The following is a 102481-nucleotide window of genomic DNA, read 5'->3' as shown; positions in this document are numbered from 1 at the left end:
AAGATCAGCATGATGAACACTATGTCCAGCATGGGGGTCAAATCGATGGCCGCCTCATCAGCACTGCTGTCGCTGTGACGTTTTCTCATGGCAAAAACTCCTTGCTTGTTCTGTGCCCCCGCCAGACTCGCGCCCGGCAGGGGAGTGCATCCTGCATCAACCGTGTTTCAGGTTGTCTTCCAGCTTCTCGACCGCCAGCTTGGCCTTGTGATCGAGCTGGTTGACAAAAAACAGGCCGGAAAGGGCGGCAATCATGCCCGCCATGGTCGGTACCGTCGCCTTGGAAATGCCCGAGGCCATCGCTCTGGGGGAGCCGGTGCCGGTGATGGCCAGGGTGTCAAACACCTGCACCATACCCACCACGGTTCCCAGCAGCCCCATCAGCGGGCAGAGCGCGATCAGCACCTTGATAACCGGCATCCCCTTGTCCACCGCCATGGCGACCCGGGAGACCAGCTCGCGCCGGATCTGCTTGGCAGACCAGGATAGGTGGTCGCTGCGGGCCAGCCAGGCGGCCTTGGTCTGCTTCACCTGCTTGGGGTAGACCGCCATGAAGTAGAACCAGCGCTCCAGCAGCAGGGCCCACATCAGCAGGGTCAGGAAGAACAGGGCTACCAGTACGTCGCCCCCCAATCCCAGAAACCGGCGGACCGACTCGACTTCTTCAATCAACCAGAACCACATGGGTGACTCCTTACGCTGCGGCTTTGGAGGCGTGCAGACGTTCCTGATAACGGGCGACGAAACCGGCGCTCTGTTCTTCCAGAATCTGGATGAGACGACGGCTCTGGGTCTGCACTATGGTGTAGAGGAACAGCATGGGCACGGCCACGACCAGACCTTGCATGGTGGTGACCAGGGCCTCCGAGATCCCGCCCGCCATCAGCTTGGGATCGCCGGTACCGAACAGGGTGATGGCCTGGAAGGTGGCTATCATCCCCACCACGGTGCCGAGCAGACCCAGCAGCGGCGCGACCGAGGCGATCAGCTTGATGATGCTGATACCCTTCTCGAACTTGGGCACATTGCGCAGAATGATCTCGTCGAGCTTGGACTCCAGATCCTCTATGTTGTCACCGCGATGGGTCTGATAGACCGCCAGCATGTCGCCTATGGGGTTGCCCTTGATGATCTGATCGGATTTCAGCTGCTTGCGCATGGAAGAGCCGATCAGCGACAGGCGCACGCCACTGAAAATCGCCAATATGGTGCCGAGCACACCGAGCACCATGATGACGTAGCCCACCTCGGCGCCCTGATCGACCCGCTCCTTGAAGGTCGGCGACTGCACCAGCAGGGAGAGGATCACGCCGCGGGACGGGTCGACGAAGATGGGCTTGACGCCGCCACCACCCTGCTCAAACTCGGCGATGGGCTCCAGGATCCCGCTATCAGGCTGACGGGGCAGCTGTTCGAACTTGCCGGTTTCCGGGACGAAGGTCAGGTACTTGCCCTCGGAGACGGTATTGAACTCACCTATCTGGGTGACCGTCTTCTCGGCCTGGTTGCCCTCGCCGTAAACCACTGTCGCCGGCAGCTGGCTCACCTTGCCACCATCGACCATGCGGCTGAGGGTGGTGGTCCAGAAGGCGCTCAGATCATCGCTGGAGGGCAGCTCCTTGCTCTCTGCCAGGCGGGTCAGCAGCGCCGCCTGTTCCGGGTGTTCGACCCGGCGGGCGGAGGCGTTGAAGATCCCCTTGAACTCACCGGCAAACTGGCGCAGCACGCCAAACATCTCGCCCATGTTGCCGGAACGCTGGCGCAGGGTATCGGTCAGCTCGGTCAGCTGCTTGTCGTTGGCATCGAAGGTGGCCTTGAGCTTCTCCCCTCTGGCGGTTTCGGCGGCAAGTTCCGCCTTGGCCTTGGCCAGCAGGGCGCCTTGCTCGTTCTTGTCTGCCAGGAAGCGGGCTTCCCGCTCCTTGTTGAGCTGGGATTCGCTGGTGCTGGCGGCCTTGACCTGGCTCAGCAGGGCGTTGAGATCCACCGGCTTCTCGGCGGCGGTCACCGGCAGGGTGATCAGGGTGGCTCCCGCGATCAGGGAGGCAATGGCAAGTTTGATTCCTTTCATGATGCTTTCTCCGCAGTTTGAACCGGCAGCTTGATGAGCGCGGGGGGCGCCTGCTTCTTGGCGATACGCAAGCCCTGTTCCACTGCACTGCGATACTCCTGGGGCAACTCTTCCCATTGACGGGTCTTCTTGTTCCACATGCCTGTCTCATTGCCATCCGGGGATTGGTAGAGCAGGGCGATGCGGCCGACCCGCAGGAACTCGTAGGTCTTCTCGGTGCCGGCCTTGTCCAGACTGGCCTTGTAGGACTCTATGGTTCGGCTGAAGCCCTCCTCGATCTGGTAGGCCTCCAGGATCTTGCGGTACTTCTCGGAGATGGTGACATCAGCCCGGTTCATCAGGTCGGTCAGGGCCGCCACGCGGTCCTCCCGCTCGGCCTTCTGGAACGGCAGATCCAGAGAGACGAACTGATCGAGGGAGTCGATCATCTTGAGCATCAGGGGCACCACTTCGGTGCTGGTCTGGTCGATCTGGGCGATCTGGCGCTGCATCGAGGCGAGCTCTGTGGTCTGGGAGTCGACCATCTTGCCCACTTGCTCGTTGTAGGTGCGCAGACTGTCGACCTGGCGCAGGGCGGCCTTGTACTGCGCCAGGGCAGACTCGGCGGACTCGGCGTAGTTGTCGATCTTCTGCTGGGAAACTTTGGAGGCATTGTCGGTGGCGGCTTGAGCGTCCACTGCCTGACCGGCAGAGGCGGCACTCAGATTGAAGCTGGTCAGCAAGGCAGCAGAAACCAGGCTGCCGAGGAGCGCTTTCTTCATTGTAATGGTCCTTGTCTTCATAGGATTACCCTATCTCCGTAACTTCCTTGGAACCTTGGGCAAAGCCGGCCCGACCGGACCGGCTTAGGTTGTATATCAACGAGGTTGATTAGAACTTCTGGGTGTAGTCGAGGTAGACGATGCGCCCGTCGATGCTGTAGAGCTCTTCTTCGTAGGTGAAGCCGTCACTGGAGAGCGAGGGGCCTACGTTGAACATGTTCTTCACACCGGCTTGCAGCTTGCCGTTCCAGGGGGTGTCCACACCGACGTTCAGGTTCCAGGTGGTCTGGGAGGCGATATGGCCCTCTTGCTGACCATCCACGTAGTCCTGGCTCTGTGAGTCGATGTAGCTGGCACTCAGGTAGGCGTCCAGGTTCCACCACTGGGGTACATTGGCACCGATACCTGAATTGAAACGCAGGTCAGGCTTGGCGTTCCAGCCCTTCTTGTCGACCATGGGACCACCGGCGAACAGACCCTCTTCATATTTCAGAATGTAGGTGCTGCCGAAGTCGTAGCGCACTGTCACGACGTCGAAGTCGTACTTGTAGTCCGCCTTGAAATCCAGACCGCTGGTCTTGAGTTGCCCCAGGTTGACCATGCCGGCATAGACCTGCTCGACATCGCCGTTGGCATCGCGAATGACGTTCGGGTTGCTGCCGGTATTAAGCTCCTGATAGAACTGGGTCTGGGTGGTTGCCAGCTGGATCACGTCATCGATCTTGATGTAGTAGTAATCCAGTGAGAGGTTGAGATCGTCGATCGGGCTATACGCCGTACCTATGCCGAAGGTGTCAGCCGTCTCTTCCTTCAGGTTCTTGTTGGACTGACGAACCGTGGTGTACTGCTCTTCCGGGCAATTGGCCACGCCGTTTGCCTGGCAGGAGACATAGTCCTTGGCAAAGTCGGCGGAGTCTGCGTCGGCCGCGTACAGATCTTCCAGGCCCGGAGCACGGAAGGATTGTGACCAGGAGGTACGGAACAGCAGGTTGTCCAGTGGCTGATAGCGCAGGCTCGCCTTGGGCGAGAAGGCACTGCCAAAATCGCTGTACTTGTCGAAACGCCCGGCCAGGTTCAGTTCAACCTGCTCGGTGATGGGGATCAGGCTCTCGATGTAGGCGGCGAAGACGTCGCGTACGCCGCCACCGGAGTTGCCGGAGGAGCCGATGACGTTGCCTGCCGCTGACTGGCTGTCATAGGTGTCGGAGTAGACCCAGTCGTTGTACTCGGCCCCCAGGTACCAGCCGATTGGACCGGCCGGCAGTTCACCCATGCTCCAGCCCAGACCGCCGTACCACTGGAAGAAGTCCATCTTGGAGGTGCGGCTGGTGTCGTAGGAGAGGCTGTTGGTGGCGGCACTGGAGAACTCGCCGTTCTTGAAGTTGCCGTTGTCGACCTCCTGCTGCACCGCAGGGTTCAGCACATAGCCGGTGCCGCGGCTTTTGTTGTCGGTCTTGGAGTACATGTAGCCAGCATTCCACTCCACATCGCCCAAGGCTTCGGTTGGCAGCGTGCCTTCGAAGCCCAGGTTCATGCTGCCGGTCATGTCGGTGACGTCGTTGTCACGGGGGCCGACGTTGCTGAAGCGGTAGTAGACGGTGGCCTTCTCGCCGATGAAGCCGTTGTCGGCCAGCAGCTGGGCGCCGCCCGGGGTGGTGCCATCGATGCTGAAAGGGCCGGCGGCCGGGGCGAAGCGGCCAAAGCTGGTGACCCGCGAGCCGATCAGCTGAGGCACGAAGTCGACGTTGTCATTGATGTGATAGCGGCCATTTACATAGACGGTATCCCGGGTTCGGGAAGCTGTCTTGGCAGCTACCTGGGCAAAGTCGAAGCGGCAGGTGGAATCTACGCTGACAAAACCGGGTCCGGTATTGGCACAGTCGATGCCATCCAGGGTGCGAGTGACCGTCTTGCCGGTGGCGGCATCGACCCCCTTGATGTTGCGGCCGTACAGGCTGGGAGCTGAGGCGCCCTGCAATGCCAGGTAATCGCGATCCTTGTAGTAGATCTCGTCTTTGACGTCGTGCTCGTAGACCATCATCAGGGCGCCTTTCTCCCCTGTGATGCCGCTGACGATGGAGCCACTCTTCTCGTCGCCGCCCTCTTCGGTGGGAGAGCCGATGCGACCCTGAAATTCCAGCCCTTCATAATCCTGTTTCAAGATGACGTTGATGACACCACCGATGGCGTCGGAACCATACAGTGCCGAGCCGCCATCCAGATTGACTTCCACCCGTTCAACGGCTGCCATGGGAATGGAGTTCAGGTTGATGGAGCTGCCTCCCATGGAAGGGGAGCCGGCAACCCGCTTGCCATTGAGTAGAACCAGGGTGCGCTCTGAGCCGAGACCACGCAAGCTAACGGTGGCCTGGGATTGGGCAGAGCTGCCGGAAGAGGGGGAGATGCTGCCGAAGGAGTTGTAAGAGGCCTGCTTCAGGTAGTCGGCTACTGTCTGCTGACCGGATTGCTCGATCTTGGCCTTGGTGATGGCAACGACCGGGGTGGCGCCTTCCACCTCGACACGGGAGATGCGGGAGCCGGTAACCTTGATTTTCTGCAGTTTTTCGACGTTTTGGCCTTCTTCGGCCATGGCGGGAGTAACTACCACTGCCGCGCTCGCCAAGGCAAACGCAACGGCAGCAGAGAGTCTGCTTTTCCTAAGCATCGCTTATATCCTTCCTGGTTGTTTTTTTGTTTGCTTCCATACCGCCCTCGTTGGAGCGATGCGTAAGGCTTATCAAGCTTTCGATGTGGACGTCAATTGAGGCGGTGCGGATGGGGTTGGGGTGGGCAATAAGATGACTATGTTTTATTAGTTCGCTATTGCCAGTTTTTAATGCTGACCTGGCATTCATTTACGATGTGAAATCGGTGTTAAATCGATGTGTTTCCATTTTATTGATTAATTTTGAACTTATCGATAACGGGTCTGTCCCTTTGGTATTTATCTCGTTAAAGATGGTTTACATAGAATTATTAGCTGTTTTTATGGTGTGTTGTGTTTCTGTTCAGACTCGGTATTTGGCGAAATTCAAACTTGTGTATATAGAGGGAGGAAATTATCTGGATTTAAATCAAGGCATTGTTTTGTAATTGAATTTTGTTTTTGTGGTTATTTTTTGTGATTTTAATTTAAAATTTAAACAATGGTTTAATTGTACTGTGGGTAGTTTTTTATCTTGAAGTTGGGTTTTTTATAAAAAATGCACAGTAAATTCTGCTATTTGCCAAAGGCTGATGTTAGCCCCTTCGTTCTACTTGATTTTTGTTGCAGAGCTTTTACAGTGACCCAGCGGATTGTCTGCCAATAACAGCCTATCCAGTGAGTAATGCCAGGAAGGACAGGCCCGTCACCGGATGTGACTGGCCATAAAAGAACAACAAGGACGAGGTTTCACCATGCTGTCGTATTTCTTACGTCGGATGCTTTTGATCATCCCGACGTTTCTCGGTATCACACTGCTCGTCTTCACCATTACCCGTTTCGTGCCGGGCGGCCCAGTCGAACGCATGCTGCTGCAGGCGCAGGTGTCACAAAACGAGACCGGACGCTCCAGTGGCAGCAAGGGGGCGCAGGCCCTCTCCGATGAGCAGATCGAGGAGTTGAAGGCATTTTACGGGCTGGACAAGCCCATGCTGGTCGCCTATTGGGAGTGGCTGCAGAAGCTGGCCGTGCTGGATCTTGGGGAGTCGACCCGCTACTACGAACCGGTATGGGATCTCATCAAGGACAAGCTCCCCGTCACCGCCTTCTTCGGGCTGGCTACCTTTCTGCTGAGCTATGCGGTCTCCATCCCGCTCGGGGTGGCCAAGGCCCTCAGGCACAACAGCCGCTTCGATTCGCTCAGCTCCATGCTCATCTACATGGCCTATGCGCTGCCCGCCTACGTGGTGGGGATCTTCCTCATCACAGTCTTCGCCTTCCATCTGGAGTGGCTGCCCATGGGCGGTTTTCCCGGGGACGATTTTGATTCCATGGAGAGCAGCTGGGATCAGATTCGTACCGTCTTCGCCCACGCCCTGTTGCCGCTTATCGCCTACGCCATCGGCGATTTTGCCATCCTCACCATGACCATGAAGAACAGCCTGATGGAGAACCTGTCGGCGGATTACGTGCGTACCGCCGTGGCCAAGGGGCTGCCGTTTCGCAAGGCGGTGACCGATCATGCCATGCGCAACAGCCTGATCCCCATTGCCAGTCACCTGGGGTCCGTGCTCACCGTCTTCTTCGGCGGCTCCTTCCTCATCGAGACCATCTTCAACATCGACGGTATAGGCCTGCTCGGCTACGAGGCGATCGTCGAGCGAGATTACCCCACCGTCATGGGCATACTGGCCATCACCTCCATGTTGATGCTGGTGGGCAATATCGTCTCCGATATCTGTGTCGCCTTTGTTGACCCTCGCGTGCGGTTTGGAGAGTGACCATGAACCAGACCCCTCTTGCCATGCCGATGCTGATATCACGCCATATCGTCTCCGATATCTGCGTTGCACCTTCTGTTGCCCCCCGCGTACGGTTTGGAGAGTGAGCATGAACCAGAGCTCTATTGCCATGCCGATGCTGATATCACGCCATATCGTCTCCGATATCTGCGTTGCACCTTCTGTTGCCCCCCGCGTGCGGTTTGGAGAGTGAGCATGAACCAGAGCCCTCTTGTCATGCCGATGCTGATATCACGCCATATCGTCTCCGATATCTGCGTTGCACCTTCTGTTGACCCCCGCGTGCGGTTTGGAGAGTGAACATGAATCCAGTCACCTTAAAAAAACTCAAGCGTTTCAAGTCGATAAAACGCGGCTACTACTCCTTTGTCATCTTTACCACCCTGGTGCTGCTCTCCCTGCTGGCGGAGCTGCTGGTCAACAGCCGGGCGCTGATGGTGAGCTATCAGGGCCAGCTTCACTTCCCCACCTATGGTGACGTGATCCCGGGCCAGCACTTCGGGCTCGATTACGAGTACGAGACCAACTACCGCCAGCTGAAGGCCAAATTCGCAGAGGAAGGCAAGGGCGACTGGGTGCTGCTGCCCCCTGTGCCCTGGAACCCCTATGAGCAGGATTTCAAGCAGGATGCCTATCCGCCTTACGCCCCCAGCGCCGAGGAGCGCCACTTCCTCGGCACCGACACCAGCGGCCGTGACGTGCTGGCGCGGCTGGTGTATGGCTTTCGCATCGCCATCGGCTTTGCCTTTATCGCGTTGGCGGCCAGCTATGCCATCGGGGTCAGCATAGGCTGCATGATGGGCTTCCTCGGCGGTCGCTTCGACCTGGTGTTGCAGCGCTTTATCGAGATCTGGTCCCAGGTGCCGTTTCTCTACGTCATCATGATCCTGGTGTCGCTGGCCAAGCCCAACTTCGGCCTGTTTGTCGGCATCAACGTGCTGTTTGGCTGGATGGGGATCACCTGGTATATGCGCACCCTCACCTACAAGGAGCGGGCGCGGGACTATGTGATGGCGGCGCGGGCGCAAGGGGCCACCACCCAGCGGATCATCTTCAACCATATCCTGCCCAACACCCTGATGATGATCGTTACCCTGGCGCCGTTCGCCGTGGTGGGCAATATCTCCACCCTGACGGCCCTCGACTATCTGGGCTTCGGGCTGGCGCCGCCAACCCCGAGCTGGGGGGAGCTGCTCTCCCAAGGGATCAACAATCTGGATGCCATCTGGATCGTGAGCTCAGTGGTCGCGGCGGTAAGTCTGGTGCTGATCATGGTCTCCTTTATCGGCGAGGCAATCCGCGAGGCGTTCGACCCGCGCAAATTTACCCGTTACCAATAAGCAAGCCGGTGCCAGCGCGCATCGGCATGCGTCGGGTAACGAACAATCATTAATGAAGGACGGGCCGCCACAACTGGCGGTCCCGGGAGCAAGGGATAATCCCGTTATCAATCAAGACCCCCAGTGCAGGGGCCAGACCTGGAAGTCAAACATGAAAAATAAAATCAAATGGATAGGTGCTCTCTTTGTGCTGGTGAACGGATCCTGGGTGTGGGCGGCCAGCCTGCCTGCGGATCTCAAATGGGAGACCAACGACACGGATCCCGTGTTCGCCTCCCCCAAGGCGCTGCCGGGCGGCAGCCTCAACATGTTTGTCGACAGCTTTCCGCTGACGTTTCGCACCGTGGGACCCGACTCCAACGGTTCGTTCCGCTCTTTCATCATGGACAACCAGTTGCGGCTCATCAGCTTCCACCCCAATACCGGCAACCCCATCCCCTCGCTGGCGACCCACTGGGCCATAGCGCCAGACAGCCAGACCGTCTACTTCAAGCTGGATCCGAGGGCCAAGTGGTCCGACGGCAAGCCGGTCAATGCCGACGACTACACCTTCGGCTACGAGATGATGCGCTCCAAAGACATCAAGGGGCCCTGGTTCAACAACTACTACACCACAGAGGTGGTGGCGGTAGAGAAGATCGATGACCACACCATTCTGGTCAAGGCGGGCAACCGCAAGGCCAAGCTGGACCTGCTCAACACCACAGAGCTGTGGCCCCAGCCCAGGCACTACTACAAGCTCACCCCCAACTGGGTGAAGCAGTACAACTGGGCTGTGGTGCCCACCACCGGCCCCTATGTGATCAGCGACGTCAAGAAGGGCAAGTCGGTCACCTTCAGCAAGCAGCAGGATTGGTGGGCAAAGGACGATCGCTACAACCAGCACAGATTCAACATTGACACCATCAAGGTGCAGGTGATCCGCGACCACAACATCGCCTTCCGTCACTTCCTGAAAGGGGAGATCGATACCTTCGAGATGATACTGCCCAACTGGTGGCATGAAAAAGCGGTCACCCCGGAGTACAAGAAGGGGTACGTGCAGAAGGTGATGGCCATGACAGACACCAAGCAGGGCGGGCAGGGGGTTCACCTCAATGTGACCAACCCCAAGCTGGCGGACGTGAACGTACGGCTCGGCATCCAGCACGCCTTCAACATCGACAAGATGATCGAGACAGTGCTGCGCGGCGACTACGACAGAGCCACCACCTTCGACTCGGGCTTTGGCGAGTTCACCGACATCCAGCTGCCGGAGCGGGCCTATGACATCGACAAGGCGCGCGAGTACTTTGCCAAGGGCGGCTACGCCAAGCCGGGGCCGGACGGCATCTTGCAAAATGACAAGGGCGAGCGGCTGACGCTGGCGCTCACCTACACCAGTCAGGAGCACTCCAAGCGACTGACGGTGCTGAAAGAAGAGGCCAAGAAGGCGGGTCTGGATCTGGAGCTGAACCTGGTGGATGGTGCCACCGGCTTCAAGGTGATGCTGGAGAAAAAACACGAAGCGGCCTGGCTCGGCTGGGGCGGCGGTGGTCTCTATCCGCAGTATTGGGAGTTTTTCCACTCCGCCAACGCCAACAAGCCGCAGACCAACAACCTGTTCAACGTGGCTGACAAGGAGCTCGACGCGCTGATCGACGCCTACAACGTCGAGTTCGACATGGCCAAGCGGGCCGGGATCTCCCGTCAGATCCAGCAGCGTATCTATGATCTCGCCATCTTCGTGCCTGGGGTGCAGCTCAACTATGTGCGGGCCAGCAGCTGGCGCCATGTGATGCTGCCCGAGGTGCCCGCCACCAAAAATACCCCGGACCTGCTCTACTGGCCCATGGATGGCTATCCCCACAGTAGCGGCGGTCTGCTCTGGCTCGATCCCAAGGTGAAGGAAGCGACCTTGAAAGCCAAGGAAGCGGACGAGGCGCTGGCGCCCATTACCCTGCTCGACAAGACCTATGCACGTCATTGATGCCATTGAGCAGGGAGCAGCAGTCATGCCCAACACACAGGCCCCCATCCTTGAGGTAAGCGATCTCGAGGTGGAGTTTTCCGTCGACGACGGCAAGATCAAGGTGCTCGACGGGGTCAGCTTCAAGGTGGCCCCGGGCCAGACCTTAGGGATCGTCGGCGAGTCCGGCTGTGGCAAGAGCGTCACCTCGCTCGCCATCATGGGGCTCTTGCCCAAGCCTCATGGTCAGGTAGTTGCCGGCTCCATCCGCTTTCAGGGGGAGGAACTGCTCACTCTGGCGCCGGATCAGATGTACAAGGTGCGCGGCAACCGCATCTCGATGATCTTTCAGGAGCCGATGACGGCCCTCAACCCAGTGCAGACGGTGGGGGAACAGCTGATGGAGGTGTTTCGCCTCCATCGCCCCGAGTATGACAAGGCCCAGCGCAAAGCCGCGGCCATCGCCATGCTGCAGAAGGTGGGGATCCCGGAACCGGCCCAGCGCTTTGCCGTTTACCCTCACAATCTCTCCGGCGGCATGCGCCAGCGAGTGATGATCGCCATGGCGCTCTCCTGCGAGCCAGACCTGCTTATCTGTGACGAGCCGACCACGGCATTGGATGTCACCATTCAGGCCCAGATCCTCGAACTGATGAAAGAGCTGCAGGCCCAGACCGGGATGGCCATCATCTTTATCACCCACGATCTCGGGGTGGTGGCGGAGCTGTGCGACGAAGTGGTGGTGATGTATGCCGGGCGGGCGGTAGAGCAGGCCGACGTGTTCGAGCTGTTTGACCACCCCCGTCACCCCTATACCCACGGCTTGATGAGCTCGATCCCGCGCCTTGAGGATGAGCCCAAGAGCCTGCTCAAGACCATCAAGGGACAGGTGCCTGCGTTGCACGAGATGCCCGCAGGCTGCCGCTTCTCCAACCGTTGCCCCCACGCGACCGATCTCTGTGTCAGCGCCATTCCGGCGGTGGAGCAACTCAATTCGCGCCACCATGTTGCATGCCACTATTGGCAGGAGTTGACCGTATGAGCATTCTGTTATCGGTCAGGGATCTGAAACAGCACTTCCGGCTGGGAGGCGGATTCCTGCGCAAGCAATATACGGTTCACGCGGTGGATGGCATCAGCTTCGACCTGAAACAGGGGGAGACGCTGGGGCTGGTGGGTGAGTCTGGCTGCGGCAAGTCCACCCTCGGGCGCAGCCTGCTCAAGCTGTTCGAGCCGACCGCGGGCACCATCACCTTCGAGGGGCGCGACATCACCGCCCTCAGCCCGAAGGAGATGCGCTCCCTGCGTCAGGAGATGCAGATGGTGTTTCAGGATCCTGCAGAATCCCTCAACAGCCGCCACACCGTGGGCCAGATTTTGGAGGAGCCCTTCATCATCCACGGTAAAGGCAACACTGAGCAGCGCCGCGGCTGGGTGCAGGAGCTGCTGGCAAAAGTGGGCCTGCCGGGCAGTGCGGTGGATCGCTACCCCCACGAATTTTCCGGCGGTCAGCGTCAGCGCATCGGTATCGCCCGCGCCATCGCCCTCAAACCCAAGCTGCTGGTATGCGACGAGGCGGTGTCGGCCCTCGATGTCTCGGTGCAGTCCCAGATTATCAACCTGTTGCTCAGCTTGCAGCGGGAGATGAACCTCTCCATCATCTTCATTGCCCACGACCTGTCGGTGGTCAAACACATCTCGGATCGGATTGCGGTCATGTATTTAGGAAGGATCGTCGAGCTTGCGGAGGCTCAGTCGCTCTATCTGGCACCGCGCCACCCCTATACCCAGGCGCTCATCTCGGCCATTCCGGTGCCGGATCCGCGCAGGCGCAGCCAGCGTATTCTGCTGACCGGCGATGTGCCGTCCCCTATCTCGCCGCCAAGCGGCTGCCACTTTCACCAGCGTTGCCCCTATGCCACGGATCTGTGCCGCCATACGGCGCCGAGCCTGCAGATCTGTGACGGGGCGGCACATCAGGTGGCCTGTCACTTCCCTCTGGCTGCGGCGGAGGCTGTGCCCCTGGGAAAGGCGATATGATGTCGGTGCCCGCATCGCGACAGAGTGGCACGGGAGACAAGCAATAAAAAAATGGGGCCTGTGGGCCCCATCTTCATGGTTGGAGTTCAGGTTTGGCCGTGGAAAGTCTGGCCAGGGCAGGACAGCGGCCCCGAGAGGGGATGGCTGTTGCAATGATTATGATGTGTGTAATTTTACTACGTTAGATCTCTTTCTCCGATGCATCAGGCACCGTAACGGAAGTAATACTCACGGGTTGACGGGGCGTAGGTGTCTTTCTCTACGGCGCCTTTCTTGCTGGTTGCACCCTTAAGGTGGAACAGTACTGCCAGGTTCTCAAACATATATTCACCTCATCGCTCTGTTATCTAGTTGTAGTGTGTGACCTGGGTCACAATTTGATCCTATGGCCTTATGTGAGCTGGATCAACTTTTTGTGTGGTAAATTTACATAAATCATGGAAAGGGTTTTCAAACCCAGTTCTGTTCATGGAGACGGTTTCAGAGCCACTCAGGGCACCATGGCGGGCCGGAAGTGAGCCCTGATGGGCAGATGAAGGGCCAGGGTATTGAAAGGAAGGCGACCCGCAGGGGCCTGGCGTGGATGGCATCTGGCGGTGGCGGGCACATGCGTGCAAAAAAATACCCCGCACTTGGCGGGGTATGACATCAGGTCGGCTGCGGGTACAGAGGAACCGGCGCCTTATTTGGCCGGGATCTGCTCCAGCACGTGCACCAGCAGTTGCCAGAAGCGCTCGACCGCTGGGATGTGCACCTTCTCGTCTGGCGAGTGGGCACCGCGTATGGTCGGGCCGAAGGAGACCATGTCCCAGTCCGGGTAGGCGCTCTTGAACAGACCACACTCCAGACCGGCATGGATCACCATGACGTTGGGCATCTCGCCGAACAGGGTCTGGTAGCTGTTGCGTACCAGCGCCATCACGGGGGAGTCCACGTCCGGCGCCCAGCCAGGATAGGCCCCGGTAAATTCGCAGCTGGCACCGGCCAGATTGAACAGAGAGCGGGTCATCTGCTCGACGCTCTCGCGACCGGAGTCGATGAGGGAGCGGATCAGGCATTGCACATACACCTCGCCGTCGAGCGTCTTGATGACGCCCAGGTTGGTGGAGGTCTCGGTGACACCCGGAATGGCATCGCTCATGCGCATCACGCCGTTCGGGCAGGCCATCAGAGAGTCCAGCAGGCGTGCCTGCAGGGTTTCGCTCATCAGCTTGGCCGGTTTCTCCTGAGCCGTGAGCAGCACTGTCAGGTTGGCTTCGGTGGCTGCCAGCTCGCTCTGGTAGATGCCGGCATAGCGGTCGACCAGGGCCTTGAATTCATTGACGTGGGCAGCGGGCACCAGCAGCTTGGCACGGGCCTCGCGCGGGATGGCGTTGCGCAGGGTGCCGCCGTGGATCTCGGCCAGACGCAGACCCAGCGGCTCGGCCGCCTTGAGCAGGCGCACCAGCAGCTTGTTGGCGTTGCCGCGACCGCGATGGATGTCGACGCCGGAGTGACCGCCACGCAGCCCCTTCACCTGCAGCTCGAACCCTTCGCCCTCGGTGGCGGCAACCAGCTCCAGCGGGAAGCGGATATTGGCATCCACACCGCCGGCGCAGCCCATGTAGACCTCGCCATCCTCTTCGGAGTCGGTGTTGAGCAGGATCTCGCCTTCCAGCCAACCCGCTTCCAGCCCGAACGCGCCCGTCATGCCGGTCTCTTCGTCCGTGGTCAGCAGCACTTCCAGCGGACCGTGCTTGAGGTTCTTGTCGGCCAGCACGGCCAGGCAACCGGCCATGCCCATGCCGTTATCGGCGCCCAGGGTGGTGCCGCGGGCGGTGACCCAGTCACCGTCTATATAGGCATCGATAGGATCCTGGGTGAAGTCATGCTGGGTGTCGGCGTTGGCCTGGGGCACCATGTCGATATGGGCCTGCAGTACCACACCCTTGCGGTTTTCCATCCCCGGCGTAGCCGGTTTCTTGATGATGATGTTGCCCACGGCGTCTTGCTTGACCGCCAGGCCTTCCCCCTGGGCCCACTCGACTATCCAGGCGCTTAAACGGGCTTCGTGCTTGGAAGGGTGGGGGATGGAGCAGATCTGTTCGAAGAAATGCCAAATCAGTTGGGGAGAGAGAGAACTAAGCTGTGCCACGTCGGGACTCCTTACCAGCACGGAAATTGACCGGGCCCAGAGGGCCGAGGAAGAGGATAACGATAATACAGTCAATCACACAAAAATGTGAGCGATCAGCGCAAATTGCGCGCGGCTTGTGCTGGTAATCGGGTTGTTCGCAGCGTACAGCCGAGGTTGAGGTGACAATGCCCAGCACAAAAGAAATTGTGTGATGCTCGTCACAAAAATATTGTGTTTATGACGCCGGCTGGTAAATTGGTAGCCGTGGTTCGCCACCCGTCAGGATGACGATGAATGCCTCCAGGGAACCGAAGCAAAGCAAGTGCGCCTCCATGGAACCGAGTGTCTGTTCAAGGATCTGAGCCCGCATAAAGGTACGTAACTTGTTAAGCAATCAGGAGTTTTACTATGTCAGGCAGCAATTCAACCTATTGGTTTGCCCAATCGCTCTACACCCAGGGCTATAGCTACCCGAATCCCTTCGCTTACCGCTAAGCCAAGGGCGCCCCGCCGGGGACAAGCAGCAAGATGTGAAGCAGCAGGTGAGTGAGGATGTCATCCTCCCCCTGCTATTTTTTTATCTGCAACGGATGTGGTGAAGGGTGGCTGTATGCCCGATGCCGGGCGGGATGGCAGGGAGCAGGGCCGCTTTTTCCTGCATTTCGCATACGTTTGCCAGTCATTTTATCCGCAAACGATGCTATCATGCCGGCCCAACAGCCTGTCTGCGGTCTTTCCTCCAAATGACATGGCCGCCAGCTATGCCCATCCTGCTTTCATTGCATCTGTTTTTGCTGCCGAGGTACCAGCCCTGAGGTCGCCAACGTGCAAGCCAAATTCGGGAAGCAGGGGCGCCAGCATTGACTCAGCCGCGCGTGAAAACGCGAGGTGATTATTTTTTAAGTATTTGTTTTATATAACTCTTCGAGATCGATAACATGCCAAAAAAGTTTTATGTGTCGTGGGATAACCTGCAACGTGAAGCGCGCCGTCTGGCCCGTCGTCAACTGCCCGTCAGCCAGTGGAAAGGGATCATAGCGGTCAGCCGTGGTGGTCTGGTACCGGCCGCGCTGATGGCCCGCGAACTTGGCATCCGTAATGTCGAAACCCTGTGCATCTCCAGCTACGACCACAACAGCCAGCGCGAGCTGGTGGTCGTCAAAGCGGCGACCACGGCCGGTGATGGCGAAGGTTGGCTGGTGGTGGAAGATCTGGTGGACACAGGTACTACCGCCAAGGCTATCCGCGAGCTCTACCCAAAGGCTAAGTTCATCGCCATCTTCGCCAAGCCCATGGGGGAGCAGCTGCTGGATGACTTCGAAGTTGCCATCCCGCAGGACACCTGGATCGAACAGCCCTGGGACATGGCGCTGGAGTTTGCCCAGCCTATCTGCGACGAAGAGTAAGCAGTGAATCAGCTTCACAGGGCTCCTATAATGGAGCCCTGTTTTTTTGTGGTGCAACTGGCTGCCGGGCGGGAAAAGTGGTTAAGATGGAGCCATTACCTGACCGTATGAGTAATTGCTTTGGACTTGAACGACGACCTTAACCTGACCGAGAAGCTGTTTACCCGGGTCAAGAAGGTGCTGGAGACCTCCGAGATCTCCAACAGCAGCCCGGTGGAAGAGCAAGATGCCAATCTGGACGAGACCTTTATCGATGGCTCCATGTCGTCGCGCTGGTATCGTCTGCTGCGCCGGCCAACCTGGGCCTGGCAGGGGGCGGATCCGGTCGAGGTGGAACAGACGCTGGCCTGTATCGCCATGGGAAAAGGGGAGCGCACTCACGAGCGTTACCTGGATACCATCAAGGGCTATGTGTCCGGCAACTGGGTCTATGAGTGGAGCCAGCTGGCCGGCCGTTACTTCAATCAGGGCCGCGCGCTGGTGGAGCAGGGTGACTCGGCAGCAGCCCTGAAAGATCTGCTCAGGGCGGTGCGTTACTACTCTATCGCCAGTTATCCCCATCTGAAGAATGACGAGCTGGCGGATCAGGCCCAGTTGCTTGGCAACATGGCCTACCGCGAGGCGGGCCGCCTGTTCAAGGTGCCCCTCAAAGAGATACAGGTGCCATTTCGTGGCAAGAGCATTCAGGGTTACCTGCATCTGCCGACCACGGACAAACCCGTGCCCCTGGTCATCGTCAGCGGCGGCATCGACTCGCTGCAGGTCGATTTCCTCAACCTCTATCTCAAATGCCTGGAACCCAACGGCATCGGCATGTTGTCGCTGGATATGCCGGGTATCGGCTATGCCGAGCACTGGCCGCTGGTGCAAGACACCAGTCGGCTGCATCAGGCCGTGCTGAACCACCTGTCAGAGGTGGCCTGGGTCGATCACCAGCGCATCGCCATGGTGGGCTTTCGTTTGGCGGGCAATGTGGCGGCGCGGCTGGCCTTCATCGAGCCGTTCAAGCTCAGGACAGTGGTCTGCATAGGGGCGGGCGTCAATCAGGTGTTCACCAATCAGGAGATGTTCGCCCGCTGCCCGCGCATGATGCGCGACGGACTGGCGAATCGCCTGGGGGCCGATGCGGCTCAGTGGGAGTCGTTGCGTACCAAGTGCCAAGTATTTTCCCTCAAGACGCAAGGATTGCTGGGGACTCGCACTTCCGTGCCGATATTAAGTATCGGACACAAGAAAGATTTTATTTGTCCCGAGCAGGATGTACGGGCATTGGCGTCCGCCAGCCGCAATGGCAAGGCGGTGGTGTTCGACAAGCAACCCTTGCTGGAGGTGTATGACGATGCGTTGAAAGAGATGGTCGAATGGCTTAAGAAGCACCTATGTACATGATATAGCGCTAAAAAATAACGTCATCCCAGGATGATGTGGCTTGTTCAACAGGGAGGTTAACATGTCAGAAAGAGTGACCTACAAGCGACTGCTGAGGCAGTTTGCCGCGATTGGCCCCTATTTACGTGAAGATCTGTGTGAAGAGGGGCGCTATCGTTTTGACTGTCTCTCCGTCTGCGTCAGCGCCAAACCGGCGCCGGACAAGCGGGAGTTCTGGGGCTGGTGGCTGGTGCTGGAGCAGCAGGATCACAGCTTCAGCTATCACTATCAGGTCGGTTTCTACAATGCGGAAGGGGCCTGGATCAACAAGCCAATCCCGAAGAAGCATCAGGTGGAAGTCGATCGCACCCTCAACCGTTTCTACAAGCTCATCAGTGACAAGCTTACTTTGCTTGAGTGTCAGCTGTCCCCTGCCGAGCAGGTGACCAACGAGCTGACCGTCACCGCCGCCTGATGTGCTGATGCCCTGCGAGCCGTCCATTCACTCGCAGGGCCATCTTGTCTCACTACCTGCCGTTGTCCACCTCTCTCTTCAAGCCCGCCACCTCTAGCCACAAGGCAAGCTTCCTTCGTCCACGCAGCGCTTGCGGGCTTAATTGCCTTGCAGGGCAACAGGGGCGTGGGTATAAAGGGATTCCTTACTTTTCAGCCTTCTTGCTCCCATGGAAAACAGAACCATAGTCGTCAAACTGGGCACCAGCGTGCTCACCGGGGGATCTTCCCAGCTTAACCGTGCCCACATGGTGGAGCTGGTCAGACAGTGTGCGGCCCTGCACAATCACGGCCACAGAGTCGTGGTGGTCACCTCGGGTGCCATCGCCGCCGGGCGTGAACATCTGGGTCACCCCCCGCTGGCGCCGACCCTGCCCAACAAGCAGATGCTGGCGGCCGTTGGCCAGACCCAGCTCATTCGGGTATGGCAGGATCTGTTCAACCTCTATGGGCTGCACATTGGCCAGATGTTGCTGACCCGCGCTGATCTGGAAGATCGCGAGCGTTACCTCAATGCCCGGGATACCCTGCGCACCCTGCTCGATCACCGCATCATTCCCGTCATCAACGAGAACGACGCCGTGGCGACCGCCGAGATCAAGGTGGGTGACAACGACAACCTCTCCGCCCGCGCCGCCATCCTGGCCGATGCCGACCTCTTGATCCTGCTGACCGATCAGACCGGCTTGTTCACCGCAGATCCGCGCAGCAACCCGGATGCCCAGCTGATCGAAGAGGTGCAGACCATAGACGACACACTGCGCAAGCTGGCGGGTGGCAGCGTCGGTGGTCTTGGCACTGGTGGCATGGCGACCAAGCTGCAGGCGGCCGACGTGGCGCGCCGGGCCGGGGTCAAGGTGGTGATCGCCACCGGCCAGATGCCGGAGGTGATAGGCCGTCTCGCCAAGGGCGAGCGCATCGGCACCCTGTTCCCGGCGCTGGCATCGCCGCTGGAAGGGCGCAAGAGCTGGATCCTGGCCGGCCCGCCCCCGCACGGTGAAGTCCTGGTGGATCAGGGCGCCGTGGCCGCCATGCAGGAGAAAGGCTCCAGCCTGCTGCCCAAGGGCATAGTCTCAGTGAAGGGGGATTTCGTGCGCGGCGACGTGGTGCGCATTCTCGATCCCAAGGGGGTCGAGCTGGCCCGCGGCATCTGCCGTTACGACCATCTGGAGCTGGAGAAGCTGCGGGGCGTTCACTCGGATCAGATAGAACAGATATTGGGCTATGGCTATGGCGCCGTGGCTATTCACAGAGATGATATGGTGCTGCTGTAAGGCCGCCGATTCGATAGAGCCTGTGGTTATGGCTACGGGAGCATGAGCCATTCACCGAGATGACATGGTGTTGCTGTAAGGCAGCACCCAGAAAGGGACAAAATCATGAGTCTGGAGAAAATGGGGCAGGCGGCCCGCGAAGCCGCCTATCAGCTGGCGACCATCAGCACGGCGCAGAAAAACCGGGCGCTGGCCGCCATCGCGGACGAGCTGGAGGCGCGCAGTAGCCAGATCCTGGCCGCCAACGACAAGGACATAGCGGCCGGCCGCGAGGCCGGACTGTCCGACGCCATGCTGGATCGCTTGTTGCTCAACCCGGCCAGGCTGGCGGGGATAGTGGCGGACGTGCGCAAAGTGATCACCCTGGATGATCCGGTCGGTGCCGAAATCGACAGCCGGGTGCTGGAGAACGGTCTGCGCCTCTCTCGTCGTCGGGTGCCCATCGGCGTCATAGGCGTCATCTACGAGGCCCGTCCCAATGTCACCATCGACATCGCCAGCCTCTGCCTCAAGACAGGCAACGCCAGCATCTTGCGTGGCGGCCGTGAGACCTTCCACTCCAACCTAGAGCTGGTGCGGGTGATCCAGTGTGCGCTGGCCGCCTCAGGTCTGCCACGCGATGCGGTACAGTACATAGACAATCCGGATCGGGCGCTGGTGGGCGAGCTGCTGCGTCTCGATCGCTATGTGGACATGATCATCCCCCGTGGCGGTGCCGGGCTGTACAAGATGTGCAAGGAGAACAGCTCCATCCCCGTCATCATTGGCGGCTTTGGCATCAGCCATGTCTTCGTGGACGAGAGCGCCGATCTGGCGCGCTCGCTGGCGATCATCGACAACGCCAAGGTGCAGCGCCCCTCCGCCTGCAACGCCCTCGATACCCTGCTGGTGCATGAAAGGGTGGCCGCCGCCTTGCTGCCGCAGCTGGTCAGCCTGATGAACGAGCGCAAGGTGGCCCTGGTGGCCGCCCCCAACGCCATGACGCTGCTGGCTGGCGCCGATATGCTGCGCGAGGCCGGCCCGGAAGATTTTGATACCGAATGGCTGGGGCTGACTCTGGGAGTCCGGCTGGTGGCGGACGTGAACGAGGCGCTGGCCCACATGCGCGAGCATAACGCCGGCCACTCGGATGCCATCCTCACCAACGATCTGAGCAATGCCGAGCGGTTCGTCAATGGCGCCGGTTCGGCCGCCGTCTACGTCAACGCCTCCACCCGCTTCACCGACGGTGGCCAGTTCGGGCTGGGTGCCGAGGTGGCGGTCTCGACCCAGATGCTGCATGCCCGCGGCCCCATGGGGCTGACTGAGCTGACCAGCTACAAGTGGGTGGGATTGGCGGATTATCTGATCCGTGCCTGAGGAGATTGCCAAATCCTGCTGGAATCATGCCGACTCAGGTCGGCATTTTTATGCTCTTTTCTTGCGCCCCATCAGGGGCTTGCATATAACTATCCAGCGGGGTGTGGCGATATTTTGCACACCGCACTACCAACAAAAACGGGAGCAGATTCAAGGATGAAGCAAACAGATTGGATTGCACGGCTAGGATGGCTCTGGTTGAGCTTGCCGCTGCTGCTGGGGGCGCTCTGTTTCAGTACCAGCAGCCATGCCAGTTGGGATCAGGATCTCTATCGCCAGCTGGGGTTGGCAGGCAAGCTCGACAAGCAGGTATTTCGCAAGGCCATCAACAGTTATCAGAGTGTGCGCCACAAGCGCAAACCCATACTCACCATTATCGACTACAGCAAACCCTCGACCCAGCGCCGGTTGTTCGTGATCGACGTGAAGCGCCACAAGCTGCTTTACCACACCTGGGTCAGCCACGGTCGCAACTCGGGCGAGCTGGCCGCCCGCCAGTTTTCCAACCAGCTCAACTCCATGCAGAGCTCCCTCGGCGTCTATCGCACCGCCGAAACCTATCAGGGCAAGCATGGCTATTCGCTGCGCCTCGATGGCTTGAGCCCGGGCCAGAACAGCAATGCCCGCAAGCGTGCCATAGTGGTGCACGGCGCCGACTATGCCAGCCCGCGGCACCTGCGCAAATATGACAAGCTGGGCCGCAGTTGGGGTTGCCCCGCGCTGCCCAAGGAGCAGTCCCGGGCCATCATAGACATCATCAAGGGGGGAAGCGTCATCTATGCCCACGGTTGAGGCGCGCTCACCCATGAATAAGGCCAGCACGAGTGCTGGCCTTATTGTTATCTGTTATGCGGTGACGAGCCGACGTTAGCGCACAACCAGCACGGGACAGGGTGCGTGACGCACCACGGATTCGGCAACGCTGCCCACCAGCAGGTGGCTGAGACCGGAACGGCCGTGGCTGCCCATGACCACCAGATCGACCTTCTCCTCTTTCGCCTGAATGACGATCTCGTCGGCGGCGCGGCCGAAGCGCACCTCGAAGGTGGCGGGAATGGGCAGGCTGGCGACCAGCTCTTTCAGCTGGGTCTTGGCCTGGCGTTCCATCTCGTGGGTGATCTCGATGGCGGTCATGTGCAGGATCTTGTAGCTGTCGAAACCGTGCAGTTGATCCACCACATGGACCAGCTTGAGTTCGGCCTGATGGCTTTGGGCCATGAACACCGCATAGTCGAGCACAGACTGGGACATCTGGGAAAAATCGACGGGGCAGAGCAGGGTTTTGATGGATGACATATGAAGGCTCCCCTATGGTTGGGCTACTAATGAATCTTATTGTCAATAATACCCATTCAGAGGGTTATAACCCTCGACTCGCTCTCAAAACTGGGAAAAAGAGGTGATTCAGCGCCATATCTTCTTATGATGTGGTATGGCTTGGGTGCATTCATCGCGCTGGCTGATCCGTCGGATGAAAACATCGCCACCGAGGAAATTGTGAAACATGGTTCGTCTGCTGCTGTCGTTGCTGCTTCTTCTGTTCTCCCTGCCCGGTCGGGCCGATCCCCTGCATGTCTATTGCGATGACTGGCCTGGCTTCTGCCAGCCGGATGGGCGGGGCGTCTATCTGGATATCGTCAGGGCCATCTATCAGCCCCATGGTTATGAGGTGATCCCGCACCTAGTACCCTACAAACGGGCGCTGGCGGTGGTGGCGCAGAAAGGCGGGGACATGGCGATGGGGGTCTATCGGGATGAGGTCAGCGGAGTGCGCCAGCCGGATTATCCCGCCTCGGCCGACGATCTGACCGTGCTGATGCTCAAGAAATGGCAGCCCCAATGGCTCGGCGAAACCAGTCTGAAAGGAGAGGGGGTGCTGTGGTTGCGAGGCTGGGCTTTTGACAAGTACATCCCGGTCAACATGTACTGGCACGAGATCGACAGCCACGACATGGCGCTGCAATTGCTGGCCAAGGAGCGCTACCGCTATTACCTGACGGCCGGTGTACTCTACTCGGCCGACTCCATCCCCTCCACGATGAATCGCATCTTCCTGCGCTGGATCCCGACCTACCCCATCTTTGCAGATACCGAGCGGGGAGCGCGCCTGCAACAGCTCTGGGATCAGGGCATGGTGCGGCAGATCCACAGCGGCACCCTGGCCGAGATCTATCGCCGCTATAAACTCCATGATTACTATCGCGGTTTTATCAAGGAGCTGGAACAAAGAGTCGAGGCAAGCGGTAACTGATGCAACTACAGAGGGAAAAGAAGTGAAGTAACCCATTCTTTGGTCGATAGAAATATAAATCCATCGAAAATCCAGAGAGATAACATGCAAGTGTCCCTACCATCAGCCGCCATTGGCCGCAGCGATACAGCGTCTGCTGGCAGCAGTACATCTGGCGACCCCCAGAGCAAAATTGCTCAATTAGAAGCAAAATCGGCAAAGATTAGGGAACAGATAAAAGCGCTCACAGACAAAAAAGACGAGAGCGCGGCCACGGATCCCCAATCAGCGAAAGCACAGCAAGAGCAGATCAAAATCCTGCAACAACAACTGGAGCTGATCATGGCGGAAATTGCTCGCCTGCAGGCGGAAGCCGCCAAGAAAGACGAGTCGGCCAACAAACGTCAAGAAGCGCCCGCAGCCGCCAATCCTGACAACTTGCCAATGAACAGCACATTTTCCATTACGGTTTGACTGTCCGTTACCGCGCCACGGTTCGGAGCTGATGGTATCCCTTGGCCCGCAGGCGCTTGGCCAAGCGGTCATACAGGATCACGTTGACCGAGGCCGCCAAGTTTATGCAGCCTTGCCGTGTGCTCACATAGACCACAGCTTTACTTTGCTAGCCCGGCCCGCAGGCGCTTGGCCAAGCGGTCATAGAGGATCACGTTGACCGAGGCCGCCAGGTTCATGCAGCCTTGCGTCGGCACATAGACTACGTCCTTCACCGCGCCATAACGGGCAGGATCCAGGGTGCCATCCTCGGGGCCGAAAATATAGAAGGCCCGCTCCGGGTGGATGTAGTCCGGCAGCGATGTGGCGCCCTCGATCAGATCCACCACCACGGGGACGCACCCGGCCGGGACTATCTCCATGAGGTTATCGACCCCGAGCAGGGGGATCTTGTCCACCATCTGTTTGGTATCCGTGGCAAAACGGCGCGCCAGCTCGAAGCGGTTGCCCGTGTAGTAGACCTCGTCCGCTCCATAGCAACCGGCGGCGCGCATCACGGCTCCCACGTTCTCCGGTGACTTGGGATTGACCAGTCCGATGCAGCAATAGCCCGGTGCCTCCTGCGTTGGCGACTGTGTATCGGCCTGCTCTGCGCAGCCATAACCTGACTCTTTCATCTTGTTCTCCTCTGTGGCGGCCGCATTATAAGCGGCAGTCGCCCGCCCGCCCATGAAAAGTGGTGCACATAGACGAGAAGCCCGTCGCCGCCTGCTGCTGATTTTTTGTGCGCAAACCGACAGTTTTTGCACGTGACCATGGCGGGAAAACGTTTTTCGGAAATAATAGACAAACGTTTGTAACTGGATGTTTGTCTATGACTGAGCGTGAACAAGAGATCCTTGCCCTGCTGCGCCAGGATCCCATGATTGCCCAGCAGGAGCTGGCGGACAGGCTCGGCATCAGCCGCTCGGCGCTGGCGAGCCACATCTCCAGCCTGATGCGCCAGGGCTATGTGCAGGGGCGCGGCTATGTGCTGCGAGAAGGCCCCTACGCCGTGGTAATCGGCGGCGCCAATATGGATATCTGCGGCTGCAGTCATGACAACCTGCGCATCGGCGACTCCAACCCCGGCCGGGTGCGTACCTCCGCCGGCGGGGTAGGGCGTAACATAGCCGAGAACCTGGCGCGGCTTGGCACCGACACCCGGCTGCTGACCGCGGTGGGCAACGATCAATACGGCCACCACCTACTGGAGGTGAGCCAGCGCGCCGGCGTCGACGTGCGTCAGGTGCTGGTGCTGGAGGGGCAGGCGACCTCCTGTTACCTCAGCCTGCACGATGGCAGCGGTGAGATGAGCTGCGCCGTCAACGACATGGCGATCATTGATCAGCTCACCCCGGCCCGGCTTACCCCACTCACCGGTTTCCTTGGTGCGGCCCGGCTCTGGGTGCTCGACACCAACCTTGCCACCCACACCCTGGACTGGCTGTTCGAGCGCCAGGGTGAGCACATCATCTTCGTCGACACAGTCTCGGTGGCCAAGGTGGAGAAGATCCGCCCCTGGCTGCACAGGATCCACACCCTCAAGCCCAACCGCAGCGAGGCCGAGCAATTGTGCGGCTTCACCATAGCCGGGCCCGATACCTGGCCCATGGCGGCGGCCTGGTTCCACCGAGCCGGGGTGCAGCGGCTGTTCCTGAGTCTCGGCGATCAGGGGATCTTCTATAGCGACGGGGAGTGCCAGGGCCATCTGCCCGTGCTCGGCAGCCCGGTCGTCAACGTGACCGGCGGCGGTGATGCCTTCATGGCTGGGCTGGCCCACGCCTGGTTGCAGGAGAGCGACATGACCGACACTACCCGTTTCGCCCTCGGCTGTGCCGCCCTCACCGTCAATTGTTCCGATACCGTCTTTTCCGGCCTATCCAAGGCCGCCGTTGAACGCATGCTGGAGGAGTACCCATGTTGAACGCTTACCTCGATATCCAACCTGAAGTCGCTGCGGCTCTGGCCGCCGGCAAACCCGTCGTTGCTCTGGAGTCCACCATCATCTCCCACGGCATGCCCTATCCGCAGAACGTGGAGACGGCGCGCCAGGTAGAGCAGGTGGTGCGCGACAACGGCGCCGTGCCGGCCACCATCGCCATCCTGGATGGCCGCCTCAAGGTGGGTCTGGATGCGGGGGCGCTGGAGGCGCTGGGCCGGGCCGGTCATGCCGTCACCAAGTGCAGCCGCCGGGATATCCCCTTCGTGCTGGCGAACAAGGGGCTTGGGGCGACCACGGTCGCCTCCACCATGATCATCGCCGCCATGGCCGGCATCCGGGTGTTCGCCACCGGCGGCATCGGCGGCGTGCACCACGGTGCTCAGGAAACCTTCGACATCTCGGCGGATCTGCAGGAGTTCGCCCAGACCCCGGTGGCCGTGGTCTGCGCCGGCGCCAAGTCGATCCTCGACATTGGTCTGACTCTGGAGTACCTGGAGACCCAGGGAGTGCCCGTCATCGGCTATCAGACCGATGAGCTGCCCGCCTTCTACACCCGCGAGAGCGGCTTCAAGGTGGATTACCGGCTAGAGAGCCCGGCGGCGATCGCCGAGGCGTTGCGTCTGAAGTGGGAGCTTGGGCTGGCCGGTGGCGCCGTGGTCACCAACCCGATCCCGACCCAGTTCGCCATGCCCAAGGCCGACATAGATGCCGCGATCAAGCAGGCGTTGCAAGAGGCGGACGAGCAGGGGGTCAAGGGCAAGGCATCCACTCCCTTCCTGCTGGCGCGGGTGTGCGAGCTGACCGGCGGCAACTCGCTGGCGGCCAACATCCAGCTGGTGCTGAACAACGCTGCCCTAGGGGCGCGTATTGCCGCCAGCCTGTAACGACTCGCGGTGAATGCAAAAGAGGGCCTCTTGGCCCTCTTTTCTATTTCGGCTCTGTGATCGCCCGGTGGATTATTGCAATACCAGCCGACCATGCAGCGGCTGCACGGGCCTGTTGTTGGGGTGGTGCATCACCGCCTTGAAGGCATCGATCTGGGCTTGGCTCACCTGCACCGGCTGCTTCATCACCAGCCAGCGCACCCCTTCCGAGCAGGGCGGTGTGGTCAGCGAACCGCTGAAGCGGTAGTAGTCGCGATTGGCTGGCAGCAGCAGCTCGGCCGAAAGTGGCGCCTTGAGGGCGTGGATCTCGCCCGTTTTCGCTGGCAACTGATCCCAGGCCCGGGTCAGCGCCGGATTGGCTTTGCGCGCTTCGAACATCACAGCCAGCACGGCGATCTCACCCTTGGCATTGGTGTGCACCAGATGCCCTTCCAGCGGATAGGATTTGCCCTTGATGAGATTTTCACTGGGAGCATGGAAGTGGAACTGCTTGAGTTCGAAGACCATGCCGTCGAGCTCAAGCGAGCTGCCAGGGGCATAGCTGACCTGTACCGTGTGGCCGTTGTTGGTGACGTTCTGGCCACCCGCCAGGTAGTGAAACTGCAGCGGGGCCAGTTTGGCTTCCACCAGACCATCGAGGTTGACCGGCGACTGGTTGCTGCCCGCGCACTGGCCAAATTCGGGGGTCAGTTTGGCCCATTGCGCCGGGCCGGCCTTGCCGCCGTATTCCCAGTGCACGGTGGCGGCAAAGGCGGTGGGACACAGCAACAGGGCACAGGCCAACAGGGACTTTCTCATCATACATCCTTATCTTGATTGAAAAGCACAGCCATCCGCTTTCTTAATATGTGAAGAAACAATAGATGGCATTATCTGAAATGCGGGATACAGAATGTCAGACCGGATTGTTTATTATTAACAGCCGCATTATTGATCATATTTATGATGCATTTAATATGAACCTAATTAACAATCGGCAGCACCTGCATATTGAATAATCGCTTTATTCAATGACAGCAATCTAATTAATTGGCTGTCATCGCAGATGAATTAGCTCATAATTCATTCATCAGAATTCAGCTCTTTTTTGGCTCGCAAGTCCCCGCCACTGGTCCGCCTATAATATATTAATTCATTGTTTTTAATATGGTTTTTGTTGGTCTCATTTGATCTTGGACAAATAATAAACAGGCTTTCCCGGTCAGGCTGATGCTGCTGTTATACACAGTCACAAGGGAGAGAAAAAATGAATAAATATTGTCTGTTGCTGGCGCTGGGTCTGCCCGGGATGGGGTGGGCGGCTGAACCGGTCCAACCGGTAGAGGTGCCCAAGGTGGCATCGCCGGAAAAAGTCGAGCTGGGCAAGATGCTGTTCTTCGAGCCGAGGCTCTCCAAATCCTATGCCATCTCCTGCAACTCCTGCCATAACCTGGCGACCGGCGGGGTGGACAACCAGGTCAGCTCCCTCGGCCACAAGTGGAAGGAGGGGCCGATCAACTCCCCCACTGTGCTCAACTCCAGCCTCAACTTCGTGCAGTTCTGGGACGGTCGCGCCAAGGATCTGCAGGCGCAGGCGGCGGGCCCCATCGAGAATCCGCTGGAGATGGCTTTCACCCACAAGCTGGCGGTGGAGACGCTGCACACCCTGCCCGAATATCGCAGCCGTTTCGGTGCTGTGTACGGCAAGGCGGACTTTGGCATTGATGAGGTCACGGACGCCATCGCCGCCTTCGAGGAGACCCTGGTCACCCCCAACGCGCCGTTCGATCGCTGGTTGAAGGGAGATGGCAAGGCGCTGACGGCGCAGCAACTGAAGGGCTATCAGCTGTTCAAGGAGAAGGGCTGCACCGCCTGCCACAACGGGGTGGCCATCGGCGGCAACTCTTATCAGAAGATGGGGCTGGTCAAGCCGTTCAAGACCGACAACCCGGCCCTGGGTCGTGGCGGCGTGACCGGCGAGAAGCAGTTCATCGGTTGGTTCAAGGTGCCGACCCTGCGCAACATAGAGCTGACCTACCCCTACTTCCATGACGGTTCAGTCTGGGATCTGAAGGAGGCGGTGCAGGTCATGGCGGACATCCAGCTGGGTCAGACCCTGAGCGAGCAGGAGGCCGACGACATGACCGCCTATCTCAAGAGCCTGACCGGCGAGCAGCCCCGGATAGTGCTGCCGATCCTGCCCCCCTCCCAACCCGATACCCCCAGGCCTCAGGTCAAGAGCTGAGTGGGTCGTGAGTCTGAATTCAAGCGGGGCTGAGGTCCCGCTTCTTCATGGCTCTATCTCTCTGATAACACAGCCAAAGTGCGGTATTCAGCATAATGACAAGGGGATGACAATCCCCCAGCTGGCGACGGGGATTTCACCGATTTGCAGCCCTCTTCACAATTTCAACACGCTCACAATCTGTTCGATTGCCTAACTCATCCGACCTGGTGTCAAATCACTCCGCCCAATACAAGGAGTGGCATAATAATGAATAATATCAATAAATTAGTTCTGGCTATCGGATTCACTCTCACCACCTTCCCGACCCTGGCGGCGGGTTTCCAGTGCAAGGACCACGTCAAGCTCGGGATCCCCAGCCAATCCAGTCAGCTGTTGTGCCGGGACGGTTACGCTGCCGGTTACAACTATGACACCAAGGTCTCTGATTGGGTCTCTTACCGGATGACGGCGATCAGTGCCCAGGGCCAGGTGCCGCGCAAGGATGCCTTCGCCGAAGACAAGGAGGTGCCGGTGCAGTACCGCGCCACCCTGGCGGACTACAAGGGCTCGGGTTATGACCGCGGTCATCAGGCGCCCGCGGCGGACATGCGCTCCACCGCCGTTACCATGAAGCAGAGCTTCCTGCTGACCAACATGACGCCACAGTTGCCGGCGCTCAATCAGGGGGCCTGGCGCATTCTGGAAGAGAAGACCCGCCAGTGGGCCATCGCCTATCAGGATGTGCAGGTGATCACGGGCCCCATCTTCACCAACTCCGATGGCGCCATCGGCAACGGTGTGACTGTACCCCACGCCTACTACCGGGTGGTGATGGACGTGGCCAACCAGGAGGCGATCGCCTTCGTCCTGCCGCAGCAGAACGTGTCGGCCAGCAAGCTTGCGGATTACATAGTGACTGTGGATGCGGTGGAGGAGCAGACCGGGCTCGATTTCTTCACCGAGCTGCCGGATGAGCAGGAAGAGGCCATGGAATCCCGGCTGATGGCCATGTGGGGCAATTGATCCATCCTGTGACAACAGGGGCCTCGGCCCCTGTTGTCAGTCGTTCAGATCGTCACCGATTTTCTTGACGGTATCCCGGGTGCCGTGACCGATTTCACGGGTCACATCCCGGGTGGTGTGGCCAATCTCGCGGGTCACGTTGCGGGTGGTGTGCCCCACTGTCCTGCCCGCCTCCTTGATGTCGGCACAGCCGCCGGTCACTGCGCCCAGGATCAGGCCGAGTGCCAGCAGTGCCAGGTAGTTAGGCGTCATGTGTGCTCCTTCTCGTTTCATCATCATCTCGATGCCGATGCCGGCATTATGGTCTCGTGTGCAGCGGGCGGGCAACCAGCAGGGTATGGCCCGGGCCCGGGATCTCGTGCTCCTCCTCCACGTAGAAGTGTGCCTCGCGCAGGCACTGGTACATCTGTTTGGAGTGATAGAAGCGGCTGTTGCCGTTGGCCAGACAGGTGAAGTAGAGGGAGGTGGCGTTGAGACTGAAACTGGCGGCTTCGAAGGTCTGCCTGTCCCAGAACAGCTCCAGGATGCAGACTCTGGCGTCCGGTTGCATGGCCAGCCGGACTCGGTTCAGGATGGCGACTATCTGTTCGTGACTGAAGCAGTCGAGGAACTGGCTCATCCACCAGAGATCTGCCTCACCGGGCAGGGGGCCCGCTTGCAGCAGATCCACCGGATGGCCCTGCACTCGATCGCTGAGACCCGCCTCTTCAATATTCAGCCGGGCCAGCGTCAGCTGCTCGGGCAAGTCCAGTATGGTGACCCGCAGGGCAGGATCTCGCCTGGCGCAGGCGATGGCCCACTTGCCGGTGTTGCCGCCCAGATCGTAGAGGTGGCGCGGCTCATAGCCAAACACCGTCTCTTGTGCCTGCTGGAACGCCCAGTCGGAGTAGAAGTGATCAAACGCAAACCAGCTGCTGCGGGCGGGCTCAGGCAGCTCGCTCAGGTGCGGGTAGAGGGTCTGCCAGGGGCCGAACTCCTGCAGACCGGCTGGCGTGCCGTCGCGGATGGCGTCGAGCAGATGGGCGAGGGGTTGATAGCAGACGTGCTGGGTGAAGTCGAGATTGACCCGGCTCATGGCATCGTGCTGCAGATATTTGCCGACCCGGCCCAGCACATAGCGATCATCGGCCAGGTAGCAGAGCCCGCCGCCGAGCCCCATGTCCAGCAGCACGCTGACCGCATATTCACTCAGCTCGCACGCCTGGGCTATGTCCGCCAGCGGCGCGCCCTGCTGGCCACGGGTCTCGAGAAAGGCGAGCACCCCGGTTTCACGCAGACACCAGCTGGCCTGGAACAGCATGGGCCCGAAGGCGATCTTCTGGGCCGCGCCTATGGCCTCCAGCGCGTTGTAGGGGTCTGCCTGATAATGGTTCACGGGGTGGCTCCTGCCGGATTAACGGCTCTGTGCGCGGGCGAGTTCGGTCTGGATAGCCTGATTCAGGCCCAGCACCCAGCGGTTATAACTGCGATGAATGCTGCCCTTGCCCTTGTCATCAAGGTTGATGCTGCTCACATAATTAATGGAATAGTCGTGAGCGCTATATGGAATATCGATCACCGCCTGATGCTGGCGTACATTGACCTGGCCACGAATAAGTCCCGGCTTCTCTTTTTTCATCACCCAGCTCTTGCTGATCCCCGCCGTGATAATGGCGTTGGCCACCTGATCTTCGGTCAGATTGAAGGCAACCGGGTTGGCGGCCATATTGCGAATGGGTTGGCTGGTGGAGCAGGCAGCCAGCAGGGCGCAGGCCAGCAACAGGGATATTTTATTAATAAGTTTCATAATATTTCCTTGCGAGGACATTCAATAAATGGAGCCTGGCAATGAGACAACACAAATCATTTATTTTCAATCACAATGCCAACGGATAATCCGCGCCAGCTATTATTTTTGATGAATAATGGTATTATTCGCGCGGTATTAATGTGATGACTCCGGTGGATAATCCTCAGGGAGCAGGCACTGCCCGGCGGGTGAGTGCCTTTTATCGTCCAAGCGCTCACACCAAGGTCAAGGACAGGTTGCCTGAAATATGCTCTCTTTTTCGCTGCAGGATAGTCAGGCACTGTCACCCGGCCTTGTCGACGCGCTCGACTGGCAGGCGTGGGCACAGCTGGAACAATGGCCCGCCGATCCCCTGTTCCCCGCGACCCCTTTGCTGCCCATGATGATGGCGCGCCGCCTGAGCCAGGGTTCCCGGCTGGCGGTGCAGGTGGGGCTGAGCCTGCTGGCTCGTCATCCCGTCGATTACGCCATCTTCGTCAGTCGCCACGGCGAGCTGGCCCGTTCTGTGACCCTGTTGCAGGCGCTGGCGGATGGCCAGGCGCTGTCCCCTACCGATTTTTCCATGTCAGTGCACAACACGGCCGCCGGCCTTAGCTCCATTCAGGGCAAGGCCGCCATTCCCATGACCTCGTTGGCGGCGGGAGAGGGCGGGCTGATGGCGGGGTTCACCGAGGCGGTGGCGGCGCTGCACGCCGGTGCCAGCCGGGTGCTGCTGGTGGCGTTCGAGGGGCCTGTGCCCGAGTTTCATCGTCCTTGGTTGCCGGACGAGGCGCCGCCCCATGCGCTGGGGCTGGTGCTGCAGGCTGGCGACGAGTGGCGCTGCGAGGGCGCGCGTCGCACAGTCGAGTCTGTCGTCCGCCCGCTGCCGCAGAGTCTGGCCTTCTGGCGGGCCCTGCTGCGGCATGAATCGACCCTGACCCTTTGCAATGGCCGCCAGGAGTGGACATGGCGGCGGCGCTGAACCGGGGCTGGCGGCTGATCGGCACGGCCCTTGGCTTCACCCTGTTCGGGGTGGGCGGCCTGCTGCTCTCCCTGTTCTGGTTTCCGTTGCTGGCGCTCTGTTTGCGCGGGGAGCGGCGGCGCACCCTGGCCCAGTTGACCATACGCCACAGCTTTCGGCTGTTTCTCGGCGTGTTGCGCGGCTGGGGCGTGCTGGATTATCGGGTGAGTGGCATGCCCGCCGACTTGCGCGGCGCCCTGGTAGTGGCCAATCACCCCAGCCTGCTCGATTACGTCATGCTGGCCGCCGAGATGCCGGTGTGTGACTGCATCGTCAAGCAATCCCTCTGGCGCAACCCCTTCGTGGGTGGCGTGGTGCGGGCGGCAGATTATATTCCCAACGTAGAGGCGGAGCGCCTCCTGCCCCTGTGCATGGCGCGGATCCAGGCCGGTGGCCTGCTGCTGATCTTCCCGGAGGGAACCCGCACCACACCGGGGGAGCCCATCAAGCTGCAACGGGGCGCCGCCCAGTTGGCGGTGCGCAGCCGGGTGCCCTTGCAGCCGGTGCGGATCCACTGCAGCACCCGATTTCTCACCAAACAGGACAAATGGTTCAAGATCCCGGAAAATAAGCCGACTTTCACCATAGAATTCCTGCCGCAAGTGGCGGCAGACGAGGTGGTCGCCACCGACCAGAGCAGTGCGCTGGCCGCGCGCCAGCTGACCCGGTTTCTCACCCGGGCCCTGCAAACGGGGCCCCAATGACAGCGTATGGAACAGTTATGCAAGACCTGCACCTAGAGATAAAACAACTCATCATCGACAGTCTCAACCTCGAGGGGCTGACCCCTGAGGATATAGACAGCCAGGCGCCGCTGTTCGGGGATGGCCTGGGACTGGACTCTATCGATGCGCTGGAGCTGGGCCTTGCCATCAAGGGCCGCTACGGCATAGTGCTCTCCGCCGAGGATGAGAATACCCGTCGTCACTTCGCCTCAGTCGCAGCCCTGGTCGCCCTGGTGCAGGCCCAGTCGAAAGGGGAGGCCTGAGCCATGACCCGTGACGACATCTTTGCCCAGATAAAGGCTGCCCTCGTCGATCTGTTCGAAGTCGATGAAGAGGCCATCACTCCCGAGGCCCGCCTCTATCAGGATCTCGAGCTCGACAGCATAGATGCCATCGATCTGGTGGTGCACCTGCAAAAGCTGACCGGCAAGAAGATCAAGCCGGAAGAGTTCAAGTCGGTGCGCAGCGTCAATGACGTGGTGGATGCGGTCGAGCGTCTGCTCGCCGGCGCCTGATGCCGGTACGTCCCCGACCATGACGCGCTGGCTCTCCTGGCTGGCCGGTGGTGCCCTCTTGCTCTACCCGCTGGCGGTGTACTGGGGGCTGACTCACACCAGCCAGACTCCGCTGCTGGTAGGTCTGCTGGCCATCTTCTCCTTGCGGCTGCTGCCGGGTCTGCTCAAGCGGAGGGTCCGGTTTGGTCCCCTGCCTGAGTGGCTCTGGCTGGGTCGTCTGCTGGCCTGCATCGGTCTGGGGCTGACCCTGCTGTCGGCGCTGTTCTCTGCCCGCCACTGGTTGCTCTATTACCCGCTGGCGGTGAGCCTGGCGCTGCTCTGCCTGTTTGGCTGGAGCCTGACTCGCCCCATGAGTCTGGTGGAGCGGCTGGCCCGCTTGCAGGATCCCCGTCTGCCGGATGTTGCCATCGGCTACACCCGGCGGGTGACCCAGATCTGGTGCGGTTTCTTCGTGGTCAACGGCGCCCTGGCGGCCTTCACCATCTGGTACGGCGATCTGGCGATCTGGAGCCTCTACAACGGCCTCATCAGCTACGGGTTGATGGGCGCTTTGATGGCTGGGGAGTATCTGGTACGCCGGCGACTGATGAAGAGGCTGGCCCCATGACCCTGCTGCAAACGCTCTGGCAGCGGGACGACGACCAGCTGGTGGCGTTCGGCCAAGGTGGCGAGGTGACCCTGGCCGAGCTGCGCCTTGGCAGCCTGCAACTGGCCCGGGCCATGGCCCGCCATGCTCGCCCCGGGCAGCCGCGTGTGCGCTGGGCGCTCTGTTTCGATGACAGCCTGCTGTTTGCGCAAGCGTTGCTCGCCTGTGCTCTCGGCGGTCATCAGGCCATCTTGCCGGGCCATCAACGGCTGGCCGGGCTGCTGGCGCTGCGGGATCAGTTTGACGGCCTGCTCACAGATGGCGAGCTGCCTGGCGATGAGCTTGATGTGCCCCAGTTGCGGCTGCCGCTGGCCGATTGCCATGGTGAGCTGGATGCAGAGCGTGCCAGCCGGGTTCCCGAACGTCTCGATCTGACCCTGTTCAGCTCGGGCTCCACCGGCGAGCCCAAGGCGATCCCCAAAGCCTGGCCCCAGCTGGAGGCTGAGCTGCGGGTGCAGATGGCGCTTTGGGGCGAGACCCTGGCCGACACTCGGGTGCTGGCCAGCGTCAGTCACCAGCACATCTACGGCCTGTTGTTTCGCATCCTGCTGCCGCTGGCCCTGGGGCGTCCGTTCGATCGCCGCAGCATCGACTATCCGGAGCAGCTGGCGGTGCAAACCGCCCCCTGGGCCCTGATCGCTTCCCCCGCGTTTCTCAGTCGGCTCGATCCGGCCATCCCCGCCGCGGGCTGCCGCCTTATCGTCTCCTCCGGCGGTCCCCTGCAACCCGAGGATGCCCATCAGGCCCGGGCCCTGCTTGGCCAGCTGCCGGTGGAGATTTTCGGCAGCAGCGAGACCGGCGGCATCGGCTGGCGCCAGCGCAATCATGCGCAGACCCCCTGGACTCCCTTACCCGGGATTGAGGTGCGGGTCGGCCCGGATCAGGGCTTGCTGCTGCGCTCCCCCTTCCTGGCAGAGGATGGCTGGCTGGCCTGCGCCGATCGCATCCTGATGACGGGGGCAGGGTTCGAGCTGCTGGGACGCCAGGACAGGGTGATCAAGCTGGAGGAAAAGCGCATCTCCCTCGACGAGGTGGAGGCGCGCCTGCAAGCCCTGCCGGAGGTGGAGTTGGCCGCCGTGCTGCCTCTGCAGCAGGGCCAGCGTCAGATCCTCGGCGCCGTGCTGGTGCTGAGCGAGGTGGGTGCTGCCCGCTGGGCCGAGCTGGGTCAGGGTCGCTTCCTGCTGGCCCTGCGCCAGCAGCTGCGCCCCTGGCTCGAACCGGTCGCCCTGCCGCGCAGTCTGCGCCGGGTCGAGAGCATGCCCGTCAACGCCCAGGGCAAATGCCCCTGGCCACAACTCAAGGAGCTGTTCGATGAGCCTCTCTGCTGACACGCTGCCGATGAACTCGCTGCCGACAGTGCTGGGCTGCGAGACGCTGGCCGATGGCGTGCGCCTGCACCTGCGGCTCGATCCGGAGCTGCCCTGGTTTGCGGGCCACTTTCCCGGCGCGCCCCTGCTGCCAGGGGTCACCCAGATCCACTGGGTCATGCACTATGCCGCCAGCCGACTCAATCTGAGTCTGCCGTTTCACGGGCTGGATCAGCTCAAGTTTCAGCGCCCGCTGCGGCCGGGGGCCGAGTGCAGCCTGAGCCTGCAGTGGCAGCCACAAAAGGATCAGCTCGTTTTCAGCTACGCGCTGGGAGATGAGCTGGCGAGCAGCGGACGGGTGCGCTTCATCCCATGACACCCTGCATCCTGATCCCCTGTTACAACCATGCCGGCCCGCTGGCCACCGTGCTGGATCGGCTGGCCGAATATGATCTGCCCTGCCTGCTGATCGACGATGGCAGCGAACCCGTCGCCGCGGCCGCGCTGGATGAGCTGGCCGCCCGCCACCCCTGGGTCGCCCTGCTGCGCCATTCGCACAACCAGGGCAAGGGCGGCGCCGTGATGACGGGGCTGCGCCACGCCCATGGCCTCGGTTTCAGCCACGCCCTGCAGGTGGATGCCGATGGCCAGCACGATCTGGCAGACATTCCGGCCCTGCTGGCCGAGGCGCACCGGGATCCCGATGCGCTTATCTCGGGGCGCCCTGTCTACGACGATTCCGTGCCCAAAGGGCGCCTCTATGGCCGCTATATCACCCATGTCTGGGTCTGGATCGAGACGCTGTCGTTTGCCATCAAGGACAGCATGTGCGGCTTTCGGGTCTATCCGCTGGCGGTCAGCTGCACGCTGCTCGAACGGGTGGCGCTCGGCAGGCGAATGGATTTTGACACCGAGGTGATGGTGCGCCTGCACTGGGCCGGGGTGGCGGTGCGTTTCGTGCCGACCCGGGTCATCTACCCCGCCGATGGCAGCTCCCATTTCCAGCTCTGGCGCGACAACCGCGACATTTCCTGGATGCACACCCGACTGGTATGCCGCCTGTTGTGGGATCTGCTGCTGCGCCTGACGAGCGGGCCCCGCCGCCTCTGGTCATGGGCGACCCGGCTGTGGCGCGAGCGCCGGACCCACTGGTCGCGCACCCCGGAGCGCGGATCCCTGCTCGGCATGCAGATCATGCTGGCCAGCTATCGCCTGCTTGGGCGGCGGGGCTTCTCCCTGTTGCTCTACCCCGTCATCGGCTACTTCTGGTTGACCGGCCGCGCCCAGCGTCAGGCATCTCAAGCCTATCTGGCCCGGCTCGAGGCCTTTTCCCGCACTCAGGGCATACGGCTACCCCCTGAGCCGAGATCGAGCTTTCGCCACTTCCTGCGCTTTGGCGAGGCGGCGCTCGACAAGCTGGCCGGCTGGCGCGGCGACATAGCCGAGGATCAGATCGAGCTGGTGGGGAGGGAGCACTACGAGGCCGCCATCAACAGCGGCAAGGGCTTGCTGCTGCTGGGCTCTCACCTCGGCGATCTCGAGCTGTGCCGGGCCCTTGGCAGTCGCAAGGGGGAGGTGCGCATCAATGCGCTGGTCTTCACCCGTCACGCGGCCCGCTTCAACGCCCTGCTCAAGCAGATCAACCCGGATTCACGGCTCAACCTCATCCAGGTGCAGGAGATGGGGGCCGATACCGCCATCCTGCTCAAGGAGAAGCTGGATCAGGGGGAGTGGGTGGTGATCGTCGGCGATCGCACCTCTGTGACCCGGGAGAAGCGGGTGGTCTGGGCCGATTTCCTCGGTGCGCCGGCCCCCTTTCCCCTCGGTCCCTTTGCCCTGGCCAGCGTGCTGGGTTGCCCGGTTTACCTGATGTTCGGCCTCAAGGAGCAGGGGCGCTTTCGGGTGCATTTCGAGCCCTTTTCCGACAGCCTCAGTCTGCCGCGCCAGGGGCGACAACAGATACTCGCGTCCCGGGTGCAGGCCTATGCCGATCGCCTGCAGCATCATTGCCTGCGCGCCCCGCTGGACTGGTTCAATTTTTTTGATTTCTGGCAGCTGACCGATGAACAAGAGTGAGATGAAGTGCGTCACCTTCGGCGCCGAGCCGTTGACCATCGAAGATGTGGTGGCCCTGGCAGAGCGCCGTGCCCGCCCGGCATTGAACCGGGATCCCGCCTTTATGGCCCGCATTCAGCGGGGGGCCGATTTTCTCGACCGGCTGCTGGCCGAGGAGGGGGTCATCTACGGGGTGACCACAGGCTACGGGGATTCGGTGACCCGACCGGTGCCCGCCGAGCTGGTGCCCAAGCTGCCGCTGCACCTGACCCGCTTTCACGGCTGCGGGCTGGGGGCGGATCTTGAGCTCGATGCCGGTCGCGCCGTGCTGGCGACCCGGCTCTGCTCCCTGGCGCAGGGGGTCTCCGGCGTCAGCCCGGGTTTGCTGGAACGGCTCTGCTGGTTGCTGGAGCAGGATCTCATACCGCGCATACCGGAAGAGGGATCCGTCGGCGCCAGCGGCGATCTGACACCGCTCTCCTACGTCGCCGCCGTGCTGGTGGGGGAGCGCGAGCTCCATCACGATGGCGCGCTGCGTCCCGCCGCCGAGGTCTATCGGGAGTTGGGGATCACCCCCCTGACCCTGAGACCCAAGGAGGGGCTGGCGCTGATGAACGGCACTTCCGTGATGACGGCGCTGGCCTGTCTCGCCTACGCCCGTGCCGACTACCTGATGCAACTGGCGACCCGGATCACGGCGCTGGTGAGCGTCGCCATGGGGGGCAACGCCTTCCACTTTGACGAGCGGTTGTTTGCCGCCAAACCCCACCCCGGCATGCAGGGCATAGCGGCCTGGCTGAGGTCGGATCTGGTGGCCGGCGAGCTGCCGCGCCACAGCGACCGGCTGCAGGACAGATACTCATTGCGCTGCGCGCCCCACGTCATAGGTGTGGTGGCCGACAGCCTGCCCTGGTGGCGCCAGCTCATCGAAAACGAGCTCAACAGCGCCAACGACAACCCGCTGATCGACGGGGAGGGGGAGCACGTGATGCACGGTGGTCACTTCTACGGCGGCCACATCGCCATGGCGATGGACAGCATGAAGACGGCCATCGCCAATCTGGCGGACTTGCTGGACCGCCAGCTGGCCCAGCTGGTGGACACCAAGTTCAACGGCGGCCTGCCGAGCAACCTCTCGGGGGCGCCGGCCGGGCGGCAGATGATCAACCACGGTTTCAAGGCGGTGCAGATCGGCGTCTCGGCCTGGACCGCGGAGGCGCTCAAGCAGACCATGCCCGCCAGCGTCTTCTCCCGCTCCACCGAGTGCCACAACCAGGACAAGGTGAGCATGGGCACCATAGCGGCGCGCGATGCCCTGCGGGTGCTGACCCTGACCGAGCAGGTCGGGGCCGCCTGCCTGCTGGCGGCGGTGCAGGGGGTCGAGCTGCGCCTGGCCCAGCCCACGCCCTTCACCCGGCCGCTCAGCCCGGCCCTGGCCCATATGGTGCAGCAGGTGCGGGCCGAGTTTGCGCCTCTGCTGGAAGACAGGGCGCTGGAGCAGGAGCTCAGGGCACTGATCGCCCGCATTCGCCTGCGTCACTACCCCCTTTATGGGCCGAGCCAGGACTGAAACAAGGTCACTATTGATGAGACAACCCATGCAGAATGAACCCTGGCAGATCAGCACCGAAGTGGAAGTGACCATACCGTTTCACGACGTGGACATGATGGCGGTCGCCTGGCACGGTCACTACTTTCGCTACATAGAGCTGGCCCGCTGCGCCCTGCTCGATCTTATCGATTACAACTACCCGCAGATGGAGGCCTCTGGCTACCTCTGGCCCATCATTGACACCCGGATGAAGTATCTGGCGCCGCTGCGCTTCGGCCAGCGGGTGCGGGTGCGCGCCACCCTGACCGAGTACCAGAACCGGTTGAAGATCGACTACCTGCTGAGCGATGCCGCGAGCGGCACCCGCACCAGCAAGGGCTACAGCATCCAGGTGGCGGTGAGCAAGGCGAGCGGCGAGATGTGCCTGGCCTCGCCCCAGGTGCTGCTGGACAAGCTGGGGGTGAGCCAGTGAAGCCTCTTCTGAACCGCGTGATGGTCGGGCTGACCCTGCTGCTGGCGTTGCCGCTGCAGGCGGCTCCACTGAGCCGTGACCAGGTGCAGCAGTTGCTGACTCTGAGTGAGGTCAGGCAGGCGCATTTCGAGCAAGAGAAACAGGTGGCGGGTCTGAGCCTGCCGCTCAAAGCCTCCGGCGAGCTGCTGCTGGTGCGCGATCTTGGTCTCTGGTGGCAGCAGCAGCAGCCCTTTGCCCTGACTCTGACCCTGACGCCACAACGCATGGCGCAGCAGATGGCGGGTCAGCCCGCCACCGTCATCGACAGTCCCCAGCTGCTTGAATTCAGCCAGATGCTGCTGGCGCTGTTCGGCTCGGACGAGGCGACCCTGAGCCGCTACTTCAAGATCGATTTTCAGAGCACGGAGGCGGGCTGGCAGCTGCTGCTGGTGCCGACCCTGACGCCGCTGGACAAGGTGTTCGCCAGCCTCACCCTGAGCGGGCAAGGGCAGCTGGATGAGTTGGTCATTGCCGACAAGCAGGGTGACAGCACCCGCATCCGTTTCAGCGCCTGGCAGGAGCGAAGCCTGCCACTGACCCCTGAGGAGCAGGCCCGCTTTGCTGCCCATTAGCCCCGCATCGCGCCCTGCCACTGCCCGTGGTTTGGCCGGGAGAATCGACCTTGCTGCAATCTGAAACCACCTGGCGCCGGCTTGGCACTATCTGGATCGGCCTCTGTCTGCTGCTGGTGGCCGTGCTGGCCTGGCAGCTGCCCCACAGCCGCATCAACACCAGCCTGATGGATTTGCTGCCCCACGAATCCCGCAGCGATCTGGATCCGGCGTTGCAGCAGGGCTTGCTGCAACAGCTCGATCGCCAGCTGGTCTGGATGCTGAGCCTGCCTGCCGGACAGAACGGGCAGGCGGCGGCCGAGCTGTGGGTAAAACAGCTCGACCAGATAGCGGCCTTCTCCCATATCAAGGGCTATCAGCCCGAGCTGGCCCCCGCCTGGCAGGGCTATCTGCACCGTCTCGCCTGGCAGCGGCTGGATGAAGCGGGCCGGGCCCGGCTGGCGGCTGGCGCCGAGGGCTGGAGCCAATGGGTGCTTGGCCAGATCTACTCGCCCTTTGGCGGCGTTTCCCGCGCCGAGTGGCAGAGCGATCCGCTGTTGTTGACCCGGGCCGGGGTGCTGGCAGAGGCCCGCGGCCCCATGCAACTCAAGGAGGGCTGGCTGGTCAGCCGGGACAAGGCGGGTCGCGACTGGTTCATGGTGCGGGCCGAGCTGGATCTCTCCGCCTTCGATATCCAGCGCAATCAGGGGTTGCTGAGGGTGCTCGACAACGCCGAGCAGCGGCTGGCCGAAGCCTATCCCGGTGCCGAGCTGCTGCGCCGTGGCACCCTTTTCTACAGCCAGCACGCCAGCAACCTGGCCCAGCAGGACATCTCCACCATAGGGCTTGGCTCCATGATCGGAGTCATTCTGCTTATTTGGGGCGTATTTCGCTCGACCCGGGCGCTGCTGCTCTCCCTGCTGCCCATCTGCGTGGGGCTGATGTGGGGGCTGGGCACGGTGCTCATCCTGTTTGGCGAGATCCATCTCTTCACCCTGGTGATCAGCAGCAGCCTCATCGGCATCGCCATCGACTACGCCATCCATTTCCTGTGCGAGCGACGGTTGCACGGCGGCGACGAGACGCCGCATCAGACCCGACTACGGCTGCTGCCGAGCCTCTCGCTGGCGGTGTTGACCACCCTTATCGGCTATGGCCTGCTCTGGTTTGCCCCCTTCCCCGGGCTGCAACAGCTGGCGGTGTGCGCACTGGCGGGCCTGTTCAGCGCCTTCATCACTGTGCTCTGCCTGTTCCCGCGCTGGTCGGGCCCCCTGCCGACCCGGCCCCTGCGCAGTCAGCCACTGCTGATGGCCTGGCTCAGAGCCTGGCAGCAGCGTCGCCTAGTGCGCATCGGCCTGCCGCTGCTCTGCCTGCTGCTGGCCACCCTTGGCATCAGCCAACTGCAGGTGGATGACGACATACGCCGGCTGCAACCCTTGCCGGTGGAACTGCAGGCGCAGGAGAACCAGATCAAGGCCCTGACCGGTCAGCAGGGGGGCATGCAGGGTTTTCTGGTGACGGGTACGGATGCCGAGCAGGCGCTGCAACGGCTGGAGCGACTGGATGATCAGCTGACCGAGCTTAAAAATAGCGGCGCATTGCGGGACTTTGTCTCCCTTAGCCGCTGGCTGCCCTCGCTGGCGCGCCAGCAGCAGGATGCCGCCGCCATTCGGGCCCTGTTGCCCCGGGTGGTGACCCGACTGCAAGAGGCCGGAGTGCCAATACCAGCAGGGGGGCAAGGGCCCGACCGTCAGCCTGACTGGTTGACCCCGGCAGCCTGGCTTGCCAGCCCGGTCAGCGAGGGGAGCCGTCTGCTGTGGCACTCGCTGGAGGATGGCCGCGTCGCCATCTGGGTGCCGCTGGTCGGGGTGCAGGACGAGGTCGCCCTGACGGCGCTGGCAGCTGCCGAGCAGGGTGTCTACTGGCAGGATCAGCGCAGCGAGTGGAGCCAGTTGTTTGCCCACTACCGGATCAAGCTGGCCGAACTGCTGCTGCTGGCCATCGGCCTGGTAGCCCTGCTGCTCTGGCGGCGGATGGGGGCAGCCAGGGCGTCCCGGGTGCTGCTGGTCAACCTGATTGCTCTCGCCATGGGGCTGGCGCTGCTCGCCGCCTGCGGCCAGCCGCTCACCCTGTTTGGTGTGCTGGCGCTCAGCCTCATCTTCGGCATCGGCATCGACTACGGGCTCTTCTTTGCCCACTGTGGCAACCAGCTGGCGCGGCAGAGTTCCACCCTGCTCGCCATCCTGCTGGCGAACCTCACCACCCAGTTGGCATTCGGCTTGCTGGCGCTGAGTCACACCCCTGCCATAGCGGGCTTTGGTCTGGTGTTGAGCGGCGGTATCTTTACTGCCTTCCTGTTGTCGCCTCTGGTGCTGGACCGCGTGCAACCGGATGGCGCGGTGCGGGAGCCCCAGTTGTCAGGGCAGGATAGCCGGGAGCCAACATGACAATAAGATCACTGTTTGTATTACTCATCTTTTTGCTGGGGGGCTGCAGCAGCCAGCCTTCCCCCACCGCCTATCTCGACAAGGGGACAGCCATGGCGCTGCCTGCCCCCGTACTTGCCACCCCCTTCTATCGCCAGCAGTTGCTGACGGCCACTGTGGGTGAGGGTGCCCATCAGCTGATGACTGTGCTGGAGGCCGATGGCCGCCAGTTGACCCTGGTCGGCCTGACCCCGACCGGGATCCGGCTGTTTCGAGTGCGTTATGACCAGCAGGGCATAGCGACTCAACCACTGAGCCCGCTGCTCGTCACCGGCATGCCGCCCGTGACCCAGGTGCTGGCGGACGTCATGCTCTGCTACTGGTCACTGGCCAGCTGGCAGCCGCAGCTGCCGCCGGGCTGGACGCTGCGGGATGAAGGGCTGACGCGCCGGCTGCGCTCTCCCGATGGCGCTCTGGTCACCGAGATCGGGTACCAGGACAAGGGCGGCGTACGGGAGCCGGTCAGCCTGCAACAGCATGTGTTTCACTACCGTTTGCAGCTGGAGACCCTGTCCCAATGAGTTGTTATATCGCGGCCTACGGCCTCATTTCGGCATTGGGGGAGGGCAGGGATGCCAGCGCCGAGGCCCTGCTGGCCTGGCAGGCAGAGGGGAGCACGCCGCTCACCCGCCACAACCAGACCTTGCTGGATGGTCGCCTGACCCCGGTGGGGCGGGTCGAAGGTGCGCTGCCCGAGATACCGGCGGCGTTGGCCCCTTATGCCTCGCGCAACAACCGCCTGCTGCTGGCGGCGCTGGCGCAGATCCGCCCCGCTCTGGACAAGGCGCTGGCGGAGTTTGGCCCTGCGCGGGTAGGCTTGGTGCTCGGCACCAGCACAGCCGGGATCGGCGAGGCCGAGCTGGCGATCGCCGCCGCCCGGCGGGGGGAGGCAATTTCCCCGGCCTTTGACTATCGCCAGCAGGAGCTGGGCTCTCCGTCCGAATTTCTGGCCCGTTATCTCGACATCTCCGGGCCTGCCTACACCCTCTCCACCGCCTGCTCTTCCAGCGCCCGCGCCTTCATCAGCGGTCAGCGGATGCTGGCGGCCGGACTGGTGGATGCGGTGATCGTCGGTGGCGCCGACAGCCTGTGCGGCTTGACTATCAACGGTTTTGACAGCCTGGAGTCCCTCAGTGGCAAACTCTGCCAGCCATTCGACAACGGCCGCCAGGGCATCAACATAGGCGAGGGGGCTGCGCTGTTTTTGCTGAGCATACAGCCTGCGTCGCTGGCCTTGCTGGGGGCGGGCGAGTCGTCCGATGCCTGGCATATCTCGGCCCCTCATCCGGACGGCGTGGGGGCCGAGGCAGCCATGCAGATGGCGCTGGCTCAGGCCGGTATAGCGCCTGACCAGGTGGGTTATATCAACCTGCACGGCACGGCCACTCGCCTCAATGACGCCATGGAGAGCCAGGCCGTGCATCGCCTGTTCGGGGACAAGGTACCCTGCAGCTCCACCAAGCCGCTCACCGGCCATACCCTGGGCGCCGCTGGGGCCATCGAGGCCGCGCTCGCCTGTCTGCTGCTGGAGCGGGCCCTGCCGCTACCTATCCAGCGGATGACGACGGCGGACCCGGCGCTGGCACCCATCCGGCTGGTGAGTGGCGCCATTCGGCTGGCAGCGCCCCGGGTCCTCTCCAACTCCTTTGCCTTCGGTGGCAACAATGTCAGCCTGCTGTTTGGACTATCCCCCTCATGAATGAGCGCATACCGCTGCCCGCCATCGAGGCCCTGTTGCCCCATCAGGCCCCCATGCTGCTGCTTGACCACATCTGCACCGTGGATGCGAGCCAGGTGCGCTGCGAGACACGAGTCGGCCCCCGACACGCCTTGTTGCTCGATGGCGAGGGCCATTTGCCCGCCTGGGCAGGCATAGAGTTGATGGCCCAGACCATAGCCGCCTGGGCCGGCATGCAGGGGCGGTTGCGCGGCGAGCCAGTGCGCATCGGCATGCTGCTCGGTACCCGCAAGTACCGCTGCCAGCCCGCCCGCTTTGCGGCGGGAGCCCTGCTCACCATAGAGGCCAGCTGCCTGTTGCAAGACGGCGGCATGGCCAGTTTCGAATGCCGGATCCTGCAAGATGGGCAGGAGTGCGCCACTGCGCGCCTCTCGACCTATCAACCCGCACCCGGCGAATTATCCGATTTGTTAGCGTAAGGAAGCTTCATGATCTCTAGCGTATTGGTCACGGGCGCCAGCAAGGGGATAGGCCGCGCCATCGCCCTCAAGCTGGCCGCCGACGGTTTTCTCGTCGTCGTGCACTACCACGGCGACCGCGCCGGGGCCGAGGCTACCCTGGCGAGCCTGCAAGCCGCAGGGGGACAGGGGCGCCTGATCCAGTTCGACATCGCCGATCGCCAGGGTTGCCGCGAGCGGCTGGAAGCCGACATGGCCGAACATGGCGCCTATTACGGTGTGGTCTGCAACGCCGGCATCATACGTGACGGCGCCTTCCCCGCTCTCACCGACGAGGATTGGGATGGGGTGCTGCACACCAATCTGGACGGCTTCTACAACCTGCTCAAGCCCTGCATCATGCCGATGATAGGCCTGCGCCGGGGCGGCCGCATAGTGACCATCTCCTCGGTTTCCGGCCTGATGGGCAACCGTGGCCAGGTCAACTACAGCGCCGCCAAGGCGGGCATCATGGGGGCCACCAAGGCGCTGGCGCTGGAGCTGGCCAAGCGCAAGATCACGGTGAACTGCGTGGCGCCCGGCCTCATCGACACCGGCATGGTGGATGAAGAGGTGCAGGCGGAGGCGATGAAGCTGATCCCGCTCAAGCGTATGGGACAAGCCGACGAGGTGGCCGGGCTGGTCTCCTACCTGATGTCGGACATCGCCGGCTATGTCACGCGCCAGGTCATCTCCATCAACGGAGGCATGGTATGACGCGAATGCGACGGGTCTCTTGCCTGATGTCGGTTCAACATGGCGCTGTCTCTGTGGCACGCCAGCTTATCTCTGTGAATGGCGGTATGGTATGAAGCGGGTAGTAGTAACCGGCATGGCCGGGGTGACGGCGTTCGGTCAGGACTGGCCTAGCGTGCGGGCAAAGTTGCAGGCGGGGCGCAATGCGGTGGTGACCATGCCAGAGTGGGCCATCTACGAGGGACTCAATACCCGACTGGCGGCGCCCATTGCCGATTTTGTGCTGCCCGCCCGCTATCCGCGCAAGAAGACGCGGGCCATGGGGAGAGTCTCCCAGCTGGCGACCGTGGCCACCGAGCTGGCGCTGGCGCGGGCCGGACTGCTCGATCACCCTGTGCTGACCGGCGGTCGCACCGGTATCGCCTATGGCTCCTCCACCGGCAGCACGGATCCCATCCGCGCCTTCGGGGTCATGCTCAACGACAAGAGCACCGCCAGCATCACGGCCACCACCTATGTGCAGATGATGCCGCACACGGCGGCGGTCAATACCGGCCTCTTCTTCGGCCTGCGCGGGCGGGTGATCCCCACCTCCAGCGCCTGCACCTCCGGCAGCCAGGGTATTGGCTACGCCTACGAGTCGATCAAGCACGGCTACCAGACCCTGATGGTGGCCGGTGGGGCGGAGGAGCTCTGCCCGTCGGAGGCCGTGGTGTTCGATACCCTGTTTGCCACCAGCCAGATGAACGACAACCCCGAGCTGGCGCCACGGCCGTTCGATCGGCAGCGGGACGGGCTGGTGATTGGCGAGGGGGCGGGCACCCTGGTGCTGGAGGAGCTGGAACATGCGCAGGCGCGCGGGGCCACCATCATCGCCGAGCTGGTGGGGTTTGCCACCAACTGCGACGCCGCCCACGTGACCCAGCCCCAGCAGGAGACCATGCAGCTGTGCATGGAGATGGCGCTGGCCCAGGCCGGGCTCAAGGCCACCGACATTGGCTACATCAGCGCCCACGGCACGGCCACCGAGCGTGGCGACATAGCCGAGAGCCACGCCACCGCCGCCATCTTTGGCGACAAGACCCCCATATCGTCGCTGAAGAGCTTCTTCGGCCATACCCTGGGCGCCTGCGGTGCCATCGAGGCCTGGCTGTCGCTGGAGATGATGCAGGAGGGCTGGTTTGCCCCCACCATCAACCTGACCGAGCCGGATCCGGCCTGTGCCCCGCTGGATCATGTGGTGGGCAATGGCCGCGCGCTGGCGGTGGACTATCTGATGTCCAACAACTTCGCCTTCGGCGGCATCAACACCTCCCTCATCTTCAAACGCTGGTCCTGAAGCCATGCGCCTTGCCTGCGGGCAGGGCGCCTGTACAGCCTAGGTTTGGTCTTGATGAATTAAGATGCCTCCCATTTTTCGGGAGGCATAATGTCTGTTCCATCTGCTGTTTTCTCTGCTCAATCCCACCTGCGCCAAGGCTTCAATGCGCTCTTGCTGTCTACCCTTTTATTGGCGCTGCCCACACCTGCCATGGCCGATGATGAATTTAGGCTCGGCAACACCATGCTGCTCGGCGTCGGCGATCATCCGGCCATTATTCCCATCATCGTCTGCCGACCTGCCAAGTCCATCATGGTCAAGGCCGGACGGGAATTGACCCTTAACCGGGTCAAGGTGTTTTACGGCAATGATCGCAGCAAGACCCTCAATTTCGACAAGGATCTGAAAGAGGATCAGGAATCGGGGTGGAAGTCTCTCGGTAGCCGACTCTGCATCAAGCGGATCGAGGTCTATGGCAATTCAGAGGGGAGCAAGGCCGGGGTCAAGGTATACGGCCGCAAATAAACACCGCAAATAAGAAGTGGACGGGGATCTCCCCGTCCACTCAGGGCTTATTTCTTGGGGCGAAACGGCTTGATGACGGCTTCATTGCATTCGAGATAGGGCCCTTCCATCAGATCGATGCAGTAGGGGATGGCGGGGAAGACGGCATCCAGGCACTCGCGGATGGACTTGGGCTTGCCCGGCAGGTTGACGATGAGCGAGCTGCCGCGCAGGCCTGCGGTCTGGCGCGACAAAATGGCGGTCGGCACGAACTTGAGGGACTCGGCCCGCATCAGCTCGCCAAAGCCCGGCATCATGCGATCGCACACCGCCTCGGTGGCCTCGGGGGTTACATCCCGCTTGGCTGGGCCAGTGCCGCCCGTGGTGACGATGAGGCTGCACTGCTCCTGGTCCGCCAGCCGGATCAGGGTCGCCTCGATCTGATCCTGTTCATCCGGTATCACCTGATAGACGGGTTCCCACTCTGAGGTCAAATATGCGTTCAGCGTGTCTATGATGGCCTTGCCGGAGAGGTCTTCGTAGATGCCTGCACTGGCGCGATCGCTGACGGTGACGATGCCGATTCTTGCCTTGCTCATGGTCTGCTCTTGGTTGCCTGGAATAAGTGGCAAATAAAATAACATAATCAGTGAGATATGTTAAATGAGGTCAGGCGTTGGCGAGGCTGGGACACAACATTGAGTGTCGAATGACAAACAGTCGTGCCGACTCCCTTTCAATAAGACATAAGGCTTGGGTATTGTCGTCCTAAAAATGTATAAACGAATGCAGCAGCCATATTGATGATTAATTGGTTGATCCATAACGAATAAGAAAATAATCCACCGAGCAGCGGTCATTTTTTGGCGCAGTCAGCCTCGAAAGGCCGTGGTATGGATTGAACCTGGAGGGCAATCGTCTTATATAACTCATTATACGGTTGGTTGAATGCTGTACTGATCGTTGTTGTTTGAGTATCACCATGCAGCGGCTGGCCGCGGGAGGGCATATGGAGTTGCCTGATTTTGATACCTTGAGGCGACTGGCGGTGGCGGAGCCGGAGCGGCTCGACGAGTTGCTGCGCCAGCAAATAGAGGGGTTGATCGACCGGGTCCGTCCGGAGCAGCAGCAGCGATTGCGCGGCCTGCAGTTTCGTATCGACTGTCAGCGTCAATTGGCCAAGAATAATATGGATAGCTGTATTCGTATTGCGGCCATGATGCACGATTCCTTTTATTCCATGCGCAGCGAGATGATCCAGCTTAATGTCAATCTCTATGCCGACCAAGCCCCCATCTACAGAGAAAATAATGTGGTTTCTTTATTCGATTATTATCACAAGAAGAAATAAATATCCCCTTGATGGAATGGCTGAATATTATCCCGCATTGTATATTCTTCATCGGGTGAGGCCCGCTTGCTGACGTTAATTTATCTGGGGTGATTTGTAATATATTTGATGTATTTTCGTGGCGTTCACTGTTTTATTGAAAATTGATTATTGCCGTGATCGGTGTGGATGTATGGCGCCGACAGTTAGGCTAATATGGCGATACTTTAATTTTGCTACGACTCGAAGGGATTATGAGAAGTATCACACCAAGACGGGTGCTGTCGCGGGAGCAGCAGACAGAGATCACCCGTATCATCGTCAAGGTGGGCCAGATGCTGGCCCAGTTCGGAGCCGAGAGTCGCATCATAGAGCAGACCACGATCCGGCTCGGCATGGCGCTGGGGCTGGAGAGCGTCGAGATGGCCATCTCCTCCAGCGCCATAGTGCTCACCAGCCTCTATCAGGGCAGTTGCGTCACTACCACCCGCCGGGTGCGGGAGCACGGCATCAACATGCAGGTGGTGTGCGAGATCCAGCGCATCTGCATCATGGCGGAGAAGGAGCTGATCGGTGCGCGCGAGGTGCGTCAGCGGCTCGACGGCATAGTGCCGTTTCATTACCACCCCTGGCTGGTGGTGCCCATGGTGGGCCTCTCCTGCGGCGCCTTCAGTCTGCTGTTCGGCGGTGACTGGCCCATCTTCCTGGTGACCTGCCTCTCCTCCGCCGTGGCGATGCGAGTGCGCCAGCTGATCGCTCGCCACCACCACAGCCCGCTCATCAACTTTGCCGCAACCGGTTTCATCGCCACCCTGCTCTCCTCCAGTGCCACCTTCTTCAACTGGGGCGCCCAGCCCTATCTCGCCATGGCTGCCAGCGTGCTCTTGCTGGTGCCGGGCTTCCCGCTCATCAATGCGGTCTCCGACATGGTGAAGGGTTACTTCAACATGGGGCTGGCGCGCTGGGGTACGGCAACCCTGCTCACCATCAGCGCCGCTATTGGTATCATTCTGGCCATGTCGGTCACTGGTATCTGGGGGTGGAAGGTATGATGGATCTTGTCTGGTTGCTGGCCAAGGATGCCTTCTGGTCCTCCATTCCGGCGGTAGGGTTTGCCATGCTGTTCAACGTGCCGCCACGCATGTTGAAGTACTGCGCCATGGGCGGCGCCCTGGCCCATAGCCTGCGCACCCTGCTCATTCATTACGGCATGCCCATCGAGTGGGCCACCCTGGCGGCGGCGACCACGGTCGGTTTTGTCTGTGTCTACTGGTCCCGTCGGCTGCTGGCGCCGCGCCCTGTGTTCAGCGTCGCCTCCATCATCCCCATGATCCCGGGCAGCTATGCGTTCAAGGCGATGATCGCCGTGGTGGAGCTCAACATCTCCGGGGTGACCATGGACCTTATCCAGAGTGCGGTGGAGAACGGCCTCAAGGCACTGTTCATCGTGGGGGCCCTCAGTTTCGGTTTGGCGATCCCCTCCCTGGTCGTGTACCGTAACCGGCCCATTATTTGATAGACGGTGTGAGAGGCTGACCCCATGAAGATTTCCATGATTGCCGCCATGGCGCACGATCGCGTGATAGGCCTGGATAACCAGATGCCTTGGCACCTGCCGGCGGATCTGGCCCACTTCAAGCGGGTGACGCTGGGCAAGCCGGTGTTGATGGGGCGCAAGACCTTCGAATCCATTGGTCGGCCGCTGCCAGGGCGGCGCAATCTGGTGATCAGCCGCAACCCCGATTACCAGGCCGACGGGGTGGAGGTAGTCGATTCTGTCGAGGCCGCGTTGGCGCTGCTGGCAAGCGCCGGAAATGTGGACGAGCTGATGGTGATCGGCGGTGGTCATCTCTATGGCCAGCTGCTGCCACAGGCCGACAGCCTCTATCTGACCAGAATCGATCTGGCGGTGGCCGGGGATACCCGCTTCCCCGCCTTCGAGGAGGGCGAGTGGCATTGCGTTGAGCGCGAACCCCATGAGCCCGACGAGCAGAATCCTCACCCCTATTGCTTCGAAACCTGGCAGCGGCGCTGAACCACATTGAATAACCGTTGAAGCCGAAAGCCCCTTGTGCTGCACAGGGGGCTTTTTTCTTGCAACAAAGGGCTGTCCGGCAGGCAAGGCCTTTACCATTGCTGCGTTCAACCCCCCCTCCTATATACCCTCGTTTTTTGCCTACATATCATTAGGACTGTAAGGATTTTTCATGCCCTGCTGCCTGTTCGGGATCCTGCCTGGCGGCATCCCCCCGATCTGCCTGGTTGCCCCCTCCGATTCGCCTGTCAAAACACCAATGTGATTAGTTATCTAATAAAATAATCATGCTGGCATGGGTCATGCTTGTCGATTTATTGGTTTTTATTGCCAAAAATAAATGAATAAAATCAATTTGTTATGTTTTCATTGTTTTGTGTGGACTCCTATGGTTCTTTCGTTTTTATCAAAAATTGCTTAGTGTAGTAAATAATTGGTTGGCGTTCGGCAGGTTAATTACCAAGATGCCGACAATAAAAATAGGACAGTATGACAGTCAAACTCGAAGTCAAATCACTCTATAAAATCTTCGGAGAACAGCCGGAGAAAGTCTTCAAATTGCTGGAGAAAGGGCACGACCGTGCCAGCATTTTGAAAAAGACGGGCCAAACCCTGGGTGTGCATGGGGTGGATCTCGCCATCCACGAGGGAGAAATCTTCGTGGTAATGGGCTTGTCCGGTTCGGGCAAATCCACCCTGGTGCGTCTCTTCAACCGCCTTATCGAGCCGACCCGTGGTCAGGTATTGATCGACGGTGAGGACATCGCCGCCATCTCGGACAGCGAGCTGCGTCAGGTAAGGCGCAAGAAGATCAGCATGGTGTTCCAATCTTTCGCCCTCATGCCCCATCTGAGCGTGCTGGAAAATGCCGCCTTTGGTCTGGCGCTGGCCGGTGTACCGCTTCTCGAACGTCAGGAAAGTGCCCGCCAGGCACTCAATCAGGTGGGTCTGGGCCAGTGGGTGGACTCCTTCCCCGATGCCCTCTCCGGTGGCATGAAGCAAAGGGTCGGTCTGGCCCGCGCACTGGCCAATGACCCCGATATCCTGCTGATGGATGAGGCTTTCTCCGCGCTGGATCCGTTGATCCGCACCGAGATGCAGGATGAGCTGCTCAAGCTGCAGGCCAGCCATCAGCGCACCATCGTCTTTATCTCCCACGATCTGGATGAAGCGATGCGTATCGGTGATCGCATCGCCATCATGCAGGATGGTCAGGTGATCCAGGTCGGGACCCCCGACGAGATCCTGAGCCAACCGGCCAACGATTATGTGCGTGCCTTCTTTCGCGGCGTGGATCTGGCCAATGTGTTCAGTGCCCGCGATATCGTCAGCCGCAAGCAGATGCCGCTTATCAAGAAGCACACCACGGATGGGCCGGGCAACGCCCTGCGTCAGCTCAAGGATCAGGAGCGGGAGTTCGGTTACGTGGTGGATCGCAGTCGTCGCTTCCTCGGGGTCGTCTCGGTCGAGTCGCTCGGTCAGGCGGTGAAAAACAAAGGAAGCCTGGAGCAGGCCTTGCTGGCCGATATCCAGCCCATCCTGGGCGACACCTCGCTCAATGAACTCATCAGTCAGGTGGCCTCAGCGCCCTGTCAGGTGCCCGTGGTCGAGGAAGATGGCACCTACCTGGGCCTTATCTCCAAAGCCAACTTGCTGAACACCCTGGACAGGAGTACCCCGGTATGAATATCAAATCCTTTCATCGTCTGCTGACCGGCTTGCTGGCACTCTTGCTGCTGGCGAGTGCCCCCGTCCGGGCCGATGAGGCGCAGGCCGACCCCTGGGGTGCCTCTGCCTCCGCGACTGTTGCCACGGATCCCTGGGGCAGCACAGAGACTGAAGCCGCTGACTGGCAGAACCAGATTGAAGCGACGGATACCTCTGCGGCAGTCGACTGGCTGGATCCCTTCCAGCAGGCGCTGGTGCCGCTGGATGTCTGGGTGGAGAGCGGTATCGGCTGGCTGGTCGAGAACCTGCGTCCTGTGTTTCAGCTGATCCGGGCACCGGTAGAGGTCACTCTCAACGCCATGACCCATCTGCTGCAGACAGTGCCATCCACCCTGATGATGGGGATGATGGCCCTGATCGCCTGGCAGATGGTCAATGGTCGCATGGCCCTTGGCACCCTGCTCTCTCTCGTCGGGATCGGGCTCATAGGTGCCTGGTCCGATGCCATGGTGACCCTGTCGCTGGTGCTGACCTCGCTCTTCTTCTGCATCCTGATTGGCTTGCCAGTCGGCATTCTGCTGGCCCGTAGCGAGCGGTTGTCTACCTGGACCCGACCGCTGCTGGATGCCATGCAGACCACACCGGCTTTCGTCTACCTCATTCCCATCGTCATGTTGTTCGGTATCGGCAACGTGCCCGGCGTGGTGGTGACCGTCATCTTCGCCCTGCCACCCATGATCCGGCTGACCATGCTGGGGATCAGGCAAGTGCCTGAAGATCTGGTGGAGGCGGCCCACTCGTTTGGCGCCAGCCCCTCCCAGTTGCTGTTCAAGGTACAACTACCACTGGCCATGCCCACCATCATGGCCGGGGTCAATCAGACCCTGATGCTGGCACTCTCCATGGTAGTGATCGCCTCCATGATAGCGGTCGGTGGTCTGGGCCAGATGGTGTTGCGCGGCATAGGTCGCCTCGACATGGGGCTCGCCTCCATCGGTGGCCTTGGCATAGTGCTGCTGGCCATAGTGCTCGACCGTCTGACCCAGGCAATGGGGCAGCGGGATCGCAGCCACACAGGCCGCTGGTATCAACATGGTCCCGTGGCCCTGCTGATGCGCTTGCGTGGCCGTAGCAAATCTATTGATTACAAAGGAGTAAACGCATGAAACCCATTACCAGGACACTGACCCTGAGCACACTGTTGCTGAACTCCCTGTTACTGAGTTCTGTCGCCGTGGCCAGCGCTGAATTACCGGGGGAGGGGATCCGCGTTCAACCCTTGCAGAGCTCCCTGCCGGAAGAGACCTTCCAGACCCTGCTGGTCAGCAAGCTGATGGGCCGCCTGGGCTATGACGTCCAGCCTGTGCAGGAGGTGGACTACAACGTGGCCTACGCCTCGGTGGCACAAGGCGACGGCACCTTCCTGGCCTTTAACTGGATCCCGTTGCAAGACAACAAGTACGAACAGGCTGGCGGCGACAAGGTGTTCTTCCGCCAGGGCACCTATGTATCGGGCGCCGCCCAGGGTTACCTCATCGACAAGAAGACGGCAACCCAGTACGGCATCACCAATCTGGGACAGCTCAAGGATCCCAAGCTGGCGGCGCTGTTTGACGGCGATGGCGACGGCAAGGCGGATCTGGTGGGCTGCAACCCGGGTTGGGGCTGTGAAGAGGCCATCAATCATCATCTGGATGCGTTTGGTTTGACCCCGACCGTCACTCACAAGCAGGGCAACTACGCGGCCCTGATCGCCGACACCCGGGCCCGTTACCAGAGTGGCAAGCCGGTGCTCTACTACACCTGGACCCCCTACTGGCTGAGCAGCGAGCTGGTGCCGGGACGGGACGTGGTGTGGCTGGAAGTGCCTGCCAATGCCAAGGATGCAGTGCAGACCCGCCTGCCCAACGGCAAAGATTACGGCTTTACCGTGAATACCATGCACATAGTGGCCAACAAGGCGTTCGCCGAAGCCAATCCGGCGGCGGCCAAGTTGTTTAGCATCGTCAAGCTGCCCCTTAATGACATCAATATCCAGAACGGGCTCATGAACAAGGGTCAAAACACCCAGGCGGATGTAGAGCGCCATGTGATGGCCTGGCTCAAGGGGCATGATGCCCTGATCAATGACTGGTTGACCCAGGCGCGCGCTGCCGTGCAATAAGCGGATGGCGTGGCGGCGTGCAGGGCCCTATTCCCTGCGCACGTGAGCTGCTGCACCTCAGCAATAAAAAACGCCCGGCAAGTGCCGGGCGTTTTTTATTGTCAGGAGCCTGCCTTGCCAGCGGGCTCAGATGCCGGAGCCGCTCTGCTCGCCACTTTCCTGGGCACTCTCCTTGCCACTCTCCTCGTGCAGGCCGCACTCGCGCTTGAGGCCGAAGAAACGGGTCTGCTCCTCGCTCATGCCCGGCTCCCACTTGGTGGTGGTGTGCACATCGCCGACCGAGAGGTAACCCTGCTCCCACAGCGGGTGGTAGGGGAGATCGAACTCCTTGAAGTAGTAGAAGACATCCTTGTTGCTCCAGTCGATCACCGGCAGGAACTTGAAGCGGCCGCGCTGGATGGCCAGTACCGGCAGCGCGCCCCGGCTGCCTGACTGCTCCCGGCGCAGGCCGGAGAACCAGGTCTGGGCGCCCAGCTCGTTCAGAGCGCGATCCATGGGCTCCACCTTGTTGAGCTGGTTGTAGCGGGTGATCCCCTCGACTCCCTGCTCCCACAAGAGACCAAATCGCGCCTCCTGCCAGGCCGGTGACAACTCGGCCCTGTATATCTTCAGATTGAGCGTGAGGCGCTCGGTCAGCTCATCGATAAAGCGGTAGGTCTCGGGGAAGAGATAACCGGTATCGGTCAACACCACGGGCACATCACTGCGTTCGTGGCTCACCAGGTGCAACATCAGTGCGGCCTGGATGCCGAAACTGGAGGAGAGCACATGCTCCCCCGGCAGCTTCGCCAGCGCCCAGTGCACCCGCTCGGGGGCGCTCATGGCGTCAAGCGCCCGGTTGAGGGGCGCCAGCGCCTCGCTCTGCTCGTCCCGGCTCAGGGAGAGCAGGGCGGAGAGGTCGAGCCTGCCATCGGCGGTCAGTGTCAGCCGCCCGCCATCAGTCAGTTCAGGCTGCATAGAAATCCCTCGCGGAGTCGATGACGGGGGCCACTACCCCTGCGCGGATCACGAAGTCGCCAAAGCACTCGTTCCCGTCGCGCTCCTTGGCCCAGCGGCCGATAAGGCTATCCAGCTCGGCCAGGATCTGCGGCTCAGTGATGTTCTCCTGATAGAGGCGCGGGATGCGGGTCCCCTCCAGGTTGCCACCCAGATGCAGGTTGTAGCGGCCCGGTGCCTTGCCCACCAGACCCACTTCGGCCAGCATGGCGCGGCCGCAGCCGTTGGGGCAGCCGGTGACCCGGAAGATGATGGCGTCATCCGCCAGCCCGTGCTTGGTGAGCAAGCCCTCGATGTCGGTGACAAACGCCGGCAGCATACGCTCGGCCTCGGCCATCGCCAGCGGGCAGGTGGGCAGGGCCACGCAGGCCATGGACTGCTTGCGTTGCTCGCTCACGCCGTCATCCAGCAGGCCATACTGGCGCGCGAGTGCTTCGATGCGCGCCTTCTCGCCAACGGGGACACCGGCGATGATGAGGTTCTGGTTGGCGGTCAGGCGAAAATCCCCCTGATGCACCTTGGCGATTTCCAGCATGCCGGTCTTGAGCGGCTTGCCCGGGAAGTCCAGCAGGCGGCCATTCTCGATAAAGAGGGTCAGGTGGTGTTTGCCATCGATCCCTTCGACCCAGCCGAAGCGATCGCCACGGCTGGTGAACGCGTAGGGGCGCACCTCGCCAAATTTGATGCCGGCGCGGTTCTCCACCTCAGCCTTGAATGCCTCGACACCGACCCGTTCGAGCGTGTATTTGGTCTTGGCGTTCTTGCGGTTGACCCGGTTGCCCCAGTCGCGCTGGGTGCTGACCACAGCGGCCGCCACGTCCAGCACGTGGGAGAGCGGAATAAAGCCAAAGTCGCTCGCCTTACGCGGGTAGGTGCTGGTGTCGCCGTGGGTCATGGCCAGACCACCGCCCACCAGCACGTTGAAGCCCACCAGCTTGCCGTCCTCGGCAATGGCCACGAAGTTGAGGTCGTTGGCATGCACGTCTATGTCGTTGTGGGGCGGGATCACCACAGTCGTCTTGAATTTGCGCGGCAGGTAGTTGGAGCCCAGGATAGGCTCCTCGTCCCCCCCCAGCTTCTCGCCATCCAGCCAGATCTCCACATAGGCGCGGGTCTTGGGCAGCAGGTGTTCGGAGATCTGCTTGGCCCATTCGTAGGCCTCCTGGTGCAGCGCTGACTCCACCGGGTTGCTGGTGCAGAGCACGTTGCGGTTCACGTCGCCAGCGGTGGCGATGGAATCTATGCCCGTGCTGTTGAGGGTCTGGTGCATCAGCTTGATGTCGCGCTTCAATACCCCGTGAAACTGGAAGGTCTGGCGGGTAGTGAGGCGGATGCTGCCATACAGGCTGTGCTCCTCGGCGAACTTGTCGATCACCTGCCACTGGGCCGGGGTGATGATGCCGCCCGGCAGACGGGCGCGCAGCATGACGTTGTGCAGGGGCTCCAGCTTCTGGGCGGTACGCTCCGGGCGTATGTCGCGGTCATCCTGCTGATACATGCCGTGGAAGCGGATCAGCTGGAAGTTGTCGCCGTTGAAGCCGCCGGTGAGGGGATCCTGCAGATCCTGCGCTATGGTGCCGCGCAGGAAGTTGCTCTCGCGCTTGAGGCGCTCGTTGTCGGCCAGCGGTCCTTCTACCGGTCCCGGAATCACTTGTTTGCTCATCAATAGACATCCCTTTGATAACGTTTGGCACGACGCAATTCGCTCAAATACTCTTCTGCTTCCTCACGGCTCTTGTGACCGTGTTCGGCAATCACATCCAGCAGGGCCTCCTGCACATCCTTGGCCATCTTGTTGGCGTCACCACAGACATAGAAGTGAGCGCCTGCTTCCAGCCACTGGTAGAGTTCCAGGCCCGCTTCGCGCAGCCTGTCCTGCACATAAATCTTGTTGGCCTGATCCCGGCTGAAGGCCAGCGAAATCTTCGACAGCAGGCCCGATTTCACATAGCGCTGCCACTCCAGCTGATAGAGGAAGTCCTGGGTGAAGTGGGGGTTGCCGAAGAAGAGCCAGTTCTTGCCCGAGGCATCCTGGGCCTCACGCTCTTGCATAAAGGCGCGGAAGGGGGCGATGCCGGTGCCCGGTCCCACCATGATGACGGGGGTATCGGGATTGGCTGGCAGGCGGAAGTTGTCGTTGTGCTCCACGAACACCCGGACCTCGGCATCCTCAATCAGCCGGTCGGCCAGATAGGAGGAGGCGGCGCCACTGCGCACGGTGCCATCTTCTTGCGGGTAGCGCACCACGCCAACGGTCAGGTGCACCTCTTCTTCCACTTCGCTCTGGGCGGAGGCGATGGAGTAGAGGCGTGGGGTGAGGGGGCGCAGCAGGCCGACCAGCTGTTCTGCGCTCAAGGGGGTCGGGAAGCGTTTCAGCACATCCACCACCTGGGCAGAGGCGACCAGGGCATTGACCTGAGCCTTGTCACCGGCCAGGTCTTTCAGCGCTGCGCTACCCGAGATCTCTGCCAATCCCGTGATAAAGCCGCCGTGCAACCGGGTCAGTTCCAGATTGCGGGTGAGCACCTCGCGCAGGCTGCCATGGGCGGTCGCCTCGTCACCGCTCAGCCCGGCCAGGGCCAGCACTTCGCCGACCAGATCGGCGTCGTTGTCGAACCAGACCCCGAGGGCGTCCCCCGGCTGATAGGTGATGCCGGACGCCTCCAGGCTGATCTCGATATGGCGGATATCCTTGGTGGAATCGCGGCCGGTGATCTTCTGATTCACCGACAGGCGGGCCGGGAAGGGATTTGCCTTGTCGTACTGGCTGTGACCGACAGCCGCTTGCACTGCCCCCGCCACGCTGCTGGTGGCAACCCCGGCAGAAAGCGTGGCGGCAATGGCATTGACCGCCTGCTCGCCCCAGGCCTTGGCTGCATCCTGATAGTCCACATCCAGGCTGGCAAGCTCATGAATGCGATCGGCGCCCGCCTTGGTCAGCAGGCTGTCAAAGTCCTGACCTGTCTGGCAGAAAAATTCGTAGGAGCTGTCACCCAGCCCCAGCACGGCGAACTTGAGCCCCTCGAGTTTGCCGACCTTGCCCTTCTTGAGCTGCTCGAACAGATCGACCGCGCTCTCCGGTGGTTCACCCTCCCCGTAAGTGCTCACTACCACCAGCAGATGGGTCTCTTTCTTGAGTTGCTTGGGTTTGTAGTCCGCCATGGAGGTGAGGGTCACCGGCAGGCCGCGTGCCTCGGCCTGCGCCTTGATGGCACTGGCCACGCCCTTGGCGTTGCCGGTCTGGGATCCGTAGAGAATGGTCAGGCTGCCGCCGGGCGCCGCCAGCGCACCGCTGGCCGCAGCAGGCTGGCTGCCGGATTGGGAGAGACCGTAGAGATAGCCGCTCACCCAGACCAGTTGCTGGGTATTGAGGGTCGAGAGCGCCTGGTTCAGCTGACGTTGTTGTTCATCAGAGAGGGGGGCTAGGTTGGTCAGAGAATCCTTCAATTGCATCACACTCGTCTTCCATGGTCTGATTTTTGGTCAGGTTAAGGGGTGTGATGGATAACAACAAAGAATAAAAATGTCTTTTTTATTCTATTAGTGCATTAAAAACGTACCTGACGGGCTCCTGGGCCCGTTCGGGCAGGGCCCGGTTTCATGGTATAAACGGCGAAGAATGAGCCCGGTCGTGGCACCACAGGAAAAGCGAATGTCGATTATCAGACTGTTTCATGTCAATGCCTTCAGCCGACAGCCCTTTGGCGGCAACCCGGCCGTGGTGGTACTGGGGCCGGCCCAGTCCGATGCGCGGCTGCAGGCCATGGCGGCCGAGTTCAACCTGTCGGAGACCGCCTTCCTCAGTCCCTTGGGGGCGGCGCACTATCGGCTGCGCTGGTTTACCCCCAAGGTAGAGGTGGATCTCTGTGGTCACGGCACCCTGGCGGCCGCCCATGTGCTGTGGCAGACGGGGGCTGTGGCACCGCAGGAGGTCATCCGCTTCGAGACCCGCAGCGGGGAACTGCTGGCCAGGCGCGAGGGGGAGTGGATTCGGCTCGACTTCCCGCGCATTCCGCTCACGCCTCTGGCGATGGATCCGGCCTATGGGGCGGCGGTTGGTTGTACACCCGTGCAGACCCTGGCCGCCGGCGCCAAGTTTCTGCTGGAGCTGGCAAGCGAGGAGGAAGTCCGCGCGCTCACCCCCGATTTTCACGCCCTGGGCGCCCTGCCCGGTCGCGGCCTGATAGTGACGGCCCCTTCCAGCCGCGGGGATGATGACTTCGTCTCTCGCTACTTCGCCCCCTGGGTCGGGGTGGATGAGGATCCCGTCACCGGCTCCAACCACTGTGCCCTGACGCCCTTCTGGGCCGAGCGTCTCGGCAAGACTCGACTGAAGGCGCGCCAGATCTCGGCGCGCGGCGGGGAGCTTGTGCTCGAGTTGCAGGGGGACCGGGTGCTGATGTCGGGCCAGGCGCTGACCCTGTGGCAGGGGGAGTGGCTGCTGCCGCCCACCTCATGAGGTGCCGCCAGCGTGAGGGACCGCCACCGGGCTGCCTTCGCCATAAAAAACGCCCCGCAGTTGCGGGGCGTTTCATTGCCATCGAGGCGCAGGTCAGGCCTGCGCATCGGGCTTATTTCTGTTGCGGGCGCAGGGCAGGGAACAGGATGACGTCGCGGATGGTGTGGCTGTTGGTGAACAGCATCACCAGACGGTCGATACCGATACCCTGACCGGCAGTGGGCGGCAGGCCGTGTTCCAGCGCAGTCACGAAGTCGGCGTCATAGAACATGGCTTCGTCGTCACCGGCTTCTTTCTGGTTCACCTGATCCTGGAAGCGCTTGGCCTGATCTTCCGCATCGTTCAGCTCGGAGAAGCCGTTGGCCAGCTCGCGGCCACCGATGAAGAACTCGAAGCGGTCGGTCACGTCCGGGTTCACGTCGTTGCGGCGCGCCAGCGGGGAGACGGCTGCCGGGTACTCGGTGATGAAGGTCGGTTGCAGCAGCATGTGCTCCACCGTCTCTTCGAAGATGGCGGTGATCACGTGACCCAGCTCCCAGCCCTTCATCAGCTCGATGTGCAGACGCTTGGCAACGGCCTTGGCGCTCTCCAGGGTGGAGAGATCTTCCAGGGTAACGCCATCGGCGTACTTCAGGATGGAGTCCACCATGGTGAGGCGCTGGAACGGCTGACCGAAGTCGATGGTCAGACCCTCTTCGCCCTCTTTGGCGTAACGGATCTTGGTGTCGCCCAGAATGTCCTGCGCCAGGGTGCGCAGCAGCTCTTCAGTCAGGTCCATCAGATCGATGTAGTCGGCATAGGCCATGTAGAACTCGATCATGGTGAACTCGGGGTTGTGACGAACCGAGATGCCTTCGTTACGGAAATTGCGGTTGATCTCGTACACGCGCTCGAAACCACCCACAACCAGACGCTTCAGGTAGAGCTCGGGTGCGATACGCAGGTACATGTCGATGTCCAGCGCATTGTGGTGAGTGACGAACGGACGCGCGGAGGCGCCACCCGGGATGACCTGCATCATGGGGGTTTCTACTTCCATGAAGCGCTTGTCGTTGAAGAACTTGCGGATGCCGGCAACGACCTTGGTGCGGATCATGAAGGTCTTGCGGGACTCTTCGTTGGCGATCAGATCCAGGTAACGCTGACGGCAGCGCGCTTCCTGGTCGGTCAGGCCCTTGTGCTTCTCGGGCAGCGGACGCAGTGCCTTGGTCAGCAGACGTATGGTGGATACGTGCACCGAGAGTTCGCCGGTGTTGGTGCGGAAAAGAGTGCCTTCCACGCCGACTATGTCACCCAGATCCCACTTCTTGAACTGCTCGTTGTAGAAGCCTTCCGGCAGATCGTCACGGGTCACGTAGACCTGGATCTTGCCAGCCATGTCCTGCAGGGTGGCGAAGGACGCCTTGCCCATGATCCGGCGGGTCATGATGCGACCGGCAATCTTCACCTGTTTACCCAAGGCCACCAGTTCTTCGGCGCTCTTGTCGCCAAACTCGGCGTGCAGATCGCCGGAGAGGCTGTCACGACGGAAGTCGTTGGGGAAGGGGTTGCCCTGGGCACGCAAGGCGGCCAGCTTGGAACGACGCTCCGTCATCTCGTTGTTCAGTTCGAGAGTGTGGTCGACTTCCGGAGTTGTGGTTTGTTCAGACATGGTGATTCCTGCTGTTCTGTTTTTTACAGGCCTGACTTCAGGCTAGCTTCGATAAACTTGTCCAGGTCGCCGTCGAGTACCGCTTGGGTATTGCGGGTTTCGACGCCGGTACGTAGATCCTTGATGCGCGCATCATCCAGCACATAGGAACGGATCTGGCTGCCCCAGCCGATATCGGACTTGGTCTCTTCGAGGGCTTGTTTCTCAGCGTTTTGCTTCTGAATTTCCAGCTCGTAGAGCTTGGCTTTCAGCTGCTTCATACACTGATCTTTGTTTTTGTGCTGGGAACGATCGTTTTGGCACTGTACCACGACACCGGTCGGAACGTGGGTGATACGTACTGCGGATTCGGTCCGGTTGACGTGCTGACCACCGGCGCCGGAGGCACGGTAGACGTCGATACGCAGGTCTGCCGGGTTGATCTCGATGTCGATGTCGTCATCGATCTCGGGATAAACGAAGATGGAGCAGAACGAGGTGTGGCGGCGGCCACCGGAATCGAACGGAGATTTGCGAACCAGACGGTGGACGCCGGTTTCGGTGCGTAGCCAGCCGAAGGCGTATTCGCCGGTGAACTTGATGGTGGCGGACTTGATGCCGGCCACGTCGCCGTCAGAGAGTTCGATCAGCTCCGGCTTGTAACCGTGGGCATCACCCCAGCGCAGGTACATGCGCAGCACCATGTTGGCCCAATCCTGTGCTTCGGTACCACCGGAGCCGGACTGGATGTCGATGTAGCAGTCGGAGGCGTCGTGCTGACCGGAGAACATGCGGCGGAATTCCAGATCCACCAGCTTGGACTCCAGCACATCGGCTTCGGCCACGGCTTCGTTGAAGGTCTCTTCGTCTTCCCCTTCCACCGCCAGGCTTACCAGCATCTCGACGTCTTCGGCGCCCTGGGTCAGGGTGTCTATGGTGCCCACCACGTTTTCCAGCGTGACGCGCTCCTTGCCCAGCGCCTGTGCGCGCTCCGGCTCATTCCATACGTCCGGCTGTTCCAGCTCGGCGTTGACCTCTTCTAGACGCTCTTTCTTTGCGTCATAGTCAAAGGTACCCCCTAAGAAGCTCGGTCCTCTCAGACAGCTCCTTAAGCTTGTTTAATACAGGATTGACTTCAAACATCGTGAAAACTCTCGGGGTCGATGTGATTTAAAAACAGGATATTCTAGCCAATTGTGGAAGGAATAAACAGGGTCGCCTGTCCTTGTGCGCGTCCTGTAGTCAATTTCTGATGCAGTTTTCCCCAACTCGGTGGAAAATATCGCCCGCAGACTCATTTTCAGGTTCAGTTTCGGCCTGTCGGGTCGCTAATACCGATGCAGTGCTGTGCACTTTTGGGAAATCCTGTTCCTGACCTCATAAGAAGAAATCATGATGAAAAACCTATCACTCAAGCAGAAGATACTGTTGTCAGTGGTGATCGCCTTGTCATTGGTGATCCTGCTGCTCTCCTGGCAGAGCTATACCAGCCAGAAGTCCCTGTTGCTGCAAGGCAGTCAGGAACAGGTGCAACGCCTCGGCAGCCAGCAGGCCGCCAGTGTCAGTGACTGGCTCTCCGCCCGTCGCGATGTCATCCAGGCGCTCGGCAGCAAGGCCGGTGCCGAGCCCCTCAACGCCCTGCAACAGGCACAAGTCTCGGGTCGCTTCCAGCTCACCTACTTCGGTGAGGGCAGCGGCAAGATGAACGACTCTGACCCTTCCATCAACCGTGACGGTTATGACCCGCGCTCCCGTGGCTGGTATCAGGAAGCCATGAGCAAGGGCGGCCTCATAGTGACCAAGCCCTATCTGGACGTGGCCTACAACATCATGGTGGTGACCCTGGCCCAGCCGGCACAGGGCGGGGTGGTCGGTGGTGATCTCTCCATCGCCTCCCTGGTGGAAGACGTCACCAAGATGAAGCTGCCCGCCGATGGCATCGCCATCATGATGCACAAGGACGGCACCGTCATCGCGTACAAGGACGCGGCCAAGGCGATGAAGCCGGCCACCGAGATCGACAACGATCTGACCAACGCCCTGATCGAACAGAGCAAGGCCAGCAACAGCCTGATCCCGGCCTACTTCGACAACGAAGGCCGTGACAAGCTGCTGTGGGCCGTGGATATCCCGGATACCGACTGGGAGCTGGTACTGGTACTGGACAAGGAAACCCTGGAAGCCCCGCTCTCTTCCCTGTTGATGACCCAGCTTGGCCTAGCCCTGCTGGTGCTGGTGGGCAGCATCATCGCCATCTCCTGGCTGGTCAGCCTGCTGCTCGGCCCGCTCAGCAAGGTCTCCCAGGCTCTGGCCCGCATCGCTGACGGTAACGGCGATTTGACCCAGCGCATCAAGATCGACGCCAACGACGAAGTGGGCCAGCTGGCCAACAGCTTCAACCGTTTCGTTGGCAGCCAGCACCAGCTGATCGGCAACATCCGCAAGCTGGCCAACGAGCTGAACGCCGATGCCGAGCGCAGTCTGGTGACCAACCAGGCCGCCGTGGACGAGCTGCAGCGTCAGCAGCAGGAAGTGACCATGGTCGCCACCGCCGTCACCGAGATGGCGAGCGCCACCATGGAGATCGCCGGCAACGCCGAGAACACCGCTGCAGCGGCCCAGCAATCCGCCCAGAGCAGTGAACAGGGCAAGATGCTGGTGAACCAGACTCGCCAGTCCATCAACGGCCTGGCCGAAGAGGTAGGGCAGGCGACCGAGGTGATCGGCGAGTTGAGTCGTCACGCCCAGGCCATCTCCGGCATCCTCTCCACCATCCAGGGCATCGCCGAGCAGACCAACCTGCTGGCGCTGAACGCGGCCATCGAAGCGGCACGCGCCGGTGAACAGGGCCGTGGTTTCGCCGTGGTGGCGGACGAGGTGCGGGTGCTGTCACGTCGTACCCAGGACTCAACTCAGGAGATCCAGTCCACCATAGAGACGCTGCAACAGACCACGGCCCGTGCGGTCAGTCTGATGCAGACCAGCCAGGGGCTGGCCGACAACAGCGTGAAAGACGCCGATGCCGCCGCCGCCGCGCTGGAAGAGATCACCCGGGCCGTGTCGCTCATCTCCGACATGGCGGGTCAGATCGCCACCGCCGCCGAGGAGCAGACCCAGGTGACTGGCGAGATCACCCAGAACACCACCGCCATCAAGGATGTGAGTGACGAGATCACCGCCGCCGCCATGCGCGATCTGGATCAGGCTCATAGCCTCAAGGGTCGCGCCACCGATCTGAACCAGCAGGTGTCGACCTTTATCCTGTAAGAGATGATGCCGATAGGACGCTGGCTGGCGTCCCATCCTGAACAAAGCCCCCCACCCTGGTGCGGGGCTTTCTGTTATCTGCGGTCTGGCTGTTTCATGACAGGTGAAAGTTGGCTGGCGCCCATGATTGCGGTTGCCGCCAGGGGGGAGCCAGCAGGCGATGGCGCCGCACAGCCAGATGCCTGCAAGCAAAGAGCCCACCATGAGGTGGGCTCTTGTTCATATCACGTCTGGCCGAGCGGTTTACAGGAAGGGGAGCGCCATAAACAGCTTGATCACCATGGCGTTGATGATGTCGATGAAGAAGGCCCCCACCATGGGCACCACCAGGAACGCCAGATGGGACGGGCCGAAGCGCTGGGTGATGGCCTGCATGTTGGCAATGGCCGTCGGGGTGGCCCCCAGGCCGAAGCCGCAGTGGCCCGCCGCCAGCACGGCCGCGTCATAGTTGCTGCCCATGACCCGGAAGGTGACGAAGATGGCGTAGAGCGCCATCGCCACCGTCTGGGCGGCCAGCAGGATGAAGATGGGCAGTGCCAGGCTGGCGAGATCCCAAAGCTTCAGGCTCATCAGCGCCATGGCCAGGAACAGCGACAGGCTGACGTTGCCGAGCAGAGAAACCTCGCGGTCGCTCACCTCATGCCAGTTGAACAGGGTCAGCAGGTTGCGCAGCAGCACACCGACAAACAGCACGCAGACAAAGATCGGCAGCTCCAGCGCGCCGCCCTTGAGGGAGGCGGAGAGCAGTTCGCCCCCTTTGAGGCTGATGGCGATCAGCGCCAGCGTCTCGATCAGGCTGAAGGTGGTGAGCGGGCGCTCCATGTCGGGCATCTCGAAGCCCTTGGGCGCCTCATCCTTGTTGTGCTCCTCACCGGGCACCTGCACCTTCTTGACCAGATAGCGGGCCACCGGGCCCCCGATCAGGCCGCCCAGCACCAGGCCGAAGGTGGCACAGGCGATGGCGAGTTCGGCGGCGGATTGCACCCCGTACTTCTCGGCGAAGGTGGCGCTCCAGGCTGCGCCTGTGCCGTGGCCGCCGGAGAGGGTGATGGAGCCAGCCAGCAGCCCCATGTGGGGATCCAGGCCGAGCAGGGTCGCCAGACCCACACCCAGGCTGTTTTGCACCAGCAGCAGGCCGGTCACCACCATCAGGAAGGTGATCACTGCCTTGCCGCCGCGCTTGAGGCTGGCGAGATCGGCGGAGAGACCGATGGAGGCGAAGAAGGCCAGCATCAGCGGGGTCTGCAAACTGGTGTCGAATTGCAACTCCAGCTGCAGAGTCGAGCGCAGCAGCAACAGCACCAGAGCGACCACCAGGCCGCCGGCAACCGGTTTGGGGATGTTGAAGGTTCGCAGCAGCCCGACTCGGGTCACCAGCAAACGACCGAGCAGCAACACCAGGGTGGCTGCGACCAGGGTGGCGTAGGAATCAAGTTGTAGCATTCAGTACTCCCATGTTGATTGGCTGTGTCTTTCGTTGATGAAGACTCACAGATTCAGCCGGGATAAAAACAGTGTGGCTCACGTGCCAACAAAGAAAGGGCTATATGCCCCCGTCCCACGCAAAAATGGGATCGATGTGGGCCTGAACGGATCAGGCATCCAGATGAGATTTATGAAAAATCCAGCGGATAGTAGCAAAAAGCACCGCTTATATCCAGATTTGTCAGATTAATGGTCAGGTTTGCACTTTATTGTGACATTTAACACTATTGGGTTAGTCGCCGTTTAATACGGCATGCAGGCCATTTCCCGGCTGTCATTTGGGGCGCCAGTCTCTATAATTCGCCGGTTTCCAGCCCATCAAGCGGCAACGGACGGGATGTGAAGACACGGGTTCGTTTCCCATGGGGATTCATGGTCTGCGGGCATTGAGCCCATTAACACGGGTGTTGTGCCCATCAAAGAGGAGAGGGTGTGAAGAAGTCCATCTACATTGCCTACACAGGCGGCACCATAGGGATGCAGCGCTCCGACCACGGCTATGTGCCGATGGCGGGCTTCATGGAAGACTGTCTGGCGCGGATGCCCGAGTTTCATCGCCCCGAGATGCCGGATTACCATATTCACGAATACGATCCCCTCATCGACTCTTCCGACATGACGCCGGCGGACTGGCAGCGCATCGCCGAGGACATTCGAGACAACTACGAGAAATACGACGGCTTCGTGATCCTGCACGGCACAGATACCATGTCGTTCACCGCCTCGGCCCTCTCATTCATGCTCGAAGATCTGCACAAGCCGGTGATCATCACCGGCTCCCAGATCCCGCTGGCCGAGCTGCGCTCCGACGGTCAGCAGAACCTGCTCAACGCCCTCTACATCGCGGCCAACTACCCGATCCACGAGGTGACGCTGTTTTTCAACAACCAGCTCTATCGCGGCAACCGCAGCAAGAAGGTGCACGCCGATGGCTTCCACGCCTTCGATTCACCGAACTATCCGCCGCTGCTCAACGCCGGCATCGCCATCTCGCTGGAAGCGGGCGAGCTGGGCGCACCGTCCGAGCGACCGCTGGTGCTGCACGACATCACCCCCCAGCCCATCGGCGTGGTGACCCTCTATCCGGGCATCTCCAGCGAGGTGATCGCCAACATATTGCAGCAGCCGGTGAAGGCGCTGATCCTGCTCTCCTTCGGGGTGGGCAACGCGCCGCAGAACCCAGCCATGCTGGCGCTGCTCTCCGAGGCCTCGGCCCGGGGCGTCATCATAGTCAACCTGAGCCAGTGCCTGCACGGCAAGGTCAACATGGGGGGCTATGCCACCGGCAACGCGCTGTCTCGCGCCGGGGTCATCTCGGGCTTCGACATGACCGCCGAGGCGGCGCTGACCAAGCTGCACTTCCTGCTGAGCCAGGACTTGCCGGCACCGCGCATTCGCGAGCTGATGCAGCAGTCCCTGCGCGGTGAACTGACCCCCTAACCTGTTTCCCCCTCACCCTAACCCTCTCCCAGTGGGAGAGGGGATAGATCGAGGTACTGTTGGCAGCGAGGCTTGCCATGAAGATCGCCGGCAGGTGGCCCGCTTACTGTCCGCAGGCTGCGAGCCTGCTCCTTTCTCCCCTGGCGGGAGAAGGGCTGGGATGAGGGGGGGACCCTGTATAGATAGGAAAAAGAGGGGAGCCATATTGGCTCCCCTCTTTGCTGTGTGCCGCAGTGCAGCGGCAGGCCCGTCTCAGTGGCTGAGGTCGACCCTGACTATCTCTTCTTCATCGCGGTGCTTCGATGCTTGAGCTCGCCCTCAGTGGCTGAGGTCTACTCGGACGATCTCTTCCTCATCGCGATACTGGCGCTTGAGCTCGCTCTTGCTCTTCATCACTATCTCGCCGTCACGGCCTATGTTCATGTGCTCGGGATTGTCGATGTGCATCGCCTGCCAGGCCATCACCGCCTGCAGCGAGGTGGCCTTCTGCTCGTCGGTGAGGGGCTTGCCATCGGGCCACTTGCCCAGCTCGACCGCGGTCTTGAGCCGCTCATACACTTCTTTGGGCATCTGTCTGATGGCCTGTTGAAACTCACCCTGCTGAAACGACATCCGGCCTCTCCTTGAACATTGAGCCATGAAGGGATCAGGCGGGCAGATCCTGGCGAACCGCGCCAGCCATCTGCTCCATCACCCGCACTACCTGACAACTGTACCCGAACTCGTTGTCATACCATACGTAGAGCACGCAGTGATCCCCCTCGGCTATGGTGGCCTGGGAGTCGACTATGCCCGCGAAGCGCGATCCCACCATGTCGGAGGAGACCAGCTCTGTACTGGCACTGAAATCGATCTGGCGGTGGAGTGCCGAGCTTAGCGCCATCTGCTGCAGATAGGCATTGAGACTCTCCCTGTCGGTGCTTTGCTCCAGCGACAGGTTGATGATGGCCAGCGACACGTTGGGGGTTGGCACCCGGATGGCGTTGCCGGTCAGCTTGCCCTTGAGCGCCGGCAGTGCCTTGGCCACCGCCTTGGCGGCGCCCGTGCTGGTCATTACCATGTTGAGGGCCGCGCTGCGACCGCGACGCTCGCCCTTGTGATAGTTGTCTATCAGGTTCTGGTCGTTGGTGTAGGAGTGCACCGTCTCCACGTGGCCGTGGCGGATGCCGTACTTGTCCTGCATCACCTTGAGCACGGGGGTGATGGCGTTGGTGGTGCAGGAGGCGGCGGAGATGATCTTGTCATCCGGCCCGATCACCTCGTGGTTGACTCCGAACACCACGTTCTTCATCTCTCCCTTGCCGGGGGCGGTCAGCAGCACACGGGCGGCGCCGCGTGCCTTGAGGTGTTCGGACAGACCGGCTTCGTCACGCCAGACTCCCGTGTTGTCGACGATCAGCGCATCCTGAATGCCATAGGCGGTGTAGTCGATGTCGGCCGGGCTGTTTGCATAGATCACCTGGATGAAGGTGCCGTTGGCTATGATGGCGCTGCGCTCCACATCCACCTCGATGGAGCCGTTGAAGGGGCCGTGTACCGAGTCGCGACGCAGCAGGCTGGCGCGTTTCTCCAGATCCCCCTCGCGGCCACCGCGCACGACTATGGCGCGTAGACGCAGGGAGTTGGCGGCGCCGGTGCGCTCGATCAGCAGCCGGGCCAGCAGGCGGCCGATGCGGCCAAAGCCGTACAGCACAACATCAGTGGGGGCCGGCACGCCGCGACCCAGTGCCGGTGCCAGCTTGGCGCGCAGGTAGTCGTCTATGCCCGCCTCGTCCTGGTGATCCTGCCAGTAGCCCACGGCCAGCTTGCCCAGATCGATCTCGGCGGCGGTCGGGTTGAGGGCCAGGATGGCCTGCAGCAGGGGGAAGCTCTGTTGGATGGGCAGCGGTGCGCCCTGATGGCGGCGGACGACCCTGTGGGCCTTGAGGATGTCGATGGTGGAGGCGTTTTGCAGGGGACGTCCGTAGACGGTGATCTCGATCCCTTGCTGTCGGTAGAGGCGACCTATCAAGGGTTGCATGGCTTCGGCGAGCTCCTGGCTCTCCTGCCACGCTTGCAAGTAGTGCTCGTGGGTCATTAACCAGATCCTTTATTTCACGTTGTTGGGGCAAATAGAAATTCGTCGAATGCAGATCAGTGTAGGGATGTATATTTCATTATATTATTCTGCAGTCGCGGCCTTATACGGCGCGCGCATTGTAATGGATATGTAATCTGTTTGCTAGCCAAGGGTGGCCGTGACAGGCTGCAATTGTTACCAACAAGATGTGAACCATGACCCATTTTCCAGCGCGTTCCCTGCTCTTCGGCCTCTGTTGCGGCCTGACCCTCACGGCCTGCAACGACGACAGGATCCACAACATCTGCGCCAATCATCCGACCCTCTGCCAGGACTTGGTGGACGATGGCTGGTGTCGCTATGAGCGAACCGACGTCATCCGGGCTCGCTACCATCTGCAGGAAGAGGGGACGGACAGGCGCAAATATGATGTGATGCGCAGCCTGGAGCGTTACCTCAAGTGCGCCGAGCGCTCTACCAATATCGAATACAAGACGGCCCGGGAGCAGAAGAGCCCTCGGGTGGAGGGGATGCTGGCGGCCGGCGATCAGCTGGCCCAGCTCGATGCCGCTACCCGCAACTCGCAGGACCCGTATCTGCTGCTCTGGCACTGGACCAACAACACCAACGAGCTGGCACGCCAGCAGTTCATGGCGCTGGAGGGGCAGCCCGTGCTGGAGGAGCCCGAGTTGCAGCTGGCGCTGGGGGGTATTCATGCCAAGAGCGAACCGCAGAAGGCTATCGCGCTCATGCACCATGCGCTCACCCTCTATCGGGAAGGGGATAAGGTTAACAGCCGGATCCTCACCTCTCTCAGCACCCTCTACATGGGCCAGAAGGAGTATGGTCTGGCCTATCTGTGGGGCAAGGTGAGCGAGTCGTTCCAGAATACGCCCGAGGTTTCGGCCAAGCGCTTCGGCCTCTATCACTCCCTGAGCAAAGCCGATCAGGAGGCCTGGGACAGCCAGGCCGCCACCCTGGTCGAGCAGCTAAAAAGCGGGACTTACCGTCCCTGAACCTGATGAATCACATTGAACAACTGGCCAGTGACTGGCCTCACCCCTTCGATATCCAGTTCATGCGTGGCCAGGTGACCACGGGTGGCCGCCAGCTGGAGCGCGTCACCGTCAGGGCCATAGTCCTGCGCGGTGACCGGCTGCTGCTGGTTCACTCCCGGGTCAACGGCGATCTCATGTTTCCCGGTGGCGGCATCGAGGAGGGGGAGTGCCACAGTGCAGCTCTGGCGCGTGAACTGCGGGAGGAGTGTGGCGCCGAGCTGGTGGCAGTCGGCGCCCTGCTCGGCCAGACCCGGGAGTATCGAGCCGCCCGCGAGGCCGACTACGACGCCTATTGCATCCGCTCCTTCTACTACCTCTGCCAGGTGGGGGAGGACTGGAGCGAGCCGCGGCCCCAGCCCTACGAGGTGCGGCTCGGCTTCACACCTGGCTGGTTCGAGCTGGACTATGCCCTGCAGACCAACAAGACCCAGCTGGCAGGCCCCTGCCCCCAGTGGACGGCGCGGGAGACCCGGGTGCTGGCCGAGCTGCACCACTGGCACGAATCTGGCCTGCTGGCGTGACTCGGGCCCCTTTGAGGCAGATGTAAAAAAACCGCCCGAGGGCGGTTTTTTGTTGCGAGTCTCCGGTTACGGCACGCAGACCGGGCAGAAGGCGTAGGTGCCCTGCGGGTCGTTGAAGCGGGTCAGCGGATCTAGGCTGCGATTCACCTCCAGCAGCGCCTTGCCAACACCTGCCGGCAACCAGCTTTGCAGGTGCGGGGCCAGCGTCTGGGCGCTGCTGTCAAACAGCTGACGCAGGAACCTGTCTCTGGTGGACTCCTCCTGCTCTATGGGGGTGACCTGCCACTCCTTGAGATTGGCGAGCTCGGCGGCAGCCTTGATGGCCGCTTCCTGGTTGCCAAACTCATCCACCAGTCCCAGCGCCTTGGCATCCTGACCGGTCCAGACCCGGCCCTCGGCCGCTTTTTCAGCCTCTTCGGGGCTCAGGCCGCGGCCCTTGCTCACCAGGCCGACGAAGCGCTGATAGGTGTCTTCCACGCTCAATTGAATGGCTTGGCCGACGTGGTCCGGCAGGGCGCGGGTCAGGCCGACGCCGACGTAATCCGTGGTGCCGACGCCGTCGGTGTGCACCCCGTACTGGGAGAGCGCCTTGTCGATGGTGGCGAACATGCCAAACACCCCGATGGAGCCGGTGAGCGTGGTGGGGGAGGCGAAGATCTTGTCCGCATCGGCGGAGATCCAGTAGCCACCGGAGGCGGCGTAGCTGCCCATGGAGATCACCACCGGCTTGCCTGCCTGTTTCAGGGCCAGCAGCTCGGCGCGGATCTGCTCGGCGGCGAAGGCGCTGCCGCCCGGGCTGTCGACCCGCAGCACCACGGCTTTCACCTTGTCGTCACGGCGGGCATCGGCCAGCAGATCGGAGAGGCTGTCACCGCCTATGGTGCCAGCCGGTTGCACGCCATCCATGATGGCGCCGCTGGCGACGATGAGGCCCACCTCATCCTTGCCGCTCTGGGGGTACTGCTCGGGGAGCGCTGCCAGATAGGTTTTCAGGCCGACCCCTTTCCAGCCGTGATCTTCGTCTTCCCCCACTTCCTTGATGACCGCCTGGGTCATCTCGTCGCGGGTGGCCAGCTGATCCACCAGGCCGTTGTCGAGGGCGTAGTTGGCGGCGTTGCCACCGGCCTTGCGCAGCAGCTCGAGGAAGCGCTCCTTGCCCGGCGCGACGGCATCGGGTTCGATCTCCCGCTGCTCGGAGACATCGGCAACATAGGATTGCCACAGCTGATCCAGCCAGCGCTGGTTCGCCTCCTTGCTCTCGGGGGACATATCGTCGCGGGTATAGGGCTCGACGAAGGATTTGTAAGTGCCGACCTTGAACACGTGCGGGGTGATATTGAGCTGCTCCAGCGCCGACTTGAAGTAGGTCTGGTAGACGCCCAGCCCCTCGATCAGCACGGCGCCGCTCTGGTTGAGCAGCACGTGATCTGCGTGGGCGGCCAGCAGGTACTGGCCCTGGTTGTAGTAGTCGGCCATGGCGATGACCGGCTTGCCACTCTCCTTGAACTCGTCGATGGCAGTCGCCACCTCCTGCAGTTTGGAGAAGCTGGCACCCTGCAGCCCTTGCGGCTTGATCACCAGCGCCTTGATGCGATCGTCATCCTTGGCGCTGCGAATGGCCCACAGCAGATCGGAGAGAACGATCTCGCTGGGCAGATCTTCGCTGTTGTCCACCTGGCGCAGCAGTTGCACCGTAGGATCGGTTTGCGAGCGCTGTTCTACCAGCACGCCGGAGAGATTGAGGGTGAGGGCCCCTTCGATGGGGGCGCTGGGCGCCTCTTTCTGGCTGACGCTGAAAATGATGACCAGCACGACGATGAGAAACAGCAGATTGACCAGCATCAGCCGGGTAAAGTTGAGCAGACGCCAGAGGCTGCGAAACAGCCACCCCAGACCTTTGAAAATAGACATAGCCGCGTTATCGCCCTGTTAATGGGTAGAGAAGGACCATTATTAACCAGTTGACCCGCCAATTGCCATTTCCGCTTGGGTGCGATCAATGGCGCGATCCTGCTTCCTTGCTTCGGAACACGTCTGTTCGCCGAAAAAATGTCCAAACATTTGTTTGAAAAAGCATTTTCGATTCTTTACTCTAGCTTCAATTTGATAACAAAAAGTTAACCGGAGGCCTTGTGAGCCGCTACCCTACGCTTCTGACTCCCCTCGAGCCTGGCTTCACCCGGCTCAAGAACCGGGTATTGCGTATGGATTCCTGCGCACCGGCCTCGAAAAGGAGTTCATGATGAGCCGCTACCCAACGCTTCTGACCCCTCTCGATCTCGGCTTTACTCAGCTTAAGAACCGGGTATTGATGGGCTCCATGCACACAGGCCTTGAGGAAGAGAAGGGCGGCTTCGACAAGCTGGCCGCCTTCTATGCCGAACGCGCCCGTGGCGGCGTCGGCCTCATCGTCACCGGTGGCATAGCCCCCAATCTGCGTGGGCGGCTGGTGCCCCACGGCTCACAGCTGAGCTTCCCCTGGCAAGTCGCCAGGCACAAAAAGGTGACCCAGGCCGTGCATCAGGAGGGGGGCAAGATAGCGCTGCAGATCCTCCATGCCGGCCGCTATGCCTACCATCCCTTCAGTCTGGCCCCGAGCGCCCTCAAGGCGCCGATATCCCCGTTCAAGCCGCGCGCCATGAGCGAGCGGCAGATCCGCGGCACCATCCGTGACTTTGCCTCCACCGCGCAGCTGGCCAGGGCGGCCGGTTACGACGGCGTCGAAGTGATGGGGTCGGAAGGCTATCTCATCAACCAGTTCATCTGCGAGCGCACCAACAAGCGCACCGATGGCTGGGGTGGCAGCAATGAGAACCGGATGCGCTTCCCGGTGGAGATAGTGCGGGCCATTCGCGAGCGGGTGGGCCCGGATTTCATCATCATCTTCCGCCTCTCCATGCTGGATCTGGTGGAGCAGGGCTCGACGCTGGAAGAGGTGATCGCACTCGGTAAGGCGCTGGAGCAGGTCGGCGTGACCCTGATCAACACCGGCATCGGCTGGCACGAGGCGCGCATTCCCACCATAGCCACCAGCGTGCCGCGCGGTGCCTTCAGCTGGGTGACCGCCGAGCTGAAAAAGCACCTCACCGTGCCGCTTATTACCACCAACCGGATCAACACCCCCGAGGTGGCCGAGCGCATATTGGCGGGGGGGGAGGCAGATATGGTCTCCATGGCGCGCCCCTTCCTGGCCGACCCTGAATTTGTCATCAAGGCCGCCGAGAACCGGGCGGATGAGATCAACACCTGCATCGCCTGCAACCAGGCCTGCCTGGATCACGTGTTCAAGCAGAAGCGCGCCTCCTGCTTGGTCAATCCCCGCGCCTGTTTCGAGACCGAGTTGACGTTTGGCCGCGTGCCCCAGCCCAAGAAGCTGGCGGTGGTGGGGGCTGGCCCGGCCGGGCTGGCGTTTGCCTGTTACGCTGCCGAGCGCGGCCATCAGGTGAGCCTGTTCGATCAGGCCAGCGAGATTGGCGGCCAGTTCAACTTCGCCAAGCAGATCCCGGGCAAGGAGGAGTTTCACGAGACCCTGCGCTATTTCGCCAAGCGACTGGAGAAGTGTGGCGTCGAGCTCTACCTCGGCCAGCGCCAGAGTGCAGAGAGCCTGCTCGGCGGCGGTTTTGACGAGGTGATCCTCGCCACCGGCATACGCCCGCGCACCCCGAACATCCCAGGCATAGAACATCCCAAAGTGCTCAATTACATAGACGTGCTGCGGGATCACAAGCCGGTGGGCGACAAGGTGGCGGTGATCGGTGCCGGTGGCATCGGCTTCGATGTGGCTGAATACCTTGTGGAGAAGAAGGCTGATAGCGGTACAGACGGTCATCGCGATCACTGGCTCAAGGAGTGGGGTATCGACAAGCAGTTTGGCGAACGCGGTGGCCTGATGGCCCCCGAGATAGATGCCCCCGAGCGCCAGATCTGGCTGCTGCAGCGAAAAGAAAGCAAGGTGGGGGACGGCCTGGGCAAGACCACAGGCTGGATCCACAGAACCGTGCTCAAGAACCGCAAGGTGCAGATGCTCTCCGGCGTCCAGTACCTGCGCATCGACGACGAGGGCCTGCACATCCAGGTGGGCGAAATCCGGCAGTGCCTGCCGGTGGATCAGGTGATCATCTGCGCCGGGCAGGAGCCGCTCAAGGAGCTGCAAGCCGGCTTGCAGGCGGCAGGCAAGCCGGTACACATCATAGGTGGCGCCGACGTGGCCGCCGAGCTGGATGCCAAGCGGGCGATCCGCCAGGGGGCCGAGCTGGCGGCCGTTATCTAGTTGGTCTGTCTTGGCTCGCTATAGGCCTGATATTGCGATAAACCCCTGAGGCTCAGGGGTTTTCTTCATTTTGTGCTGTGCTAAGGTAGCGCCATCACAGCCCCTGACAAGGATTTGCCCATGGATGCCCTCACTCTATTGCTCAACCGCCACTCCTGTGGCCGCCTGACCACGCCTGCCCCCTGCGGTGAGGTGCTCGACAATATCCTCAGAGCGGGGCTGCGCGCGCCGGATCACGGCACCCTGACTCCCTGGCAGTTCATCCTGTTTGAAGGGGAGGGGCGGGAGCGGCTGGGGGCCCTGCTGGCCGAGGCCGCCCGTGCCCGTGGCGAAGATGAAGAGAGCATCAAGAAGTGCCAGGAGGCGCCGCTGCGCGCTCCCTTGCTGGTGGCCGTTGCCACCCGTTATCAGGCCCACCCCAAGGTGCCGAAACTGGAGCAGGAACTCTCCGCTGGTTGCGCCCTGATGGCGATGCAGATGGCGGCTCAGGCTCAAGGCTTCAACGGCATCTGGCGCTCCGGCTGGTTCATCTTCGATGAGCGGGTCAACGCCGGGCTGGGGCTGGCACCGGAGGATCAACTGGTGGGTTTCCTCTACCTCGGCACCCCCATGCTGGAGGCGCGCAAGTTGCGCGAACTGCCGCCGGATGAGTTTGTCCGTCGCTTCTAAGCCGCATGATTTTCAGCCAAGGCCCTGACTTGTCAGGGCTTTTTTGATCCTGTCCGATCACGATCCTGAGGCTGTACTGATAAATAAATGCTTGCCAAGAGGGGGACGGGGCTTGGCAGGGAATTTTTTAAATAGTGAGAGGCTGTTCTCAATCCTGGTTGATTACGCTATGTAAAACGTTTGCGCCTCGTTAATATCCCTGTGCCAGTTTAGAAGGTGACCCCTTCTAATTTTCTGCGATGAGAGTCGCAATTCCGTAGCACCTTTTTACAGCCCAACGTCTTCGTGACATTGGGCTTCATTTTTATCTGCGTTTTTTTCAGACACAGACCCATCAGCCCTGGCAAGCAGCCCCTTTTTACAGACCAGCGTGGTCTTCATGGCATTGGGCTTCATTTTTATCTGCGTTTTTTCAGGCACAGACCCATCAGCCCTGGCAAGCAGCCCCTTTTTACAGACCAGCGTGGTCTTCATGGTATTGGGCTTCGTTTTTATCTGCGTTTTTCAGGTACAGCTCCCATCTCCCCGGCAAGCAGCTCCTTTTTACAGACCAGCGTGCTCTTCATGACATTGGGCTTCATTTTTATGGGCGCTTTACAGGCAGGATCCGGGCCGGGTTGCCCACCACCCGGGCACCGGCCGGCACGTCTTTGGTGACCACGGCGCCCGCGCCGACGATGGCTTCCCGCCCTATGGTGACACCGGGCAGCAGTATGGCGCCGCCGCCGATCCAGACCTTGTCTGCTATGGTCACCGGCAGCGCCGTCTCCCCCCCCTGGATGCGCTCATCGGCTGCCAGTGCGTGGGCGGCTGTGTAGATCTGCACGTTCGGCCCTATCATGACGTTGGCACCGATGCGGATCGGTGCGTTGTCCAGCATGGTGGCTCCCATGTTGATATAGGAATCCTTCCCCAGGCTGATATGGCGGCCATAGGTGCAGTAGAGGGGTGGGCAGATAAAGGCGTTCTCTGCCAGTTCGCCGACTATCTCCTGCAACAGCGCCAGCTGTTCATCCTCCTCTTCTGCCCGATTGAAGCGGCGATAGCGGCGCGCCGTCTCACAGCGCAGGACATCCAGCTCCGGCGCCATGCAGTTATAGGGCTGGCTGCTGATCATCTTCTGATATTCGGTCATGGGGCATCCTGATCTCTGATTGGCATGAGGCGAGTAGGGCAGCAGGCTGCCGCACAAGCGTACGGACAGAGGCATATATTACTTTTTTGCCAGCAGAATAAGCGTGAGCCTCAACCCAGAGCTGGTATCACCAGGTTTTGTGGCCTGCCATCTGCAAAGGCCAGCACATTTTCAAATGCCTTGCGAAAGTAGAGCTCATAGCTGTTTTGTTCCACATAACCCAGATGCGGTGTGGTCAGCACGTTGGGCAGGCGCAGCAGGGGCTCGTTGTCGAGTGTGGCTGGCTCGACATCGAACACATCCAGCGCAGCTTGCCTGGTCGGATTGGCGCTGAGCTCGGCATAAAGGGCTCCTGGCTCGATGAGCTCGGCCCGGCTGGTATTGACCAGCAAAGAGTCCGCCTTCATGTGAGCCAGATCGGCACGGGTAACGCAGGTTCGAGTGGTCTCGCTGAGGCGCAGATGGAGGGACAAGACATCGGCCCGCCGGAAAAATGCGTCCTTGTCGGCAGCGGCTTCCAACCCATCTTGCTCTGCCCGCTGACGGGATAAGTCACTGCCCCATATCAGTACCGACATGCCAAATGCCTTGCCGTAGCGGGCTAGGTGTTGGCCTATCTTGCCATAGCCCCAGATGCCGAGCGTCAGACCGTGCAGAGTACGACCCAGACCGAGTTGTCCAGACTGCTGCCACTGCCCCTTGGTCAGGGCTTCGCAGTAAGCCGGAATATGGCGCGAGGCCGCCATGATGAGGGCCCAGCAGAGTTCTGCAGGCGCAATGGGGCTGCCGACCCCTTCAGCGATGGCAACACCGTATCGTTGGCACAGTACCGGGTCTATATGCTGGCTGATCTTGCCGGTCTGGCTGATGAGCTTGAGTGAGGGAAGCCCCATCAGCAGTTGTTCGTCGATGCGAGTTCGCTCGCGGATCAGCACCAGTGCTTGCACGCCTTCCAGCATGGTGGCGAGGCGCGCCGTATCGGGTTCGCTCTGGTTGAGGATGGTCACATCATGACCCGCCAGCAGGGTAAAGCAGGGGAGGTGACGTACCTGATCCTGATAGTCATCCAGAATGGCAATACGCATAAAGGGTCTCCATTCCCATCATTTCTAGTCTGATGGTCATCCTACCGGAATCGAGTCGGAATTTGTTCTCGAATGGATATTTTTCATGACGGGTTGGCACTATGGGCAAACCAGCGAGTCTCGTATTGGCTGGTCAGGTTTTATGGGGACTGAAACAAGCAGGGCCCCCGTATGGGAGCCCTGCTTGTATGGGAGGTGGTGAAACCCGGCTGTTATCAGCCGTGCTTGCGGCCGGAGAGGCGGCACCACTCCTCTTTCACTGCGGTCGGGTCCATGTCGAACCACTGGCCGTAGATGGTTTCCAGCTCCGGGGCCTGGCTTTCCAGCACGCCGGAGAGCGCCATCAGGCTGCCCGCCTTGCCGTGGCCGGCGATGAGCGGCGCCAGTTCGCGCAGCGGGCCGGCCAGTATGTTGGCTACCACCACATCCGCTTCGACGTCTTGCGGCTGGTCGGCAGGCAGGTAGAGTTCGATCTGGCCCGCAACACCGTTACGTTCGGCATTGTCGCGGCTGGCCTGAATGGCCTGCGGGTCTATGTCGATGCCGATGACGCGGGCAGCACCCAGTTTCAGGGCGGCGATGCCGAGAATGCCGGAGCCACAGCCAAAGTCGACCACGGTTTTACCGGTCAGATCCAGCCCGTCCAGCCACTGCAGGCAGAGCGCCGTGGTGGGGTGGGTACCGGTACCAAATGCCAGACCCGGATCCAGCATGACGTTGACCGCATCGGGGTTTGGCACATCGCGCCAGCTCGGGCAGATCCAGAGCCGCTCGCCAAACTGCATGGGGTGGAAGTGATCCATCCACTCGCGCACCCAGTCCTTGTCTTCCAGCTGCTCGACCTTGTAGCCCACGTCTTCCCCGAAGATCTGCTGGAAGAAGGCGATGGTGGGGGCCGGATCAGTTTCGGCATCGAACAAGCCCATCACTTCGGTCTCACCCCAGAGCGGGGTTTCACCGGGCAGCGGCTCGTACACGGGTACATCCTGGGCATCCATAAAGGTCACGGCCTGGGCTCCACGCCCCAGCAGCATGTTGCTCACCTTGTCTGCTGTCTTGGCAGTGGCGTTGATTCGAATTTGTATCCAGGGCATGGCATCGACTCTTCATAAATGTGAAACCGCGAGATTCTATCATCATGGGCCTGTGCTGTCGTGGTTTGCCCATGTCGGCATGGCGCAGGAATAGAACTCTGCCGAGTTGGCACGGTTAATGTATTCCTCATTGGGTGACGGGAAGCAACCTGTTCCCGCTGAATGCTTTGCTCTAGGAAAGTTCCGTCATCTTTTTCAGCCACCTCAGGGTGGCTTTTTTTTGGCATTGTGCTGGCCGAGGGGAAACGAGTAGGGATGGCAGGCGTGAGGGGATAAAACAGGGGGAAGTTGGGGCGTTGGCACACAAGATGCAAAGATGGGTATGTCCTGCATAAGGATATGTGTGTGATTGTTACCCCCAACGTTCAGGTATTTAGGGCCATCCCAGCGGGATGGCCCCTTTTTTATGTCGTTTTTATGGTGATGCTGCGTGGTGACTGTCTGGTGCCTGATATGAACTGTGCACTGTTGGGGCCTGTCACTGGTGAAATCACCCCATGATGGTGCATTTTTTACCTATAAGGGATTAGTTTGCAAATCTGCTCATGTCGATCACCAGCTTGCCCACCATGCGGCCGGCTTCCACCTCGGCATGGGCCTGGGCCAGGGTGACCGGGGTCAGCTCGGACAGGGTGCGGGTGAGTGTGCTCTTGAGCATCCCTTGGTCGATGAGGGAGGCAACCTGGCCAAGCAGCTTGTGTTGCTCGATCATGTCAGGGGTCTGGAACAGGGATCGGGTAAACATGAATTCCTGACTGAAGGTGGCGCTCTTGCTCTTGAGCAGGGAGAGATCCCAGGGCTCGCTGGATTCGGCGATGGTGCAGATGTGGCCGAACGGGCGAATGAGGCTGGCCATGGCATCCCAGTGCTGCTCGGTAGCATTGGTGCAGAAGATGGCATCGAGCTGGGTGATGCCCAGCGCGGTGAGCTCTGCCTGCAGCTGGTGATGGCTTACCACCTGATGGGCGCCCATTTTCAGACACCATTCACGGCTTTCTGGTCGGGATGCAGTGGCAATCACTTCCATATTGGTGAGCTGGCGAGCCAGCTGAATGGCGATGGAGCCTACCCCACCTGCCCCGCCAATGATCAGCAGCTTGCCTGTGCTCTCGCGGCGAAGGCCGATGCGCTCGAACAGTGTCTCCCAGGCGGTGATGGCGGTGAGCGGCAGGGCGGCGGCTTCCAGGTCGGTCAGACTGGTGGGGGCGAGAGCGGCGATGCGCTCATCCACCAGTTGCAGGGCGCTGTTGCTGCCCGGGCGGCTGATGTCGCCGGCATACCAGACTCTGTCGCCAGCCTTGAACAGGCTCACTTCGCTGCCGACGGCAACGACCTCACCGACTGCATCCCAGCCCAGTACACGCGGGCTGGCTTCAACCTTGGCCTTGGGGGCGCGCACCTTGGTATCCACTGGATTGATGGAGGTGGCTGTCACTTTCACCAGCAGATCCCGCGGGCCCGGGGTCGGGTCGGGCAGATTGGCCTCGATGAAGCAGTGGGGGTGATCGCTGGGCAGATAATGGGTGAGGGCAATGGCTTTCATGGCAGTTCCTTTCAAATCGGATGTATTGGGATTGCCAGCTACTCTAGTCTGGTTAATTATTCTTATTAAGATGGGTAATTGGTAAAGACTGTTTGAATATATGAACAATGTCGATCTGGAGTTGATGGGGCTGTTCGCTACCGTGGTGGAGCAGGGCAGTTTTACCGGTGCCGCCGAGGCGCTTGGCATGCCCAAGTCCTCGGTGAGCCAGAAGATCTCGCGGCTCGAAACCCAGCTCGGGGTGCGACTGCTGCAGCGTACCACCCGCAGGCTCAGCCTGACCCCTCAGGGTGAGATCTACGTGGAGCAATGCCAGGCGCTGCTGGCGCTGGCCCGTAGTGCCAATCTGGCGATGGCGCGGCTGCGCGCGGCCCCCGCCGGTCGGGTAAGGATCACGGCGCCCGAGGCGACCGGCACTCTGCTGCTTGGCAGGATCCTGGCCGAGTTTCGCGCCCTCTATCCCGAGGTGGTGCTGGAGCTGACCCTCTGCGATGAGCAGCTGGATCTGGTGGGGGAAGGTTATGATCTGGCGCTGCGGGCGGCACCGCTGAAAGATTCCAGCCTCATCTGCCGGCGCATTGGTCAGGTGCCGCGCCATCTGGTGGCGGCTCCTGGTTATCTGGCGATTCATGGTACGCCGCAGCAGTTGTCTGAGCTGGGGCTTCATCCTTGTCTGGTGCATTCGGCATTGCCGGTGTGGCCACTGCAGGAGGGGGGCTGGCGGCCGCAAGGGGCCTGCATCAGCAACAGCCTGCTGGCGTTGCGGGAGCTGGCGTTGCATGAGGGGGGCATTGCCCTGTTGCCACACCATGTCTGTCAGGAGGATCTGGCGACGGGGCGGTTGCAGAAGGTGTTGCCGGATCATCCTATCCCGGTTAATCCGTTTTACCTTATCTATCCGAGTCGGGAGCATCTGGCGCCTGCCTTGCGCTCGCTGATGGACTTCGTCGCCGAGCGCTTGCCGTTCGCCTGAGGCTACCAGTTGCTCTGGCTGGCGGACTCCTGATTGGGTTTGAGGCCGAGCGGCACCGACTGGCGCTCCGCCAGCATGCGGATCTGGCCCTCGATCAGGCTGGCATTGGGGCCCAGCACCAGCACCAGCTGATGGTCGTTGAGCTGGATCCAGGAGAGGCAACCCAGCCCCAGCAGACGGGACTGATCCACCAGCGCTATGTCGCGCACCCGCAGGCTGAGGCGGGTCAGGCAGACACTCATGGCCTGCAGGTTGTCCATCCCGCCCAGTACCTTGAGGTACTGGATCGCCAGCATCTGGGGATCCGAGGGGGCGACGCTCGCCAGCCGTGGATGCTCTTTGGCAATGGGCTTGCTCGGCAGGCTGAGGGGCGCTCGTTCCAGCAGTTGATAGAACAGCAGTGTGTAGGCGACGAAGAAGAGGATGCCGACCGGAATGAGCCAGAAACTGTGTTCGCCGGACTGATAGCTCAGCACCAGATCCAGCAGGCCGGCGGAGAAGTAACTGCCTACCTGGATGCCAAGGGCGCTGCAGATGGCGAGCGACAGCCCGGTCAGCAGGGCGTGGGCCAGAAACAGCCAGGGGGCGGTGAAGGCGAACAGGAACTCGATGGGTTCGGTGATCCCCACCAGCGCCGAGGTGAGCGCCAGGGTGAGCAGCAAGCCCCCCTGTGGCAGGCGCTGCATGCGCTGGCGGTGCAGCCAGATGGCAAAACAGGCGCCGGGCAGGCCGAACATGATGATGGGGTAGAGCCCGGCCACATAGCCTTCATGCAGCGGCTGGGCGCTGGCCAGCGCCAGCAGGTTGCTCTCGCCCAGTCCCATCAGGCTGCCCAATACCTGATGCAGACCGAGGGGGATCAGCAAGCGGTTCAGCACGCCATAGCAGAAGGCGCCCAGCGGGGTGGTGAGCAGCTCTGAGGCCAGTAGCGTGATGCCCTGCTCCAGCAACGGCCAGAACAGGGAGAGAGGGAACGCCAGCAACAGGCAGCTGAGTGCCGAGGCGAACAGGCAGAGGAAGTCCCCATTCACTCTCTGCAACCAGCCCGACAGTGTGTGCCGTTGCACCCAGGGGTAGACGATGGCCGTGGTCATGCCCGCCAGCAGGCCGCAGATCATGTCCGCATGCAGGCCGGGGGCCAGGGTGCCCAGTGCCGAACTCAGCAGCAGGAAGTTGACCGCCCCGGCCAGCGCCTGGGTGCCCTCTCCCTGCCGGCTCAGGCCGAAGGCGATGGCCACCGCGTAGATGAGCGGCATCTGGCTGAACAGGGCGCGCCCCGTGAGGGAGAGCACCGCCAGATCCAGCACATCCGGCTGACCTAGCCGATAGAGCAGGGCCGCCAGCGGCAGTATGGAGACCGGCAACAACAGGGCATAACCGAGTCGTTGCAGGGCATGAGTCAGGATCTGTCTGGCGTTCTGTACTGGCATAAGGGAGCGTGGTTTTGTGACTTGGCGCACAGTTTACCCGCAAAACACCCATTTGGGGATAGTTTTGGAACCCTTTATTAATCTATTTGTTACTGCTGTTCAAACAATCGTCGCACGCTCTGGTCGGGTGGCGGTGTCAGCAGGCTGACCACCACGAAGGTAGCCAGCCCCAGCCCCAGGCTAGGCACTATGGCGTGCAGTCCGGCCAGCTTGATCCCCCACTGACTCAGCACGCCATAGCAGACGATGCCGGACACCATGCTGGCCAGCGCGCCCGGGCCGTTGGCTCGTGACCAGTAGAGGCCGAGCACCAGCGGCCAGAGGAACACGGCCTGCAGGCCGCCGAAGGCGAGCAGGTTGAGCCAGATGATCATCTCGGGGGGCTGCAGCGCCGCCAACAGCACCAGGGTGCCCAGGATCAGGGTGCAGAGCAGGGAGAGGCGGGGAATGCGCACCTCCAGCTTTTCCTGCTTTGGATTGAGGTAGTTGAGGTAGAGATCCTTCACCAGAGTGGCAGAAGCCTGGATCAGCTGGGAGTCGATGGTGGACATGATGGCCGCCATGGGCGCCGCCAGGAAGACTCCGGCCAGCCAGGGTGGCAGCACCTCCATCATCAGCGACGGCATGATCTTGTCCGGGCTGTCCATGCCGGGCAGGATGGCGCGGCCCAGGGCGCCCGCTAGATGCATGCCGAACATCAGCAGGGCACTGACCACGGTGCCGATAAGGATGCCTCTGTGCAGCGCCTTGCTGTCGCGATAGCCAAAGCAGCGCAGGGCCGAGTGGGGCAGCCCCACCACCCCGACGCAGACCAGGATCCAGAAGCTCAGCATGAAGGGCTGGGTCAGCATGTCACCGGCCCCCTGCGGGCTCACCAGCTTGGGATCGATAACCTTGAGCTGGTGGATGAGATTGGGCAGGCCGTCGCCAGCCACCAGGATCCCCGCCAGCAAGGCGCCTGTGCCGATCAGCATGATGATCCCCTGCAGGGCGTCGGTCATCACCACGGCGCGAAAGCCGCCTATCACCGTGTAGAGCAGCACGCAGCTGGCAAACAGCATCAAACCCTGCTGGTAGGAGAGGCCGGTGGCCGTCTCCAGCAGGCGAGCACCGCCGATAAACTGCACCACCATGGTGGCGATAAAGGCGAGGATGATAGTAACGGATCCGAGAATGACCACCGCCTTGCTCTGGTAGCGGGCCCACAACATGTCGTTGATGGTCACCGCATTGACCCGGCGGGCTATGATGGCGAACTTCTTGCCGAGCACCCCCAAGGTGAGCCAGACGGTGGGCAGCTGGATCATCGCCAGCAGCACCCAGCCAAGGCCGATTTTGTAGGCCGCACCGGGCCCGCCGATGAAGGAGGAGGCCGAGGTGTAGGTGGCCACCAGCGTCATGGCCAGCACCAGGCCGCCCATGCTGCGGTTGCCGATGAAGTACTCCTGCACGAAGTCGCCGCCGGCGCGGTGGCGACTGGCCCAGAAGCCGACTCCCAGCACCAGCACCAGATAGATGATGAGCGGCAGCATCAGCTCAAGATTCATGGGTGGACTCCTTGGCATGGGGATGAGGCGTATCGAGGGGAATATCCACAAACAGGCGATCCACCATCAGGCCGCACAGCACAATGAACAGCAGCGGCATCACCATGCAGCTGAGCAGGAACCAGAGCGGCATGTCCCAGTATTCGATCTCTTCGGGGATGAAATAGGCAGTGCCATACCAGGCAAAGAAGTAGAGCAGGGTCAGCAGCAGGCAGAGGGCTGCTTCCCGGCGAGCGAGCGCGAAACGATTCACCTTGGCCTCCGACAATTTTGAGGGGCGCAAGGATAACAAAAAAGGGCCATGTCGCCATGGCCCTTTTTCAACAGAGGCTCCTTGCGGAGCTGACTTCTATCGGAAGTCATTGTTCTGTCTTAGATCCTTACAGACCCAACTTCTTGTGCAGCTAGTGGGCATTGGAACTGCCACCGTACAATGTCATCGGGTCTCTACCAGAGATCCTTACAGACCCAACTTCTTGTGCAGGTAGTGGATATTGGTACCACCGTGCTGGAAGTTTTCGTCTTTCATGATCTCTTTTTGCAGGGAGACGTTGGTCTTGATCCCTTCCACCACCAGCTCGTCCAGCGCCTGGCGCATGCGGGCGATGGCGACGTCACGGTTCTCGCCGTAACAGATCAGCTTGCCGATCATGGAGTCGTAGTAAGGCGGAACCTTGTAACCGGCGTAGATGTGGGAATCCCAACGTACGCCCAGACCACCCGGCGCATGGAAGCGCTGGATCAGGCCCGGAGACGGCATGAAAGTAGCCGGGTCTTCGGCGTTGATCCGGCATTCGATGGCATGGCCACGGATGCGGATGTCCTGCTGGGTGATCGACAGGGGCTGACCGGCGGCGATGCGCAGTTGCTCCTTGATCAGATCCACGCTGGTGACCATCTCGGTGACCGGATGCTCAACCTGGATACGGGTGTTCATCTCGATGAAATAGAACTCGCCGTTTTCGTACAGGAACTCGAAGGTCCCCGCGCCGCGGTAGCCGATCTCGATACAGGCGCGCACGCAGCGCTCGCCGATGAACTTGCGCATCTCTTCGGTGATGCCGGGTGCCGGTGCCTCTTCGACCACTTTCTGGTGGCGACGCTGCATGGAGCAGTCACGCTCGCCCAGATAGAGGGCGTTGCCCTGGCCGTCTGCCAATATCTGAATTTCGATATGGCGCGGGTTTTCCAGGTACTTCTCCATGTAGACCATGTCGTTCTTGAAGAACTGGCCTGCTTCGGATTTGGTCAGGGCGATGGCGGCAGCCAGCTCGGCTTCACTGCGTACCACGCGCATGCCGCGACCACCACCGCCACCGGCGGCCTTGATGATCACCGGATAACCGATGCGCTTGGCAATGGCGGCGTTGTGCTTGGCATCGCTGTCGACCGGGCCGTCAGAGCCAGGCACGCAAGGTACGCCAGCCTTCTTCATCGCCTCGATGGCGGAGACCTTGTCACCCATCAGGCGAATGGTCTCGGCACGCGGGCCGATGAAGATGAAGCCGGATTTTTCGACCACTTCGGCGAAATCGGCGTTCTCGGAGAGGAAGCCATAACCCGGGTGGATGGCAACGGCTCCCGTGACCTCGGCGGCGGCGATGATCGCCGGCACATTGAGGTAGGATTCACCGCTGGCAGGCTTGCCGATGCAGATGGTTTCGTCGGCGAGGAGCACATGCTTGAGCTCCCGATCGGCGGTGGAGTGAACGGCCACTGTCTTGATCCCGAGCTCTTTGCAGGCGCGCAGGATCCGCAGGGCAATTTCACCGCGGTTGGCGATGACTACTTTGTCCAACATGGGTGGCAATTTCCCTTATTCGATGATGAACAGCGGCTCGTCAAATTCGACGGCCTGACCATTTTCAACCAGGATCGCTTTGATCACGCCGGCCTTGTCAGACTCGATTTGGTTCATCATTTTCATGGCTTCGACGATGCACAGGGTATCGCCAACATTGACGTGCTGACCCACTTCCGCGAAGGGTTTGGCTTCCGGGCTGGAGGAGCGATAGAAGGAGCCCACCATGGGGGAGCGCATCAGATGGCCGCTCGGCGCGGCCGCATCGGCGGTCGGTGCTGTGGCGGCTGCGGCCGGTGCGGCGGCAGGGGCCATGGCTGGCTGCATCATCATCTGCGGCATGGCGGTGGTCACCTGACCGGAGAAGTTGCGGCTGATGCGAACGGACTCTTCACCCTCGGAGATCTCCAGTTCGGCGATGCCGGACTCTTCAACCAGTTCAATCAGCTTCTTGATTTTGCGGATATCCATTAGCATTCTCTTTCTTCTTTATCTGATCAGTGATTATCAAGCCGCGCGCAACTGATGCACGGCCGCGGTTAAAGCGAATTGGTAGCCATCGGCACCCAGCCCGCAGATTACCCCCCTGGCGACATCAGACAGATAGGAGTGATGACGGAAGGGCTCCCTGGCATGGACGTTTGACAGGTGAACCTCGATAAAGGGGATGGCCACACCCAGCAGTGCATCGCGGATGGCGACACTGGTATGGGTGAAGGCGGCCGGATTGATGATGATAAAATCCACCTGGCCCATGGCCTGGTGAATGCGGCTGACCAACTCATGTTCGGCGTTGGATTGCAGGTGTTCCAGTGTGGCGCCGAGTTCGCTGGCGTTGTGCGTCAGATCGGCAACGATCTCTTCGAGCGTCTTGCTGCCGTAGATGCCCGGTTCCCGTTTGCCCAGCAGGTTCAGGTTCGGCCCGTTGAGCAGGAGAATACGGTGATTTTGCGACATATTGAGTACATCCTCGATGATAATGCTGCTATCTATCAGCTATCTTGTGGACTACCAGAAATCTAGCCATTTTCTGCGCAATTCGGTGTGCACTGGTACACAGATTTCGCAATTATATTGATTTCGTGAAAATTAGCAGCATTTTACTGGTCTAATCTCTACATCTGTCTGTTTTTTGAGCTTATCGCTTCGCTGTTAAATTGCTCAGTAGCAGAGACGACAAAGCCGGCACTGGGCCGGCTTTGGAGGTGGATAAGGGGCGGGATCAGGCCGCTTCCGACTTCTCGCGAATGAGCTTGTCCACCATACCCGGATCCGCCAGGGTGGAGATATCCCCCAGACTGTCGGTCTCGCCGGTGGCGATTTTGCGCTGCATTATGGAGCGCATGATCAGGCCGCCTCTGACTTTTCGCGGATAAGCTTGTCCACCACACCCGGATCCGCCAAGGTAGAGATATCCCCCAGACTGTCGGTCTCGCCGGTGGCGATCTTGCGCAATATACGGCGCATGATCTTGCCGGAACGGGTTTTGGGCAGCCCCTCGGCCCAGTGGATCACATCCGGGGTGGCGATGGCGCCAATTTCCTTGCGGACCCACTCCTTCACCTCTTTATGCAGCTCGCGGCTCGGCTCCTCCCCGGCGATCAGGGTGACATAGGCGTAGATGCCCTGGCCCTTGATCTCGTGGGGCACCCCCACAACAGCCGCTTCGGCAATTTTGGGATGGGAGACCAGCGCCGATTCAATTTCGGCCGTGCCCATGCGGTGGCCCGAGACGTTCAGTACATCATCCACCCGCCCCGTGATCCAGTAGTAACCATCCTCGTCGCGACGGGCGCCGTCGCCAGTGAAGTAGCGACCCGGGAAGGTGGAGAAGTAGGTCTGCTCGAAGCGCTCGTGATCGCCGAACACGGTGCGCATCTGACCCGGCCAGGAGTCGGTGATCACCAGGTTGCCCTCGGTGGCCCCCTCCAGCGGCTCGCCCATGTTGTCCACCAGCGCCGGCTGCACGCCGAAGAAGGGGCGGGTGGCCGAGCCTGGCTTGAGATCGGTGACGCCGGGCAGCGGGCTGATGAGGATGCCGCCGGTCTCGGTCTGCCACCAGGTATCGACGATGGGGCAGCGCTCCTCGCCTATGGTGCGGTAGTACCATTCCCAGGCTTCCGGGTTGATGGGTTCACCCACGGAACCCATGATGCGCAGGCTCGAACGCGAGGTGCCCTCGACCGCATCACGGCCCTTGGCCATCAGGGCGCGGATCGCCGTCGGTGCCGTGTAGAGGATGCTGACCTGGTGCTTGTCCACCACCTGGCTCATGCGGTTGGTGGCCGGGTAGTTGGGCACCCCTTCGAACATGATGGTGGTAGCGCCGTTGGCGAGCGGCCCGTAGACCAGATAGGAGTGGCCCGTGACCCAGCCCACATCGGCGGTACACCAGTAGATGTCCTCCTCGTGGTAGTCGAAGATGTACTTGAAGGTGAGGGTTGCATAGACCAGATAGCCGCCCGTGGTGTGCAGCACGCCCTTGGGCTTGCCGGTGGAACCCGAGGTGTAGAGGACAAACAGGGGATCCTCGGCACCCATTGCCTCGGGCGGGCAGTCGGTACTGACGGTCGCGATGGCTTCGTGCCACCAGATGTCCCTGTGGCTGTGCCATGCGACCTTGCCGCCGGTGCGCTTGAGCACTATCACCTTGCTGACCTGGGTATCCGGGTTGGTGAGCGCTTCATCCACGTTCTTCTTGAGCGGGACAGGGCGACCGCCGCGCAGCCCCTCATCGGCCGTGATGACGATGGAGGAGCCGGAGTCTATGATGCGACCGGCCAGGGCCTCCGGTGAGAAGCCGCCGAAGACGATGCTGTGCACGGCGCCGATGCGGGTACAGGCCAGCATGGCGATGGCCGCTTCCGGCACCATGGGCATGTAGAGGCAGACCACGTCACCCCGATGCACACCCTGTGCTTTTAATACGTTGGAAAACTTGCACACCTCGGCATGGAGTTCGCGATAGGTCAGCTTGCGATCCTCGGCCGGGTTGTCCCCTTCCCAGATGATGGCGACCTTGTCACCGCGTTGTGCCAGATGACGATCCAGGCAGTTGGCCGAGACGTTGAGCAGGCCATCTTCATACCACTTGATGGAGACATGGCCCGGGTCGTAGGAGGTGTTCTTGACCTTGGTATAGGGCTTGATCCAGTCGAGGATTTTTCCCTGCTCACTCCAGAAGGCATCCGGATCCTGCACGGAAGCCTGGTACATGGCCTCGTAGCCTGCCTTGTCCAACAGGGCTCCCTTGCTGATGTGGGCCTTGACCGGGTAGACCTTGCTCTCGCTCATCTGTCACTCCTTTGAATACATTCTTGTAATGATTAAGTAACAACTTATACCTTTGGCGAGGGAGGGCAATTAGACTTTTGGATAGATGGAAACATCTGCTTACAGCGCCATGAGTGACAATTCATCCGTGATTGAGTAAAAACATCGGTTTTATCGATGGAGATAGCCATGCTGTCCTTGCTCCTTTGCACCTCTCTTTGGCAGTTCGATGCCCCCCCGCTTGCCGATGACGCCGCACTGACTGCTCCCCAGCCCAAAGAATTCGCCGTGACCCGCGAGCAGACGGGCGCGCCGGCGGTGCGGGAGCGTGTCGCCGAGCAGATGGGGAGTGCATTTTTGGCCCGCAAACCGCCGATGTCCGTCACCCTCGAAGAGAAAAAGTCGCCCTATCCACAGAATTCGCTGATGGCAGACTCGCCCCAGGGCCAGAGTGAGGGATGGGATGCTAGGTTGACGTTCAACGAGTGAGTTGTTCATCATTCATCGAGCGGCTGTTGCAGCGCCCGCCTCAACACCAGACTCCCTTCTGAGGAGTCAGCTGCGCCGCCAGATGGGGTTCGGTCAAGGGATGGCTGAATAGATAGCCCTGCCCCTCCTGGCAGTGCAGGGATTGCAGAAACTGGCGCTGAGCCTGGGTTTCTATCCCCTCGGCGGTGACCGCCATGTTCAGGCTGTCAGCCAGGTTGATGATGGTGCGGCACAGCTCCCGGCTGTGCTTGTCATCCGGCAGGGCCTGCACGAAGGTGCGGTCTATCTTGATGCGATCGATGGGCAGACTTTTCAGCAGGCTCAGGGATGAGAAGCCGGTCCCGAAGTCGTCGATGGCGATCTGCACCCCCAGCGCTTTCAGGCGGGTGAACAGCAAAAGGCTCTGATCGACCCGCTGTATGATGCTCTCCGTGACCTCTATCTCCAGCCGCTCTGGCGGGAAACCTGTCTCCGCCAGAATGGCGGCGACCCGCGCCACATAGCCAAGGGAGCGCATCTCCCGCACCGAAACATTGACCGAGAGCCGTGGCACCGCCAGCCCGGCCGCCAGCCACCTCTGCCCCTGCTGACAGGCGGTGCGCATCACCCACTCCCCAATCTGCTCTATCAGACCGCACTCCTCGGCCACCGGGATGAAGCGGGCGGGGGCTATCATGCCCTCGCTGGGATGCTGCCAGCGCAGCAGGGCCTCCAGCCCGCTCAGGCGGTTGCTGGTCAGATCCGTCATGGGCTGGTACAGGATGCAGAGTTGATGCTGTTCTATGGCCTTGATCAGCCCCTGCTCCATGCTCATCCGCTCACGGATCTGCTCTGCCATGCCGGGGGTGTAGAACAGATAGCCGTTGCGGCCCTGGCTCTTGGCCTCGTACATGGCGTTATCGGCGGCGCTGACCAGGGCATCCGGGCTCTGGGCGTGTTCCGGGTAGAGGGCTATGCCTATGCTGGCGGAGACGGCGACCTGCTCGTGCGCCAGCTCGACCGGCTCGCGCAGGCGGGCCAGCAGTTGATCGGCAAGCCGTTCCAGCTCTTCCGGTTGCTCGAAATAGGGGATCAGCACCAGGAATTCATCCCCACCGAGCCGGGTGGCCACGTCGTTGTGACGCAGGCTGAGGCGGATGCGTTCGGCCAGCAGCTTGAGCAGCTGATCCCCCGCCCTGTGGCCCAGGTTGTCATTAATCAGCTTGAAGCCGTCCAGGTCGATGAACAGCAGGGCGAGCCGCTGCCGGTTGAGCTGGGCTGTCTTGAGCTCCAGTTCGAGCCGTTCCTGCAGCAGATTGCGGTTGCCGAGCTCGGTCAGGGGATCGTGATAGGCGAGGTGATTGAGCTGTGCCTCGGCCTTGCGGATGGCGCTGATGTCGGAGAAGGCGATCACGTAGTGGGTGGTGTTGTGGCGGCTGTCATAGACGGCGCTGACGTGCTGCCAGGAGGTGAAGTAGCCGCCATCCTTGCGCAGGCACATCATCTCACCGTGCCAGGCATGGCTGCCGGGCAGCAGGGTATGCCAAGGGTAGTCGATGTCGGTATGGCGGCGCGGATGCATGATGGATTCCGGCGACTTGCCCACTATCTCGTCCGCTTCATATTGGGTCATGTTGCAGAAGGCCGGGTTGACCGAGATGATCTGGCGCTGGCCATCCATGATGATGATGCCCTCGGCCGTGGTGTCGAAGACCACATTGGCCTGACGCAGCCGGTCTTCCTGAATGCAGCGTTCGGTCGCATCGTGGAGCACCCCCATGATGCGACGCCCCAGACTGTCGGTGGCCGCCACGTGATCGGCGTGGAGATCGACCCAACCCCGCACCTGATCGGGCCCCAGGTAGCTCAGGGTCAGATGAAGGGGGGCCGTGCCCTTGAGTGCCGATCTGAGTTGCTCCCCCGATACCGGGTCGAGGCGTTTGATGAACTGATCCATTCCCCCCTGAAACTGATTGGCTTGCGTGCCGAGCAGACGCTCGACCTGGCCATCAAATTGCAGCCGATCCTCTGCCACATGCCACTCCCAGACCACGACCTGGCCGGCGCGCATGGCCAGTTGCAGCCGTTGCTGCGCCTCGACCTGTTCGGTCACATCTCGCACTATGATCAGGATGCCGTCAGGCGTGCCCTGCTCATCCCGCATGGGGCTGTAAATAGCCTGCCAGTGCCGTTGCTGACCCTGATGCGCCGCCGTCTGGCCGCTCAGGTTCAGCTCCACCTGGGGGACGCCGCTGCTGATGATCTGCTGGAACAGGGGTTCCAGCGCAGGCGCCAGTGTTGGCACTATTTCACGCAGGTATTTGCCGTAGTGCTCCTCCCGGGAGAGGCCGTTGATATCGGCGAGGGTCTGATTGACGCTGCGGCAGCGAAAGTGGCGGTCGAACACGCCTATGCCAAATGGCGCCAGCTCGAACAGTTGCTGCAGCTCGTTTGAATTCAGCTGACCCGGTATCGGCGGATCAGGCATGGATTCGGATGTCTCTTCGCGCATGACGGCTCCTGAATTGACTTTATTGTCATTTAAGGTGTTGTCAGTATGGCATGAAGCGCTTTGGAGGGAAGATCGGGGGCTGCATTTGCCCCCTATCTGGTGCCTGACTCGTTCAGAGGTTGGCTTGCCAAAGGTACAGTGGTGGGGGGGCTACCAGCTGAAGCGATAGCTCAGGGTCAGGTACACCACAGGCTGCCAGTCGTGCTCCTTGATCAGCCACTGTTTGGCCCCCAGCTCAGTGCCCAGTCGCCACTGCTGCCAGGCCCAGCTGCGCTCCAGCGTGAGCCCCCAGTCCCGCCAACCCGCGTCGGCATCATAGGCTGCCATGTGCGCCTGGCTGCCCCGGGTCAGCCAGAGGTTGAGGGAGAGGGCGGCCGGCAGCGGCAGGCTGTGCTCCATATACCAGATCTGGCCATAGCGGCCGGTGACATCATAGAGCTGGCCAAGGGTCAGCTGATGATCCTCGTCCAGCTGCCAGCCGAGGCGCCAGAGCGCGCTGAAGCGGGTGCGATCGACCACCTGCATGGGGCTGACTCCCAGCGCGAGGAAGCTCTTTTGGTAGAGCGGCAAGGCCAGTCCCGCACTCTGTCCATCGGCAAAGATCAGGCCGACCTGGGTTTCCCGTTCATAGGCGAGCCAGAACTGCATGCTGGCGTCGGCGCTGACCCCCGCCTGATTGCTGCCAAGCTGCCACTGGCCGCCCACTTGCCACTGGTTGTCCGGCTCCTTGGCTGACAGGGGCAACGCCAGGGCAAGGGCCAACAGCGGCCAGCGATGACTACTTGCCATAGAGCCGCATCCAGTCTCTGTCCTGATGCATGCCCATCAGGTGGCAGATGATGCCGGATCGCTGGAAGGCGTAGATGAGCAGTACGCTGGTGGCGCTGAGTGCCATGATGAGACCGAAGCTGTTGGGCAATATGGTGCCCTGGCGCGCAGTCCACCACAGCAGCAAGGGGCCCCACAGGTGCACGAAGATGCTCTTGTGGAAGATGAAGACGGTCAGCGAATACATGCCGATCCAGTTGAGCGGGCGCCAGCACAGGCGGATGTTGTGCTGATGTAGCCAGAGCACGACCCCGATCACCAGAAACTCCATGCCCCAGATCCCGGCGCGGCCCGTCATGTCCATCGCCAGCTCATGCTCGTTGGCGTAGATGTCGTTGAGTTCGACCGAACTGCTCTCGCCAAACACAAGGTAAACGGCGAGGGCTATGAGGGAGAGGGTGAGCACCAGGCCGTTGAGGCGATCCCGCCATTGGGGGCGCTGATGCCAGCACCAGCCATACAGGAAACCGAAGCAGCCGCTGGCCATGAAGAGATCGAGGCGGGCATCCAGCTCATAGTCGGGGTGCACGTGCAGCTTCATCCAGCTGTCGATATTGCCAAGCAGGGTTTGCACGCCGAATTGATCCAGCAGCAGGCTGAGGACTGTTAGTATCAGCATGCCGCGGATGCCGAACCAAGCGTAAACCAGCGAGAAGAGTGCCAACAGGCACATCCACAGCATGACAGGGTAGAAGGAGATGGCCTCGCCGAAGTTGGGGGCTATGACCAGCCCTTCGACATAGAGGATCAGTATGATGCTGGCAAATAGCACCAGCTTGCCGCCCAGTTGTGGTCTGAAGCTGGCCTGATCTCGACGGCTCAGGTTGAAGGCCGCCAGGGCCAGGTAGACCTGGCTCACCCAGGGAATGAGCCAAGCCGAGACCTGGGCCGTGGTGTTATCCATGGGCAGCAGGTGGCCGGCCATCGCCTTGTGCGACAGATAGAAGCTGTCCCAGAGGGCATGTTCACGGTTGAAGAAGTCGATGTACCAGTAGTTGAGGTAGCCGGTGTAGTGCTCGAAGACGGCCATGAAGATGACAAGCCCTCGCAACAGATCGAGACCCGTGATGCGCGCATCCTGTGGAGGCATGCTGTTGCTCCTGTGTCGGTTGGTAAAAAGGAGCCGCACTATAACGGTTGCAACAAAACTGAATGGGAGCTGAATGTAAGCAGATGTTACCGGCTCCCACCACACCGACCTTGCTGGGACGGGGAATGCGGGGATCCGGCTGTCATGATTTGTAATACTTTTGGCGGTTTTTTAGCCTTTCTGGCGGCCGAATGCCTGAATGCCGCGGGCCAGCACCAGCAGGCCGAGCACATGAAAGGGCAGAGAGAGGGCAAGTAGCCAGAGCCAGTGGGCTTCGCTGCCGCTGGCATTGATAAAGCCTATCCAGGCGACCAGCAGGGTCAGCATGCCGGCTATCTGAAAGCGGCGACGAAGCACCACTTCCACCCCCAGGTTGGCAAGATAGAGGGTCAAGAGTATGCCGCCGAAACCGGTGAGCTGGGCCGTGCCATACAGATCTCTGTCCGGATTGAACAGCAAGCTGAAGAGCGGCGTCAGACCCTGATCCTGCGGGATCAGGGTCAGCAGCCAGCAGGCGATCAGTAGCAGGGCGGTTTTCATCGGCTCAGTCGGCGGAGGATGCCGGTTTGACCAGGCTGAGGTAGTTGGCATCCATGGTGAGGAATACTCCCAGCAAGCGAGCACTGGCACCGTAGAAACCGAAGGGATCGGCGGCGCGGCAAGCGGCTTCGAAATGGGGGAACCAGGCCAGCAGATGGCCATGCAACAAGGCTTCCTGCTCGCCTAGCCAGAGTTCACGCTGATCGGCACTGGCGGCTTCGGCGGCACGTATGATGAGGTTGCCCATCAGATCCAGTTCGACCCCGAGGTGATCGACCGGCTGCTGGTATTTGGCGCTGACATCGATGGCAAGACGCGCCAGTCGTTGCTGCATGCGGTCGAGGGATGAGGTATCCAGATGGGCGGACTCATAAGGTTGAACGGCCGTATCGGCCAGAAACAGTCCCTTGAAGTCGGCTGCCAGGGCAGTGGCGCGCGCGTCACGCACCAGCAGGCGGGCGATGGCCTCATTGAGCTCGGCGACGGCCGGGCGCATGGGATCCAGCGTGGAGAGGCTCTTCAGGAAGCTTCGCACATCGTAGCTGTCGTATTCGGCGATCTGTTCATCGCTGAGCTCGGCACTAAACAGGGTGGCAAACCACCAGTACAGTTCGGCCCGACGTTCGCTAGTGGCCAGAAATTCCTGCATTTTTCCTCCGTGGATGGCAAGCGGGAAACAGAGTGAGCCCGATTCTAACGGCTTTGGCAGAAAAGTTAACCCATAGGTGACAATTCGCCGAACAGGCCGGCAAAAACGCCACCGGAGGCGACGTTTTCAGGGCAGGTTGGTGGCGGTGTCAGAGCGTGGGGCGGGTCTCGAACTGCGGCAGCGCATCACAGATCTCGTGCCAGGGCGCCTTGGATCCGACGAAGATGTGGAAGCCGGGTCTTTGGGTCGGCGCCTCGTTGAGGATGCCGAGGCGCAGGTTCAGTTTGCCGCTGCTGCGCTTCTCGCTGAACAGACTGGAGCCGCAGTGGCGGCAGAAGGCGAGGCTGGTCTCGGGGGATTTCTGAAAGCGGCTGATGGCCTCTTCACCACGGGTGACAGTGACCTTGTCACCGTCCAGTCCGCCGACCGGGGCGTAATCGGCACCGGAGAACTTGCGGCACTCGGAGCAGTGGCAGTTGCCCAGGTAGTCGAACCGGTCGGGCAGGCTCAGGGCCACGGCGCCACACAGGCAGCTGGCGGTCAATTGTTTCATCTTGCGTTCCTTGGCTGATGATTCAGCGCTCTTCGCGGTAGAGCGCCTGCTTGCAACGGGTGCAGATATGCTGGCGCCGGAAGTCGGTCTGATGCAGCAGGCCAACGTCCAGTTGCTCATGATGGCCGCAATGAATGCAAAAGATGATGTCGCCATCGATGGCTTCCGGATGGGCGGCCAGATACTGCTCCCGAGTGGGCAAGGTCTCCCACTGGTGGGTAAAGGGGCTCTTGCGACTGCCGGTATAGTAGACCCAATAGAAGACAGCGAATACCGATATGATCAGAAAAAGCATCAGGTTATCCATCATGGCGTACTCCCGTGTAGCGCTGGTGCAGAGAAGGAAGATCGAGGCGGAAGTGGGTCGGGAACATGGTGTTGCAATGGGGCGGCCAGCGACGGCTGGGCGGCTCAGCCAGGCGGTCGTCGCCACCAACCCCGAGTCGGCAGGTGTGCTGGCGGAGGGTGAGCGCCAGGGGAAGGTGCAGATCCATCGGGAGCAGGGTGAGGGCCTTGCTCGGCATTTTTTGCCTCCATCTTTGGCTGGGCAACCACTGTGCCACGCAAAGATGTTATCTGTTAGTAAACGCTATATCCATGATCCGGCTTTGGTTTTTGCTGTTTGTTGGCTGCGTTTGCGGCGGTTGGCTGCGCTGTGGGGTACTGAACGGCAAGGAAGGGGGCATGGGAAAGGGGGCTTTGGCCGACACCCTGGCTGAGGGCTGGGAGCCGACGCAGGCTTAGACACTTGCGACACATTTTACATTTTTTAAACAATTTTTTGGGTGGTTGGACTGTCTCTTTGATCTCGCTCACGTTACAATGCCGCTGCCCACTTCACCTAACGCGCAAACGATTTTCAGGAGAGAAACGGATGTTGAAACGTGACATGACCATCGCAGGCTATGATCCCCAGCTGTGGCAGGCCATCACAGACGAGACCCGTCGTCAGGAAGAGCATATCGAGCTGATCGCGTCTGAGAACTACACCAGCCCCCGCGTCATGGAAGCCCAGGGCTCCCAGTTGACCAACAAGTACGCCGAAGGCTATCCGGCCAAGCGCTACTACGGTGGTTGCGAGTACGTCGACGTGGTCGAAACCCTGGCCATCGAGCGCGCCAAGGAACTGTTTGGTGCCACCTATGCCAACGTGCAGCCGCACTCCGGCTCCCAGGCCAACAGCGCCGTCTATATGGCCCTGCTGCAGCCGGGTGATACCGTGCTGGGCATGAACCTGGCCCATGGTGGTCACCTGACCCACGGCTCCCCCGTCAATTTCTCCGGCAAGCTTTACAACATCATTCCTTACGGTATCGATGAGTCCGGCAAGATTGACTATGACGAAATGGAACGTCTGGCCGTCGAGCACAAGCCGAAGATGATGATCGGTGGCTTCTCCGCCTACTCAGGTATCGTTGACTGGGCCCGTATGCGTGAAATCGCTGACAAGATCGGTGCTTACCTGTTCGTCGACATGGCTCACGTAGCCGGTCTGATTGCCGCTGGTGTCTACCCGAACCCGGTGCCCCACGCCCACGTGGTGACCTCCACTACCCACAAGACCCTGGCCGGTCCCCGTGGTGGTCTGATCCTCTCCGCTGCCGACGACGAAGATCTCTACAAGAAGCTGAACTCCGCCGTCTTCCCAGGTGGTCAAGGTGGCCCGCTGATGCATGTCATCGCCGGTAAAGCCGTGGCATTCAAAGAGGCGCTTGAGCCCGAGTTCAAGACCTATCAGGCTCAAGTCGTCAAAAACGCCAAGGCCATGGCGGCGACTTTCATCGAGCGCGGTTACAAGATCGTCTCTGGCGGTACCGACAACCACCTGATGCTGGTTGACCTGATCGGCCGCGAGCTGACCGGTAAAGAGGCTGATGCCGCTCTTGGCAAAGCCAACATCACAGTCAACAAGAACTCGGTGCCGAACGACCCGCGTTCCCCGTTCGTCACCTCAGGTGTGCGGATCGGTACCCCGGCCATCACCCGTCGCGGTTTCAAGGAAGCAGAGTCCATCCAGCTGACCAACTGGATCTGTGACGTGCTTGACAACCATGACAACGATGCCGTGCTGGCCACAGTGCGCGAGCAGGTACTGGATATCTGCCGTCGTTTCCCGGTTTATGCCTGATACGCCAGCCCTGCTGGTTTGAGACCAATGCCACCTGCGGGTGGCATTGTTTTTTCTATTTCGGTCCCGCTACGGGCGCCGAGTTCGTGCAGCAGACAGAGGAGGCAGCATGTCAGGCGAGAGCACAGATGAGGATCTGATCTTGTCCATCCGTGCCCAGTACCATTTTCGCAATAGCCCCGAGGGCCTGCTGGCATGGGATGTGCGCCGTCTGGTGCGGCTGAGCCGCGGGCTACCGGTTCAAGCTGTGCCACTGGCACAGATTGCCGAACTGGATTTTGAGCACTGGTACGGACACGGCGAGGCCAGACCCACGGTGCGCAGCATCATAGATCACTGTCAGCTGATGCTGGCCGCCGATCTTGCCTATCCCATCATTCTGGACAGGGCGGGACGGGTCATGGATGGCATGCACAGGGTGAGCAAGGCCTTGATGCAGGGCCACACCCATATCGATGCCGTACAGTTTGTGCAGGATCCGGCGCCCGATCACACTGGGTGTGATCCCGACTGCTTGCCCTATGACGATTGAGCCTCTGGCCGATCGAATGGTGCTGTATGGGCCTTTCCACACCATTTTTAGCAGGAGAAAGCGTGATGAAGCGAGTGCTGGAGATCCGGAGCTATCGGCTCAAGGCCGGGAGCCGTGCGGCTTTTCATCGGCTGGTTACCGAGCAGAGCCTGCCCTTGCACCTTGCCTGGGGGATGGATGTGGTGAGCCATGGCCTCTCCTTGCATGATCCGGACGCCTATTTTCTGATGCGGGCCTACGATGACCTTGAACATCTGAACCGCTCCCAGGCGGTATTCTATGGGACTAAGGCCTGGCAAACAGGCCCGAGAGAGGCCATCGTTGCGCTGATCGAAGGGGATGCAAATACTGTGCTATGGTTGCCATTCGAAGCTATAGAGGCGCTGCGTACTGGCTGATACGGCTAAGGTTCATCTGCGGTGACATATTGTTTTTCTGGGCTTTTACCGGCTTTGGATGGCCGTGCTACACTGGCCGACCAAGATCCTGACCCCGCGGGGCAGGTGCCTTTTCAGTTAACGCCGGAGGTCAGATGCATTGCCCTTTCTGTAGTGCCGTTGATACCAAGGTGATCGATTCCCGTCTGGTGGCAGAAGGCCATCAGGTGCGCCGCCGTCGTGAGTGTCTGCTCTGTCACGAGCGTTTCACTACCTTCGAGATGGCCGAGCTGGTGATGCCCCGCGTCATCAAGTCCAACGGCTCCCGTGAACCCTTCAATGAAGACAAGCTGCGTGCCGGCATACTGCGGGCACTGGAGAAGCGGCCGGTGAGCATGGAGGCCATCGAGAAGGGCGTCAATCACATCAAGTCCCGCCTGCGGGCCACCGGTGAGCGCGAAGTCGCCTCCCAGCTGGTGGGCAACCTGGTGATGGATGAGCTCAAGGGCCTGGACAAGGTCGCTTATATCCGCTTCGCCTCCGTCTATCGCAGCTTCGAAGACATTCGTGAATTTGGTGAAGAGATCGCCAAGCTGGAGAAGTAACGGTATCGGGTGGGCAAGGCAATATCTGCTATCCGTTTCGTTTCCGCCTATCGCAGCGTTGAAGAGATTCGCCGTGTTTATGACAAGAAGCGGCGAAGAGATCGCCAAGCTGGAGAAAACAAGCTTCTCCAACGTCCGATTACGCTGCGCTAATCGAACCTGCAACGCCCATTTTCTCGCTTTGAACGGGAGCTCAGATGTTTAGTCAAGATGATTACCAATGGATGAGTCGGGCCCTCGAACTGGCCCGCCGCGGCCGCTATACCACGGCGCCCAACCCTTGCGTCGGTGCCGTGCTGGTGAAAGCCGGCGTGGTGGTCGGTGAGGGGTGGCACAAGCGTGCCGGCGAGCCCCATGCCGAGGTCTATGCCCTGCATGCCGCCGGTGAACAGGCCCGTGGCGCCACCGCCTATGTGACCCTGGAGCCTTGTTCCCACCATGGCCGTACCCCGCCCTGCGCCGAGGCGCTGATCAAGGCCGGGGTGACCCGGGTGGTCGCCGCCATGGTCGATCCCAATCCCGAGGTGGGCGGGCGCGGGCTGCGCATGTTGTCTGAGGCCGGCATCAAGACCGACTTCGGTCTGCTCAGTGCCGAGGCCGAGGCACTCAATCCGGGCTTCTTCAAGCGGATGCGCACCGCTTTCCCGCAGGTGACGGTCAAGCTCGGTGCCAGTCTGGATGGCCGCACCGCCATGGCAAGCGGCGAGAGCCAGTGGATAACGGGGCCCCTGGCCCGCGCCGATGTGCAGCGACTGCGGGCCCGTCACGATGCGGTGCTCTCCAGCGCCGAAACCGTGCTGGCCGACGGCGCCTCGCTGACTGTGCGCTGGGACGAGCTGCCCCCCTCGGTCAAGGCCAGCTACCCCAAAGAAACCCTGCGCCAGCCGCTGCGGGTCATCGTCGATTCGCAAAACCGGCTCACTCCGGACCTGCCGCTGTTCCAGAGCACAGGCCCGGTTTTGCTGGCCCGCCACAAGGCTGCCGGCGACTGGCCGGCCTGGGTGCAGCAACTGGAGCTGCCGCTGCTGGATGGCAAGCTGGATCTGGTCAGCCTCTTCATGCTGCTGGCCAAGCAGCACATCAACTCAGTGCTGGTGGAGGCGGGGCCGCGGCTGTGTGGCGCCCTGCTGAACAAGGGGCTGGTGGATGAGCTGGTGCTCTACCAGGCGCCCAGACTGATGGGGGATGAGGGGCGAGGCCTGTTCCATCTGCCAGAACTCACCCGGCTGTTCCAGGCGCCCAAGCTCAACATCAAGGATGTGCGGCTGGTGGGGCAGGACATTCGCATCACGGCGAAAATAGCCTGATTTCTCAATGTTTATCGGGGGCCTGCCTGGCCCCGTCATCAGCAAGGTGATCTGCATGTTTACCGGAATTATCGAAGCGGTGGGAACCCTGGCCGACCTGCGCCGGCAGGGTGAAGACATGGCCCTCACAGTCCACGCCCCGACCCTGGATTTCAGTGACGTCAAGCTGGGTGACTCCATTGCCACCAACGGCGTCTGCCTGACGGTGATTGGGCTTGGCGACCAGCGTTATACCGCCGACGTGTCGCTGGAGACCCTGTCGCGCACCGGCTTTGCCGAGGCCAAGGTGGGCGATCCCGTCAATCTGGAGAAGGCGCTGATGCCCAGCTCCCGCTTGGGCGGCCATCTGGTCTCCGGTCATGTGGACGGGGTGGGGGAGGTGAAGAGCAAGTCCAGCAGCGGCCGCGCCATCGAATACTGGATCAAGGCGCCAGGGTCGCTCTCCCGCTACATAGCCGAGAAGGGGTCGATCGCGGTGGATGGCATCAGCTTGACGGTCAACGCCGTGCAGGGGGACTTGTTCCGCCTGACCATAGTGCCCCACACGGTGCAGGAGACCACCATAGCGCGCTGGAAACCGGGTCATCGCGTGAATCTCGAGGTGGATCAGATAGCCCGCTATCTGGAGCGACTGATGCAAGGCAAGGCCCATGACGGCTCGTCATCGACCCTGACGCTGGAAAAGCTGGCCCAGTCCGGCTTCCTGTA

General features: G+C 61.0%; 98 protein-coding genes (1 of these 98 cut by a window edge). 57 read left to right on the top strand and 41 right to left on the bottom strand.

All coding sequences use genetic code 11. The features are described 5' to 3' along the window. Window positions 1–156 precede the first annotated feature (156 nt). From BN1128_RS05205 to BN1128_RS05190, 4 genes are all read right to left on the bottom strand, one after another. Window positions 157–684, bottom strand: coding sequence for a MotA/TolQ/ExbB proton channel family protein (locus BN1128_RS05205; RefSeq protein WP_042866784.1), 528 nt, complete (start codon window positions 682–684; stop codon window positions 157–159). A gap of 10 nt (window positions 685–694) precedes the next feature. Next, window positions 695–2068, bottom strand: coding sequence for a MotA/TolQ/ExbB proton channel family protein (locus BN1128_RS05200; RefSeq protein ID WP_042866782.1), 1374 nt, complete (start codon window positions 2066–2068; stop codon window positions 695–697). After that, complete coding sequence (locus tag BN1128_RS05195; RefSeq protein WP_042866780.1) at window positions 2065–2829, bottom strand: DUF3450 domain-containing protein; 765 nt, start codon at window positions 2827–2829, stop codon at window positions 2065–2067. Before BN1128_RS05195 ends, BN1128_RS05200 begins: the two co-directional genes overlap by 4 nt. Before the next feature lie 109 nt (window positions 2830–2938). Continuing rightward, window positions 2939–5494: a TonB-dependent receptor gene (locus BN1128_RS05190; protein WP_042866778.1), complete on the bottom strand. Its 2556-nt coding sequence runs from the start codon at window positions 5492–5494 to the stop codon at window positions 2939–2941. Window positions 5495–6228: 734 nt separating this feature from the next. Here BN1128_RS05190 and BN1128_RS05185 point away from each other — a divergent pair. The 5 genes from BN1128_RS05185 to BN1128_RS05165 all read left to right on the top strand — a co-directional run bounded on the left by BN1128_RS05185 (window position 6229) and on the right by BN1128_RS05165 (window position 12603). Continuing rightward, window positions 6229–7254, top strand: coding sequence for an ABC transporter permease subunit (locus BN1128_RS05185; protein ID WP_042866776.1), 1026 nt, complete (start codon window positions 6229–6231; stop codon window positions 7252–7254). A 317-nt stretch (window positions 7255–7571) separates the two neighbouring features. Continuing rightward, entirely contained in the window at window positions 7572–8615 is a 1044-nt protein-coding gene (locus BN1128_RS05180) for an ABC transporter permease (protein ID WP_082030359.1), read from the top strand. A gap of 151 nt (window positions 8616–8766) precedes the next feature. Then, window positions 8767–10584: an extracellular solute-binding protein gene (locus BN1128_RS05175; RefSeq protein ID WP_042866772.1), complete on the top strand. Its 1818-nt coding sequence runs from the start codon at window positions 8767–8769 to the stop codon at window positions 10582–10584. Window positions 10585–10609: 25 nt separating this feature from the next. Further along, window positions 10610–11605: an ABC transporter ATP-binding protein gene (locus BN1128_RS05170; RefSeq protein WP_156140121.1), complete on the top strand. Its 996-nt coding sequence runs from the start codon at window positions 10610–10612 to the stop codon at window positions 11603–11605. Beyond that, window positions 11602–12603, top strand: coding sequence for an ABC transporter ATP-binding protein (locus tag BN1128_RS05165; protein WP_042866768.1), 1002 nt, complete (start codon window positions 11602–11604; stop codon window positions 12601–12603). Before BN1128_RS05170 ends, BN1128_RS05165 begins: the two co-directional genes overlap by 4 nt. Window positions 12604–13285: 682 nt before the next feature. Here BN1128_RS05165 and BN1128_RS05160 read toward each other — a convergent pair. Then, a complete protein-coding gene (locus BN1128_RS05160; RefSeq protein ID WP_042866766.1) occupies window positions 13286–14737 on the bottom strand; it encodes an aminoacyl-histidine dipeptidase in 1452 nt (483 codons plus the stop codon). A 920-nt stretch (window positions 14738–15657) separates the two neighbouring features. Here BN1128_RS05160 and gpt point away from each other — a divergent pair. The 6 genes from gpt to BN1128_RS05130 all read left to right on the top strand — a co-directional run bounded on the left by gpt (window position 15658) and on the right by BN1128_RS05130 (window position 21431). Then, window positions 15658–16125, top strand: coding sequence for a xanthine phosphoribosyltransferase (gene gpt / locus BN1128_RS05155; protein WP_042866764.1), 468 nt, complete (start codon window positions 15658–15660; stop codon window positions 16123–16125). 120 nt (window positions 16126–16245) lie between these two features. Further along, complete coding sequence (frsA, locus tag BN1128_RS05150) at window positions 16246–17514, top strand: esterase FrsA (RefSeq protein ID WP_042866762.1); 1269 nt, start codon at window positions 16246–16248, stop codon at window positions 17512–17514. Window positions 17515–17575: 61 nt separating this feature from the next. Then, complete coding sequence (gene crl, locus BN1128_RS05145; protein ID WP_042866760.1) at window positions 17576–17968, top strand: sigma factor-binding protein Crl; 393 nt, start codon at window positions 17576–17578, stop codon at window positions 17966–17968. Between the two features lie 208 nt (window positions 17969–18176). Next, window positions 18177–19280, top strand: coding sequence for a glutamate 5-kinase (proB, locus tag BN1128_RS05140; RefSeq protein ID WP_042866758.1), 1104 nt, complete (start codon window positions 18177–18179; stop codon window positions 19278–19280). A 105-nt stretch (window positions 19281–19385) separates the two neighbouring features. Further along, window positions 19386–20639, top strand: a complete 1254-nt coding sequence (locus BN1128_RS05135) for a glutamate-5-semialdehyde dehydrogenase (RefSeq protein WP_042866756.1) — start codon at window positions 19386–19388, stop codon at window positions 20637–20639. A gap of 156 nt (window positions 20640–20795) precedes the next feature. Beyond that, complete coding sequence (locus BN1128_RS05130) at window positions 20796–21431, top strand: murein L,D-transpeptidase catalytic domain family protein (protein ID WP_042866755.1); 636 nt, start codon at window positions 20796–20798, stop codon at window positions 21429–21431. Between the two features lie 75 nt (window positions 21432–21506). Here the strand turns inward: BN1128_RS05130 and BN1128_RS05125 are convergent, their stop codons facing one another. Beyond that, window positions 21507–21935, bottom strand: coding sequence for a universal stress protein (locus BN1128_RS05125; protein WP_042035749.1), 429 nt, complete (start codon window positions 21933–21935; stop codon window positions 21507–21509). A 208-nt stretch (window positions 21936–22143) separates the two neighbouring features. Here BN1128_RS05125 and BN1128_RS05120 point away from each other — a divergent pair, with 208 nt between their 5' ends. Beyond that, entirely contained in the window at window positions 22144–22890 is a 747-nt protein-coding gene (locus BN1128_RS05120) for a hypothetical protein (RefSeq protein ID WP_042866750.1), read from the top strand. Window positions 22891–22974: 84 nt separating this feature from the next. Continuing rightward, a complete protein-coding gene (locus BN1128_RS05115) occupies window positions 22975–23343 on the top strand; it encodes a FlxA-like family protein (RefSeq protein WP_042866747.1) in 369 nt (122 codons plus the stop codon). A 140-nt stretch (window positions 23344–23483) separates the two neighbouring features. Here BN1128_RS05115 and BN1128_RS05110 read toward each other — a convergent pair whose 3' ends face one another. Next, on the bottom strand, window positions 23484–23999 hold the full coding sequence (locus tag BN1128_RS05110; RefSeq protein WP_042866744.1) for an RNA methyltransferase: 516 nt from the start codon (window positions 23997–23999) through the stop codon (window positions 23484–23486). Between the two features lie 197 nt (window positions 24000–24196). On the opposite strand from BN1128_RS05110, the gene BN1128_RS05105 reads away from it, so the two are divergent. Together BN1128_RS05105 and BN1128_RS05100 are read left to right on the top strand one after the other, a co-directional pair. Beyond that, window positions 24197–25288 carry a PfkB family carbohydrate kinase gene (locus tag BN1128_RS05105; RefSeq protein WP_042468555.1) on the top strand — a complete coding sequence of 364 codons (1092 nt, stop codon included), beginning with the start codon at window positions 24197–24199 and terminating at the stop codon, window positions 25286–25288. Next, the gene (locus BN1128_RS05100; RefSeq protein WP_042866740.1) at window positions 25282–26190 is read left to right on the top strand and encodes a pseudouridine-5'-phosphate glycosidase; all 909 of its coding nucleotides are present in this window, start codon (window positions 25282–25284) and stop codon (window positions 26188–26190) included. Before BN1128_RS05105 ends, BN1128_RS05100 begins: the two co-directional genes overlap by 7 nt. A gap of 72 nt (window positions 26191–26262) precedes the next feature. Here BN1128_RS05100 and BN1128_RS05095 read toward each other — a convergent pair whose 3' ends face one another. After that, the gene (locus tag BN1128_RS05095; RefSeq protein WP_042866738.1) at window positions 26263–26988 is read right to left on the bottom strand and encodes a carbonic anhydrase; all 726 of its coding nucleotides are present in this window, start codon (window positions 26986–26988) and stop codon (window positions 26263–26265) included. Between the two features lie 448 nt (window positions 26989–27436). Here BN1128_RS05095 and BN1128_RS05090 point away from each other — a divergent pair, with 448 nt between their 5' ends. Together BN1128_RS05090 and BN1128_RS05085 are read left to right on the top strand one after the other, a co-directional pair. Next, entirely contained in the window at window positions 27437–28414 is a 978-nt protein-coding gene (locus BN1128_RS05090) for a cytochrome-c peroxidase (RefSeq protein WP_042866735.1), read from the top strand. Between the two features lie 249 nt (window positions 28415–28663). Further along, window positions 28664–29419 (top strand): DNA/RNA non-specific endonuclease, encoded by a 756-nt coding sequence (locus BN1128_RS05085; protein WP_042866733.1) that lies wholly within the window; start codon window positions 28664–28666, stop codon window positions 29417–29419. Between the two features lie 36 nt (window positions 29420–29455). Here BN1128_RS05085 and BN1128_RS05080 read toward each other — a convergent pair whose 3' ends face one another. The 3 genes from BN1128_RS05080 to BN1128_RS05070 are packed head-to-tail and all read right to left on the bottom strand — an operon-like array spanning window position 29456 to window position 31205. Then, window positions 29456–29671, bottom strand: coding sequence for a hypothetical protein (locus BN1128_RS05080; protein ID WP_042866732.1), 216 nt, complete (start codon window positions 29669–29671; stop codon window positions 29456–29458). Window positions 29672–29717: 46 nt separating this feature from the next. Beyond that, entirely contained in the window at window positions 29718–30794 is a 1077-nt protein-coding gene (locus tag BN1128_RS05075; RefSeq protein WP_042866730.1) for a methyltransferase, read from the bottom strand. An 18-nt stretch (window positions 30795–30812) separates the two neighbouring features. After that, entirely contained in the window at window positions 30813–31205 is a 393-nt protein-coding gene (locus BN1128_RS05070; protein ID WP_042866728.1) for a hypothetical protein, read from the bottom strand. Window positions 31206–31455: 250 nt separating this feature from the next. Between BN1128_RS05070 and BN1128_RS05065 the strand changes: the two genes are divergently transcribed. From BN1128_RS05065 to BN1128_RS04980, 18 genes are all read left to right on the top strand, one after another. Further along, entirely contained in the window at window positions 31456–32169 is a 714-nt protein-coding gene (locus BN1128_RS05065) for a beta-ketoacyl synthase chain length factor (protein ID WP_042866726.1), read from the top strand. After that, the gene (locus BN1128_RS05060; RefSeq protein WP_042866724.1) at window positions 32154–32912 is read left to right on the top strand and encodes a lysophospholipid acyltransferase family protein; all 759 of its coding nucleotides are present in this window, start codon (window positions 32154–32156) and stop codon (window positions 32910–32912) included. The genes BN1128_RS05065 and BN1128_RS05060 overlap by 16 nt, the downstream gene beginning before the upstream one ends. Window positions 32913–32929: 17 nt before the next feature. Continuing rightward, the gene (locus BN1128_RS05055) at window positions 32930–33196 is read left to right on the top strand and encodes a phosphopantetheine-binding protein (RefSeq protein WP_005317803.1); all 267 of its coding nucleotides are present in this window, start codon (window positions 32930–32932) and stop codon (window positions 33194–33196) included. 3 nt (window positions 33197–33199) lie between these two features. Continuing rightward, entirely contained in the window at window positions 33200–33448 is a 249-nt protein-coding gene (locus tag BN1128_RS05050) for an acyl carrier protein (protein WP_042866722.1), read from the top strand. Continuing rightward, complete coding sequence (locus tag BN1128_RS05045; protein ID WP_042866720.1) at window positions 33417–34055, top strand: COG4648 family protein; 639 nt, start codon at window positions 33417–33419, stop codon at window positions 34053–34055. Before BN1128_RS05050 ends, BN1128_RS05045 begins: the two co-directional genes overlap by 32 nt. Beyond that, on the top strand, window positions 34052–35422 hold the full coding sequence (locus BN1128_RS05040) for an AMP-binding protein (protein WP_042866718.1): 1371 nt from the start codon (window positions 34052–34054) through the stop codon (window positions 35420–35422). The genes BN1128_RS05045 and BN1128_RS05040 overlap by 4 nt, the downstream gene beginning before the upstream one ends. Further along, window positions 35406–35777: an ApeI family dehydratase gene (locus BN1128_RS05035; protein ID WP_042866716.1), complete on the top strand. Its 372-nt coding sequence runs from the start codon at window positions 35406–35408 to the stop codon at window positions 35775–35777. The genes BN1128_RS05040 and BN1128_RS05035 overlap by 17 nt, the downstream gene beginning before the upstream one ends. Next, window positions 35774–37477 (top strand): glycosyltransferase family 2 protein, encoded by a 1704-nt coding sequence (locus BN1128_RS05030; protein WP_042866713.1) that lies wholly within the window; start codon window positions 35774–35776, stop codon window positions 37475–37477. Before BN1128_RS05035 ends, BN1128_RS05030 begins: the two co-directional genes overlap by 4 nt. Further along, window positions 37464–39026 carry an HAL/PAL/TAL family ammonia-lyase gene (locus BN1128_RS05025; RefSeq protein ID WP_042866711.1) on the top strand — a complete coding sequence of 521 codons (1563 nt, stop codon included), beginning with the start codon at window positions 37464–37466 and terminating at the stop codon, window positions 39024–39026. Before BN1128_RS05030 ends, BN1128_RS05025 begins: the two co-directional genes overlap by 14 nt. Window positions 39027–39054: 28 nt before the next feature. Continuing rightward, window positions 39055–39480, top strand: a complete 426-nt coding sequence (locus tag BN1128_RS05020) for an acyl-CoA thioesterase (protein ID WP_005317781.1) — start codon at window positions 39055–39057, stop codon at window positions 39478–39480. A 20-nt stretch (window positions 39481–39500) separates the two neighbouring features. Beyond that, the gene (locus BN1128_RS05015) at window positions 39501–40091 is read left to right on the top strand and encodes an outer membrane lipoprotein carrier protein LolA (protein ID WP_042866709.1); all 591 of its coding nucleotides are present in this window, start codon (window positions 39501–39503) and stop codon (window positions 40089–40091) included. Between the two features lie 50 nt (window positions 40092–40141). Continuing rightward, window positions 40142–42517 (top strand): MMPL family transporter, encoded by a 2376-nt coding sequence (locus tag BN1128_RS05010; protein ID WP_042866707.1) that lies wholly within the window; start codon window positions 40142–40144, stop codon window positions 42515–42517. Window positions 42518–42519: 2 nt separating this feature from the next. Further along, window positions 42520–43077 (top strand): DUF3261 domain-containing protein, encoded by a 558-nt coding sequence (locus tag BN1128_RS05005; RefSeq protein ID WP_156140123.1) that lies wholly within the window; start codon window positions 42520–42522, stop codon window positions 43075–43077. Next, the gene (locus BN1128_RS05000; RefSeq protein WP_042866704.1) at window positions 43074–44255 is read left to right on the top strand and encodes a beta-ketoacyl-[acyl-carrier-protein] synthase family protein; all 1182 of its coding nucleotides are present in this window, start codon (window positions 43074–43076) and stop codon (window positions 44253–44255) included. Before BN1128_RS05005 ends, BN1128_RS05000 begins: the two co-directional genes overlap by 4 nt. Continuing rightward, window positions 44252–44713 carry a hotdog family protein gene (locus BN1128_RS04995; RefSeq protein WP_042866701.1) on the top strand — a complete coding sequence of 154 codons (462 nt, stop codon included), beginning with the start codon at window positions 44252–44254 and terminating at the stop codon, window positions 44711–44713. The genes BN1128_RS05000 and BN1128_RS04995 overlap by 4 nt, the downstream gene beginning before the upstream one ends. A 9-nt stretch (window positions 44714–44722) precedes the next feature. Then, window positions 44723–45448, top strand: coding sequence for a 3-ketoacyl-ACP reductase FabG2 (locus BN1128_RS04990; protein ID WP_042866700.1), 726 nt, complete (start codon window positions 44723–44725; stop codon window positions 45446–45448). Between the two features lie 91 nt (window positions 45449–45539). After that, on the top strand, window positions 45540–46766 hold the full coding sequence (locus BN1128_RS04985; RefSeq protein ID WP_042866699.1) for a beta-ketoacyl-ACP synthase: 1227 nt from the start codon (window positions 45540–45542) through the stop codon (window positions 46764–46766). Between the two features lie 90 nt (window positions 46767–46856). Next, window positions 46857–47273 carry a DUF2541 family protein gene (locus BN1128_RS04980; RefSeq protein ID WP_042866698.1) on the top strand — a complete coding sequence of 139 codons (417 nt, stop codon included), beginning with the start codon at window positions 46857–46859 and terminating at the stop codon, window positions 47271–47273. A 47-nt stretch (window positions 47274–47320) separates the two neighbouring features. Here the strand turns inward: BN1128_RS04980 and mog are convergent, their stop codons facing one another. Next, window positions 47321–47851 carry a molybdopterin adenylyltransferase gene (mog, locus tag BN1128_RS04975; RefSeq protein WP_042866696.1) on the bottom strand — a complete coding sequence of 177 codons (531 nt, stop codon included), beginning with the start codon at window positions 47849–47851 and terminating at the stop codon, window positions 47321–47323. Window positions 47852–48261: 410 nt separating this feature from the next. Between mog and BN1128_RS04970 the strand changes: the two genes are divergently transcribed. From BN1128_RS04970 to proX, 7 genes are all read left to right on the top strand, one after another. Then, window positions 48262–48603 (top strand): DUF3135 domain-containing protein, encoded by a 342-nt coding sequence (locus BN1128_RS04970; RefSeq protein WP_042866795.1) that lies wholly within the window; start codon window positions 48262–48264, stop codon window positions 48601–48603. A gap of 233 nt (window positions 48604–48836) precedes the next feature. Next, window positions 48837–49634, top strand: a complete 798-nt coding sequence (locus tag BN1128_RS04965) for a threonine/serine exporter family protein (RefSeq protein WP_042866695.1) — start codon at window positions 48837–48839, stop codon at window positions 49632–49634. Further along, window positions 49631–50098, top strand: a complete 468-nt coding sequence (locus BN1128_RS04960; protein WP_042866694.1) for a threonine/serine exporter family protein — start codon at window positions 49631–49633, stop codon at window positions 50096–50098. Before BN1128_RS04965 ends, BN1128_RS04960 begins: the two co-directional genes overlap by 4 nt. Window positions 50099–50122: 24 nt before the next feature. Continuing rightward, the gene (folA, locus tag BN1128_RS04955) at window positions 50123–50617 is read left to right on the top strand and encodes a type 3 dihydrofolate reductase (RefSeq protein WP_042866693.1); all 495 of its coding nucleotides are present in this window, start codon (window positions 50123–50125) and stop codon (window positions 50615–50617) included. A 489-nt stretch (window positions 50618–51106) separates the two neighbouring features. Beyond that, window positions 51107–52303, top strand: a complete 1197-nt coding sequence (proV, locus tag BN1128_RS04950) for a glycine betaine/L-proline ABC transporter ATP-binding protein ProV (protein WP_042866692.1) — start codon at window positions 51107–51109, stop codon at window positions 52301–52303. Continuing rightward, the gene (gene proW / locus BN1128_RS04945) at window positions 52300–53451 is read left to right on the top strand and encodes a glycine betaine/L-proline ABC transporter permease ProW (protein ID WP_042866691.1); all 1152 of its coding nucleotides are present in this window, start codon (window positions 52300–52302) and stop codon (window positions 53449–53451) included. Before proV ends, proW begins: the two co-directional genes overlap by 4 nt. After that, the gene (gene proX, locus BN1128_RS04940) at window positions 53448–54449 is read left to right on the top strand and encodes a glycine betaine/L-proline ABC transporter substrate-binding protein ProX (RefSeq protein ID WP_042866690.1); all 1002 of its coding nucleotides are present in this window, start codon (window positions 53448–53450) and stop codon (window positions 54447–54449) included. Before proW ends, proX begins: the two co-directional genes overlap by 4 nt. 126 nt (window positions 54450–54575) lie before the next feature. On the opposite strand, the gene BN1128_RS04935 is transcribed toward proX, so the two are convergent. The 3 genes from BN1128_RS04935 to BN1128_RS04925 are packed head-to-tail and all read right to left on the bottom strand — an operon-like array spanning window position 54576 to window position 58898. Further along, window positions 54576–55406, bottom strand: coding sequence for a phosphoadenylyl-sulfate reductase (locus tag BN1128_RS04935; protein ID WP_042866689.1), 831 nt, complete (start codon window positions 55404–55406; stop codon window positions 54576–54578). Next, a complete protein-coding gene (cysI, locus tag BN1128_RS04930) occupies window positions 55396–57108 on the bottom strand; it encodes an assimilatory sulfite reductase (NADPH) hemoprotein subunit (protein WP_042866688.1) in 1713 nt (570 codons plus the stop codon). Before cysI ends, BN1128_RS04935 begins: the two co-directional genes overlap by 11 nt. Continuing rightward, entirely contained in the window at window positions 57108–58898 is a 1791-nt protein-coding gene (locus tag BN1128_RS04925; RefSeq protein WP_042866687.1) for an assimilatory sulfite reductase (NADPH) flavoprotein subunit, read from the bottom strand. Before BN1128_RS04925 ends, cysI begins: the two co-directional genes overlap by 1 nt. 199 nt (window positions 58899–59097) lie before the next feature. Between BN1128_RS04925 and BN1128_RS04920 the strand changes: the two genes are divergently transcribed. Next, entirely contained in the window at window positions 59098–59904 is an 807-nt protein-coding gene (locus BN1128_RS04920) for a PhzF family phenazine biosynthesis protein (RefSeq protein WP_042866686.1), read from the top strand. 112 nt (window positions 59905–60016) lie between these two features. Here the strand turns inward: BN1128_RS04920 and lysS are convergent, their stop codons facing one another. Next, window positions 60017–61555, bottom strand: a complete 1539-nt coding sequence (lysS, locus tag BN1128_RS04915; RefSeq protein ID WP_042866684.1) for a lysine--tRNA ligase — start codon at window positions 61553–61555, stop codon at window positions 60017–60019. A gap of 23 nt (window positions 61556–61578) precedes the next feature. Then, window positions 61579–62677 (bottom strand): peptide chain release factor 2 gene (gene prfB, locus BN1128_RS04910; protein ID WP_156140119.1). Its coding sequence is split into 2 segments (ribosomal slippage): window positions 61579–62601 and window positions 62603–62677, totalling 1098 coding nucleotides; the frame shifts between segments, so codons are not numbered across the junction. Between the two features lie 252 nt (window positions 62678–62929). Here prfB and BN1128_RS04905 point away from each other — a divergent pair. Further along, complete coding sequence (locus BN1128_RS04905; RefSeq protein WP_042866794.1) at window positions 62930–64801, top strand: methyl-accepting chemotaxis protein; 1872 nt, start codon at window positions 62930–62932, stop codon at window positions 64799–64801. A gap of 243 nt (window positions 64802–65044) precedes the next feature. Here the strand turns inward: BN1128_RS04905 and gltS are convergent, their stop codons facing one another. Beyond that, window positions 65045–66244 carry a sodium/glutamate symporter gene (gene gltS / locus BN1128_RS04900; protein ID WP_042866683.1) on the bottom strand — a complete coding sequence of 400 codons (1200 nt, stop codon included), beginning with the start codon at window positions 66242–66244 and terminating at the stop codon, window positions 65045–65047. Between the two features lie 474 nt (window positions 66245–66718). Between gltS and ansA the strand changes: the two genes are divergently transcribed. Beyond that, on the top strand, window positions 66719–67726 hold the full coding sequence (gene ansA, locus BN1128_RS04895) for an asparaginase (RefSeq protein ID WP_042866682.1): 1008 nt from the start codon (window positions 66719–66721) through the stop codon (window positions 67724–67726). 318 nt (window positions 67727–68044) lie between these two features. On the opposite strand, the gene BN1128_RS04890 is transcribed toward ansA, so the two are convergent. Both BN1128_RS04890 and BN1128_RS04885 read right to left on the bottom strand, forming a co-directional pair. Further along, window positions 68045–68338 (bottom strand): YeaC family protein, encoded by a 294-nt coding sequence (locus BN1128_RS04890; RefSeq protein WP_042866681.1) that lies wholly within the window; start codon window positions 68336–68338, stop codon window positions 68045–68047. A gap of 34 nt (window positions 68339–68372) precedes the next feature. Beyond that, a complete protein-coding gene (locus BN1128_RS04885; RefSeq protein WP_042866679.1) occupies window positions 68373–69803 on the bottom strand; it encodes a glyceraldehyde-3-phosphate dehydrogenase in 1431 nt (476 codons plus the stop codon). 197 nt (window positions 69804–70000) lie between these two features. Between BN1128_RS04885 and BN1128_RS04880 the strand changes: the two genes are divergently transcribed. Both BN1128_RS04880 and BN1128_RS04875 read left to right on the top strand, forming a co-directional pair. Further along, window positions 70001–70801, top strand: coding sequence for a DUF2989 domain-containing protein (locus BN1128_RS04880; protein WP_042866678.1), 801 nt, complete (start codon window positions 70001–70003; stop codon window positions 70799–70801). Between the two features lie 5 nt (window positions 70802–70806). After that, window positions 70807–71364 (top strand): NUDIX domain-containing protein, encoded by a 558-nt coding sequence (locus BN1128_RS04875; RefSeq protein ID WP_042866677.1) that lies wholly within the window; start codon window positions 70807–70809, stop codon window positions 71362–71364. Between the two features lie 66 nt (window positions 71365–71430). Here BN1128_RS04875 and sppA read toward each other — a convergent pair whose 3' ends face one another. Further along, window positions 71431–73275 carry a signal peptide peptidase SppA gene (gene sppA / locus BN1128_RS04870; protein ID WP_042866676.1) on the bottom strand — a complete coding sequence of 615 codons (1845 nt, stop codon included), beginning with the start codon at window positions 73273–73275 and terminating at the stop codon, window positions 71431–71433. 331 nt (window positions 73276–73606) lie between these two features. Here sppA and BN1128_RS04865 point away from each other — a divergent pair, with 331 nt between their 5' ends. Both BN1128_RS04865 and BN1128_RS04860 read left to right on the top strand, forming a co-directional pair. Then, complete coding sequence (locus BN1128_RS04865) at window positions 73607–75634, top strand: NADPH-dependent 2,4-dienoyl-CoA reductase (RefSeq protein ID WP_042866675.1); 2028 nt, start codon at window positions 73607–73609, stop codon at window positions 75632–75634. A 120-nt stretch (window positions 75635–75754) separates the two neighbouring features. Further along, window positions 75755–76303, top strand: coding sequence for an NAD(P)H nitroreductase (locus tag BN1128_RS04860; RefSeq protein ID WP_042866674.1), 549 nt, complete (start codon window positions 75755–75757; stop codon window positions 76301–76303). A 267-nt stretch (window positions 76304–76570) separates the two neighbouring features. Here BN1128_RS04860 and BN1128_RS04855 read toward each other — a convergent pair whose 3' ends face one another. From BN1128_RS04855 to BN1128_RS04835, 5 genes are all read right to left on the bottom strand, one after another. Further along, window positions 76571–76777, bottom strand: a complete 207-nt coding sequence (locus tag BN1128_RS04855; protein ID WP_042866673.1) for a hypothetical protein — start codon at window positions 76775–76777, stop codon at window positions 76571–76573. A 109-nt stretch (window positions 76778–76886) separates the two neighbouring features. After that, window positions 76887–77438, bottom strand: a complete 552-nt coding sequence (locus BN1128_RS04850) for a sugar O-acetyltransferase (protein WP_042866672.1) — start codon at window positions 77436–77438, stop codon at window positions 76887–76889. A gap of 110 nt (window positions 77439–77548) precedes the next feature. Then, the gene (locus BN1128_RS04845) at window positions 77549–78523 is read right to left on the bottom strand and encodes a D-2-hydroxyacid dehydrogenase family protein (protein ID WP_042866671.1); all 975 of its coding nucleotides are present in this window, start codon (window positions 78521–78523) and stop codon (window positions 77549–77551) included. Window positions 78524–78738: 215 nt separating this feature from the next. Continuing rightward, window positions 78739–79617, bottom strand: a complete 879-nt coding sequence (gene prmA, locus BN1128_RS04840) for a 50S ribosomal protein L11 methyltransferase (protein ID WP_042866670.1) — start codon at window positions 79615–79617, stop codon at window positions 78739–78741. A 526-nt stretch (window positions 79618–80143) separates the two neighbouring features. Beyond that, window positions 80144–81160, bottom strand: a complete 1017-nt coding sequence (locus BN1128_RS04835; protein ID WP_042866669.1) for a zinc-binding alcohol dehydrogenase family protein — start codon at window positions 81158–81160, stop codon at window positions 80144–80146. Window positions 81161–81260: 100 nt separating this feature from the next. Between BN1128_RS04835 and BN1128_RS04830 the strand changes: the two genes are divergently transcribed. Then, on the top strand, window positions 81261–82133 hold the full coding sequence (locus BN1128_RS04830) for a LysR family transcriptional regulator (protein WP_042866668.1): 873 nt from the start codon (window positions 81261–81263) through the stop codon (window positions 82131–82133). 2 nt (window positions 82134–82135) lie between these two features. On the opposite strand, the gene BN1128_RS04825 is transcribed toward BN1128_RS04830, so the two are convergent. From BN1128_RS04825 to acs, 7 genes are all read right to left on the bottom strand, one after another. Further along, the gene (locus BN1128_RS04825; RefSeq protein ID WP_042866666.1) at window positions 82136–83563 is read right to left on the bottom strand and encodes a PTS transporter subunit EIIC; all 1428 of its coding nucleotides are present in this window, start codon (window positions 83561–83563) and stop codon (window positions 82136–82138) included. Window positions 83564–83652: 89 nt separating this feature from the next. Next, on the bottom strand, window positions 83653–85110 hold the full coding sequence (gene panF, locus BN1128_RS04820; RefSeq protein WP_042866665.1) for a sodium/pantothenate symporter: 1458 nt from the start codon (window positions 85108–85110) through the stop codon (window positions 83653–83655). Continuing rightward, entirely contained in the window at window positions 85100–85363 is a 264-nt protein-coding gene (locus BN1128_RS04815) for a YhdT family protein (RefSeq protein WP_042866792.1), read from the bottom strand. The genes panF and BN1128_RS04815 overlap by 11 nt, the downstream gene beginning before the upstream one ends. A gap of 207 nt (window positions 85364–85570) precedes the next feature. After that, complete coding sequence (gene accC / locus BN1128_RS04810) at window positions 85571–86911, bottom strand: acetyl-CoA carboxylase biotin carboxylase subunit (protein ID WP_042866664.1); 1341 nt, start codon at window positions 86909–86911, stop codon at window positions 85571–85573. Between the two features lie 15 nt (window positions 86912–86926). Then, window positions 86927–87382 carry an acetyl-CoA carboxylase biotin carboxyl carrier protein gene (gene accB / locus BN1128_RS04805; RefSeq protein ID WP_042035842.1) on the bottom strand — a complete coding sequence of 152 codons (456 nt, stop codon included), beginning with the start codon at window positions 87380–87382 and terminating at the stop codon, window positions 86927–86929. A 36-nt stretch (window positions 87383–87418) separates the two neighbouring features. Then, window positions 87419–87868, bottom strand: coding sequence for a type II 3-dehydroquinate dehydratase (gene aroQ / locus BN1128_RS04800; RefSeq protein ID WP_042866663.1), 450 nt, complete (start codon window positions 87866–87868; stop codon window positions 87419–87421). A 390-nt stretch (window positions 87869–88258) separates the two neighbouring features. After that, entirely contained in the window at window positions 88259–90205 is a 1947-nt protein-coding gene (gene acs / locus BN1128_RS04795; RefSeq protein WP_042866662.1) for an acetate--CoA ligase, read from the bottom strand. Between the two features lie 168 nt (window positions 90206–90373). Between acs and BN1128_RS04790 the strand changes: the two genes are divergently transcribed. Further along, a complete protein-coding gene (locus tag BN1128_RS04790; protein WP_042866661.1) occupies window positions 90374–90673 on the top strand; it encodes a hypothetical protein in 300 nt (99 codons plus the stop codon). Window positions 90674–90713: 40 nt separating this feature from the next. On the opposite strand, the gene BN1128_RS04785 is transcribed toward BN1128_RS04790, so the two are convergent. The 8 genes from BN1128_RS04785 to BN1128_RS04750 all read right to left on the bottom strand — a co-directional run bounded on the left by BN1128_RS04785 (window position 90714) and on the right by BN1128_RS04750 (window position 97348). Further along, a complete protein-coding gene (locus BN1128_RS04785; protein WP_042866660.1) occupies window positions 90714–93164 on the bottom strand; it encodes a sensor domain-containing protein in 2451 nt (816 codons plus the stop codon). 150 nt (window positions 93165–93314) lie between these two features. Continuing rightward, window positions 93315–93953 carry a porin family protein gene (locus BN1128_RS04780; protein WP_042866659.1) on the bottom strand — a complete coding sequence of 213 codons (639 nt, stop codon included), beginning with the start codon at window positions 93951–93953 and terminating at the stop codon, window positions 93315–93317. Continuing rightward, window positions 93943–95082, bottom strand: coding sequence for a hypothetical protein (locus BN1128_RS04775; RefSeq protein WP_042866657.1), 1140 nt, complete (start codon window positions 95080–95082; stop codon window positions 93943–93945). The genes BN1128_RS04780 and BN1128_RS04775 overlap by 11 nt, the downstream gene beginning before the upstream one ends. 171 nt (window positions 95083–95253) lie before the next feature. Continuing rightward, a complete protein-coding gene (locus BN1128_RS04770; RefSeq protein ID WP_042866656.1) occupies window positions 95254–95622 on the bottom strand; it encodes a hypothetical protein in 369 nt (122 codons plus the stop codon). A gap of 4 nt (window positions 95623–95626) precedes the next feature. Then, on the bottom strand, window positions 95627–96271 hold the full coding sequence (gene torD / locus BN1128_RS04765; RefSeq protein WP_042866655.1) for a molecular chaperone TorD: 645 nt from the start codon (window positions 96269–96271) through the stop codon (window positions 95627–95629). Window positions 96272–96419: 148 nt separating this feature from the next. Then, the gene (locus tag BN1128_RS04760; RefSeq protein WP_042866654.1) at window positions 96420–96824 is read right to left on the bottom strand and encodes a GFA family protein; all 405 of its coding nucleotides are present in this window, start codon (window positions 96822–96824) and stop codon (window positions 96420–96422) included. A 22-nt stretch (window positions 96825–96846) separates the two neighbouring features. Continuing rightward, the gene (locus BN1128_RS04755) at window positions 96847–97134 is read right to left on the bottom strand and encodes a hypothetical protein (protein ID WP_042866652.1); all 288 of its coding nucleotides are present in this window, start codon (window positions 97132–97134) and stop codon (window positions 96847–96849) included. Beyond that, window positions 97124–97348, bottom strand: a complete 225-nt coding sequence (locus tag BN1128_RS04750) for a hypothetical protein (RefSeq protein ID WP_042866650.1) — start codon at window positions 97346–97348, stop codon at window positions 97124–97126. Before BN1128_RS04750 ends, BN1128_RS04755 begins: the two co-directional genes overlap by 11 nt. 350 nt (window positions 97349–97698) lie before the next feature. Between BN1128_RS04750 and glyA the strand changes: the two genes are divergently transcribed. The 6 genes from glyA to BN1128_RS04720 form a co-directional block, all read left to right on the top strand. Then, on the top strand, window positions 97699–98952 hold the full coding sequence (gene glyA / locus BN1128_RS04745; RefSeq protein ID WP_042866648.1) for a serine hydroxymethyltransferase: 1254 nt from the start codon (window positions 97699–97701) through the stop codon (window positions 98950–98952). 109 nt (window positions 98953–99061) lie between these two features. Continuing rightward, complete coding sequence (locus BN1128_RS04740) at window positions 99062–99484, top strand: hypothetical protein (RefSeq protein ID WP_042866646.1); 423 nt, start codon at window positions 99062–99064, stop codon at window positions 99482–99484. Window positions 99485–99549: 65 nt separating this feature from the next. Continuing rightward, window positions 99550–99882, top strand: coding sequence for an NIPSNAP family protein (locus tag BN1128_RS04735; protein WP_042866645.1), 333 nt, complete (start codon window positions 99550–99552; stop codon window positions 99880–99882). A gap of 134 nt (window positions 99883–100016) precedes the next feature. Then, window positions 100017–100466 (top strand): transcriptional regulator NrdR, encoded by a 450-nt coding sequence (nrdR, locus tag BN1128_RS04730; protein ID WP_042866644.1) that lies wholly within the window; start codon window positions 100017–100019, stop codon window positions 100464–100466. Between the two features lie 197 nt (window positions 100467–100663). Continuing rightward, window positions 100664–101773 carry a bifunctional diaminohydroxyphosphoribosylaminopyrimidine deaminase/5-amino-6-(5-phosphoribosylamino)uracil reductase RibD gene (gene ribD / locus BN1128_RS04725; protein WP_042866643.1) on the top strand — a complete coding sequence of 370 codons (1110 nt, stop codon included), beginning with the start codon at window positions 100664–100666 and terminating at the stop codon, window positions 101771–101773. Window positions 101774–101828: 55 nt separating this feature from the next. Beyond that, window positions 101829–102481: the 5' portion of a riboflavin synthase gene (locus BN1128_RS04720; RefSeq protein ID WP_042866790.1), read on the top strand. 1 nt of this gene lie beyond the right edge of the window; only the first 653 of its 654 coding nucleotides appear in the window; its start codon is at window positions 101829–101831; the stop codon is cut by the window's right edge — 2 of its three bases fall inside, at window positions 102480–102481.

The sequence above is a fragment of the Aeromonas piscicola genome (assembly GCF_000820005.1).
GTDB lineage: Bacteria > Pseudomonadota > Gammaproteobacteria > Enterobacterales > Aeromonadaceae > Aeromonas > Aeromonas piscicola.
The sequence above is the reverse complement of the archived record's forward strand: the minus strand, read 5'-3'. Positions and strand labels throughout refer to the sequence as shown.

Bases quoted from the DNA above. Each gene is read 5' to 3' on its own strand.
- BN1128_RS05205 (WP_042866784.1), bottom strand. From the start codon at position 684: ATGTGGTTCTGGTTGATTGAAGAAGTCGAGTCGGTCCGCCGGTTTCTG.
- BN1128_RS05200 (WP_042866782.1), bottom strand. From the start codon at position 2,068: ATGAAAGGAATCAAACTTGCCATTGCCTCCCTGATCGCGGGAGCCACC.
- BN1128_RS05195 (WP_042866780.1), bottom strand. From the start codon at position 2,829: ATGAAGAAAGCGCTCCTCGGCAGCCTGGTTTCTGCTGCCTTGCTGACC.
- BN1128_RS05190 (WP_042866778.1), bottom strand. From the start codon at position 5,494: ATGCTTAGGAAAAGCAGACTCTCTGCTGCCGTTGCGTTTGCCTTGGCG.
- BN1128_RS05185 (WP_042866776.1), top strand. From the start codon at position 6,229: ATGCTGTCGTATTTCTTACGTCGGATGCTTTTGATCATCCCGACGTTT.
- BN1128_RS05175 (WP_042866772.1), top strand. From the start codon at position 8,767: ATGAAAAATAAAATCAAATGGATAGGTGCTCTCTTTGTGCTGGTGAAC.
- BN1128_RS05170 (WP_156140121.1), top strand. From the start codon at position 10,610: ATGCCCAACACACAGGCCCCCATCCTTGAGGTAAGCGATCTCGAGGTG.
- BN1128_RS05165 (WP_042866768.1), top strand. From the start codon at position 11,602: ATGAGCATTCTGTTATCGGTCAGGGATCTGAAACAGCACTTCCGGCTG.
- gpt (WP_042866764.1), top strand. From the start codon at position 15,658: ATGCCAAAAAAGTTTTATGTGTCGTGGGATAACCTGCAACGTGAAGCG.
- crl (WP_042866760.1), top strand. From the start codon at position 17,576: ATGTCAGAAAGAGTGACCTACAAGCGACTGCTGAGGCAGTTTGCCGCG.
- proB (WP_042866758.1), top strand. From the start codon at position 18,177: ATGGAAAACAGAACCATAGTCGTCAAACTGGGCACCAGCGTGCTCACC.
- BN1128_RS05135 (WP_042866756.1), top strand. From the start codon at position 19,386: ATGAGTCTGGAGAAAATGGGGCAGGCGGCCCGCGAAGCCGCCTATCAG.
- BN1128_RS05130 (WP_042866755.1), top strand. From the start codon at position 20,796: ATGAAGCAAACAGATTGGATTGCACGGCTAGGATGGCTCTGGTTGAGC.
- BN1128_RS05125 (WP_042035749.1), bottom strand. From the start codon at position 21,935: ATGTCATCCATCAAAACCCTGCTCTGCCCCGTCGATTTTTCCCAGATG.
- BN1128_RS05120 (WP_042866750.1), top strand. From the start codon at position 22,144: ATGGTTCGTCTGCTGCTGTCGTTGCTGCTTCTTCTGTTCTCCCTGCCC.
- BN1128_RS05115 (WP_042866747.1), top strand. From the start codon at position 22,975: ATGCAAGTGTCCCTACCATCAGCCGCCATTGGCCGCAGCGATACAGCG.
- BN1128_RS05110 (WP_042866744.1), bottom strand. From the start codon at position 23,999: ATGAAAGAGTCAGGTTATGGCTGCGCAGAGCAGGCCGATACACAGTCG.
- BN1128_RS05105 (WP_042468555.1), top strand. From the start codon at position 24,197: ATGACTGAGCGTGAACAAGAGATCCTTGCCCTGCTGCGCCAGGATCCC.
- BN1128_RS05100 (WP_042866740.1), top strand. From the start codon at position 25,282: ATGTTGAACGCTTACCTCGATATCCAACCTGAAGTCGCTGCGGCTCTG.
- BN1128_RS05095 (WP_042866738.1), bottom strand. From the start codon at position 26,988: ATGAGAAAGTCCCTGTTGGCCTGTGCCCTGTTGCTGTGTCCCACCGCC.
- BN1128_RS05090 (WP_042866735.1), top strand. From the start codon at position 27,437: ATGAATAAATATTGTCTGTTGCTGGCGCTGGGTCTGCCCGGGATGGGG.
- BN1128_RS05085 (WP_042866733.1), top strand. From the start codon at position 28,664: ATGAATAATATCAATAAATTAGTTCTGGCTATCGGATTCACTCTCACC.
- BN1128_RS05080 (WP_042866732.1), bottom strand. From the start codon at position 29,671: ATGACGCCTAACTACCTGGCACTGCTGGCACTCGGCCTGATCCTGGGC.
- BN1128_RS05070 (WP_042866728.1), bottom strand. From the start codon at position 31,205: ATGAAACTTATTAATAAAATATCCCTGTTGCTGGCCTGCGCCCTGCTG.
- BN1128_RS05065 (WP_042866726.1), top strand. From the start codon at position 31,456: ATGCTCTCTTTTTCGCTGCAGGATAGTCAGGCACTGTCACCCGGCCTT.
- BN1128_RS05060 (WP_042866724.1), top strand. From the start codon at position 32,154: ATGGCGGCGGCGCTGAACCGGGGCTGGCGGCTGATCGGCACGGCCCTT.
- BN1128_RS05055 (WP_005317803.1), top strand. From the start codon at position 32,930: ATGCAAGACCTGCACCTAGAGATAAAACAACTCATCATCGACAGTCTC.
- BN1128_RS05050 (WP_042866722.1), top strand. From the start codon at position 33,200: ATGACCCGTGACGACATCTTTGCCCAGATAAAGGCTGCCCTCGTCGAT.
- BN1128_RS05045 (WP_042866720.1), top strand. From the start codon at position 33,417: ATGCGGTCGAGCGTCTGCTCGCCGGCGCCTGATGCCGGTACGTCCCCG.
- BN1128_RS05040 (WP_042866718.1), top strand. From the start codon at position 34,052: ATGACCCTGCTGCAAACGCTCTGGCAGCGGGACGACGACCAGCTGGTG.
- BN1128_RS05035 (WP_042866716.1), top strand. From the start codon at position 35,406: ATGAGCCTCTCTGCTGACACGCTGCCGATGAACTCGCTGCCGACAGTG.
- BN1128_RS05030 (WP_042866713.1), top strand. From the start codon at position 35,774: ATGACACCCTGCATCCTGATCCCCTGTTACAACCATGCCGGCCCGCTG.
- BN1128_RS05025 (WP_042866711.1), top strand. From the start codon at position 37,464: ATGAACAAGAGTGAGATGAAGTGCGTCACCTTCGGCGCCGAGCCGTTG.
- BN1128_RS05020 (WP_005317781.1), top strand. From the start codon at position 39,055: ATGCAGAATGAACCCTGGCAGATCAGCACCGAAGTGGAAGTGACCATA.
- BN1128_RS05015 (WP_042866709.1), top strand. From the start codon at position 39,501: ATGGTCGGGCTGACCCTGCTGCTGGCGTTGCCGCTGCAGGCGGCTCCA.
- BN1128_RS05000 (WP_042866704.1), top strand. From the start codon at position 43,074: ATGAGTTGTTATATCGCGGCCTACGGCCTCATTTCGGCATTGGGGGAG.
- BN1128_RS04995 (WP_042866701.1), top strand. From the start codon at position 44,252: ATGAATGAGCGCATACCGCTGCCCGCCATCGAGGCCCTGTTGCCCCAT.
- BN1128_RS04990 (WP_042866700.1), top strand. From the start codon at position 44,723: ATGATCTCTAGCGTATTGGTCACGGGCGCCAGCAAGGGGATAGGCCGC.
- BN1128_RS04985 (WP_042866699.1), top strand. From the start codon at position 45,540: ATGAAGCGGGTAGTAGTAACCGGCATGGCCGGGGTGACGGCGTTCGGT.
- BN1128_RS04980 (WP_042866698.1), top strand. From the start codon at position 46,857: ATGTCTGTTCCATCTGCTGTTTTCTCTGCTCAATCCCACCTGCGCCAA.
- mog (WP_042866696.1), bottom strand. From the start codon at position 47,851: ATGAGCAAGGCAAGAATCGGCATCGTCACCGTCAGCGATCGCGCCAGT.
- BN1128_RS04970 (WP_042866795.1), top strand. From the start codon at position 48,262: ATGGAGTTGCCTGATTTTGATACCTTGAGGCGACTGGCGGTGGCGGAG.
- BN1128_RS04965 (WP_042866695.1), top strand. From the start codon at position 48,837: ATGAGAAGTATCACACCAAGACGGGTGCTGTCGCGGGAGCAGCAGACA.
- BN1128_RS04960 (WP_042866694.1), top strand. From the start codon at position 49,631: ATGATGGATCTTGTCTGGTTGCTGGCCAAGGATGCCTTCTGGTCCTCC.
- folA (WP_042866693.1), top strand. From the start codon at position 50,123: ATGAAGATTTCCATGATTGCCGCCATGGCGCACGATCGCGTGATAGGC.
- proV (WP_042866692.1), top strand. From the start codon at position 51,107: ATGACAGTCAAACTCGAAGTCAAATCACTCTATAAAATCTTCGGAGAA.
- proW (WP_042866691.1), top strand. From the start codon at position 52,300: ATGAATATCAAATCCTTTCATCGTCTGCTGACCGGCTTGCTGGCACTC.
- proX (WP_042866690.1), top strand. From the start codon at position 53,448: ATGAAACCCATTACCAGGACACTGACCCTGAGCACACTGTTGCTGAAC.
- BN1128_RS04935 (WP_042866689.1), bottom strand. From the start codon at position 55,406: ATGCAGCCTGAACTGACTGATGGCGGGCGGCTGACACTGACCGCCGAT.
- cysI (WP_042866688.1), bottom strand. From the start codon at position 57,108: ATGAGCAAACAAGTGATTCCGGGACCGGTAGAAGGACCGCTGGCCGAC.
- BN1128_RS04925 (WP_042866687.1), bottom strand. From the start codon at position 58,898: ATGCAATTGAAGGATTCTCTGACCAACCTAGCCCCCCTCTCTGATGAA.
- BN1128_RS04920 (WP_042866686.1), top strand. From the start codon at position 59,098: ATGTCGATTATCAGACTGTTTCATGTCAATGCCTTCAGCCGACAGCCC.
- lysS (WP_042866684.1), bottom strand. From the start codon at position 61,555: ATGTCTGAACAAACCACAACTCCGGAAGTCGACCACACTCTCGAACTG.
- BN1128_RS04905 (WP_042866794.1), top strand. From the start codon at position 62,930: ATGAAAAACCTATCACTCAAGCAGAAGATACTGTTGTCAGTGGTGATC.
- gltS (WP_042866683.1), bottom strand. From the start codon at position 66,244: ATGCTACAACTTGATTCCTACGCCACCCTGGTCGCAGCCACCCTGGTG.
- BN1128_RS04890 (WP_042866681.1), bottom strand. From the start codon at position 68,338: ATGTCGTTTCAGCAGGGTGAGTTTCAACAGGCCATCAGACAGATGCCC.
- BN1128_RS04885 (WP_042866679.1), bottom strand. From the start codon at position 69,803: ATGACCCACGAGCACTACTTGCAAGCGTGGCAGGAGAGCCAGGAGCTC.
- BN1128_RS04880 (WP_042866678.1), top strand. From the start codon at position 70,001: ATGACCCATTTTCCAGCGCGTTCCCTGCTCTTCGGCCTCTGTTGCGGC.
- BN1128_RS04875 (WP_042866677.1), top strand. From the start codon at position 70,807: ATGAATCACATTGAACAACTGGCCAGTGACTGGCCTCACCCCTTCGAT.
- sppA (WP_042866676.1), bottom strand. From the start codon at position 73,275: ATGTCTATTTTCAAAGGTCTGGGGTGGCTGTTTCGCAGCCTCTGGCGT.
- BN1128_RS04865 (WP_042866675.1), top strand. From the start codon at position 73,607: ATGAGCCGCTACCCAACGCTTCTGACCCCTCTCGATCTCGGCTTTACT.
- BN1128_RS04860 (WP_042866674.1), top strand. From the start codon at position 75,755: ATGGATGCCCTCACTCTATTGCTCAACCGCCACTCCTGTGGCCGCCTG.
- BN1128_RS04855 (WP_042866673.1), bottom strand. From the start codon at position 76,777: ATGAAGACCACGCTGGTCTGTAAAAAGGGGCTGCTTGCCAGGGCTGAT.
- BN1128_RS04850 (WP_042866672.1), bottom strand. From the start codon at position 77,438: ATGACCGAATATCAGAAGATGATCAGCAGCCAGCCCTATAACTGCATG.
- BN1128_RS04845 (WP_042866671.1), bottom strand. From the start codon at position 78,523: ATGCGTATTGCCATTCTGGATGACTATCAGGATCAGGTACGTCACCTC.
- prmA (WP_042866670.1), bottom strand. From the start codon at position 79,617: ATGCCCTGGATACAAATTCGAATCAACGCCACTGCCAAGACAGCAGAC.
- BN1128_RS04835 (WP_042866669.1), bottom strand. From the start codon at position 81,160: ATGAAAGCCATTGCCCTCACCCATTATCTGCCCAGCGATCACCCCCAC.
- BN1128_RS04830 (WP_042866668.1), top strand. From the start codon at position 81,261: ATGAACAATGTCGATCTGGAGTTGATGGGGCTGTTCGCTACCGTGGTG.
- BN1128_RS04825 (WP_042866666.1), bottom strand. From the start codon at position 83,563: ATGCCAGTACAGAACGCCAGACAGATCCTGACTCATGCCCTGCAACGA.
- panF (WP_042866665.1), bottom strand. From the start codon at position 85,110: ATGAATCTTGAGCTGATGCTGCCGCTCATCATCTATCTGGTGCTGGTG.
- accC (WP_042866664.1), bottom strand. From the start codon at position 86,911: ATGTTGGACAAAGTAGTCATCGCCAACCGCGGTGAAATTGCCCTGCGG.
- accB (WP_042035842.1), bottom strand. From the start codon at position 87,382: ATGGATATCCGCAAAATCAAGAAGCTGATTGAACTGGTTGAAGAGTCC.
- aroQ (WP_042866663.1), bottom strand. From the start codon at position 87,868: ATGTCGCAAAATCACCGTATTCTCCTGCTCAACGGGCCGAACCTGAAC.
- acs (WP_042866662.1), bottom strand. From the start codon at position 90,205: ATGAGCGAGAGCAAGGTCTACCCGGTCAAGGCCCACATCAGCAAGGGA.
- BN1128_RS04790 (WP_042866661.1), top strand. From the start codon at position 90,374: ATGCTGTCCTTGCTCCTTTGCACCTCTCTTTGGCAGTTCGATGCCCCC.
- BN1128_RS04785 (WP_042866660.1), bottom strand. From the start codon at position 93,164: ATGCGCGAAGAGACATCCGAATCCATGCCTGATCCGCCGATACCGGGT.
- BN1128_RS04780 (WP_042866659.1), bottom strand. From the start codon at position 93,953: ATGGCAAGTAGTCATCGCTGGCCGCTGTTGGCCCTTGCCCTGGCGTTG.
- BN1128_RS04775 (WP_042866657.1), bottom strand. From the start codon at position 95,082: ATGCCTCCACAGGATGCGCGCATCACGGGTCTCGATCTGTTGCGAGGG.
- BN1128_RS04770 (WP_042866656.1), bottom strand. From the start codon at position 95,622: ATGAAAACCGCCCTGCTACTGATCGCCTGCTGGCTGCTGACCCTGATC.
- torD (WP_042866655.1), bottom strand. From the start codon at position 96,271: ATGCAGGAATTTCTGGCCACTAGCGAACGTCGGGCCGAACTGTACTGG.
- BN1128_RS04760 (WP_042866654.1), bottom strand. From the start codon at position 96,824: ATGAAACAATTGACCGCCAGCTGCCTGTGTGGCGCCGTGGCCCTGAGC.
- BN1128_RS04755 (WP_042866652.1), bottom strand. From the start codon at position 97,134: ATGATGGATAACCTGATGCTTTTTCTGATCATATCGGTATTCGCTGTC.
- BN1128_RS04750 (WP_042866650.1), bottom strand. From the start codon at position 97,348: ATGCCGAGCAAGGCCCTCACCCTGCTCCCGATGGATCTGCACCTTCCC.
- glyA (WP_042866648.1), top strand. From the start codon at position 97,699: ATGTTGAAACGTGACATGACCATCGCAGGCTATGATCCCCAGCTGTGG.
- BN1128_RS04740 (WP_042866646.1), top strand. From the start codon at position 99,062: ATGTCAGGCGAGAGCACAGATGAGGATCTGATCTTGTCCATCCGTGCC.
- BN1128_RS04735 (WP_042866645.1), top strand. From the start codon at position 99,550: ATGAAGCGAGTGCTGGAGATCCGGAGCTATCGGCTCAAGGCCGGGAGC.
- nrdR (WP_042866644.1), top strand. From the start codon at position 100,017: ATGCATTGCCCTTTCTGTAGTGCCGTTGATACCAAGGTGATCGATTCC.
- ribD (WP_042866643.1), top strand. From the start codon at position 100,664: ATGTTTAGTCAAGATGATTACCAATGGATGAGTCGGGCCCTCGAACTG.